General features: G+C 62.6%; 76 protein-coding genes and 1 pseudogene. 48 read left to right on the forward strand and 29 right to left on the reverse strand.

Annotated features, from left to right (window positions below; all coding sequences use genetic code 11):
• The 4 genes from ACOJSJ_RS00550 to ACOJSJ_RS00565 all read left to right on the forward strand — a co-directional run.
• Nucleotides 1-849: hypothetical protein (locus tag ACOJSJ_RS00550; RefSeq protein WP_420143032.1), on the forward strand; the 849-nt coding region annotated here is incomplete at its 5' end.
• Between the two features lie 257 nt (nt 850-1,106).
• Nucleotides 1,107-3,407, forward strand: a complete 2,301-nt coding sequence (locus ACOJSJ_RS00555) for a TonB-dependent receptor (protein WP_420143033.1) — start codon at nt 1,107-1,109, stop codon at nt 3,405-3,407.
• 119 nt (nt 3,408-3,526) lie between these two features.
• On the forward strand, nt 3,527-4,294 hold the full coding sequence (locus ACOJSJ_RS00560; protein WP_420143034.1) for a hydroxypyruvate isomerase family protein: 768 nt from the start codon (nt 3,527-3,529) through the stop codon (nt 4,292-4,294).
• A 92-nt stretch (nt 4,295-4,386) separates the two neighbouring features.
• Nucleotides 4,387-5,766: an MFS transporter gene (locus ACOJSJ_RS00565; RefSeq protein WP_420143035.1), complete on the forward strand. Its 1,380-nt coding sequence runs from the start codon at nt 4,387-4,389 to the stop codon at nt 5,764-5,766.
• A 44-nt stretch (nt 5,767-5,810) separates the two neighbouring features.
• Here ACOJSJ_RS00565 and ACOJSJ_RS00570 read toward each other — a convergent pair whose 3' ends face one another.
• The 4 genes from ACOJSJ_RS00570 to ACOJSJ_RS00585 all read right to left on the reverse strand — a co-directional run bounded on the left by ACOJSJ_RS00570 (nt 5,811) and on the right by ACOJSJ_RS00585 (nt 10,545).
• On the reverse strand, nt 5,811-6,641 hold the full coding sequence (locus ACOJSJ_RS00570; RefSeq protein WP_420143036.1) for a nuclear transport factor 2 family protein: 831 nt from the start codon (nt 6,639-6,641) through the stop codon (nt 5,811-5,813).
• Nucleotides 6,638-8,320 (reverse strand): GMC oxidoreductase, encoded by a 1,683-nt coding sequence (locus ACOJSJ_RS00575; protein ID WP_420143037.1) that lies wholly within the window; start codon nt 8,318-8,320, stop codon nt 6,638-6,640. The genes ACOJSJ_RS00570 and ACOJSJ_RS00575 overlap by 4 nt, the downstream gene beginning before the upstream one ends.
• The gene (locus ACOJSJ_RS00580; RefSeq protein WP_420143038.1) at nt 8,317-8,970 is read right to left on the reverse strand and encodes a gluconate 2-dehydrogenase subunit 3 family protein; all 654 of its coding nucleotides are present in this window, start codon (nt 8,968-8,970) and stop codon (nt 8,317-8,319) included. Before ACOJSJ_RS00580 ends, ACOJSJ_RS00575 begins: the two co-directional genes overlap by 4 nt.
• 87 nt (nt 8,971-9,057) lie before the next feature.
• Nucleotides 9,058-10,545 (reverse strand): MFS transporter, encoded by a 1,488-nt coding sequence (locus tag ACOJSJ_RS00585; RefSeq protein ID WP_420143039.1) that lies wholly within the window; start codon nt 10,543-10,545, stop codon nt 9,058-9,060.
• A 314-nt stretch (nt 10,546-10,859) separates the two neighbouring features.
• Between ACOJSJ_RS00585 and ACOJSJ_RS00590 the strand changes: the two genes are divergently transcribed.
• The 5 genes from ACOJSJ_RS00590 (at nt 10,860) to ACOJSJ_RS00610 (ending at nt 15,186) form a co-directional block, all read left to right on the forward strand.
• Nucleotides 10,860-11,810 carry a ThuA domain-containing protein gene (locus ACOJSJ_RS00590; RefSeq protein ID WP_420143040.1) on the forward strand — a complete coding sequence of 317 codons (951 nt, stop codon included), beginning with the start codon at nt 10,860-10,862 and terminating at the stop codon, nt 11,808-11,810.
• A gap of 225 nt (nt 11,811-12,035) precedes the next feature.
• On the forward strand, nt 12,036-13,196 hold the full coding sequence (locus ACOJSJ_RS00595) for an MFS transporter (RefSeq protein WP_420143041.1): 1,161 nt from the start codon (nt 12,036-12,038) through the stop codon (nt 13,194-13,196).
• 3 nt (nt 13,197-13,199) lie between these two features.
• Nucleotides 13,200-14,210 (forward strand): sugar phosphate isomerase/epimerase family protein, encoded by a 1,011-nt coding sequence (locus ACOJSJ_RS00600; protein ID WP_420143042.1) that lies wholly within the window; start codon nt 13,200-13,202, stop codon nt 14,208-14,210.
• 11 nt (nt 14,211-14,221) lie between these two features.
• Nucleotides 14,222-14,614 (forward strand): C-glycoside deglycosidase beta subunit domain-containing protein, encoded by a 393-nt coding sequence (locus tag ACOJSJ_RS00605; RefSeq protein ID WP_420143043.1) that lies wholly within the window; start codon nt 14,222-14,224, stop codon nt 14,612-14,614.
• Between the two features lie 68 nt (nt 14,615-14,682).
• On the forward strand, nt 14,683-15,186 hold the full coding sequence (locus ACOJSJ_RS00610) for a hypothetical protein (protein WP_420143044.1): 504 nt from the start codon (nt 14,683-14,685) through the stop codon (nt 15,184-15,186).
• Between the two features lie 32 nt (nt 15,187-15,218).
• Here ACOJSJ_RS00610 and ACOJSJ_RS00615 read toward each other — a convergent pair whose 3' ends face one another.
• The gene (locus ACOJSJ_RS00615) at nt 15,219-15,836 is read right to left on the reverse strand and encodes a TetR/AcrR family transcriptional regulator (RefSeq protein ID WP_420143045.1); all 618 of its coding nucleotides are present in this window, start codon (nt 15,834-15,836) and stop codon (nt 15,219-15,221) included.
• A 183-nt stretch (nt 15,837-16,019) separates the two neighbouring features.
• Between ACOJSJ_RS00615 and ACOJSJ_RS00620 the strand changes: the two genes are divergently transcribed.
• The 10 genes from ACOJSJ_RS00620 to ACOJSJ_RS00665 all read left to right on the forward strand — a co-directional run bounded on the left by ACOJSJ_RS00620 (nt 16,020) and on the right by ACOJSJ_RS00665 (nt 26,245).
• Entirely contained in the window at nt 16,020-17,135 is a 1,116-nt protein-coding gene (locus tag ACOJSJ_RS00620; protein WP_420143046.1) for an LLM class flavin-dependent oxidoreductase, read from the forward strand.
• A gap of 57 nt (nt 17,136-17,192) precedes the next feature.
• Nucleotides 17,193-17,780, forward strand: a complete 588-nt coding sequence (locus tag ACOJSJ_RS00625; RefSeq protein WP_420143047.1) for an NADPH-dependent FMN reductase — start codon at nt 17,193-17,195, stop codon at nt 17,778-17,780.
• Complete coding sequence (locus ACOJSJ_RS00630) at nt 17,777-20,164, forward strand: glycoside hydrolase family 3 protein (RefSeq protein WP_420143048.1); 2,388 nt, start codon at nt 17,777-17,779, stop codon at nt 20,162-20,164. Before ACOJSJ_RS00625 ends, ACOJSJ_RS00630 begins: the two co-directional genes overlap by 4 nt.
• Complete coding sequence (locus ACOJSJ_RS00635) at nt 20,161-21,063, forward strand: VOC family protein (RefSeq protein ID WP_420143049.1); 903 nt, start codon at nt 20,161-20,163, stop codon at nt 21,061-21,063. Before ACOJSJ_RS00630 ends, ACOJSJ_RS00635 begins: the two co-directional genes overlap by 4 nt.
• Before the next feature lie 17 nt (nt 21,064-21,080).
• Complete coding sequence (locus ACOJSJ_RS00640; protein ID WP_420143050.1) at nt 21,081-22,238, forward strand: alpha/beta hydrolase family protein; 1,158 nt, start codon at nt 21,081-21,083, stop codon at nt 22,236-22,238.
• Entirely contained in the window at nt 22,235-23,014 is a 780-nt protein-coding gene (locus ACOJSJ_RS00645; protein ID WP_420143051.1) for a cyclase family protein, read from the forward strand. Before ACOJSJ_RS00640 ends, ACOJSJ_RS00645 begins: the two co-directional genes overlap by 4 nt.
• A 3-nt stretch (nt 23,015-23,017) precedes the next feature.
• On the forward strand, nt 23,018-23,983 hold the full coding sequence (locus ACOJSJ_RS00650) for a fumarylacetoacetate hydrolase family protein (RefSeq protein WP_420143052.1): 966 nt from the start codon (nt 23,018-23,020) through the stop codon (nt 23,981-23,983).
• 152 nt (nt 23,984-24,135) lie between these two features.
• A complete protein-coding gene (locus tag ACOJSJ_RS00655) occupies nt 24,136-24,420 on the forward strand; it encodes a ketohydroxyglutarate aldolase (RefSeq protein ID WP_420143053.1) in 285 nt (94 codons plus the stop codon).
• Nucleotides 24,417-25,928, forward strand: coding sequence for a PepSY-associated TM helix domain-containing protein (locus ACOJSJ_RS00660; protein WP_420143054.1), 1,512 nt, complete (start codon nt 24,417-24,419; stop codon nt 25,926-25,928). Before ACOJSJ_RS00655 ends, ACOJSJ_RS00660 begins: the two co-directional genes overlap by 4 nt.
• A complete protein-coding gene (locus ACOJSJ_RS00665) occupies nt 25,925-26,245 on the forward strand; it encodes a DUF3325 family protein (protein ID WP_420143055.1) in 321 nt (106 codons plus the stop codon). The genes ACOJSJ_RS00660 and ACOJSJ_RS00665 overlap by 4 nt, the downstream gene beginning before the upstream one ends.
• On the opposite strand, the gene ACOJSJ_RS00670 is transcribed toward ACOJSJ_RS00665, so the two are convergent.
• Together ACOJSJ_RS00670 and ACOJSJ_RS00675 are read right to left on the reverse strand one after the other, a co-directional pair.
• Nucleotides 26,242-27,609 (reverse strand): ATP-binding protein, encoded by a 1,368-nt coding sequence (locus tag ACOJSJ_RS00670; RefSeq protein WP_420143056.1) that lies wholly within the window; start codon nt 27,607-27,609, stop codon nt 26,242-26,244. The genes ACOJSJ_RS00665 and ACOJSJ_RS00670 overlap by 4 nt on opposite strands.
• Entirely contained in the window at nt 27,606-28,337 is a 732-nt protein-coding gene (locus ACOJSJ_RS00675; RefSeq protein WP_420143057.1) for a response regulator transcription factor, read from the reverse strand. Before ACOJSJ_RS00675 ends, ACOJSJ_RS00670 begins: the two co-directional genes overlap by 4 nt.
• A 369-nt stretch (nt 28,338-28,706) precedes the next feature.
• On the opposite strand from ACOJSJ_RS00675, the gene ACOJSJ_RS00680 reads away from it, so the two are divergent.
• Genes ACOJSJ_RS00680 through ACOJSJ_RS00690 form a run of 3 tightly spaced genes read left to right on the forward strand, consistent with a single transcriptional unit; the run spans nt 28,707 to nt 34,368 of the window.
• Nucleotides 28,707-29,840 (forward strand): efflux RND transporter periplasmic adaptor subunit, encoded by a 1,134-nt coding sequence (locus tag ACOJSJ_RS00680; protein WP_420143058.1) that lies wholly within the window; start codon nt 28,707-28,709, stop codon nt 29,838-29,840.
• An 11-nt stretch (nt 29,841-29,851) separates the two neighbouring features.
• Complete coding sequence (locus ACOJSJ_RS00685) at nt 29,852-33,004, forward strand: efflux RND transporter permease subunit (RefSeq protein ID WP_420143059.1); 3,153 nt, start codon at nt 29,852-29,854, stop codon at nt 33,002-33,004.
• Nucleotides 33,001-34,368 (forward strand): efflux transporter outer membrane subunit, encoded by a 1,368-nt coding sequence (locus ACOJSJ_RS00690; RefSeq protein WP_420143060.1) that lies wholly within the window; start codon nt 33,001-33,003, stop codon nt 34,366-34,368. Before ACOJSJ_RS00685 ends, ACOJSJ_RS00690 begins: the two co-directional genes overlap by 4 nt.
• Before the next feature lie 212 nt (nt 34,369-34,580).
• On the opposite strand, the gene ACOJSJ_RS00695 is transcribed toward ACOJSJ_RS00690, so the two are convergent.
• Entirely contained in the window at nt 34,581-35,207 is a 627-nt protein-coding gene (locus ACOJSJ_RS00695) for a CDP-alcohol phosphatidyltransferase family protein (RefSeq protein WP_420143061.1), read from the reverse strand.
• 183 nt (nt 35,208-35,390) lie between these two features.
• Between ACOJSJ_RS00695 and ACOJSJ_RS00700 the strand changes: the two genes are divergently transcribed.
• The 3 genes from ACOJSJ_RS00700 to ACOJSJ_RS00710 all read left to right on the forward strand — a co-directional run bounded on the left by ACOJSJ_RS00700 (nt 35,391) and on the right by ACOJSJ_RS00710 (nt 39,389).
• Nucleotides 35,391-35,654, forward strand: a complete 264-nt coding sequence (locus ACOJSJ_RS00700; RefSeq protein ID WP_420143062.1) for a hypothetical protein — start codon at nt 35,391-35,393, stop codon at nt 35,652-35,654.
• A gap of 303 nt (nt 35,655-35,957) precedes the next feature.
• Nucleotides 35,958-37,583, forward strand: a complete 1,626-nt coding sequence (locus ACOJSJ_RS00705; protein ID WP_420143063.1) for an alpha-N-arabinofuranosidase — start codon at nt 35,958-35,960, stop codon at nt 37,581-37,583.
• Nucleotides 37,584-37,781: 198 nt separating this feature from the next.
• Nucleotides 37,782-39,389, forward strand: coding sequence for an alpha-amylase family glycosyl hydrolase (locus ACOJSJ_RS00710; RefSeq protein ID WP_420143064.1), 1,608 nt, complete (start codon nt 37,782-37,784; stop codon nt 39,387-39,389).
• Nucleotides 39,390-39,440: 51 nt separating this feature from the next.
• Here ACOJSJ_RS00710 and ACOJSJ_RS00715 read toward each other — a convergent pair whose 3' ends face one another.
• The 3 genes from ACOJSJ_RS00715 to ACOJSJ_RS00725 are packed head-to-tail and all read right to left on the reverse strand — an operon-like array spanning nt 39,441 to nt 42,543.
• Nucleotides 39,441-40,202: an SDR family NAD(P)-dependent oxidoreductase gene (locus ACOJSJ_RS00715; RefSeq protein ID WP_420143065.1), complete on the reverse strand. Its 762-nt coding sequence runs from the start codon at nt 40,200-40,202 to the stop codon at nt 39,441-39,443.
• A gap of 13 nt (nt 40,203-40,215) precedes the next feature.
• Nucleotides 40,216-41,400: an acetyl-CoA C-acyltransferase gene (locus tag ACOJSJ_RS00720; protein WP_420143066.1), complete on the reverse strand. Its 1,185-nt coding sequence runs from the start codon at nt 41,398-41,400 to the stop codon at nt 40,216-40,218.
• Nucleotides 41,401-41,418: 18 nt separating this feature from the next.
• Nucleotides 41,419-42,543, reverse strand: coding sequence for an acyl-CoA dehydrogenase family protein (locus tag ACOJSJ_RS00725; RefSeq protein WP_420143067.1), 1,125 nt, complete (start codon nt 42,541-42,543; stop codon nt 41,419-41,421).
• 82 nt (nt 42,544-42,625) lie between these two features.
• On the opposite strand from ACOJSJ_RS00725, the gene ACOJSJ_RS00730 reads away from it, so the two are divergent.
• From ACOJSJ_RS00730 to ACOJSJ_RS00740, 3 genes are all read left to right on the forward strand, one after another.
• Entirely contained in the window at nt 42,626-43,267 is a 642-nt protein-coding gene (locus ACOJSJ_RS00730) for a TetR/AcrR family transcriptional regulator (RefSeq protein ID WP_420143068.1), read from the forward strand.
• Between the two features lie 230 nt (nt 43,268-43,497).
• Entirely contained in the window at nt 43,498-45,711 is a 2,214-nt protein-coding gene (gene katG, locus ACOJSJ_RS00735; protein ID WP_420143069.1) for a catalase/peroxidase HPI, read from the forward strand.
• A 176-nt stretch (nt 45,712-45,887) separates the two neighbouring features.
• Entirely contained in the window at nt 45,888-46,586 is a 699-nt protein-coding gene (locus ACOJSJ_RS00740) for a pirin family protein (RefSeq protein WP_420143070.1), read from the forward strand.
• Here ACOJSJ_RS00740 and ACOJSJ_RS00745 read toward each other — a convergent pair whose 3' ends face one another.
• Both ACOJSJ_RS00745 and ACOJSJ_RS00750 read right to left on the reverse strand, forming a co-directional pair.
• Nucleotides 46,587-48,062: a mannitol dehydrogenase family protein gene (locus ACOJSJ_RS00745; protein WP_420143106.1), complete on the reverse strand. Its 1,476-nt coding sequence runs from the start codon at nt 48,060-48,062 to the stop codon at nt 46,587-46,589. It lies immediately after the preceding gene.
• Between the two features lie 35 nt (nt 48,063-48,097).
• Nucleotides 48,098-49,615, reverse strand: a complete 1,518-nt coding sequence (locus ACOJSJ_RS00750; protein ID WP_420143071.1) for a UxaA family hydrolase — start codon at nt 49,613-49,615, stop codon at nt 48,098-48,100.
• Nucleotides 49,616-49,678: 63 nt separating this feature from the next.
• Here ACOJSJ_RS00750 and uxaC point away from each other — a divergent pair, with 63 nt between their 5' ends.
• Nucleotides 49,679-51,124, forward strand: coding sequence for a glucuronate isomerase (uxaC, locus tag ACOJSJ_RS00755; RefSeq protein WP_420143072.1), 1,446 nt, complete (start codon nt 49,679-49,681; stop codon nt 51,122-51,124).
• A 77-nt stretch (nt 51,125-51,201) separates the two neighbouring features.
• Complete coding sequence (locus ACOJSJ_RS00760) at nt 51,202-52,263, forward strand: LacI family DNA-binding transcriptional regulator (protein ID WP_420143073.1); 1,062 nt, start codon at nt 51,202-51,204, stop codon at nt 52,261-52,263.
• Between the two features lie 81 nt (nt 52,264-52,344).
• Here ACOJSJ_RS00760 and ACOJSJ_RS00765 read toward each other — a convergent pair whose 3' ends face one another.
• From ACOJSJ_RS00765 to ACOJSJ_RS00795, 7 genes are all read right to left on the reverse strand, one after another.
• Complete coding sequence (locus ACOJSJ_RS00765; protein ID WP_420143074.1) at nt 52,345-53,952, reverse strand: DUF5597 domain-containing protein; 1,608 nt, start codon at nt 53,950-53,952, stop codon at nt 52,345-52,347.
• Between the two features lie 11 nt (nt 53,953-53,963).
• Complete coding sequence (locus ACOJSJ_RS00770; protein WP_420143075.1) at nt 53,964-54,308, reverse strand: L-rhamnose mutarotase; 345 nt, start codon at nt 54,306-54,308, stop codon at nt 53,964-53,966.
• The gene (locus ACOJSJ_RS00775) at nt 54,308-55,039 is read right to left on the reverse strand and encodes an SDR family oxidoreductase (RefSeq protein WP_420143076.1); all 732 of its coding nucleotides are present in this window, start codon (nt 55,037-55,039) and stop codon (nt 54,308-54,310) included. The genes ACOJSJ_RS00770 and ACOJSJ_RS00775 overlap by 1 nt, the downstream gene beginning before the upstream one ends.
• Nucleotides 55,036-56,250: a UxaA family hydrolase gene (locus ACOJSJ_RS00780; protein WP_420143077.1), complete on the reverse strand. Its 1,215-nt coding sequence runs from the start codon at nt 56,248-56,250 to the stop codon at nt 55,036-55,038. Before ACOJSJ_RS00780 ends, ACOJSJ_RS00775 begins: the two co-directional genes overlap by 4 nt.
• On the reverse strand, nt 56,247-57,512 hold the full coding sequence (locus ACOJSJ_RS00785; protein ID WP_420143078.1) for an aldo/keto reductase: 1,266 nt from the start codon (nt 57,510-57,512) through the stop codon (nt 56,247-56,249). The genes ACOJSJ_RS00780 and ACOJSJ_RS00785 overlap by 4 nt, the downstream gene beginning before the upstream one ends.
• Complete coding sequence (fucP, locus tag ACOJSJ_RS00790) at nt 57,509-58,732, reverse strand: L-fucose:H+ symporter permease (RefSeq protein WP_420143079.1); 1,224 nt, start codon at nt 58,730-58,732, stop codon at nt 57,509-57,511. The genes ACOJSJ_RS00785 and fucP overlap by 4 nt, the downstream gene beginning before the upstream one ends.
• Before the next feature lie 91 nt (nt 58,733-58,823).
• On the reverse strand, nt 58,824-61,619 hold the full coding sequence (locus ACOJSJ_RS00795; RefSeq protein ID WP_420143080.1) for a TonB-dependent receptor: 2,796 nt from the start codon (nt 61,617-61,619) through the stop codon (nt 58,824-58,826).
• 251 nt (nt 61,620-61,870) lie between these two features.
• Here ACOJSJ_RS00795 and ACOJSJ_RS00800 point away from each other — a divergent pair, with 251 nt between their 5' ends.
• From ACOJSJ_RS00800 to ACOJSJ_RS00830, 7 genes are read left to right on the forward strand one after another with little or no spacing between them, the layout of a single operon-like run.
• The gene (locus ACOJSJ_RS00800; RefSeq protein WP_420143081.1) at nt 61,871-62,671 is read left to right on the forward strand and encodes an IclR family transcriptional regulator; all 801 of its coding nucleotides are present in this window, start codon (nt 61,871-61,873) and stop codon (nt 62,669-62,671) included.
• Complete coding sequence (locus ACOJSJ_RS00805) at nt 62,668-63,648, forward strand: alpha/beta hydrolase (RefSeq protein WP_420143082.1); 981 nt, start codon at nt 62,668-62,670, stop codon at nt 63,646-63,648. The genes ACOJSJ_RS00800 and ACOJSJ_RS00805 overlap by 4 nt, the downstream gene beginning before the upstream one ends.
• Complete coding sequence (locus ACOJSJ_RS00810; protein ID WP_420143083.1) at nt 63,645-64,448, forward strand: GDSL-type esterase/lipase family protein; 804 nt, start codon at nt 63,645-63,647, stop codon at nt 64,446-64,448. Before ACOJSJ_RS00805 ends, ACOJSJ_RS00810 begins: the two co-directional genes overlap by 4 nt.
• Nucleotides 64,449-64,465: 17 nt before the next feature.
• Entirely contained in the window at nt 64,466-65,278 is an 813-nt protein-coding gene (locus ACOJSJ_RS00815) for an SGNH/GDSL hydrolase family protein (protein WP_420143084.1), read from the forward strand.
• Entirely contained in the window at nt 65,275-66,900 is a 1,626-nt protein-coding gene (locus ACOJSJ_RS00820; protein ID WP_420143085.1) for an alpha-L-fucosidase, read from the forward strand. Before ACOJSJ_RS00815 ends, ACOJSJ_RS00820 begins: the two co-directional genes overlap by 4 nt.
• 23 nt (nt 66,901-66,923) lie before the next feature.
• Entirely contained in the window at nt 66,924-69,260 is a 2,337-nt protein-coding gene (locus ACOJSJ_RS00825) for a TIM-barrel domain-containing protein (protein ID WP_420143107.1), read from the forward strand.
• Nucleotides 69,261-69,272: 12 nt separating this feature from the next.
• Entirely contained in the window at nt 69,273-70,733 is a 1,461-nt protein-coding gene (locus ACOJSJ_RS00830; protein WP_420143086.1) for a GH1 family beta-glucosidase, read from the forward strand.
• Between the two features lie 48 nt (nt 70,734-70,781).
• Here ACOJSJ_RS00830 and galB read toward each other — a convergent pair whose 3' ends face one another.
• The 7 genes from galB to ACOJSJ_RS00865 form a co-directional block, all read right to left on the reverse strand.
• A complete protein-coding gene (galB, locus tag ACOJSJ_RS00835) occupies nt 70,782-73,430 on the reverse strand; it encodes a beta-galactosidase GalB (protein WP_420143087.1) in 2,649 nt (882 codons plus the stop codon).
• Nucleotides 73,431-73,594: 164 nt separating this feature from the next.
• Complete coding sequence (locus tag ACOJSJ_RS00840) at nt 73,595-74,638, reverse strand: UDP-glucuronic acid decarboxylase family protein (RefSeq protein ID WP_420143088.1); 1,044 nt, start codon at nt 74,636-74,638, stop codon at nt 73,595-73,597.
• Nucleotides 74,635-75,603, reverse strand: coding sequence for a glycosyltransferase family 2 protein (locus ACOJSJ_RS00845; RefSeq protein WP_420143089.1), 969 nt, complete (start codon nt 75,601-75,603; stop codon nt 74,635-74,637). Before ACOJSJ_RS00845 ends, ACOJSJ_RS00840 begins: the two co-directional genes overlap by 4 nt.
• Complete coding sequence (locus ACOJSJ_RS00850) at nt 75,600-76,724, reverse strand: glycosyltransferase family 4 protein (protein ID WP_420143090.1); 1,125 nt, start codon at nt 76,722-76,724, stop codon at nt 75,600-75,602. Before ACOJSJ_RS00850 ends, ACOJSJ_RS00845 begins: the two co-directional genes overlap by 4 nt.
• Nucleotides 76,697-78,091 carry a lipopolysaccharide biosynthesis protein gene (locus ACOJSJ_RS00855; protein WP_420143091.1) on the reverse strand — a complete coding sequence of 465 codons (1,395 nt, stop codon included), beginning with the start codon at nt 78,089-78,091 and terminating at the stop codon, nt 76,697-76,699. The genes ACOJSJ_RS00850 and ACOJSJ_RS00855 overlap by 28 nt, the downstream gene beginning before the upstream one ends.
• Complete coding sequence (locus ACOJSJ_RS00860) at nt 78,088-79,593, reverse strand: O-antigen ligase family protein (RefSeq protein WP_420143092.1); 1,506 nt, start codon at nt 79,591-79,593, stop codon at nt 78,088-78,090. The genes ACOJSJ_RS00855 and ACOJSJ_RS00860 overlap by 4 nt, the downstream gene beginning before the upstream one ends.
• A complete protein-coding gene (locus ACOJSJ_RS00865) occupies nt 79,583-80,509 on the reverse strand; it encodes a hypothetical protein (RefSeq protein WP_420143093.1) in 927 nt (308 codons plus the stop codon). The genes ACOJSJ_RS00860 and ACOJSJ_RS00865 overlap by 11 nt, the downstream gene beginning before the upstream one ends.
• A 259-nt stretch (nt 80,510-80,768) precedes the next feature.
• Here ACOJSJ_RS00865 and ACOJSJ_RS00870 point away from each other — a divergent pair, with 259 nt between their 5' ends.
• From ACOJSJ_RS00870 to ACOJSJ_RS00915, 10 genes are read left to right on the forward strand one after another with little or no spacing between them, the layout of a single operon-like run.
• Nucleotides 80,769-82,202 (forward strand): undecaprenyl-phosphate glucose phosphotransferase, encoded by a 1,434-nt coding sequence (locus ACOJSJ_RS00870; RefSeq protein WP_420143094.1) that lies wholly within the window; start codon nt 80,769-80,771, stop codon nt 82,200-82,202.
• On the forward strand, nt 82,202-83,293 hold the full coding sequence (locus ACOJSJ_RS00875; protein ID WP_420143095.1) for a hypothetical protein: 1,092 nt from the start codon (nt 82,202-82,204) through the stop codon (nt 83,291-83,293). Before ACOJSJ_RS00870 ends, ACOJSJ_RS00875 begins: the two co-directional genes overlap by 1 nt.
• On the forward strand, nt 83,290-84,012 hold the full coding sequence (locus ACOJSJ_RS00880; protein ID WP_420143096.1) for a nucleotidyltransferase family protein: 723 nt from the start codon (nt 83,290-83,292) through the stop codon (nt 84,010-84,012). Before ACOJSJ_RS00875 ends, ACOJSJ_RS00880 begins: the two co-directional genes overlap by 4 nt.
• Nucleotides 84,009-84,986, forward strand: coding sequence for an NAD-dependent epimerase/dehydratase family protein (locus ACOJSJ_RS00885; protein WP_420143097.1), 978 nt, complete (start codon nt 84,009-84,011; stop codon nt 84,984-84,986). The genes ACOJSJ_RS00880 and ACOJSJ_RS00885 overlap by 4 nt, the downstream gene beginning before the upstream one ends.
• Nucleotides 84,940-85,926: a glycosyltransferase family 2 protein gene (locus tag ACOJSJ_RS00890; RefSeq protein ID WP_420143098.1), complete on the forward strand. Its 987-nt coding sequence runs from the start codon at nt 84,940-84,942 to the stop codon at nt 85,924-85,926. Before ACOJSJ_RS00885 ends, ACOJSJ_RS00890 begins: the two co-directional genes overlap by 47 nt.
• Complete coding sequence (locus tag ACOJSJ_RS00895; RefSeq protein WP_420143099.1) at nt 85,923-86,678, forward strand: polysaccharide biosynthesis/export family protein; 756 nt, start codon at nt 85,923-85,925, stop codon at nt 86,676-86,678. Before ACOJSJ_RS00890 ends, ACOJSJ_RS00895 begins: the two co-directional genes overlap by 4 nt.
• An 8-nt stretch (nt 86,679-86,686) precedes the next feature.
• On the forward strand, nt 86,687-88,318 hold the full coding sequence (locus tag ACOJSJ_RS00900) for a GumC family protein (RefSeq protein WP_420143100.1): 1,632 nt from the start codon (nt 86,687-86,689) through the stop codon (nt 88,316-88,318).
• Nucleotides 88,315-89,130 (forward strand): class I SAM-dependent methyltransferase, encoded by an 816-nt coding sequence (locus ACOJSJ_RS00905; protein WP_420143101.1) that lies wholly within the window; start codon nt 88,315-88,317, stop codon nt 89,128-89,130. Before ACOJSJ_RS00900 ends, ACOJSJ_RS00905 begins: the two co-directional genes overlap by 4 nt.
• Nucleotides 89,123-90,310, forward strand: coding sequence for a DUF1972 domain-containing protein (locus ACOJSJ_RS00910; RefSeq protein ID WP_420143102.1), 1,188 nt, complete (start codon nt 89,123-89,125; stop codon nt 90,308-90,310). Before ACOJSJ_RS00905 ends, ACOJSJ_RS00910 begins: the two co-directional genes overlap by 8 nt.
• Nucleotides 90,307-91,560, forward strand: a complete 1,254-nt coding sequence (locus ACOJSJ_RS00915; protein WP_420143103.1) for a glycosyltransferase family 4 protein — start codon at nt 90,307-90,309, stop codon at nt 91,558-91,560. Before ACOJSJ_RS00910 ends, ACOJSJ_RS00915 begins: the two co-directional genes overlap by 4 nt.
• Nucleotides 91,561-91,634: 74 nt before the next feature.
• Here the strand turns inward: ACOJSJ_RS00915 and ACOJSJ_RS00920 are convergent, their stop codons facing one another.
• Both ACOJSJ_RS00920 and ACOJSJ_RS00925 read right to left on the reverse strand, forming a co-directional pair.
• On the reverse strand, nt 91,635-93,245 hold the full coding sequence (locus ACOJSJ_RS00920) for a family 43 glycosylhydrolase (RefSeq protein ID WP_420143104.1): 1,611 nt from the start codon (nt 93,243-93,245) through the stop codon (nt 91,635-91,637).
• Nucleotides 93,246-93,314: 69 nt separating this feature from the next.
• Complete coding sequence (locus ACOJSJ_RS00925; RefSeq protein ID WP_420143105.1) at nt 93,315-96,230, reverse strand: TonB-dependent receptor; 2,916 nt, start codon at nt 96,228-96,230, stop codon at nt 93,315-93,317.
• Nucleotides 96,231-96,778: 548 nt separating this feature from the next.
• On the opposite strand from ACOJSJ_RS00925, the pseudogene ACOJSJ_RS00930 reads away from it, so the two are divergent.
• A pseudogene (locus ACOJSJ_RS00930) lies at nt 96,779-97,071 on the forward strand (hypothetical protein); the annotation flags it as partial.

The raw sequence follows: 97,071 nt of genomic DNA on the forward strand, positions 1-97,071 counted from the left end.
CAATGCCTTGTCGACGCATATGGACGGCGGAACGGTGAACTGGCCATTGCCGTCCTGATGGAGGCCCCCGATCAGGCTTTGCCCATATTGCAGCGACTGGACCGGAACTTCGCACCGATATTGGAAGCGGTGCAATTATGGGCTGCGCAACCCGTGGGCGTTCGATGGCATAGGACGGATCGTGCCGCAACCCGGACGCAGATCGCGCATCTTCTGACCCCTTATCTGACGAGGTTGCAGACAGATGAAGGTCAATCCTTTGGATGGTCGCTGCTGTCCGCGCCGGGTGGCGACCGACCAGCGGTCAGGCGGATCGACGATATTTTCCTGAGCGATCGGCATTTCGCTGCATTTCTCAACGTCCTTGGCCCCTATCTTCACGACGATGATGGGAAGGTGGATGGAGAGGTTCCCCGTACCCTTCCCTGTGCGGCGATCGTCAGACACCCGGTTCTGTTGCAGGCGACAGGCGCCCTGTTCGGGTCCACGATGGACAATTTCATTCTGGGCAATGATTGCGAACAGACATTGCCAGCCCTCCCAGCGCTGACCCGCCTGGATGCCGACATCCTTCATGGCTGGCCGGAATGCGATGGCACGATCCGATTTTCCGCCTATCGCTCCTATGCCTATGCGCTGGATCTGGCCCGGCTGGGGATCAGGCCTGATCCGTCGAATATCGGGGTGACCAGTGTCGATGGCGTCAGTGCCGCGACGATTGCGGCCGCCCGTACCGAATTGGCGCAATTTTATGCGGCGCATCTGGGCAAGGCATCCGCGCAGGCGGGCGCGATGGCGGCGGAAGCCGTCGGCGCGGTCCTGTCTGTGGCCCATGGTTGTGGCACCTGAGCGAAACCCATTGCCTCAGGGTGATAAGTGACCGCAATGGCGCATCTATCGCGATTTTCCGCCCTTATTCCGCGGCATGGCAGCGATGCTGCACATGACAGTTCCGTTCACGCGGTATGACGGCCACCTGACCTCTCTCAAAGAGCAAAACTAAAATATTCATTCCCTTATCGCTTGACGCATGGACCGGTCATTATTAAAACCATCATTGCAATTCGTAAAAGCTCCTATGAAGGGGATTTCGAAGGGGAGGATTCATGCAGCAATTTCGTCGCTATTCCGCGTTGATGGTTGGCGCGGCCGTCATCGCCATTTCAGGGCCGTCGCTGGCGCAGGATACTGGCCCCGCCGAAACCGCGACCGTAGGCTTGGCCGACATCGTGGTAACGGCGCAGAAGCGCGCCACCAATATTCAGGACACGCCCATTGCGATGCGCGCTTTCGATAGCGACGCGGTGCTGAAGGCAGGGGTCAGCGACGTTAACGGTCTGTCCCAGCTGGCGCCGGATCTGGGCATCACCAACGACACCCAATATACCAAGATCACCGTTCGGGGCATTTCCAGCCAGGATCATAGCGAAACGGCCGATCCGGCGCTGACCATCAATATCGACGGCGAATATATCAACCGTCCGATAGCGCTGAACGCCAGCTTCTTCGATCTGGAACGGATCGAAGTGCTGCGCGGCCCGCAGGGTACGCTATATGGGCGCAACGCGACCGCTGGTGCGCTCAATATCGTGGCGGCCAAGCCTAAGCTGGGCGAATTTTCCGGCTATGCGACGGGAAGCTACGGCAATTATGATGCGATCAGCGCGGAAGCGGCGGTCAATGTACCGCTGGGCGAGAAGGTCGCGTTGCGTGCCAGCGGCATGCACAATGAACATGACGGCTATTTCAACAATGGCCCGGCCGGTCGCGGCAGCGCAGGCAATACCGATGCCGCGCGACTATCTTTCTATGCCGAACCGGTCGAAGGCGTGCGCGCCTATGTCGCGGGCGAATATGTCGATGTGAATACGACCGGCATCGCGCAATATGGCATCGTGGTCGCCAATAATGGCGTACTGGCCGATCCGCGCTATGCGGGCGGCATCGTCGATGTGATCCCGTCCACGCCGCAGCTGGAAGGTGGCGGCGTTCCGCTCAACCTCGATTTCAATCCGCCCAAAAAATCATTCCCGCTGGGCGATCTGGGTTTCACCCGGATCAAGCAATATGCGGTTCGTGGCCGATTGGACGTGGATGTCGGGTCGATCGGTACGCTGAGCTATATCGGCGGCTATCGCGAAGTGGAATCGGATGTCAGCCAGCCGCTGAACGGGTTCGTCCCCACCACCTTCATACAGAATTATTCGAAGGATTCGCAGACGCAAAGCCACGAAGTCCGTTTGTCGGGTGGCGACAAGGGCGGCATCATCTATCAGGTCGGCGCGTTCTATTTCTATGAAAACCAGCAGATGGCGCAGGGGCTGTTCCTGCCGCTGGCGGCCGGTGGCAGCTATCTCAACTATTTCTATCGCCCCTATGTGAAGAACCAGTCGATCGCCGGTTTCGCGCAGGCGACCGTGCCGTTGATCGAAGACAAGCTGACCGTGACCGGCGGCATCCGTTATACCAAGGACAAGAAGAAGGGCCTGTACGTCAACTATGGTCCCCAGTTCGGTCGCGGTCCCAACCCGCCGCCGATCGACGACACCACCCGTCCCGGTCGCGTCGAATTCGAACCGCCCCGCCTGAACGAGGGACAGGCGACCTGGACGCTCGGCTTCGATTATACGCCAAGCCGCGATCACCTGCTCTACGGAAAGGTCAGCACCGGGTACAAGGCGGGCGGTTTCGACAATGTCGGCGCGTTCGGCGCTGAAAAGCTGACCGCTTATGAACTGGGTTCCAAGAACAGCTTTGCCAATCGCACGGTGCAGTTCAACGTCGCCGGTTTCTATTATGACTATAAGGACCAGCAGATCCCGGTGTTTCTCGACACCAATATCGGCAATCAGGTCGTCAATGCCGGTAAATCGCGCGTATGGGGCATCGAAACCGATACCACCATCTTGCTGTCGCCCAATGATCGCTTCACCGCGACCGTCAATTATCTGAATGCGAAACTGACGGCGTTCAAGACGTCATTGCTGGGTCTGACCGGTCCGATTTATGATAGCGACCCGTCGACGCCGGGAATCCAGCCGTTCGACCTGAGTGGCAATCGCCCGGTCCAGTCGCCCAAATGGGTGATCGCGCTTGGCTATGACCATGATTTCCACATTGGCGACCACAAGATTACCGCCGGTGTCTTTACCCGCTTCAAGTCGGACTATTATCTCCAGCCGTTCAACGCCGCGGCCGAACGTCAGGAAGCCTATACCCAGACCGACCTGACGCTGGAATATAGCGCGCTGGGCGACCGGTTCAGCCTGCAGGCCTATGTCCGCAATCTGGAGGATTATCAGCCCTATGGTTTCGTCAACTATGTGAATGCGGGCGGCACCACGCTGATCAACTATGTCTATGGTACGCCGCGCACCTATGGCGTGCGTGGCACCTTCCGCTTCTGATCGAAGCGGCATAGGATGACCTGATTGACAGAGGCGGTTCCGGCTAGGCCGGCGGAACCGCCGCTTCTCCTTCGACCGGACCCAGTCCCTGCATGCAGGGACGACCAAGGGAGAAGAGCATGTTTCCGTCCGCCTGCATCGAATGGCTGTTCAAGGACGATGCCCCCGATTTCGCCGACCGTATCCGTGCCGCCAGCGCGGCGGGCCTGAACGCTGTCGAATTTCATTTATGGGATGACAAGCCGATCGACGATATTCGCGCGGCGCTGGATGAAACCGGCGTTACGCTGACCAGCTTTTGCGTCGGCCCGCGGCGCAGTCTGGTCGACCCGGCGCAGCATGAGGAATTTCTGGCCGCGGTAAAGGCTACGCTGGCGGTCGCTCAGACGCTGGGTCGCCCGCCTCTCGTCATCGCATCGGGTTTTACGCGGGACGGCGTCAGCCTGGACGAGCAGCGCGCGGAGGCGGTGAAGGCCCTGAAGCAGGCCGCCGCGCTGGCCGAAGAAGCGGGCGTCATATTGGTGCTGGAACCGCTCAACACCATCGTGTCGCATCCGGGCATGTTCCTGTCGAGCACCACGCTCGCCCTCGACATCATCGACGAAGTCGACAGCCCCAATCTGCGGCTGTTGTACGATGTGTTCCATTCAAACGTCATGGGCGAGGATATGGAGCAGGTGCTGAACGGCCGCATCCATCTGGTCCAGCATGTCCAGTTTGCCGACAATCCGGGGCGCAACGAACCGGGCACCGGGACGATCGATTGGCGGGACACCGTATCGAAATTGCGGGCGCTGGGTTATGATGGCGGGGTCGGGCTGGAATATCAGCCGACCATGCCCACCATCCAGTCGATCGCCAGCGTCCGCGCGACAACGGGCCTGTAAAGATCGGAAAAACGACATCAGGGCCGGCCGCAACCGGCCCTGAATGACATGAGGCCTTAAAACATAAGGGCCGTGATGGTGAGGAAAACGCAATGACGACTGTGGTTGCAAGTCAGGCAATGCGGGACGGGCCAGCCGTGGCCCCGGACAAAAGCGACAATCTGAAGCCCTGGGAAAAGATCAGCTATGGCCTTGGCGATTTCGCCTGCGGCCTCAGCTGGAATGCGGTCGGGGCTTTTCTTCTCTATTTCTACACGAATGTCGCATTGTTACCTGCGGCTGCGGTCGGCACCCTTTTCCTTCTGTCGCGCCTGTTCGACGCGGGCGTCGACCTGGGTGTCGGATTGCTGGTCGATCGGACCCGGTCGCGCTGGGGCCGTACGCGGCCCTATTTTCTGTTTACCGCCCTGCCCTTTTCCATCCTGCTGGTGCTGACATTCACCACCATCGATGCGTCGGCGGGGGCGAAGCTGGCCTATGCCTATGTCACTTTCTCGCTGCTTGGCATTCTCTACAGCTTTCTGGCGGTGCCCTTTTCCGCGCTGATGCCGATGATGACGACCGATCATGGCAACCGGATGCAGCTGGGCAGCGCGCGCGCGATCGGAACGTCGATTTCCGTCATATTGGCGACCGCGGCCACCATGCCGCTGGTCGGTGTGCTGGGCGGGGGCAATGAACGCACCGGCTTCGCACGGGTCGCGCTGGTTTTTGCAGGATTGACGCTGGCGGCGCTGCTGAACCTGTTCTTCAGTTGCAGGGAACGGCATCATGATGAGGCGCCCCGCAGCGACGCCATCTGGCCGCAGGTCGGCGCGATGGTGCGCAACCGGGCCTGGCTGGTTACCTTTCTTTTCTGCACGCTCAATTTCCTGCGTTTCGGCTGCGTGATTTCCGTCACCGCCTTTTTCGCTATCGAGGTGATGAAGGCGCCATGGATGATCGGCATCCTGCTGCCCGCCGTATCCGGCACATTGCTGCTCGGCGCCTTCGTCGCGCCGATGCTGTTCAAACGCACGGGCATTCGCAAAGGCTGCATCGGTGCGCTGGCCATCGCCATCCTGCTGCATGCCGTCCTGCCGTGGATAGAGGTGCAGCATGCGCTGTTCCTGACCGTTTTTCTGATCGCGGCTATTCTGATCAGCCTGACGATGACGGCCATTTTCACGATGGCGGCCGATGCGGTCGATTATCATGAATGGATTTTCGGCGTGCGCAATGAAGGCTTGCTGTCGTCGGGCATCAGCCTGTCGACGAAGATCGGCATGGCAGTGGGCACCGCGATCATCGCCTATGTGCTGGGCATGGCGGGATATGATCCCAAGTCCGTCACCGACGGCGCGCGCGCCGCGATCCGATGGTCCTATTATGGCTGGCCCATCGCGATCATGATCGTGCAGATCGCGATCATCGCCTTCTGGCCGATGGACGGGCTGCATGATCGCATTCGCCGGGACATTGCCGGCAAATGATTTGAGGGAAAGGGAGGGAGCGCTGCACCGGGCAGCGTCCCCGATCAGAACATGGGGTGCGCGTTGCGGGAATTTTGCGGCATCGGCTGAAACATGTCCCAATGTTCGACGATCATGCCATCGTGAAAGCGGAAAATTTCCACGATCGCAGCGCCCCGGTCATTCGCCGACAATTGGCCGCGATAATGAACCGCCGCCAGATTGCCGTCGACCAGAATGCGCTGCACATCGAAGCGCGCCCCCGGCGCAGAACGCAGTCCCCTGATCACGGCAACGGCCTGATCCCGTCCCTGCCCCATCCGGCTGTTATGCTGAATAAGATCCGGCGCGACGAAGCGACGATAAGCGCCATCCACATCGCCCCTGTCGAACAGCATCTTGATGAAGCCCGAGAAAGCGACACGGTTCTGGGCCGTCATGTCTTTCCCGGCCGGACCGGCGGACGCCATGGCCAGAGGATCGCTGCCCGGTTCGATCGGTTGCAGCACATCCCAATGTTCCGCGACCTTCCCATCCTTCAGCCGATAGAGATCGGCGACAGCCGCACCGGGCGTACCGGGCTTTCCCTGTCCGAAAAGATGCACCAGAGCCAGGTCGCCGTCGATCAGCAGATGCGTCACCTCGAACCGGGAATCGGGCCGGGCGAACATCGCTCCCAGCGCCTCCACGGCGGCTTTCGGTCCGTCGGGCAACCCCGGATTATGTTGGATATAGTCGGGCGCGACAAAGGCGGCGAAGGCGACGGCCACATCGCGCTTGCCGTAGAAGCGATCGACAAAGCTGGTGACGATCGAGCGATTGTCCACGGACTTCGCCAACAGGACCGGCGCTGTGCTGGCCAACGCCAGACTGGCGAGGAGGGCGAGGCGTTTCACAGCGCCCCTTCCTTCATCAGCGACACCGCATGGTCGCAGGCCCGCGCCGTCAGCGCCATATAGGTGAGCGACGGGTTCTGGCAGGCGGACGAGCTCATCTGCGCGCCGTCGGTGACGAACAGATTGGCGACGTCGTGCGACTGGCTCCAGCGGTTGAGAACGGATGTCGCGGGATCATGCCCCATGCGCGCGCCGCCCATTTCATGGATGGCTGACCCGCCGATGCCGGGTTGATCGAACCCCATGATGACATGACCGCCCGCAGATTCCATCATCGCGGCGGCTTCCTTCTTCGCGTCGGCCAGCGCCCGCTTTTCATTGTCGCCATGTTCGAAATGAATGTTGAGCATCGGCAGCCCCTGCGGGTCCAGCTTTACCGGGTCGAGCGTCAGGCGATTGGTGACGCGCGGCAGGCTTTCGGCGAAGCCGACGAACACCATGCGCCACCCGCCGACCTTTCTGGTTTGTTCCTTATAGGCCTTGCCGATCCCGGCGGATCGCTTTGCCGCCGTCCACCCGCTCTGCAAGGCCCCGCCCTGAAAACTATAGCCCCGCGTAAAGTCGCCATCCTGTCGATCCAGATTGCGGAATCGCGGGATGACCACGCCAGTCGGGCGATTACCAAAGGTCGTGCGATCTTCAAAACCGGGCATGATGGCCATGGTCGACAGGGTGGAGGCATGATCCATGACATGGGTGCCCAGCACGCCGCTGCTGTTGGCAAGGCCGTTCGGAAAGACATCCGACCGTGAGCGCAGCAGGATGTGCACGCTGTTGAACGCGCTGGCGTTGAGGAAGATCATGCGCGCGCCATGCCGACTGCGCGCGCCGGTTTTCACATTGATGACGCGCACACCGGTCGCCTTTTTCGTGGCGGAATCATAATCGACGGCTTCAACCAGGGAATCGGCGATGACGGTCAGTCGCCCGGTCGCCTGCGCTGCGGGCAAGGTGGAGCTTTGCGTACTGAAATAGGCGCCATAGGAACAGCCGCGTGCGCAGATGGAGCGATATTGGCATGGCGCGCGCCCTTCCTTGGGCGCGGTCAGGTTCGCCGTTCGCCCGACGGTGAGGCAACGGTCTGGCCAGCGTTTGGCGATGGCGGCGCGGACATGCTGTTCCACCACGTTGAGGGCCATCGGCGGCAGGAATTTCCCGTCGGGTAGAGACGCAAGCCCCTCGGCCGCGCCGGACACGCCGATGAAATCTTCCACATAATCATACCAGGGCGCTATGTCGGCGTAGCGGATTGGCCAGTCGGTGCCATAACCATCCGCCTTGTTCGCGCCGAAATCATAGTCCGACCATCGATAGCTTTGTCGACCCCAGGTCAGCGACCGCCCGCCCATCTGATAGCTGCGCCACCAGTTGAACTGGGTGCCATCCGCCACGGCATAGGGATTGTCTTTGTCGTTGACGAAATGATTCTGGGTAAATTCCGTGAAATGGCGGTTGAGCCGTTGAACGGCATATTCGTCAGCATATAGTTTGGCATCGCCTTCGCCGCGAAACTCCATGTCCCATGGGGCCTTGGTTTCGGTTGCATAGTCTGTGCCATGTTCGATCATGCGTCCCCGCTCGATCATCAGCACCTTCAGGCCTTTTTCGGTCAGTTCCTTTGCAGCCCACCCGCCGGTAATGCCGGAACCCACCACGATCGCGTCAAAATCCATGTTCATCCGAAATCCACCGCTGTCCAGTCGCTCGACCAGGAGCGGTTATTGGAGGCCAAGGGCAGGTCCGGATCCCAGCGGCCCGGCACCAGTTCATATTGCAGTTCGCGGCTCGCCCCGACTTCGGACGTATAATAGCCGGTCAGGATCAGCGCCTTGATCTTCTTCCACGGATGATCCTTCTGATCCCCGCCAAAGGCCGCCGCGTCATAGGATTCCAATATGGCGAATTGCCGGTCGGGCGGCAGGTCGAGGAAGCTGGCACCGGCCTGTCGATCAAGCTGTTTTCCAACGTCTTCCAGAAGGGGCAGGCCGCCATGGTCGTTGCCCATGTTCACGCGGCCGGCGCTTTGGGGGGCGGTGTCGTCCAGCCCGTGGCGCAGCGCCAGTGCGACGAAGGCAGGAACGCCGACAGCCAGTGCGCCGGGCGTATCCGTTACCGGAATGACGAGGTCGCTAAGCCGTGCGAGAAGCAGCTTTTCGGCGGGCGTCGCGCCGCTATCCTCTCCCGCCCTCACCATGTTCCAGGCGTGAAGCGGAAATCCGACCATCGCGCCGAGAAGGACAGCGCTGCCCAGCAGTTGGCGACGGTCGACGCCACCTGTTTCCGATCCGACACCGGGCGATGATTGCGGGCTATCCCGACCCTGTCCCATATCCTCTCCTTGCGATTCCCTGCGTTCATTATAGGAACTATAATTCTATTTATTGCACAGGCGATGGGGTCGCTTCAAGCGATGTCTTCACGCCTTGCCGCTGCGATCACCCCTGATTTGCAGTTGACGCGGAATGGCGAGCGCCAGAAGGGCGACAGTCGCCAGTGCAAGGGAGACGGCAATGGCGGCCATGGTGAAGGCGTGGATCGCATCCTGCGCGTCGCCGCTACGTTCCGGGGCGATGATGAAGAATAATGTGCCGATACCGGCCGCTCCCATTGCCGACCCCAGTTGCTGCGTGGCTTTCAACGTGCCCGATGCGGATCCTGCATGGCCGACATCCACTTCCGACAGAGTGCATGGTGGCAGGGGGCCGCCGACCAGTCCCATCCCCAACCCCATGATCAGCAGCGGAATCGCGATCAGCCATGGCGCGACAGCCATCATGCCGGGCGCATGGAACAGGCCGACCAGCATCGCAAGGCCAGCGACCATCAACGCCGCGCCCCAGGTGACGATGATCGGTCCAAAGCGCGGCAGCGCCTTGCGCGACAGCATGCCGATGGCAAAGGATGCGCCAAAGGCATAGGGGACATGCGCCAGGCCCACCTGCGCCGCGGTAAAATGCAGGCCGCGCTGCATGGCGAGCGTCAGCACGAACAACAGTCCCCCAGTGCCGATCTGGAACACCAATGTCGTGAGCAGCCCGAAGGAAAAGCCCTGCATATGGAACAGGTCTGGCACGATCAGCGCCGATCCGTCCCGTGCCATGCGTGCACGGCTGTGTCGGGCCAGCATATAGGCGATCGGCAGGCTGTACCCCATCATCGCAAAGCCCCATAGCGGCCAGCCATAGTCACGCCCCTGAATCAGAGGAAAGATGAGCGTCAACAACATCAGCATGACCAACAGCGTGCCTATCATGTCGAGGCGCGGGCGATGGGTTGAGCGCCCGTCAGGCAATATCCGCGCCGCCATGAACAAGGCGATGATCCCGATCGGCAGGTTGATCAGGAATATGGGCCGCCACCCCAGTCCGAACATGTTGGCGTTCAGGATCAGGCCGCCGATGACCGGTCCCAGCACAGCGGCAAGTCCACCCAATATGCCGAACAGGCCCAGCGCAGCCATGCGTTCATGCGGCGGATACATGATCTGGGTCAGCGACATGACCTGCGGCAGCATGATGGCGGCCGCTGCGCCCTGCAACAGCCGTGCGCCCACCAGCTGGAAGGGGTTTTGCGCCAGTCCGCATAGCAGGGATGTCAGCGTAAATCCGGCTACGCCGATCAGGAAGGCGCGGCGATAGCCGAAAATATCGCCCATTCGTCCGCCACTGATCAACAGCAGTGAAAATATGGTGGAATAGCCAGCGACCATCCACTGCACTTCCGCATCGCTTGCACCCAGTTGCGCCTGCAATGTCGGCACCGCGACATTGATGATCGTCATGTCGATCAGGTCCAGCACCATCGCCGTCGCCACGATGGCCAGCGCCATGCTGCGTTGCGCGCGGGTCAGCAGCGCGGCAGATGCGATGGCGCTTGCTCCAGCAGGCCCGCCCTCTCCAGCCATATTTTTCATTTCATGCCCCGGTGACCCGCAAGGGATGCGAGTCTTATATAGAACTAATATTCTAGTAATTGAATATCCAAAATCCGGGATCGGTCAAGCGCGGCGATCGCCATGTGACGAAAGTTACTCGACAACCAGAATTTTTGTTCTAATAAATTCCATCGCGGCACCAGTTCGCCGCACGAATCGGTAAGATCATTCCTTCACTTCGCCTGCCGACCATGATCTGCGGGGCCATGGATGGCGCCCGGACCCGGAGCGGCATGTGCCGACAGCCTGCATTCTAAATCACAACGACAAGAGAGGAAAATGCGATGAAGCTCGTCACGCTTGCCGCCATGACCGCCACGCTTGCGCTGGCCCTGCCCGCGACCGCGCAGGTCATCGTGAATATCAAATATCGCCCGCCCGAAACGGTCCAACGCGTCGGCATTCCCGTCGATCCGGCTGAAAAGCGGGTGAAGGTGCTGATCATCAGCGGTCAGAACAGTTATGAACATGACTGGACCGGGGTGAACAACATGCTGCGCACGATGATGCAGGATACGGGCCGGTTCGATGTCCGCATTACGGAGGATTTCGACCATGGCGACCTGGCGACGCTGAAAAATTACGATGTCGTGCTGCTCAATTATTCCAGCCGCTGGAATTATTCCGACCAGACCGAACATCGCTGGTCAAAACAGGCCGAACAGGCATTATTCGATTATGTGAAGCAGGGAGGAGGGCTTGTCGCCTATCATTCCTCCTTCACGTTCGGGCAGAACTGGCCCGAATATCAGGCTCTGATCGGCGCGGTGATGGAGCCGGGGTCCAGTCGCCGCTCGCCGCCCGGAGCGTTCCCCGTGCATATCGTCGACCGGTCGCACCCGATCACTGCAGGGATGCGCGAATATGTGTGGACCTATAATGACGACATGTACACCAACATGCGCATGGACCCGACCGCGAAAATCCATGTGCTGGCGACCGCACATGACAGCGCGGCCAGCTACGATCCCAAGCTGGCCGGGCATAAATATCCAGCGTCCGCCTATACGCCTGAAAAGCTGAAGGCGATGAAGGGCATGGATGCCGATCATCCGCAGGTGTGGACTGCCGATTATGGCAAGGGGCGCGTATTTTCCATGACGTTGGGCCACGATGAAGTGTCGCTGCATTTCGCGGGTCTGCAATCGTTGATCCTGCGCGGCACCGAATGGGCCGCCACGGGCAAGGTCACGCTACCCGTTCCCGAAGAAGCCAAAGATTATCCGACGAAATAACGCCAATGTCTCCGGCCATCGGCGGACCGCCGGAGACAGGGATATTCCGGATTGCGGCCTGTCGATCCACCGGTTGACAGGCCGCCTCGCAATCAATAGACGAATACCAGTTCTAATTAGAGATGGCCCATGAGTCGTCCGGTAAAGAGGAGCCAAGGCGCGGTGCGTTCACTGACAGATTTTTTCCGACGTCTGTCGTTGATCCCGCAGGGGATCACCATTGTCGTGGCCGGTTTTCTGCCGATATTTGCGATCGTTTCGATGTTCCCGGCGATCCCGGCGATCATCGATCATTTCGCGGGTGATCCCGACGCCCGGTGGAAAGTGCCGATGATGGTGTCTGCGCCGGGCCTGACCATTGCGTTGCTGGCGCCCTTTGCGGGCTTTTTCGTCGATCGGTTCGGTCGGCGGCCCCTGCTGATCGGTGCGACTTTGCTCTATGGCATTGTCGGCACGGCGCCCTTCTTCCTCGACAGCCTGAATGCGCTGATCGCCTGTCGCCTGTTGCTGGGCGTGGCGGAGGCCGCGATCCTGACCATCGTCAATACGTTGATAGCGGATTACTGGGACGATCGCGGGCGCAAGGACTGGCTGTTTCTTCAGGGCATTTGCGGGCCTTTCTTCGCGTCGGGCGTCATCCTGCTGTCGGGGGCGGCGTCTGCGGTGCGATGGAATGGCATTTTCATGGTCTATGCCGTCGCCTTCCCGATCTTCATCGCCATGCTACTGTGGCTTTTCGAGCCGCGGCGCGCCGACGGCGCGACCATTGCGGACATAGCGCGGAATGAACAGGCACAGCGCACCCCCTTCCCGGTTGCATCCGTCGCGCTGATCGGCGGCGTGACGCTGGTTGCCTCCGCGCTCTATTATGTCTTCATCATCAGCGGCTCGCTCGCCTGGCGGGAGGTCGGCGTCATGGACCCGGCGCGTATCGGCCAGTTGACCGCCATCCCCAGCCTGTTCGTTATGCTGGGCGCGCTGATCTTTCGCCTGATGGGGGGCAAAGCCCATGCGTTGCAACTGGCGACTTTCTTCCTGCTGCTGGGTGTTGGCCTTGCCGGTATCGGCATCGCTCCTGATTGGCGATGGCTGGTCGCGGCGCTGATCGTGCAGCAGACAGGCGCAGGCATGGCCGTTCCCACCGTCATTGCATGGGCGCAGACCCACCTGCCCTTCGAACATCGCGGCCGCGGCATGGGCGTGTGGACCGCCTGCTTCTTCTTTGGCCAGTTTTCCAGTCCATGGCTGGTGCATCAGGCCGAAACCATTGTCGGAACCATGCAGGGCGCTTTCCTTGCAGCGGGTCTGGTAGGCATCATCGCCGCCATCGTCATCGGTCTGGCGCGGTCACCGCGCGCAGTCCCTTCTATCGCTCCTGCGGAGTAAATCATGACAAGCGACATTAAACGGGGCGTCAGCCTTTATAGTTTCCAGCACGAAACCTTTCAGGGGAAGATGAGCCTGGAGGATTGTTTCAAAACCTGTGCCGACATGGGCGCGCTCGGCATCGAAATCATCGGCGAGCAGACCTTCTGGGGCTGGCCCGAAGCCAGCGTCGACGAAGCAAAGATCGACGAATGGCACGGCCTGATCGCAAAATATGATGCCGTCGCCGTCAGCCACGACTTCATGCTGGATTACAAGCGCTACAAGGGCCGCATAATGCCTTTCGAAGAGCAGGTCGCCAGCGTGAAGAAGGACATCGATTTCGGTGCGCGTCTGGGCATGAAATATATTCGTGCCCTTGTATCGATCGCGCCCGAAGTGCTGGTCGCCGCCGCGCCCTATGCCGAAGAAAAGAATATCAAAATCCTGATCGAAGTGCATGCCCCGCTGCATTTCGATCATCCCTGGATTATCCGCCATGCCGAAGCCTTTGAAAAGTCGGGATCGGACGCGCTGGGTTTCCTGCCCGACATGGGCATGTTCCTGTTCAAATTTCCGCCGGTGTGGAAGGAGCGCTTCATTCGCAACGGGGTGCCGCAGAAAATCGCCGATTATATCGAAACGGCCTATGAAGACCGGGTTCTGAGCGAATATGTCATTCTGAACGTGCGGGAAATGGGCGGCGAAGGCCCGGCGCTGGGCATGGCCGAAACGCTGCGCCACAACGCCGCGTTTGAACCGAAGCGAATGCTCGATTTCATGCACCGCATCCACAATATTCACGGCAAATTCTACCAGATGGACGAAAGTCTGGTCGAACCGTCCATCCCCTATGACGAAATCGTCAAGGTGCTGAAGCAGGGCGGTTACAAGGGCTATATCTGTTCCGAATATGAAGGGAACCGGTGGATCGAGGACGCGCATGAAGTCGATTCCGTCGAACAGGTCCGTCGCCAGCAGGAAATGCTGAAATCGCTGATCGGCGAACCCACCCCTTCCGCCCTCGCCGCCTAAGGAGCCGCAAGATGTTCGACAAGATGATGCTGTGCGACGAAGGTTTCGAAAATGTCGTCGAAGACGGGGAAGTCATCGGCTTCTCGCTGTTCGCCCGCCTGCCCTATTATCGCGGCCTTGGCCTTTCGATGATTGAGGACATCGGCCTTTCCATCGATGGCGAGCCGGTGGCGCGCGAAGACGTCCGATTTTCGGTACGTGGTCGCAGCTGGACGCTGGATGAAATGGAAAGCGTGTATGACGATCGCTGGAATTTCGGCGAAAAAGCAAAGGTCACGGTGCTGCGCGCAGGGGGCTTGACGCCGGGCGCGCACAAGGTGGACATCGCCGTGCGGATGCGCGTGTCCTATCTGCCCTTCGTCCCCACGACGAAAACCGGCCGCGAACTGCAACTCGCCGCCTGACAGACAGGAGGGCATGGCGGCGCGACCTGTCGCCATGCCCATTTTCATCCGGAAAGACCGACGCCGTCATGTCGATTGGGCAGGAAATCTGGATCGCGCCCGCCGCCGTCCAGTTACAGGAAAGCGGCCCCGACTGGCTGGGCGTGGTAGACGATATGGACTGGTCGAACGGACGCGGATTTCACCGCGGTTTTCGGTCCAGCTTCCGGGTTCAGCCGGAGCGCAAGGTCTGGTTCCATTTCCCGTTTCAACTGCCCGCAGGCGGCATTGTGGATCAGGTGTCGCTGCTCTGGGAAACGGAGGAGGGCGCGCAGATCAGCTGGGTGTGCGTCCATCATGGCGGCATGCACCGTCAGCATCTGTGCGAACCCAATATTGCGCTGACGGGCGTACCCGAACCCTTTGATCCCCCTACATTGTGGCGGCAATATTATCCGCCGTCGGATCGGTTGCGCACCGACCTGCCGGTCGAACCGGCCATCGCGACGCGGTTCGGATTTCAGCTATGCGTGCAGGTCGATGGTCCGGGCGTCATCCGCTTCTATGGCGCCGGCTTGCGATACAGCGAGTGAGACAATCATCCGCTTTACGCGCCTGACCCCGGTCAGCGCGCGGGCGCGCGCAGGAAAGCGGCGCACATGATCGCCAGATCTTCCGTCAATTCGTCCCAATTGCCCTGATTGGCCGCTTCGGGCGAAGACCCCAGGCCGAGGAACCGCGCCAGCGTGTAATAGATCATGCGGAAAGCGTTGCCGACCAGGCGGGCATGGTCCGGCCGCCCGAATTCGTCGGCATATCGCAACATCTGCGCTTCGGCTTCGCGCGTCAGATTTTCCGCCGAACTGCGCCCCAGCGACGAGATGGATTCGTCGTAAATGGCACGGAACATGATGGGGCGCAGCACCGGGCTGTAGCGTTTGAGCAGTTCGGCATAGGATTCGACGAACAGCCGGGCAAATTCGTCCAGACCCGTCGCCTTTTCACCGATGCCTTTCATCATCGCGTCCTGTTCTTCGCCGATCTGCGTCAGCACGCGGCCATGGACCGCGCGGATCAGATCATCCTTGCTGTCGAAGCGCAGATAGATGGAGCCGATCGACACCTTCCCCGCCTTGGCCACTTCGGTCAGCGTGAAATCATCGTTGCCGCGCTTCACCATCAGCTTTTCGGCGGCGGTCAGCATCCGCTCATAGGAGGCGCGGCTGCGCCCCTGCTGCGGCACGCGACTGGCCTCCGCGGGACCAGAAATAGAATCATTCTTCGACTTCGTAGTTGACACTGGCGGCATAATGACCCTATCGGTAATGAGAACACTGGTTCTAATTGATTTCCATTCTGACGGCTTTGGCCGCCAATGTAAACAAGTCGTCATATCAGCGCCAAAGGCGCGCCGCTGGAGGGGATAATGCGCTTTTCTGTATTTCTGAACGCCCGGTCGATGGCCCCGGAAGAAGACCGCCAACTGATCCGCGATCTGACCGGACATGCCACGCGCGCGTCGGAACTGGGCTTTGACGCGATCTTCCTGCCCGACCATCATTTCAACGGCTATATGCCGGTGGCGTCGGACAGTTTCATGTTCGCGTCCTATCTGGCGGCGAAGTTGCCCGACATGCATTTCGGTTTTTCGGTCGTGTCTGTGCCGCTGCATCACCCAGTGCGGTTCGTCGAGCGTATCAACATCCTCGACCAGCTGACCGACGGCAAGCTGCTGGTCGGCGTCGGCAGCGGCACCACGCCGGAAGAAATGATCGGCTTTGGCGTCAATTACAAGGAAGCGGGGGCGGTTTCGGAAAACAACCTCTCCATCGCCGAACAGCTGTGGGCCAAGCGGATGGAAGACCCGGCGGTCGAAATCGACAATGGCCCGCACAAGGGGCGCGTGCTTCAGCGGATCGCCCCGGCGCAATATAGCCCCCGTCATGCCCGCTTGATGCCCGTCGCGATGAAGGAAAGCAGCGCCCGTCGCGCCGCCGAAAATGGCTGGCCCGCCTTCATTCCCGCGTTCACCCCGCCCCAGATCGGCGGGACGGAACCGATGAAGCATGTCGCCAAATATTTCGGCGTCTATCGCCAGATGCTGGATGAAGCAGGCCATTCGCAGGAAGCGATCGCCCGCGCGCTCGAATGGACCACCCATACCTATCAGGTTGTCCATATCGCCGAAACGGACGAGCAGGCCCGCGAGGAGCTGGACGTCATCCTGCGGTCCTATCAGAATGCCATCGAACGCGAGGCCGCGTTCAACGCCCGCGCAGAGGCGGATTCCGCCAACAAGAAAACCGACCGGACGCCCAATGCGCTGACGGAGGACTGGATCGGGACATGGTGCCTTTATGGTTCGCCCGAAACGGTGATCGAACATCTCAAGCCCTATGAAGAGCTGGGCATCGGCAACATCCTGTGCGGCACCACGACCGGCCCGTTGACGCAGGAGCGCCTGCGACTGGGCGATCAGACGCTGCGCCTGTTATCGGAAAAGGTAATGCCCGCATTCAAGGTGTCCGAACCCGCCGAATGACTTTGCACGCGAGCGCGGTCCGCCAGAAGGCCGCGCCGTTTTTTGAAGGAGTGTGACATGTCCGGTCTTATCACGGCCCGGCCCAAGCGGATCGTCGGCCTTGGCGGCACCTTTCGTCAGGCGTCGTCCAGCGAGCGGATCGTCCGCGCGATATTGGCGCAATGCGCGGCACTGGGGGCGGAAACGATCATGTTCGATGGCCCGGCATTGGCTCGCCTGCCCCATTTCAACCCGGAACAGCCCGATCGCACCAGGGATGAAAGCGCACTGGTCGATGCGATCCGGACGTGCGACGGCATCGTGATCGGCAGTCCGGGCTATCATGGCGGATATTCGGGGCTGGTGAAAAACGCGATCGACCTCCTGGAGGATCTGCGCGCCGACACCCGCGTCTATTTTGACGGTCGCCCGGTCGGGCTGGTCGTGACGGCGGCGGGGTGGCAGGCGTGCGGCACGACGCTATCTGCGCTGCGGGATGTGGTTCACGCGATGCGTGGCTGGCCAACGCCCGTCGGCGTTACGATCAACAGCGTCGAACAGCGCCCCTTCGCACCCGACGGGACGATCGGCGACGATGGCATCGCTCGCGCCATCCGCGCTCAGGCGCAGCAGATCATGTCTTTCGCGACGGAGGCGGTGGCGTGACCGATGCGCTGACACTGGAACAGAAGCTGGCGATGAGCGCGGGCGCGACCATGTGGACGACGGTGGCCTATGCCGACGCAGGCATAGCGTCGCTCGCCATGGCGGACGGCCCGATGGGCATCGCCAGTGGCCGGGTGGACGAACGCGACATCGCGTTGCTGACCCCGTGCCCGACGGCGCTGGGCGCCAGCTGGGACGTCGAACTGAACCAGCGCGTGGGCGCGCTGGTCGGTGGCGAAGCGATCCGCATGGGCGTGGACATGGTGCTGGCGCCCAACATCAACCTTGCCCGCAGTCCGCTCGCCGGGCGCGCCTTTGAATATTTTTCCGAAGAGCCCCTGCTCGCGGGCATATTGGGCGCGGCTTGGGCCACCGGCCTGCAAATGACCGGCACGGCGTCGGTGGCGAAACATCTGGTATGCAACGACAGCGAGACCGATCGCGACCGCATGAATGCGGTGGTCGACGAACGGACGTTGCGTGAAGTCTATCTGTTGCCGTTCGAACTGTGCGCGCAGGCGGGCGTCGGCGGCATGCTGACCGCCTATAATCGGTTGAACGGACAATGGTGCGCCGAACATCATCATGTCATCACCAGCATCGTGAAAGGGGAATGGAATTTCCCCGGCGTGATGATGAGCGACTGGTTCGGCACCCATTCCACCGTCGCGACATTCAGCGCCGGTCTGGATCTGGAAATGCCCGGCCCTGCCCGCTTTCTGGGCAGCAAGGCGCAGGATGCACTGACGCAGGGGCAGATCAGCGCGGACCGGGTGAATGATGCCGCGTCACGCGTGGCCCGCGCCGCCGCCCGGTTCAAGGGGAACAAGCATCCGCTGATCACCGGCGCTGCGGCGGATGATCTGCTGGTGGAGGCGGCGACGGCGGGATTTGTCCTGTTGCGTAATGAAGACAATCTGCTGCCCCTGACGCCCGGTCGGGACAGGCATATCGCGATCATCGGCCCCAATGCCGCCGCCCCCTGTTATCAGGGCGGCACTTTCGCCAAGATCGCCGTTGCGCCCGATGCCGCCCGCCCGCTGGACGCGATCATCGCGCGGTTCGGCGATCATTGCCGGATCGATTATGAACCGGGCGTCGACCCGCAACCGCGCCTGCCCGCCATGCCGGTTTCCCCGGCACGTGATCTGGGTGACGGATGCGCGCAGGGCATGACCGTCGATTATTATGATGGGCAGGATGGCGATGCGCGCCTGATCGCCAGCGAAACGCGCGATACCAACAATCTGGTCTGGTTCGCGGGCGTGCATGATGATGTCGCAACGCTGGGTCGGGCCGCGCGGATCGTGGCGCGCGGGACATTCCATGCGGAGCAGGACGGGGACCATCTCTTCTATCTGGGCGCGACAGGCCCGGTCGTCATGCGGATAGATGGCCGCGACATCGTGGCGCAGGTCGAACCGATCCCTTCGTCCGATGTGATGGGCAAGCTGAAAAGCGGCGATGCGCGCAGCGTCGCCGTGCCGCTGAAAGCAGGGCAAAGCGTCGCGATCGAGGTGGATTTTGCCTATGATCCCGCGCGGGTCCATGGCCTGTGGTACGGCATTCGCCGCCCCGACACGCCAGAAGCCATGTTGCAGCGCGCTGTTGAACTGGCGGCGCGGGCCGATGCCGTTATCCTGATCGTGGGTGAAACATCCGACGCCAGCGTGGAAAGCAAGGATCGCAGCCACACCCGTCTGGCCGACGAACAGATTGCGCTGATCGACGCCGTCACCGCCGCCAATCGCCGCACGGCGATCATCGCCAATGTCGGCCATGCCTTCGATACCGGCTGGGAAGACAAGGCGGCTGCGCTGATGATCGCCTGGTATCCGGGGGAAGGGTTCGGGCAGGCGATCGCGCAGGTTCTGGCCGGCGACCGGGAACCGGGTGGCCGCATGCCGGTATCGATTGCCCGGAAGGATGAAGATTATCCTGCCCTTTCCCTGATGCCCGATGTGCAGAGCGACCTCGCCTATGCGGAGGGGCGGCGGCTGGGTTATCGGGGCATGGACGATCCGCGTCATACGCTGGGCGCGGGGTTCGGCTATGCCGACATCGCTTTGCAGGCGGCGCGGATCATGGACGATCCGGGCGATGTCCTGCGCATCGCCATCACCGTTGAAAATCGGTCGGGCCGCGCGGGTAGCGATGTCGTTCAGGTGTATCGCCGTGAACCGGAACTGGCGCTTGCCGGTTTTGCCAAGCTGCATCTGGCGCCGGGCGAAAGCCGGGACGCCATCATCGAAATCCCCCGGCGGCGGCTGCAATATTGGCGCGACGGATGGCGCGACATTGCCGCGCCGCGCCTGTTCGTCGGCCGGTCGGCCGCCGACGTCGCCTTTGACCTTTCCCTTCCCGTTTCGGAGCCCATCGCATGAGCCGCGTCACAGAAATCCGTTATGTCGGCTATGCCGTCCCCGATCTGGAGGTCGAGCGCGCCTTTTACGCCGATCAGTGGAAGCTGGTCGAAGTGGGTGAGAAGGACGGCATGATCCATTTCGCCGCCGATGGCGGGGATGATGCCTATGCCGTGCGTTTGCGGGCAGCGGCCGAAAAGCGCGTGGATGTCATCGCATTGGCGGCTGACAGCCGCGGCGATGTGGACGCCCTGCACGACAGGGTCGTCGCGTCGGGTTGCCGCATCATCTTTGCTCCGCGGGAACTCAGCACTCTGGGCGGCGGCTATGGCTTTCGTTTCTTTTCGCCCGATGGCCTGAGCTTCGAGATTTCGAGCGACGTTGCCATCCGCACGCCGCGCGACATCGCCCAGTGGGAAGGCGTGCCGCAGCGGATCAGTCATATCGTGCTGCATTCCCCCGATCATCAGGCGCTGGTGCAATGGTTCTGCGATGTGCTGGGCTTCAGGGTGTCCGACTGGCTGGGCGATTTCATGTGCTTCCTGCGCTGCAACGGGGCGCACCACCGTATCGCCATCCTGCCCGGACCGCCCTGCCTCAACCATGTCGCCTATGACATGGTGAGCGTCGACGACATGATGGTGGGCATCAACCGGCTGAAGCAGCAGGGTACCGATATTCGCTGGGGGCCGGGGCGCCATACGGCGGGCAACAACACGTTCAGCTATTTCACCACGCCCGCTGGTTTTGCCGTCGAATATACGTCCGAACTGGAATATGTGGATTTTGAAACGCATGCGCACAAGGTGCATATTCCCGGCCCCAAAGTGATGGACCAATGGGGCATTGGCGTTGGTGGCCCGCAAACCATGCCGCATCCCGAACCCGACAAGGGCCTGTTCCAGGCCGCCGATGTTTGAGGGAGAGGGATGAAGCCATGGCGCTGTTCGAATATTTCCCCAACTATATCTGGAACCTGTCCGTCGCCATCGCGATGGAAAGCGGCGCGCAGCTTGGCGAGATTATCGACATGTGCAGGCCGATCCGCGACGCGGCCGATAGCGGCGCGGATGCCGGTACGCCGATGTTCATGAAGGCATGGGCGGCCACCGGCGACAAGCTGTTGGAGTTGGCGTCCGAAGATGTCGCGAAGGGACGCAATTTCTCCGCTTCCAACAAGCTGGAGCGCGCTTCGCTCTATCTGATCACGGCCGAACGGATGCAGGGGCATGGTGCACCGGGACGCGAAGCGACCTATGCCAAAGCCCGCGAGGCGTTCGATCGTTCGACTGCGCTCGGCCGGATCAACCGGGAGCGGGTCGATATTCCGCTGGCATCGGGCACCATGCCTGCGCTGTTTACCCGCGCGTCCGGTCCCGGCCGCAAGCCTGTCGTGGTCTTCTGCAACGGCCTCGATAGCTGCAAGGAACTGCTTTACTGGACTCGCCTGCCCCAGGAGCTGGCGCGGCGCGGCATTTCGACCCTGTGCGTCGACCAGCCGGGATCGGGCGAGGCATTGCGCCTTCAGAACCTGCCCGTCGATCCGCACAGCGAAAACTGGGCGAGCAAGGCGGTCGACTGGCTGGAACAGCAGCCCGAAGTCGATGCAGGCGCCATTGGCATGACCGGCATTTCCCTGGGCGGCCATTTCGCACCGCGCGCCGTCGCCTACGAACCCCGCTTTGCCAGCGGCGCAGTATGGGGCGCGAACCATAACTGGCGGGAGGTGCAGGACAAGCGCATGGCGCACGAAGGCGAAAACCCCGTCCCCCATTATTGGGCGCATGTCCACTGGGCCTTCGGCGCGAAGGATCAGGCGGATTTCCTTTCCAGATCGGAAGCGATGAACCTCAACGGCCATATGGATGGCATCACGGTGCCCTTCCTTGTCACCCATGGCGCCAATGATCGTCAGATCAGCGTCGATTATGCCGACGACCTCTATGACCAGCTGATCCATTCGCCCCGGCGCGAAAAGGTTATCTTCACGTCGCGCGAAGGCGGGGTGGAACATGTCGGTGCGGATAATATGGCCTATGGCCGCGATCTGATCGCCGACTGGTTTGCCGAAACGCTGGGCGGACAGGTCGCATGACCCGCCGCTTCATCGATCTGTCGATCACGCTGGAAAATGACGTGGTGTCCGATCCGCCCTTCATGCGGCCCAAGATCACCTATGAGACGCATCAGGACACGGTGAAGGAGTTGCAGCATTTCTTCCCCGGCGTGACGGCGGAGCAGACACCGGGTGGCGAAGGTTTCGCGGCGGCGGAATGGGTGACGCTGACCACGCATAACGGTACGCATCTGGATGCGCCCTATCATTTTTCGCCCACCATGGACGGCGGCGCGCGGGCCATCACCATCGATGAGGTTCCGCTCGACTGGTGTTTCCGACCCGGCGTGAAGCTGGACTTTCGCCATTTCGACGATGGCTATGTCGTGACGGCCGCCGATGTCGAGGCGGAACTGATGCGAATAGGCCATGATCTTGCGCCGCTGGACATCGTGCTGGTGAATACGGCGGCGGGCAAGGCGCTGGGACGGCCGGATTTCGTCAATGTGGGGTGCGGCATGGGCTATGAAGCGACGATGTACCTCACCACGCGCGGCGTGCGGGTGACGGGGACCGACGCCTGGAGCTGGGACGCGCCGTTCAGCTATACGGCGCAGCGGGTCGAGGAAACCGGCGATACGTCGCTTATCTGGGAAGGGCATAAGGCCGGGCGGGACATCGGCTATTGTCACCTTGAAAAACTGCATAATCTGGAAAGCCTGCCCGGCAACGGTTTCACCGTCAGTTGCTTCCCCCACAAGATCAAGGGTGCGTCGGCAGGCTGGACCCGCGCCGTCGCCATTATCGAGGATTGATCGATGCGCCTGGCCACTCTGTCGGACGGTACGCGCGACGGCATGTTGGTCGCCATATCCCGCGATGCGCGGCGTTGCCTGCCCGCAACCGGTATCGCCGCGCATCTTCAGCAGGCAATAGAGGAATGGCCGACGATGGAGCGCCGTTTGCGTTCACTCTCGCGGTTGCTGGAGGAAGGCGGCGGCGAGCCGCTGGATCATGACCGGCTGCTGGCGCCCTTGCCGCGTGCCTGGCAATGGCTGGACGGGTCCGCATTCCCCCAGCATGGCGAACTGATGCAGAAGGCGTTCAACCTGCCGCCGATCGAAACCGACCGGCCTTTGATGTATCAGGGACTGTCCGACCATTTTCTGCCCGGACATGCCGACGTGCCGCTTCCCAGTGAAGCCGACGGCATCGATTTCGAAGGCGAATATGGCGTCATCGTCGATGCGGTGCCGATGGGGACGCCCGCCGACAAGGCACTGGATCATGTGAAGCTGATCCTGCTGATCAACGACTGGTCGTTGCGCGCAATCGCGCCCGTCGAAATGAAAACCGGTTTCGGGTGGGTGCAGGCCAAGCCTGCCTGTTCTGTGGCCCCATTTGCCGTAACGCCTGACGAATTGGGCGACGCGTGGCAGGACGGCCGCGTTCACCTGCCCCTGGAAGTGACGCTCAACGGCCAGTGGTTCGGCAATCCCCATGGCGGTGAAATGCAGTTCGGTTTCCATGATCTGATCGCCCATGCCGCCCGTACGCGCGATCTGGTCGCCGGGACGATCATCGGGTCGGGTACGGTGTCCAACGTCCATTATTCCAGCGTCGGTTCCTGCTGTCTGTCAGAGCGTCGCGCCATAGAGATGATCGCCACGGGGGCAGCATCGACACCCTTTCTGGCTTTTGGCGACAGGGTTCGCATGGATGCGGGCGACGGCGTTTTCGGCACAATCGATCAGCATGTAGTCGCCAACATTACCGACCGTTGAACGGCTGCGGATCATCAACGGCGGGAATGCGCTGATCCCGCTCTGGCGACGGGCGCTGGGGACCGAAGCTGACCGCTAATGCAATTGACTTGCATCGCGATGCTCGGTTACCGGGCCTCATGACCCGGACCCCTGCCATAGATCGGCGCCCTATGCGCAATGGTTGGCGTTATCGCGTCAATATCGCCATACGGACGCTGGCCGGTAGTGTGGGCGCCTATGGCGTGGCAGCGCTGGCGGCCATGGCGTTGAGCCGGACTTTGCCCATGCCGCGTGTAGAGGCCGTGACGATCGCGACATTGATCGCCTATGTGGTCGCGCCGGGGGTCACCATCTGGGCTTTTCTGGCGCGTGGGCCATGGCTGGCCCTGATGGCCGTCGTCATCGTCGCATTGCTCCTGGGCGGCGTGGGCTGGATTGCGGGACCGCCGGCATGAAGGGCGGCAATGCCATGCTACGCGATGGCGCACGTCAGGCGATGGCGTGGCTGCACGGATGGACCGGGCTGTTGCTCGGCCATGTTCTTTTCATCATCTGCCTTGCCGGGACGCTGAGCGTTTTCAAGCCGGAAATCAGCCGATGGATGCGGCCGGAGATCAGCGGACAGGCAGATCCGGTTCGCGCGATTACGGCCGCAACCAACTGGCTGACGGCCAATACGACAGGATCGACCGGCTGGTATCTGACGGCCCCCGATGGCCGATCCAATGTGGTGGAGGCAAGCTATGACAGTGACGGGGCCTATGTCAGCCATGCGCTCGACCCACTGAGCGGCGCGCCGGTCGCCCGCGACACATTGGGCGGCGAATTTTTCTATCGCCTGCATTTCGAACTGCAATTGCCCTATCCGTGGGGGCGGCTGCTGGCGTCGCTGGCTGCGATGCTGATGCTGGTGGCGATCGTCACCGGGATCATCGCGCATAAACGCTTTTTCAAGGACATCTTCACTTTTCGCCCGGCCAAGGGGCAAAGATCCTGGCTGGATGCGCATAATGCGCTGGGTGTTCTGTCGCTGCCCTTCCACATCATGATCACCTTTACCGGGCTGCTGACGCTGGCTTCGCTCAACATGCCCTGGGGGATTGGCGCAGCCTATGGCGACAATGTGATGGCTCTCTATACGGATCTGACGCCCGGCGCGGTCAGCCGCGTGGCGAGCGGCGACAAGGTGCCGCTGGCTCCGATTGCGCCCATGCTGGCACAGGCGCAGCGCCATTTCGGCGGCGCGCCCATTGGGCGGGTCTATGTCTTCAATCCGGGGGACAAGGCCGCGGTTGTGACGGTCTATCCCGTCGAGACCGGCGGCATTGGTTATCTGCCTGCGGAAATCAGCTTCGATGGCGCGACCGGGCAGGTGCTAAAGGCCTGGACCGAGGCGCGCCCGGCTATCCGGACCTATCAGACCATCTATGGCCTTCACATGGCGCATTTCGCGCCTGCGCTGACGAGCTGGCTGTATTTCATCGGGGGCGCGATGCTGACGCTGGCCATCGCCAGCGGGATGATCCTGTGGATCGTGAAGCGACGGGAACGCATGCCATCGTCCATCGGCAATAGCCTGCTTGAACGGCTGAATGTCGGCGGCCTGATGGGCGTGCCGATCGGCATGGCGGCATTTCTGGTCGCAAACCGGCTGCTGCCGATCGGCATCGCCGCGCGCGCGCAGAGCGAGGTTACCGTGGCCCTGTGGAGCGCGGGCGTTGCACTCCTGCTGGGCATCATATTGCCGCCCCGACGCGGTTGGCCTGTGCTGCTGGCTCTGTTGGCATTGTTCTGTGCCCTTGCCCTTCTTTCGGGGCCAGTATGGCGGCCCGACGCCGTGCTGATGACGGGCAATATCATGCTGCTCGTAGCGGCATGCGCGGCGGCCATGCTGGCCGTGTGCCAAATCCGCCGTCCTGGCGCTCCGCTGTCCATGGTGCGCCGCCGGGTGGTGGCGACATGATGGTGACGGTCGGGCTTCTCTACCTTGCCCTGTTTGCGCTTGCGGCCCGGATGCAGCGACATCGGCCGATATTGTTGGGTGGGTGGCAGTGTCGCCCCTTCGTCGCGCATCTGGAACTGGCAGGCTGGACGATGTTCGGCCTGTCGTTGATCAGCCTGCTATTATGGCAGGACGCAGGCATGGCCCTGGTTGCGTGGGTCGGGCTGTTGCCGTTGCTGGCGGGCATCTTGCTGCTTGGAATGACCTATCGCCCGATGGTGGCGCGTGCAGGCGTGCCGACCGCTATGATATGCATGCTCGCCGGGCTTGTTCTTTAGGCCTTCATGTCGATGGTGGCGATCAGGCCGCCATCCTCCGCGTTGCGCAGTCGCACCGCCGCTTCGAAACTCATGGCCAGCGAACGGGTGATGGTAAGGCCGATGCCGGTGCCATTGCGTCCGCCCGGCTGGCTGCTGGGGCCGCGGGTAAAGGGTTCGAACATCTGATCCAGCTGTTCTTCGGGGATGCCGGAGCCATGGTCGCGCACATGGATCATCAATCGCCCGTTGTTGCGCGCGCAGCTGATGTCAGCGCTGCCCCCATATTTGACGGCATTGTCCACCAGATTGGCAATGCAGCGTGTCAGCGCATTGGGTTTTACCCGCACCGTCCCGCCGCAGCCGGTAGAAAAACGCACCGGCGCGCCCAGTTCCTCTGCATCCTCCGCCATGCTGGTCAGCAGGGAATCGATGTCGAGCGAGGACCATTCCTCCCGCGTTTCTATGCTGCTGGCGAGGTCCAGTCCTTCGCGCACCAGTGTCTGCATCGCCTGATGATCCTGAAGCAGGCGCGCGCGCAGCTCCTCATTTTCCACCAGTTCCAGCCGGAGCCTCAGACGGGTCAATGGCGTCTGAAGGTCGTGGCTGATCGCGGCCAGCAACTGGGTCCGTTCGGCAAAACCCGCCCGTGCCCGTCGCTGCATCAGGTTGAAGGTGGACAGGGCGGCGCGCACTTCTTCAGGTCCGCGTTCGGGTATTTCTTCCGGGTCGAGCGACAGGGAAAAGGCTTCTGCCGCCTGCTCCAGCCGTCGTAACGGCTTGGATACGATCCGGGCCACCAGAATGGCCAGCCCCGCCGATGCGGCGATGATGACGATCAGATATAGCGGGTTGGACACCGCGCTGCGCGGGCGAGCGATGCGCGGGAAGGTGAGCGCCATCGATCGCCGTTGCCCATGCGCATCCGTCAGGCGCACGATCCAGCAATCGGGGCGCGGCGCCCCGATCAGGCCGGCGGCCTTTTCCTCCTTGTCCGAATGCTGCGGAAAACAGAGCCCTATGGGCACCTGCCCCGCTTCCGGCAGGCTGGACGTGCCCAGCCGGTCGGTGAGCATCGCCTCCAGCGTCGCGTCCTGTTCCGTTAACGCGATTCCGTCCGGCGGGACATAGGCGCCCATGATGCGCCGGGCCTCCAGCATGGGTTCGATACGGGCCGGGTCATGCCGCAACCGGTCCATGATGTCGGTGGCGCTGGCGACCACGCGTTGACGGCGTGCGCGTTCGAAATCATGGCGACGGGTCTGTTCCGCGACCAGCAGCGCGACGATTGCGGCGACCGACATGCCAAGGGTCAGGATCAGGAATATCTGCCCTGCCATCGACCGGAAAAAGGCGCGGGCGCGCCCTATCGCCTTTGCGATCATGAATGGTCCACCGTGCAGGCGAGCACATAGCCTTCGCCACGCACCGTCAGGATGAGGTCTTCGCCACCTGGCAAGGTTGAGAGTTTCTGGCGCAGGCGGCTGATCTGCAAATCGATCGACCGGTCGAATGCTGCGGTGGCGCGGCGTTCGGGCAGCAAAGTCTCACGGTCCAGCACGACATTGGGTTCGTCGATGAAACGGCTGAGCAGGCGATATTCGGCCGACGACAGCATTACCAGCCGATCGTCCGGTGCGACCAGTCGCCGCTGGACCAGATCGACCCGCCATGGACCGATATGTGCATAGCGCGTCGCGATACCGGTCCGTGGCGTCGCGCCATTACGTGCGCGCTTCAACAGGTTACGGATGCGTACCAGCAGTTCGCGTGGCTCGAACGGCTTGGTCAGATAATCGTCGGCCCCCAGTTCCAGTCCCAATACCCGATCGATCGCGCTGCCCCGCGCCGTCACCATGATGATCTGTACGTCCGATCCCTCCGCCCGCAATTCGCGGCACAGCATCAATCCGTCGCCATCGGGCAGATTGAGGTCCAGAACGATCAGGTCCACGACCTCTTCGCGCAGCGTCTGCCGCAGTTCGGAAAGGCTGGACGCACCCAGAAGCCTGTAATTTTCCTGCCGCAGCTGTCCCACGATCAGATCGCGAATGTCCGCGTCGTCATCGACGACCAGCACGGTGGCGGGGCGGAAGGATGCAGCATCGGCCATGCTATGTCCTAACGCGCGATCACGCAAAAGTCTGCGCTTCTTCGCGCCTGATACAGGCTGATACAAAGCGATACCAATTTTTGCGCTGTCGCGACCTGCCGTCGCAATCGGAAAATAAGTCACTCTACCATGTGACAGGCAAAGCCGCGATGAGGGCATGGTCGGCTTTCTTCCCCCTGAGTGCCGACACAAACGGAGTCCTTGCGATGCCTGACCCGGCCTTTCAGGCTGGAGAAATGGGGCGGCAGGCCGGACCGACAGCGTGCGCCCCTTTACCCTCCCCCGCGTACGCCAGGCCCGGTTATCCCGTCGCTCCACAGGGCATCGCAAGGACCATCCCGACCCGTCGTTCAGGATCAGCGCCTTATCATGTTCACGTCCCGCCCATTACCCCATATACCGCTTCTGTCCGTGGTCCTGTGTCTGTCACTGGCGGCATGCGGGGACCAGAAGCCACCCAAGAAGGGACCGGTGGAGGTCGGCGTCGTCACATTGGGCGCGCAGGATACGACGGTGTCGAGCGAATTGCCGGGGCGTACAGTGTCCACGATGATGTCGGAAGTCCGGCCACAGGTGGCGGGCCTGATCCAGAAGCGATTCTTTACCGAAGGCGCGATGGTGACCGCGGGTCAGCCGCTCTATCAGATCGATCAGCGTCTCTACCGCGCGTCGCGTGACGAAGCGGAGGCGAGCCTGGCCAGTGCGCAGGCTACGCTGGTCGCGGCGCAGGCGCGGGCGAAGCGCTATGGCAGTCTGGGGGATTCCGAAGCGGTCAGCGCCCAAGATCGCGACGATGTGATCGCCACCGCGCGGCAGGCGCAGGCGTCGGTGCAGCAGGCCCGCGCCAGTCTTCAGACCAGCAACGTCAACCTGCAATTCACGCTGGTGCGCGCGCCGATCAGCGGACGCATTGGCCGCACCCTGTTCACGCCGGGGGCGCTGGTGACCGCCAGTCAGGCCGATCCGCTGACCACCATCCAGCAGCTGGACCCCATCTATGTCGATGTGACGCAGTCCAGCACGCAGATATTGGCGCTGCGCCGATCGCTGGCGGCGGGCAAGACGCTGCCTGCCAGCGCGGCCATTCGGCTGAAACTGGATGATGGCACCGATTATTCGCAGGAAGGGCGTATCGAATTTGCCGAACCGATCGTGGATGTGAACAGCGGTACGGTGACGCTGCGTGCGCGTTTCCCCAATCCCGACGGCATGTTGATGCCGGGCATGTTCGTGCGTGTCGTCGCGCCGCAATCGGTGGTGCCCGGCGCCATCCTCGCCCCGCAGCAGGGCATCAGCCGCGACCCCAAGGGGAATGCAACGGCGCTGGTCGTGGCCAGCGGTAACAAGGTAGAGCGCAGGATCGTTACCGCCGGACAGGCGATTGGCGACAAATGGCTGATCACCGCCGGGCTTAAGGCTGGCGACCGCCTGATCGTGGAGGGCACCGACAAAGTGAAGCCCGACGATGTGGTAAAGCCCGTCGCCATCACGGCCGCGAAGTAGGAGTTAAGTCCTTGCTGAGCCGCTATTTCATCGAACGACCGATTTTCGCCTGGGTCATCGCCATCGGCATCATGCTGGCGGGGCTGGGCGCGATGTTCAGCCTGCCCATTGCCCAATATCCCGACATCGCCCCGCCCGGCGTCGGCGTCAGCGCAACCTATCCCGGCGCGTCCGCCGAAACGGTGGAAACCAGCGTCACGCAGGTGCTGGAACAGCAGCTGACCGGCATCGACGGGTTGATGTATTTTTCATCATCGTCGACGGCGACGGGGCAATCGCGCATCACCGTGACCTTTCAGAAGGGCACCGATCCCGACACCGCGCAGGTGCAGGTGCAGAACCGGGTGCAGCAGGCTCTGAACCGCCTGCCCAATCAGGTGCAGCAACAGGGCATTTCCGTCACCAAGCAGCAGACCGACTTCCTGATGTTGGTCGGCCTGTATGACGAAACGGATACGGCGACGCAGGCGGACATTGCCGACTTTCTGGTAAATAATTTTCAGGATCCGATCGCCCGTACCGAAGGGATCGGGGCGACGCAGGTATTCGGGTCGCAATATGCGATGCGCATCTGGCTGGACCCCTATAAGCTGGCCGCTGTCCGCCTGATGCCGTCGGATGTCCGCACGGCGATCACCGCGCAGAATGTCGAAATTTCGGCGGGGCAGATCGGTGCCGATCCAGCGCCTGTGGGGCAGCAGATCAACGCGACCGTCACGGCGCGCGCACGGCTCCAGACGCCGGAGCAGTTCCGCAACATCATCGTCAAGACGCAGAGCGACGGGTCGATCGTGCATCTGTCCGATGTCGCGCGTGTTGAACTGGGCAATGAAAGCTACACCACCGCAGCGCGGCTGAACGGCCACCCGGCGTCGGGCGTTGCCCTGCAACTGGCGCCGGGCGCCGACGCGCTCAAGACCGCCGAACTGGTGAAGGCGAAAGTCGCCGAACTGTCCGACCGCCTGCCCCATGGTTACAAGGTGGTCTACCCCCGCGACACCACGCCCTTCATCAAATTGTCGGTCGATGAAGTCATCAAGACACTGCTGGAAGCCGTTGCGCTGGTCGTCGTGGTGATGTTCGTGTTTCTGCAAAGCTGGCGGGCGACCCTGATCCCCGCCATTGCGGTGCCGGTGGTGTTGCTCGGCACGTTCGGCATCCTTGCTTTGTTCGGTTATTCGATCAACACGCTGACATTGTTCGGCATGGTGCTGTCCATCGGCCTGCTGGTCGACGACGCCATCGTCGTGGTCGAAAATGTCGAACGCATCATGGAAGATGAAGGTCTTTCTCCCCGCGATGCGACGATCAAGTCGATGGGCGAAATTGGCAGCGCGCTGGTTGGCATCGCACTGGTGCTGTCGGCGGTGCTGTTGCCGATGGCCTTTTTCGGTGGATCGACCGGCGTCATCTATCGGCAATTTTCGATCACCATCGTGTCGTCAATGCTGTTGTCTGTGGTCGTGGCGCTGATCCTGTCCCCGGCCCTGTGCGCCACCATCCTGAAGCCGATCAGCCATGAAAGCCGCAACAGCGGCTGGGCGGGCAAGTTCAACCGCTGGTTCGAACGCATGACCGGTGGCTATGTCCGCCGCACGGAACAGATGCTGGGCCGCCGCCTGCTATTCTGGAGCGTCTATGTGGTGTTCATCGGGCTTCTGGTGCTTGTTTTCGTGCGCCTCCCCTCCAGTTTCCTGCCGGTCGAGGATCAGGGGCAGGTGATGGTACAGGCCACTTTGCCGGCCGGTGCCAAGTCCACCCGTACGGCTGCCGTCATCGATCAGGTGCAGAATTATTTCCTGAACGATGAAAGGGATAATGTCGCCTTCGCCTTCATCATGACCGGTTTCAGTTTTCAGGGTCAGGGCGAAAATGTCGGGCAGGGTTTCATCAACCTTGCCCCATGGGATGATCGTAAAGGCGCGGCGAACAATGCATCGTCCATCGCCGCCCGTGCGACCAAGCAGCTCGCCGCGATCCGCGATGCCCGCGTACTGGGCATGACGCCGCCTGCCATCCGTGGCCTTGGCCAGTCGAACGGTTTCACCTTCGAACTGCTCAATAACGGCAGCCTGAGCCGCGAACGCTTTCTGGAACTACGCAACCAGTTGATCGATGCGGCATCGAAAGACCCGCTGCTGGCCGGGGTGCGGGCTGCTTCGCTGGAGGATACACCACAGTTGAAGGTCGACATCGACAATGAGAAACTGGCCGTCCTTGGCCTGACCCAGAGCGACGTCGACAATGTGCTGAGTTCCGCATGGGGCAGCATCTACATCAATGACTTTGTCGATCGCGGTCGTGTGAAGCGCGTTTTTATGCAGGCGGATGCCGCCTATCGGGCATTGCCGACCGACATCGACAACTGGATGGTGCGTTCCAGCAGCACCGGGCAGATGGTGCCTTTCTCCGCCTTTGCCACCACCCACTGGACGATGGGGCCGAGCACGGTTGCGCGCTTCAACGGCTTGTCCTCCTTCGAAATTCAGGGGCAGGCTGGCGCGGGCGCCAGTTCGGGCGAAGCGATGGACCGGATGGTCGAATTGCAGCGGCAGCTGCCGCCGGGCACCAGCTATGCGTGGAGCGGGCTGTCCTATCAGGAGCAGCTGTCGGGCGGTCAGGCGCCGTTGCTCTATGGCCTGTCGGTTTTGGTCGTGTTCCTGTGCCTCGCCGCGCTCTATGAAAGCTGGTCGATCCCGCTGGCGGTTCTGCTCGTTATACCATTGGGCCTGATCGGCGCCGTGCTGGCCGTGTGGGCGCGGGGTCTTGAAAACAACATCTTCTTTCAGGTCGGGTTGCTCACCGCCATGGGTCTTGCCGCGAAAAATGCGATCCTGATCGTCGAATTTGCCGAACTGGCGCATAAACAGGGCAAGGATGCGCTGTCAGCGGCGCTGGAGGCCGCACGTCTGCGCTTCCGTCCGATCCTGATGACGTCGCTGGCGTTCATCGCGGGCGTCATTCCGCTGGCGATCGCGACTGGCGCTGGCGCGCAGAGCCGCGTTGCCATCGGCACGGCGGTGGTCGGCGGCATGACGACGGCGACGGTGCTGGCGATCTTCTATGTGCCGCTCTTCTTCGTCACCATCGCCCGCCTGTTCGGGAACGATCGTCCGAAAGCTGCACCGACAAGGCCCCATGACGACGCGGGAGTACCGGCATGACGCGCTCACTCCTTCCGACGGCTTCCCTGCTGATGCTGGCCGGTTGCAATATGGCGCCGACCTATGTCCGCCCGGCCGCGCCCGTGCCTGCAACGCTGCCAACTGGGGAGGCCTATGCGTCCCCGGCGATGACGGCCAAGGCTGGGCTGCCATGGACGGAACTGGTCGCAGATGCGGGATTGCGCACGGTCATAGAGCGGGCGCTGGACAATAATCGCGATCTGCGTGCGGCCATCGCCAATGTTCAGTCGGCAAGGGCGCAATATCGGGTGCAGCGCGCAACGCAGCTGCCGACGATAACGGCGGATGCAGCCGCCGGTTTCAGTCGCCAGAATGACATGCGCCAGAATAATTACAGCGCGGACCTTGGCTTCAGCGCGTTTGAAATCGACCTGTTCGGGCGACTGCGCAATCTGACGGAATCGGCGCTGGAAACCTATCTGGCGACGGAGGAAGGGGCGCGATCGACACGGATCAGCCTGATTGCCGAAACCGCCAGCGCCTATGTCACATTGGCGGCGGATCAGGCATTGCTGGACCTGTCGCGGCAGACGGAGGCAAGCGCGCGGCGCACATTGGCGCTGACGCAATCGCTCAATAGCGCCGGTCTGGCGGGCAAGCTGGACGTGCATCAGGCCGAAACGCTGGTGGAACAGGCTGCGTCGGATGTCGCCGCCAATGTCACGCAGGTGGCGCAGGATCGCAATGCTCTCAACCTTCTGGTCGGCGCGCCGGTGGAAGATGCGTTGTTACCGGTATCGCTCGACAGCCTGATAGCGGGCGTGGCCAAGGTTCCGGCAGGTCTTTCGTCCGACATATTGCTGCAACGCCCCGACGTGCTGCAGGCCGAACATCAGCTGAAGGCCGCCAATGCGGACATCGGCGCGGCGCGCGCGGCAATGTTCCCCCGGATCAGCCTGACCTCGGCCATCGGGGTGGCGAGTTCCGCTCTGTCCTCGCTGTTCAAGCGGGATGCCTTTGCCTGGTCGGTCAGTCCGTCCGCCAGCCTGCCGATCTTTGGCGGCCCCAATCGCGGCAATCTCGATTACAGCAAGGCGCAGCGCGACCTGTACGTCGCCCAATATGAGAAAGCGGTGCAGACGGCTTTTCGTGAAGTCGCGGACGGACTCGCTCGCGAAGGCACGATCGACGCACAGCAGGCCGCCCAACGACGGCTCGTCACCGCCAGTCAGCGCGCCTACGACCTTGCCGATCAGCGTTATCGTGCGGGGATCGACACGTTCCTCAACGCGCTGACGAGCCAGCGTTCGCTGTACAATGCGCGTCAGTCGGCCATCGCGACGGATCTGGCCATGGTCAGCAATCGCGTGCTGCTTTATCGCGTGATCGGCGCCGATCAGTAAGGCGCCGGTCAAAGGCAAGCACGCATCTTCTCCTGCGCTGCGGATATGCTATGATATGCGCATAAAAAGGGAGAGGAACCATGCTGATTCTGGCACGGTGTCTGGATTGGTTCTGCCAATTATTTGCGTCAGGCGCGCAGGATGAAGTGCGCCTCAACCAGCTTATATCCCGGTGCGGCGCACGACATCATCGTCGGCATTGAACTATTGTGTCAGCGGCGTTCGGACGACGCGATGCGTCTGGCGGTCGATAGCGTCTGCTTGACGAAGAGGATGAGCAATATGGCGCTGACGATGCCCACGAACAGGTCGAAGCCCGATACGGCCCCGAACCAGCCCGGCGCATAGCCCAGCAGCATCATGGCGATGGTCAGTCCGATCAGCAGCAGCCGCAATTCGGTAGGACCAGCGGACAGATAGGATAGCTTGAATTCGCCCAGAACCCGCGCCGACAGATAGGCGTGAATGGACAAGAGCAGATAACCCGCCAGCGCCACCAGCGCGACGTCCATCCGGATATAGGGGCTGGCCCCCATGCCCGCCAGAATGAGCAGGGTGGCAAGGCCGTCGCAGCTATGATCGATGAAATAGCCGTAGGATGGCCGTTCTATGCGGCGATAGCGTGCCAGGCTGCCGTCCATGGAATCGCCGAACCACTGAATCACATAACCTGCAATCGCCAGCCACAACCAATCGACGCCCCAGTTGCTGCCGGCATAGCCCATGAAGATGGCAAGCGCGCCGACCATGCCGATCCCGGTCAATATATCGGGGCTGATCCAGGGCGGCATGTGTGCGCACAGCCAGTTGAGCAGGCGCCGTTCCGCTACGGCAAGCATATTTTGCTGGATGCGGGCAATGGGTGGGGCCGATTGGCCGGATGGTAATGACATGGCGCTTTATAAAGGAAAGATGACAATTACACAATCTTCCTTGCGATGAGGCGGGAAAAGCCATTGTCAGGGCGGGGCCGTAGCGGCCAAAGACCGCGCCTGTCGAAACATTACGCTGCGGAGGATGATATGAGTGCGGACAAGTCTTCGTCGATGATCCGCGACATCGTCACGCGCATGGAACAGCGCCCTGCCAATCCGGTCCGTCGCGCCCGGATATTGGTGGAACAGGAAGTGCCGCCAGCTCGCCGTGGGCCCGGATGGGACCGGCACTGGCGCGAACTGGAAGCGTATCTGGACGATGGCATAGACTGGCATATGCCGCAGGGTCTGGACGACCGGCCTGAAGAAGCGGACGATAAAAAAAGGGCCAGTCCGAAGACCAGCCCGTGAAGTTTTTAGGAGAGGATGCCTGAAAGGCCCGTTACTTGTGTACCGAATGGTTATCCCTCGCAAGTGCGAAAGGATTTTACGCGGTTGCAAAAAATGCATCTTCCTCGTTCCGTAACGTAAAAATTACAATGCGGTGGATGACAAACGACTGCCGTTCTGATCCGTGGGCGCAAATGCTTCCTACAGTGAATGTGAAAACCAATATTTCGTCCCTTTCCATCGGCCCTTCACTCTCGTCACGGAAACATGTTGACCGGTGGCCGGATTTGCCGTCTCTTTAAGTCAGACAAATGGGGAGGGTTCATGCGGGGACTCCGGTTCGCGAAGAAGGTTGGCACGGCACTGTGTATCGCAACGGCGTCCATGCTATGGAGTTCAGCCGGTGTTGCCGCCGCCACCAATGCTCCCGGCGCGGAAATCATCGTAGACACGGTTGCCGCTGGCCCGACCATCGATCCCAATATCTATGGTCAATTTGTCGAACATCTGGGCCGGGGCGTTTATGAAGGCATCTGGGTAGGACCGCAGTCGCCCATCCCCAACGTCCGCGGTATTCGCAGCGATGTGGTCGCGGCGTTGCGACAGGTGGAGGTGCCCGTCATCCGCTGGCCGGGCGGCTGTTTTGCGGACGGCTATCATTGGCGCGATGGCATCGGCCCGGCGGCGGATCGCCCGGCCGGGATCAACGCCGCATGGGACAAATCGCGTGAAACCAATGGTTTTGGCACGCATGAATATATGGATTTTCTGGATCAGATCGGCGCCAGCGCTTTCGTATCGGTCAATGTCGGGTCGGGCAGTGTACGCGAAGCCGATGACTGGATGCGCTATATGACCGCTCCGGCCGACAGCCAGCCGGGCAAGGAGCGCGCCGTCAACGGGCATCCCGCCCCATGGACCGTGCCGTTCATCGGGGTTGGCAATGAAAGCTGGGGATGCGGCGGCAATATGACTGCCGATACCTATGCCGCTGCGTTTCGCCATTATGCCGCCTTCCTGCGCAGCTATTCGGGCGATCGGGCCAAGCTGATCGCGGTCGGCGCCGATAGCGATGATTATGAATGGACCGAAAAGGTCATGGCACAGGCCATGGCATGGCGGCCCAATCCCACGCCGCTCGCCTACACCACCGATCGGCCATTGATGTGGGGGCTTTCGCTCCATTTCTACAGTTTTGCGGGCAATGACTGGCGCAACAAGGGGCGCAATGTCGGTTTCGGTGCGAAGGAATGGGCGTCGGCGCTGGCGCGCGTTCATCTGACGGACGACCTCATCCGTCGCCATTCTGCGATCATGGATCGCTATGACCCCAAAAAGCAGATCGCGCTGGCGGTCGATGAATGGGGCGCATGGTTCGACAGCGAGAAGGATGCCCCGTCCCAGCTCTATCTGGAAAGCACGCTGCGCGACGCCGTCATTGCGGGCATGAGCCTCAATATCTTCAACAATCATGCGGACCGGGTCCGCATGGCCAATATCGCCCAGATGGTGAATGTCATCCAGTCGTTGGTCCTGACCGATGGCGCCAAAATGGTGGTGACGCCGACCTGGCATGTGTTCGAAATGTATAAAGTGCACCAGAAGGCCACCTTGATCCCTGCAACGGTGCAATCGCCCGATTATGTGGAGGATATGATCCGATTGCCCGGCATCAACGTTTCGGCTTCTAAAGACGCGGCCGGGCTGCTCCATCTAAGCATCGTCAATCTGGACCCTGTGAACGCACGACCTGTGAAGATCGCTCTGAAGGGCGGCAACTGGCGCAAGGCGACGGCCAAGTCGTTGACGGCGGCAAAGGTCGATACCCGCATTCGGTTCGAGGGGGGCGACCCGTTCGTCCCCGCTGCTCTGCCCACGCGCCTGTCGACCGGTCAGGTTGAACTGACATTACCGTCCAAGTCGGTCACGCTGGTCGAAATCGCGCCATAGGTCGGGAACCGATTCAGTCGCCCTCCTGCGCCGGGTGGCCCCCTCCCCGTTTTTAGAGCATCGTCCGATGAGATTGAATCGGATGGTACTCTCATCGTCTTTTGTTTTCCGCATAATGCGACCCGCCGGCTGTTCCAGCCGACGGCATTATGTTCTAGCTATGTTGTTCGCGCCGCCACCTTAATGATGGAAAAAGCGATGACCCTCTACAAGACTTCGACCGATCTCCCATGGTGGAAAGGCGCGGTTCTCTATCAAATCTATCCGCGCAGCTTTCAGGACAGCAATGGCGATGGCATCGGTGATCTGAACGGCATCACTCAACGGCTGGATCATGTGGCGAAGCTAGGCGTAGATGCGATCTGGATTTCGCCCTTCTTTACCTCGCCGATGCGGGACTTTGGTTATGACATCGCCGATTATTGCGATGTCGATCCGATTTTCGGAACGCTTGCCGATTTCGACGCGCTGATCGCACGCGCCCATGCTCTGGGCATCAAGGTCACGATCGATCAGGTCTATGCCCACACGTCCGACCTGCATGACTGGTTCACGCAAAGCCGTGCCAGCCGCACCGGGGACAAGGCGGACTGGTTCGTCTGGGTCGATCCCAGGGAAGACGGCACGCCGCCCAATAACTGGCAATCCGTGTTCGGCGGCCCGGCATGGACATGGGATGGACGCCGCCGCCAATATTATATGCATCAGTTTCTGAGCAGCCAGCCGCAGCTCAACGTCCATAATCCTGCGGTACAGGATGCCTTACTGGATGCGACGCGCTTCTGGCTGGATCGGGGCGTGGATGGTTTCCGTCTCGACGCGCTCAATCATGCGATGCACGACCCCCTGTTGCGCGACAATCCGCCTGCGCCAGACAATGGCAGGCCGCGTACCCGGTCCTTCGACTATCAGGTCCGCCAATATAGCCAGTCGCATCCCGGCGTTGTGGATTTCATCAGACGTATTCGAAAGCTTTGCGACGAATATGGCGCCATCTTCACCGTGGCGGAAGTCGGCGGCGACCTGTCCGAAAAGGAGATGAAGGCCTATACGGCGGGCGAAGATCATCTCAACAGCGCCTATGGCTTCAATTTTCTTTATGCCGATCGACTGACACCGGCGCTGGTTGCCGAAACGGTGGACCGCTGGCCGGACGAACCCGGTTTGGGCTGGCCCAGCTGGGCATTTGAAAATCATGACGCCCCCCGCGCCCTGTCCCGCTGGTGCGCGCCGGACGATCGGCCCGCTTATGGCCGCATGAAGGCGATGTTGCTGGTGGCGCTGCGGGGCAACGCCATCCTGTATCAGGGTGAAGAGCTGGGCATTACCCAGGTCGATATTCCCTTCGAACGGTTGCAGGATCCTGAAGCGATCGCCAACTGGCCTTTGACGCTGTCGCGCGACGGCGCGCGTACGCCGCTGCCATGGACGGTGGACGCGGCCCAAGCGGGTTTCTCCGAAGTCGAACCATGGTTGCCGGTGGGGGACGACAATATGGCGTGCGCCGTCGATGCGCAGGAAGCGGATGCGGCCTCGCTGCTTCACCATACGCGCGCGATGCTGGCCCTGCGCAAGGCGAACCCTGCGCTCCGTCATGGCGATCTGACCATGTTGATGGCGGACGATCAACGCCTGCTTTTCCGCCGACGGGCCGATGGTCAGTCGCTGCTGTGCCTGTTCAATCTGTCGGACAGGGCGGCAAGCTGGCCGGAAGACATCGCGCCGACGAACGGGATATTGAGCGCCGTCAACGGGGCGGCGCCGGGCGTCCTGCCACCCTATGGCGCGATGGTGATAGAGGAATAGTTTCGGCTATTAGCCTGATGGAAATGGATGCCGGGCCAGCATCCCCTTTCCTCAACGCGCGGCCATGCGGATGGCGCCATCCAGACGGATGACCTCGCCATTCAACATGGGATTACAGACGATGCTTTCGACCAGCTGCGCATATTCGGCGGGGCGTCCCAGGCGACTGGGATGCGGCACCATGGCGCCCAGCGCATCCTGCACATGCTGAGGGAAGCCTTCCACCATTGGCGTCAGGAAAATGCCCGGCGCGATCGTCATCACACGGATCTGATGGCTCGCCAGATCGCGTGCGATGGGCAGGGTCATGCCCACGACGCCGCCCTTGGATGCGGCATAGGCCGCCTGCCCCATCTGCCCGTCATAGGCCGCCACCGATGCGGTGTTGACGATGACGCCCCGTTCGCCGTCAACCGCATCCAACGCGGCGAGCCGCGCGGAAAATTGGGCGATCATGTTGAAGCTGCCGATCAAGTTGATAGTCACCGTCCTTGCGAACATGTCGAGAGGGTGGGGCAAATTCTCTTTCCCTACCGTCTTGGCGGCAGGCGCGATCCCGGCGCAGTTGACGAGAATGCGTGCGACGCCGTGCGCCTGCTCTGCCGTTTCCAGCCCGGCCGCCACGCTGTTTTCATCGGCAACGTCGACCGCCACATAGATGCCGCCCAATGCCTGCGCGGTGGCACGCCCGGCGTCTTCATTCAGGTCGAAAATCGCGACCTTCGCCCCCTGCGCCGTCAGCATTTCCGCCGTTGCCTTACCCAGACCCGAAGCGCCGCCGGTCACGATCGCGGCTACATCCCTGATATGCATGATATTTCGTCCTTCAGACCAGTTCGATCGCCATGGCCGTTGCTTCGCCACCGCCGATGCACAGACTTGCTATGCCCCGTTTCAGACCCCGCGTTTCAAGCGCCGCGATCAGAGTGGCCAATATGCGCGCGCCCGACGCGCCAATGGGATGGCCCAGCGCGGTCGCCCCGCCATTCACGTTGATCCTGTCGTCGGCAATGCCGAGCTCCTTCGCAGCAATCATGGCGACCACGGCAAAGGCTTCATTCACTTCGAACAGGTCGACATCGTCGATCGACCAGCCCGCTTTTTCCATTACCTTGCGCATGGCAGGCACCGGCGCGGTGGTGAATTTCGCCGGTTCATGGGCATGGGCGGCGGTTGCAACGACTCTGGCCACGATGTTCAGCCCCATTTTCTCGGCCACGCTGGCGCGCGTCATGACCAGCGCCGCCGCACCGTCGGATATGGAGGAGGCGTTGGCCGCGGTGATCGTGCCATCTTTGGCAAAGGCTGGCTTCAGCGCCGGAATCTTGTCCGGTCGCGCCTTGCCCGGTTGTTCGTCGGTATCGATGATCGTGTCGCCGCCGCGCCCCCGCACCGTTACAGGCGTGATTTCGCGTGCGAAGGCCCCGTCGCCGATCGCCGCATTGGCGCGGGCGAGCGAACGGAGCGCATAGGCATCCTGCTCCTCCCGCGTGAACTGATAATCCCGTACCGCTTCCTCGGCGAACAGGCCCATGGCCTTGCCGGGTTCATAGGCATCCTCCAGCCCGTCCATCATCATGGTATCGATGATGCGATCATGCCCGATACGGGCGCCGTTGCGATGTTTGGGAAGGGCATAGGGCGCGTTGGTCATGCTTTCCATGCCGCCGGCAACGACCACATCGGCCGTGCCCGCCATCAGCGTTTCATGCGCCATGATCGCCGCCTGCATGCCCGATCCGCACATCTTGTTGACGGTGGTCGCCTGCGTATTGAGGCCAAGGCCAGCGCTCAGAGCCGCCTGCCGCGCGGGTGCCTGCCCCAGTCCCGCGGGCAGAACGCAGCCCATATAGATGCGATCGACGGCATCGTTGGCGACGCCTGCGCGTTCCACCGCCGCCTTCACGGCGGCCGCGCCCAGTTCCGTGGCTTTCAGCGGCGACAATATGCCCTGAAATCCGCCCATCGGCGTGCGGGCGTAGCCGGCGATGATGACCGGATCATCCTGCATGATTAAATTCTCCTGCTCTTATAGGTTGCGCGCGATGACCATGCGCTGGATGTCCGACGTGCCCTCGTAAATCTGGCAGACCCTGACATCGCGATAGATTTTGGCGACCCCATATTCCTCCAGATAGCCATAGCCACCCAGCGTCTGCATCGCGCCGGACACGATCGCTTCGGCCGCTTCCGATGCGAACAGCTTTGCCATGGACGCTTCGGCGAGGCAGGGCGCGCCGCTATCTTTCGTCCGTGCGGCATGCAGGACGAGCTGCCGCGCCGCCTCCAGCCGGGTGGCAAGGTCGGCCAGGCGAAATCCTACGGCCTGATGATCGATGATCGCCTTGCCAAAGCTGCGGCGATCCTTCGCGTAATCGATCGCTATGTCCAGCGCCGCCCGTGCCATGCCGACGCATTGGGCGGCTATGCCGATACGTCCTGCCTCCAGATTGGCGAGCGCGATGCGGTATCCCTGCCCCGGCTGCCCGATCAACAGGTCATCCTCGACAAACATGTCGTCGAACCGCAGGGCGCAGGTGTCGGACGCGCCCTGCCCCATTTTATGTTCGACCTTGTCGACGCCATAGCCGGGTCGATCGGTCGGCACGATGAACGCCGACAGCCCCTTTTTACCCGCGTCGCTATCCGTAACGGCGATGATCATCACCAGCCCGGCGATCCTGCCAGACGTAATGAACTGCTTGCTGCCGGTGATGCGCCAGCCGCCATCGACCTTGACCGCGCGGGTCCGCAATGCGGATGCGTCCGACCCGGCGTCGGCCTCAGTCAGCGCAAACGCGCCGATAGTGCGTCCGCCGATCAGGTCTGGCAGGAAGCGGGCCTTTTGCCTTTCGTTTCCATCCTTGAGCAGGCCGGACACAAGGATGGAGTTCTGGATCGACAGGATAGTGGACAGCGCGCCGTCGGCCGCGGCGATTTCCATCAGTGCAAGGGCGTAGGAAACGGAGTCTGCACCCGCCCCGCCATGACTTTCCGGCGCCATCATGCCCCATAGACCAAGCTGCGCCATGTCGCCGAACAGAGCCGCAGGATAGCCGCCTTCCGCCTCGAAACGCGCGCTGTGCGGACGAATTTCCGCCTGCGCAAAGGCGCGCACAGTGTCGCGGATCGCGCGCTGAATCTCGCTCGGCATATATCCTCTCAATTTTCTATACTGCCGAGTATATTGATTATCGATGAGTTTCTTGTCAACGTTTGGCGGCAAGGAGAAGGAATTGCCTAAAGCCGCCGCCATTGACCGGAAACTGCCCTCACCCTTCCGCACCAAGGCGGAACGGGCACAGGATCGGGCAGACAAGTGGGAAGCGGTATTGCTGGCTGCGGTGCGGATGTTCAACGCCCGCGGCTATCATGCGGCCTCGCTGGACGACGTCGCCGCCAGCCTCGGCATCAGCAAGCCGACCATCTATCATTATCTGGGCAATAAGGAGCAGGTGCTGATTGAATGCGTCAATCGCGGCCTGTCCCTGCTGCAGGAAGCGGCGGACAGGGCCGAAGGATTGCCGGGCAACGGGCTGGACAGGCTGCGCGCGTTTCTTTGCCTTTATGCACAGATTAACATGGATGATTTCGGCCGCTGCGTGATCCGCACCAGTGACGAGATATTGTCGATGGACAGCGCCACGCAGTTCCGGGCGCGCAAGCGGGACATCGACAATGTCGTGCGCCGCATGATCGAACAGGGCATTGCCGACGGTTCGATGGCGCCCGTCGATCCGCGCTTCGCCTCCTTCGTGCTTGCCGGTGCGCTCAACTGGCCCGCGCGCTGGCATGATCCCGACGGGCCGATGACGCCGGAACAGATTGCCGGACAACTGGTCGACATATTGCTGTCGGGCCTGGCCCCGCGATCCTGACCGGTCGATCCGTCAGGTGGAGGAACGTCCTTCCCTGATCTGCACTGGATAATGGCGTTGCGCGGCATGATCGCGGGGCGCGTATTTTTGTACGAATTGAACATATTCGACCGGCGTTCATAATCCTGTCATTGCGCAATTCTATCGATCAGACAGAGCGATATTCTCGGCTTTGTACCGGCATCAACCAATCGTAAAACCAGTGCACGGAAGAAGACAGGAGAAGAGAGATGGACGCCAAGACGACCGGGGATCATGCAGGCTGCCCAATGAAGGATGCCGACGCGCGGCGCACCTTGCTCGGCCGCACCAATCGCGACTGGTGGCCCAATCAGCTGTCGCTCGACATTCTTCAGCAAAATGGCCTTTCGGGTAATCCGCTGGACAAGGATTTCGATTATGCGGCGGCGTTCAGGACGATCGACTACGACGCGCTGAAGGCGGATCTGACCGCGCTCATGACGGATAGCCAGCCGTGGTGGCCCGCCGATTATGGCCATTATGGCCCCTTTTTCATCCGCATGGCATGGCACAGCGCAGGCACCTATCGCACGGGCGATGGGCGCGGCGGGTCGTCGTCGGGTTCGCAGCGCTTCGCGCCGCTCAACAGCTGGCCGGACAATGGCAATCTGGACAAGGCGCGCCGTCTGCTGTGGCCGATCAAGCAGAAATATGGGCAGAAGCTGAGCTGGGCCGACCTGATGATTCTGGCCGGGAATGTCGCGATCGAATCCATGGGTGGACCCATATTCGGTTTCGGCGGCGGGCGCGTGGATGTGTTCGAACCGGAAAAGGATATTTACTGGGGCACCGAAGAAAATTGGGTCGGCGACGAAGCCAATGAAACCCGTATCCAGCCCGAAAAGGACATGGCGCTGGAAAGCCCGCTGGCGGCGATCCAGATGGGCCTGATCTACGTCAATCCCGAAGGGCCGGGCGGCAACCCCGATGCGCTTCAGTCCGGGCGCGACATTCGCGAGACATTCGCCCGCATGGGCATGAATGACGAGGAAACGGTGGCGCTGACGGCTGGTGGCCACACTTTTGGCAAGGCGCATGGCGCGGGCGACGCATCGCTGGTCGGCGCGGAACCCGAAGGCGCGGACATCGCGCAGCAGGGCCTTGGCTGGCAGAGCGGTCATGAAAGCGGCATGGGCGACCATACCATCACCAGCGGGATCGAAGGCGCATGGACGCCGACCCCGATCAGCTGGGACATGACCTATTTCGACATGCTGCTGGATCATGAATATGAACTGGTGCGCAGCCCGGCAGGCGCCAAGCAATGGCAGCCGGTCGGCAATCCGGAAGAGACGCTGGCGCCCAAGGCGCATACGCCGGGTGTGAAGGTGCCCACCATGATGACCACCGCCGACATGGCGATGAAGGTCGATCCTGCCTATCGCGCGATCATGGAAAAGTTCCGGGCTGACCCGGCCTATTTCGCCGATGCCTTTGCCCGAGCATGGTTCAAGCTGTGCCATCGCGACATGGGGCCGAAAGCCCGCTACATCGGCCCGGAAGTCCCGGCCGAAGACCTGATCTGGCAGGATCCGATCCCCGTCCCGGTGCATGGTCCGCTCGACGCGGCGGCCATCGCTTTGCTGAAGGGCAGGATCGCGGCATCGGGCCTGTCCATTGCCGATCTCGTGAAGACCGCATGGGCATCGGCCGTGACCTATCGCGGGTCCGATCATCGCGGCGGTGCCAATGGTGGCCGTCTGCGCCTGGCGCCGCAAAAGGACTGGGACGTCAACGAACCGGCCGAACTGGCGCGGGTGCTGGCGGTCTATGAAGCCATTGCGGCGGAGACCGGCAATGTGTCGATCGCCGACCTGATCGTTCTGGCTGGCAATGTCGGCATCGAACAGGCGGCGAAGGCAGCCGGGCATGATGTCACCATGCCCTTCACGCCGGGGCGCAGCGACGCGTCGCAGGATGATACCGATGTCGAAGGCTTTGCCGTATTGGAACCGAAGGCCGACGGCTTCCGCAATTATCTCCAGACGCGCTTCAACGTGCCGACGGAGGAATTGCTGGTCGACCGGGCGCAGTTGCTGGGCCTGTCCGCACCGGAAATGACGGTTCTGGTCGGGGGGCTTCGCGTTCTGGGCGCAAATCATGGCGGGTCCGAACATGGCGTTCTGACCGATCGTGTCGGACAGCTGACCAACGACTTCTTCGTCAACCTGCTCGATATGGGTACGGCGTGGAAGCAGGTGGACGACAGCAGCGACGAAACATTCGTAGGCACGGATCGCGCCAGCGGTGAACAGAAGTGGCTGGCGACCCGGACCGACCTTGCCTTCGGCTCGAATTCCCAGTTGCGCGCCCTGACCGAAGTCTATGCCTCTGCCGATGCCGGGGACAAGTTCGTCCGCGATTTCGTGGCGGCCTGGACCAAGGTGATGAATGCCGATCGTTTCGATGTGAAGGCAGCATAAAGAGACAGCGAAAAAGACAGTGCGCAGCGCTTTTGCAGCGTTGCGCACTATTCTATTTTATAGAATGGTTTGATAGATTTTATCCATCTGATCAGGAAAGCTGGTCGGCGCTACAAGCATCTTCAACAGGGCGGCGCCATCCCGGCGATCTTCCGCCCCGCACAGGAGATGTGACGATGATCGAACTGCGCCCCTTCGACAGCCTCGGCGGCGACAATCATGGCTGGCTGGACGCCAAGCATCATTTTTCCTTCGCTGGCTATCATGATCCGGCGCGCATGCACTGGGGCAATCTGCGCGTCTGGAACGACGACACCATCGCGCCGCATACCGGTTTTCCGCCCCACCCCCACCGCGACATGGAAATCATCACCTATGTCCGCGAAGGCGCGATCACCCATGAAGACAGTCTGGGCAACAAGGGCCGGACCGAAGCGGGTGATGTACAGGTGATGAGCGCGGGCACGGGCATCCGCCATTCGGAATATAACCGGGAAGATATTGTAACGAAGATCTTCCAGATCTGGATCATCCCCACCCGCCAGGGCGAAGCGCCCAGCTGGGGCGCCCGTCCCTTCCCAAGGGGTGAACGGTCCGGCCAGTTCGTGACGCTGGCATCGGGTTATGAAAATGACAATGACGCCCTGCCCATCCGGACGGACGCGCGGATCGTCGCCGCCACGTTGAAAGCGGGCGAAAGCGCCGACTATCCGATCGGCAGCGATCGCAAGGCCTATCTGGTCCCCGCCACCGGCGCGATCCAGATCGACGATGTCCGCGCCAATGCGCGCGACGGCGTCGCCATCCGCGATGTCGATGTCATTCGCGTCACCGCGATCGAGGACAGCGAAATCGTGCTGGTCGACGCCGCCTGATCAGGCGGCAACCGGTGCCATGGCCATCACGGTGGCCATGGCGCCTTTGCGTTCGAGGCTGTCCAGATGGCCGGTGAGCATGTCGGCAAAGGCGCTATCGTCCCGCAAGGAAGCAGGCACGATCGCTTCGCAGTCGAGGATGGTCCTGACCCTGCCAGCCGCATCCGTCTGCGTCGCCAGCAATTGCGCCAGCCGGTCGGCCAGCGGATCGTCCACGACATGGGACACGCCATGATCGTTGACGCCCGCCTGCCACCGGATCCACGCCGCCACACCCAGCGACAGCGCATCGACGCCCTGCCCTGCGGCGCGGCGATGGGCGATGGTGGCGAGCAGGCGCTGCGGCAGTTTCTGCGATCCGTCCATCGCGATCTGATGCGTGCGATGCATCAGCGCGCCATTGTCGAAGCGCGCCATCAATTCACGGCGATAGTGGGCGACATTCAGTTCGGCAGGCGGCGACAGGGTTGTTTCCGCTTCATCCCACAGCCGTTCGACAAAGGCGCGCATGGGCGCGTGCTCCAGAACTTCATGCACATGGGCGATCCCCGCAAGGCCGCCCAGATAGGCGATGGCGCTATGCGCGCCGTTGAGCAGGCGCAGTTTCGCCTCCTCCCATGGCGCGACGGCGGCGGTGATCTGAACGCCGGGGCCAAAGTCGGGGCGCGGACCGCAGAAGCGATCCTCAATCACCCATTGGGTGAACGGCTCGGTCTTGACCAGCGCGTCGTCGGTCAGGCCATGGTCGCTGGCGAAGGCCGCGACATCATCGGCCGTCGTGGCGGGCACGATGCGGTCGACCATGGTTTCGGGGAATGCCCCTTTCCGTGCGATCCATTCGGCCAGTGCGGGGTCATGCCGCTGCGCCAGCGCGATCACCGCGCTGCGTAGGCGATGCCCGTTGCTGGGCAGATTGTCGCAGGAAATGGCGGTAAAGGGCGCCATGCCCCTTGCCCGCCTGATGGCCAGCGCCGCCACCAGAAAGCCGGGCGCGGTGACCGGCGCATCAAGGCTGGCAATATCGGCCGCCAGTTGCGGATCATCGGTCAGCAGCGCGCCGCTGGCAGGATCGAGCTTATAGCCCTTTTCCGTTACCGTCATCGTAACGATATGGGTGTCGGCATCGGCCAGCATGGCCACGACCGCCGCCGGATCTTCGGGCGCGACCTTTACGTCCAGCACAGCGCCGATGGTGCGTATGGCGACATCCGAACCATCGCGCACCAGTATGTGATAGAGGCCATTTTGCGGCATCATCTGGTCGCGCACGCCGGGCGAGCGCAACGATACGGCGCGGATGCCCCAACGCAGATCGCCCGCCGACAGGGCATCGTCGAACATCACCGCCTGATGCGCCCGATGAAAGGCGCCGATGCCCAGATGCACGACGCCGGGCTTCACCTGCGCCCGGTCATAGGATGGACGCGCGACGGCGGCAGGCAGGGCATCCAGCGTGGCGGACGACAGGCGCGGCAAGGGGCGGGACATGGATAATTCCTGTGGGATTTCGGTCAAAGGGTAACGCCGCGTTTCCAGATGGCGATGTCGCGTTCGTCATTCACTTCGTTGCGTGCCGGTTCGCCCGATGCGATGGCGCAGATGCGCGCCATCAGCGCGTCGGTCGCGGCATCCAGCCCATCGTCCAGCACCTGCGCCGCGTCGAAATCGATCCAGCCGGGCTTGCGCCGGGCGAGGTCGTGATTGGTGGCCAGCTTCAGCGTGGGAATGGGGCTGCCCAGCGGCGTGCCGCGGCCGGTGGAAAAGAGCGTCATCGTCGCCCCAGCGGCGGCGAGTGCGGTCGTCGATACCGCGTCATTGCCCGGCGCCTCCAGCAAGGTCAGCCCCGGACGGCGCAGCGTTTCGCCATAGGCCAGCACATCGGTGACGGTGGCATGTCCGCCCTTCTGCACCGCGCCCAGCGATTTTTCCTCCAGCGTGGTGATGCCGCCCGCGACATTGCCGGGGCTGGGATTTTCCGAAATCGGTTCGCCATGGTCGATGAAATAGCGTTTGAAACGATTGACCAGCGCGACCAGTGCATCGAACACCGGTTCGTCGGTCGCGCGTTGCATCAATAGCCGTTCGGCGCCGAAGATTTCGGGAATTTCGGTCAGGATCGCCTGCCCGCCTGCCTGCGTCACGACATCGGCGGCGCGACCGATCAGCGGGTTGGCGGTGATGCCGCTCAGCCCGTCCGACCCGCCGCATTTCAGGCCAAGGCGCAGCGCACCGATGTCTACCGTTTCGCGCCGGTCCTGCGATGCGATGGCGACCAGTTCGTCGATCGCCTGCGCCGCCGCTTCATATTCGTCCGCGCTGATCTGTGCGCCGACGCTGCGGATGCGGTCGCGGCGTTGGGCCGGAATACGCTCCAGCAGCCTGGACAGCTGGTTTTCCTCACACCCCAACCCGATGATGAGCACGCCGCCGGCGTTGGGATTGGCCGCCAGCGCCGCCAGCACCCGCGCGGTGCCGTCCAGATCGTCGCCCAGCTGAGAGCAGCCCAGCGGGTGTGGAAAGGCCAGCACATTGTCGGCCTGTCCGGCATGACGATGCGCCGCCTGTTTTGCGATCCGTTCGGCGGTGCGCGCGACGCAGCCTACGGTCGGGATCACCCAGATTTCGTTGCGGGTGCCAACGCTGCCGTCGACACGGCGATAGCCCTGAAACTGCCAGCGTTGATCGGCCTGTCCCGCAACGCCCGCCGCCATGGGTGCGAAACTATATGGCTCTTCCGCCTTCAAATTGGTGTGGAGGTTGTGGCTGTGGACATGGGCGCCAGCCGGAATCGCTTCGGTCGCGCTGCCGATCGGCCAGCCATAGCGGCGCACGGGATCGCCCGGCGATAAGGCATGCAACGCGATTTTATGCCCCCGCCCGATCGGTTCGGACAGGGTGATTTCCTGCCCCGCGACATCGATGGTTTCACCCGCTTCCAGCGCGCGCAGCGCCACGGCAACATTGTCCTGCGGCGCGATGCGGACGGCGTCCGGCAGGGCGTGAACAGGCTGATCCATTGTGTCTGACATCGTCTCCATTGCGCTTTCATAGCATTTGTGCCAACGCTGGCACAAGCCAAAAGGAGAAGATGCATGCAGCCGTTGATGCTGGACCCCAACCGCCTGTTCCCGGCCGATCCCGGTACGCGCGCCATCGCTTGCGCGCTGTATGACGGCGTTGCCGCGCTGCCCATCGTCAGCCCGCATGGCCATACTGACCCGGCATGGTTCGCCACCAATGCGGCTTGGGAGGATGCGACCACGCTGCTGCTGGCGCCCGACCATTATCTCTATCGCATGCTCTACAGTCAGGGCGTGAAGCTGGAGGCGCTGGGCGTGCCCGCCCATGGCGTGCCCGGCGATGCGGACCCGCGTGCGGCATGGCGCATCTTTGCCAGCAACCAGCATCTGTTCCGGGGCACGCCGTCGCGCATGTGGCTGGACCATGTCTTCGCCGAAGTCTTCGGTTTCGACGTCGCCCTGACTGCGGAAACGGCCGATCTTTATTTCGACCGGATCGGCGAACTGCTCGGCACTCCGGCCTTTCGCCCGCGCGCGCTGTTCGACCGGTTCAACATCGAACTGATCGCCACGACCGAAGGAGCGCATGAACGGCTCGACCATCATGATGCCATCCGCAAGTCGGGCTGGAACGGGCAGGTCGTGACCGCCTACCGCCCCGATGCGGTGGTCGATCCGGAACATGAGGATTTCCATGCCAGCATGGCCGCCTTCGCTGAACTGACGGGTGAGGATGTGATGACATGGCGCGGTTATCTGCGCGCCCATGCCAGACGGCGGCAGGATTTCATCGCCATGGGGGCAACCTCCACCGACCATGGGCATCAGAGCGCGCGCACGGCCAATCTGTCGGCCGCGGAGTCGGCCGCCCTGTTCGATCGCATCGTCGGATCGGACCGGACCGCGCAGGACGCCGAGATGTTCCGTGCGCAGATGCTGACCGAAATGGCGCGCTTGAGCCTGGACGACGGGCTGGTGATGCAGATCCATCCGGGGGCCTGCCGCAATCATAACAGCTGGCTGCATCAGCATTATGGGCGCGACAAGGGGGCGGATATTCCCGGCCGCACCGATTATGTCGGCGGGCTGAAACCCCTGCTCGACGCATTCGGCAATGAAGCGGACCTGTCGATCATCCTCTTCACGCTGGACGAAAGCACCTATGCCCGCGAACTGGCACCGCTGGCGGGCCATTATCCCTGCCTCAAACTGGGTCCGGCATGGTGGTTCCACGACAGTCCGGAAGGCATGATGCGTTTCCGCGAGATGACGACGGAGACGGCGGGTTTTTACAATACGGTAGGTTTCAACGACGACACCCGCGCTTTTCTGTCGATCCCGGCGCGACACGACGTCGCGCGGCGGGTCGATTGCGCATTTCTGGCGCGGCTCGTCGCCGAAGGGCGGCTGCGCGACTGGGAAGCGCAGGAACTGGCACAGGATTTGGCCTATAATCTGGTGCGCAAGGCGTATCGCCTGCCCGACGCGCCGCAGCGCCCGTTGGCGAGCGCCGCCTGACCGGCGAGCGGACGATTTGTCAGGACGGGCCGCCTCGCCTAAGAGAAGGCACGTCCTGACCTTTCCAGAAAGCCCCTATGCCCCAAAATGGACTCAGCTCCGGCGAACCGACCATCAACGATGTGGCGGCACTGGCGGGCGTGTCCATCCGCACCGTTTCGCGCGTTCTCAACCATTCGCCCAAGGTGAATGACGACACCCGGACCCGGATCCAGGATGCGATCGACCGGCTGAATTTCCGCCCCAGCCTGCGCGCCCGCGCGCTGGCAAAGGGGCGATCCTTCCTCATCGGTCTGGTGCATAATGATCGCAATGCTCTAGTGCTGGACAGCGTGCAACGCGGCATCGTGCGGGAAGCGACGCGCCGTGGTTATGAAGTGATCGGCCATAGCGTGCCCATGGGCGATCCCGGCGCTGCTGAAGATGTGCTGGGCTTTGCCCGGCGGGCGCGGGTCGACGGGCTGGTGGTGATGCCGCCGGTGTCCGACATGGCGGGATTGCCCGCCGCGCTGGCACGCGACCATGTGCCAGCCGTTGCGATTTCGGCGGTGCCCATAGAGGGCTATGGCGCCGTGCTGCTGTCGCAGGAACGGCAGGCGGCGGGTGATGTGGCGCGGCATCTGCTGGCGCTGGGCCATCGCCGGATCGCGATGATCACCGGGCCGCAGGACATGATTTCCGCCATCGAACGGCGCGACGGCTTTGTCGATGCGCTGGCCGATGCCGGGCTGGCCCCGGTGGCAGAGGCGGAAGGGGATTACAGCCTGGCGTCGGGCGTGCTGGCGGCGCAGGCCCTGCTGGCCGCCTCCCCCGCCCCGACCGCCATTTTTGCCGCCAACGACATCATGGCCGCAGGCGTGCTGAAGGTTGCGGCCGAACATGGCGTGGCCGTCCCCGCCGCGCTTTCGGTGGTGGGTTTCGACGGGAGCATATTGGCGGAGATGCTGACGCCGTCGCTCACCACCGTGTCCCGCCCCTTTGGCGACATGGCGGAAATGGCGACCCGCCAGCTGATCGCCATGATAGAGGGTCAGATGGTTGCGGGGCAGGCGCCGGCCGACATCGCCAGCCCGGCCCTGTCCCTGATCCCCGCGCAGTCCAGCGGCCCTTGCGCCGGTTTAGAGCGGTTTTCGATCTGATTGGATCAGATGACCGCTCTAAGTCTTTTGTTTCCCGCGATTTCTTAACCAGCGATCGGTTCCGATCGCTTGGAAATCGCTCTAGCGATAGCGGCCCATCGTCACCTTGATCCATACCGGATGGTCGATGATGTTGATGCCATAATCGGTCTGGTCCCCGTTCCAGATGCGGTCCATGACCCACAGGCCCTTGTCGAAATGGCCTTCCTCCACGCGCAGGATCATGCCGCCGGGCGCGCTGCCTTCCTTTGGTGCGAAGTTCAGCCGGACATGATCGCCGGTGAAGAGAAATTCATTGGCGGACAGTTGCGCTACCACGGTGCCGCCGGTCGCTTCGGTCGCCCAGGCTGGCAAATCCGCCTTAGGGAACCATTCGCGCTGACCAAACTGCCATTGGCCAAAGCTGGCCGTGATCGTCCAGTCGCCCATGGTCGTGCTGACCGGCGCGCCATCGTCGGGCTTGGCCGTGCCCCAGACCGGATGGTCGAAGGCGATCTTTGCCCATGGCGCGGCGGCCATCACCCGATATTTGGCGGCAAAGGCGTCCAGCGTGGCATCGTCGAAACGCTTCGCCCCCAGCGGATAGTTGTAATAGCCGGTGTCATCCATGCCAAAGGGTGAAAAGCCGATCGCCCCGCGCCCCATCGCGGCCCAGAAATAGCGGGCATATTCGGCGGCATTGCCGATTTCAGGCACCATCAGCGCATTGTCGGGCCGGGTGTAGAGATCGAGATGTTTGAAGACGTTGCGGCTCGCCCGGTCGTAAATGTCGGGCGCGGCGAAATCGATGGAGGGGGCCGCCGCCTTCCATATGTCGATGACGTCGCCCTGCGGCCCGCCGCTAGACAGCGCCATCGGATCGGGTTTGGCGAAGGGATCGCCCAGCGATGCGTTCACATACATGGGCAGCGGCTTGATCGCCTTGCCCGCATTGGCCAGCACTTCGATATAACGGGCGGTATGCCATGTGTTGAAGGCGCGATCGGCCTGATCGCCAAAGACGGTAGACCAGCTGCCGCCCGGCTTCTTCATCCGTTTCGTCAGCGCGGCCGGCACCGGCCCGTCGAACAGCTTCTGCGCCACCGCGCCATAATCACGCGGATTCTTGTAACTGCCGACTTCATTTTCCGGCTGCACCATGATGACCGTATTCTGCGCGTCATGATCGCGAATATAGGTCATGAGCTTCAGGAAAGCGCGCTTGTCCGCTTCCAAAGTCGCTGCGCCATGGGGCGACAATACGCCATGATCCTGCCCATCCTTCGTCTTCATCCGGGGGAAGCGGCGATTGTCCAGCTTCACCCAGTCGGGTGTGTAGGCAAGGCCGGTATTCTTCCATGCGCCGAACCACAGCAGCACGATCCGCTTGTCGTGACGGCGCGCTTCATCCAGCAGGGTCTGGACGAAGCTGAAATCATAGATGCCTTCCTTCGGCTCCAGCTGCTCCCACGCGATGGGCGCTTCCACCACATTGGCGCCGATCCGGTCCAGCACCGGCCACACCTTTGCCAGCGGTTCGGCATAATTGCTGCTGTTGTTCACCTGACCGCCCAGCATCAGGAAAGGCGCGCCATCGACGATCATCACATGACGACCGGCTTTGCTTTCGATATGCGGTACATCGCCCTGCGCCAGAGCGGGAACGCTGGCCAGCAGGCTGGCGGCGATCAAAGTCCGTTTGAAGATCATGTCCGGGCCTTTCAGGGCTGTTCGCTTAGGGAGAAGATGCGGTCGGCGACCGTCCATTTGGCCTGCGGGTCGGCCCATGGCAGGGGGCGTTGCACTCCGTTCATCTGCGCCTCCCACGCCTGCACCGTCGGGTCGGCGGCATCGGCCGCCGCTTTGGCGGCGGGATCGAAGCCGGGACCGGTCTCCATCAGCATGACCAGGCGATTGCCGGTGCGGTAAATGTCCATGGCAATGATGTCCGCCGCGCGAATGCTGGCGCCGATGGCGGGTGGCAGCGCGCCCGTCGCATGCCACGCCTCATATTGCGCGATCGCCTGCGCATCGTCGATCAGGTCGATCAGCAGGACATGCCGCATCAATTGACCCACCCGCCGTCGATCACATGGACGGCGCCGGTGGTGAAGGCCGCGTCATCGCTGGCGAGATAGAGGACCAGCGCGGCGATTTCCTCCGCCCGGCCCAGCCGTCCCATCGGCTGACGCGCGATGAAGGCCGCCTGCGCGGCGGCATAATCGCCGGTGTCGTGCAGCCGCTGTTGCAGCGATGGCGTATCGATGGTGCCGGGGCAGATGCAGTTGCAGCGAATGCCCTGACCCACGAAATCGGCGGCGACCGCCTTGGTCAGGCCGATCACGCCCGCCTTGCTGGCGCCATAGGCAAAACGGTTGGGAATGCCCTTCACCGAACTGGCGATGGAAGACATGTTGACGATGGCCCCCGCGCCCTTGTCGACCATGCCGGGCAGGAAGGCGCGGATGGTGTGGTACATGGCGGTCATGTTGAGCGACAGGGCGAAATCCCAGTCGTCCTGGCTGCATTCAAGGATATTGCCGGCATGGACCACGCCTGCAATGTTGGCGAGTATGTCGATGGGGCCAACCTCTGCCGCCAGCGCGTGCACGGCATCGCCATCCGTCGCATCGAGCATGCGCAGATCGCATCCTTCCAGCCCTTCAAGCGCCTGTACGTCCCGGTCGGTCGCGATGACCCGCGCGCCTTCCGCCACGAAACGCTGCGCCGTAGCCCGACCGATGCCTCGCGCCGCCGCGGTAATCAGCGCGACCTTGCCCTCCAGACGCCCGCTCATGCGTGCGCCCCCGTCCGGCTTTTCAAGGGCAGACATTCGGGGCCGATGGGATCGAAAGCCTTGTAGGTCAAAATAAACTCCTGATGGCCAAGGGATTCTGAAATGCTGCGTTCGCCCGCCGCAACGGCGAGCACCCGGTCGTAAATTTCGGTGCCGACCTGCTCCAGCGTGGCTTCACCTTCCAATATGCGGCCCGCATTGACGTCCATATCGGCGGCCAGACGGCGCCCGGTATCGGGATTGGCGCAAATCTTGATGACCGGCGAAATGGCCGATCCCACCACGGAGCCGCGCCCGGTGGTGAACAGCGTCAGATGCGCACCACAGGCGATCAGCTCGACGATTTCGGCGTTGTCGGAAATATTGGGAAAGCCGAAACGCGGTTCGCCATCGGGCACGACATCCAGCAGGTACAGGCCGCCAGCGGGCGGCACGTCGCCCGGCTTCAAAATACCATCAATGGTGGATGAACCGGACTTGCTATAGGCGCCCATCGACTTTTCTTCCTGCGTCGTCAGGCCGCCTTCGGCATTGCCCGGCGCGAAACTGCCAAAGCCCATGATCGTGTAATAACGTTCCGCCTTTTGCACGCACGCTTCGATAGCATCGGCCAGTTCGGGCGTGCGGGCGCGATCGGCCATGATCTTTTCGCAACCGACCAGCTCGCCCGTTTCTTCAAAGATGCAGGCCGCGCCGTCTGCCACCAGCTGGTCGAATGCGCGCCCCACCGCCGGATTGGCGGTGATGCCGCTGGTCCCGTCCGACCCGCCGCAGATCGTGCCGACTACCAGTTCGTCGACGCCCATCGGCACCCGTTGGACATCGGCGACGGCGGCGCGCACCCGTTCCACCGCTTCCAGCCCTGCGGCGATGGTGGCCGCCGTGCCGCCGACTTCCTGAATGACCAGCAGTTCTGCGGGACGTCCGCTTTCCCGCGTGACTGCCAACAGCCGTTCGCGGTTGAAGCTTTCGCAGCCCAGCGACACGATCACCAGACCGCCGACATTGGGATGGGTGGCGATCGCCTCCATCACCTTGGCGGCATAGGCATTGGGATAGCAGCCGGGAAAGCCGATCAGCTGGACATCGGGATCGTCCGCCTTGTCCACGATCCGACGGGCGACATGATGCGCGCATTCGACCAGATAGGCGACGGCCACGACGTTGCGAATGCCCTTTCGCCCATCCTGCCTCTGCCATGCGCGGATCATGGCTGCTTCTCCAGCGCGGTGCGCGTGTGGCTGCTGATATAGTCGCTCTTCATATTATGCATGTGCACCCATTCGCCGGCCATTGCCGCTGCTGTCATCGATCCGATCGGCGCGCCATATTTGATGATCTTTTCTCCGGGCGCGATCGGTTTGCGGGCCACTTTATGGCCGATGGGAATCGCCTGTCCCGCGGTGATGGTGCCATGGGATAGGGCCAGCATGTCGCCCGCCTCGATCGGCCGGACACAGATCAGGACATTGTCGTCGGGGTGCAGCAGGATCAGCCGCGCATCGCCCTGCAACATCGCCGGTTCCGCCTTTGCCTGCACGTCGTCCAGCATGGGCCATAGCGTGTCCGGCAGGTCCGCGGCCATTCGCACCATCGTATCGGTCACCTGATCGACGCCGACCAGCCCCGGAATAACGGCCGCCACCGCCGCATGGCGCAACGGGAATTGCAGCGCCGCAGCGGGCAGGAAAACACCTGTATCGGCGCATGTCTGCGCCAGTCGCTTTGCCCTGTCGATGATGTCGGCGCTCGGCGTCCTATAGTCGAAATGCAGCGGTCCGGTGAGGTCACGGGCCAATATGCCGCTATTATAGGGGCCCCCTACGATGACCTGCACGCCCAGCGTGGCGCACCGCTCCAGCAATGGTTCGGCGCTGCGGTCTAGCAGCGTGTAGCGGCCCGCCAGCAGGATCATGTCCAGCTCGACATGGTCGAGCAGTGCGTTGCAGATCGCGACTTCGTTGACGCCGATGCCGATTGCGCCGACCGCCCCCGCATCGCGCAGATCGCGCATCGCCCGGTATCCGCCACTCAGAAAGGCGCGCAGATGGTCTTCATGCGCGTCGCCATGGGTCATCCGCCCCAGATCATGCGCCAGCAACAGATCGATCCGTTCGCGCCTCAACCGCGCGCGGCTGCCGTCGAAGGATCGCAGCACCGCGTCATGTCCATAGTCGAAAACCGGGTCATAGGGATCGGCATCGACGAAGCCATGCCGTTCGCCCTGCGCCTGTGTCGGCACCAGAAGGCGACCGACCTTCGTGGAAATGACTGCCTCGCCCGCCATGTCGCGCGCCGCCAGCATGGCGCCCAGCCGCCGTTCCGCCAGCCCGAACCCATAATGGGGCGCGCTGTCATAATAGCGGATGCCCGCGTCCCATGCGGCGTTCAGCGTGGCCTGCGCCTCTTCATCGCCGACGACGCGGTAGAGATTGCCGATGGGCGCGGTGCCCATGCCCAGTTGCGGGATCATGCTTTCCCCCCTTTTGTCGCTGCAAAGGCGTAAAGCGCGACGATGGTGAAACAGAGCGCTGGCACCAGCATGGCCGCGCGGATCGCGCCGGACAGGTCGGACAACAGCCCCATCGCCATGGTCAGCACCGCCCCCCCGATGATCGCCATGACGATCATCGACGCCCCTGCCTTGGTCAGCGGGCCAAGGTCGCGCAGCGACAGGGCAAAGATGGTGGGGTACATGATGGACATGAAGAAGCTGGCCGCCACCAGGGCGATCAGGCCCGCCATGCCGCCCAGAACGGCGATCATCGACAGGGCGATATTGATGCCCGCGAACAGGGCCATCAATCGCGCGCCGTCGAACCGGGCGAGCAAGGCGGCCCCGATGAAGCGGCCGACCATGAACAGCGCCAGCGACAGGGTGAGGAGCCATGCCGCCTGTGTGGCGTCGATGTTCGGCGCGACCGCCTGCGCGTAACGGATCAGATAGCTCCAGATGCCGACCTGCGCGCCTACATAGAAAAACTGTGCGGCCACGCCCGCCAGATAGCGGGGGCGACGCAGCAGCGCGCCGTAGCCCGCGAACGGTGTGCCGGTCCCGCGAACGGCTTCCGTGGCGGCGCGCGGGAAACGGGTCAGGGCCAGCGCCGCCGCCCATCCCAGCACGACCAGCGCGATGACGGCATAGGGCAGGCGCACCGCCGCTGCCCCCGCAACGGCATTGGCATGGTGGTCGGACAGGATCAGCGTCGCGCCCAGCGCCACGCCGGTCATCGAACCCAAAGGATTGAACGCCTGCGCCAGATTGAGCCGCCGTGCTGCGCCGTCGGCCGGTCCCATCGTCGCGACCATCGGATTGGCGGCCGTTTCCAGAAAGGCGAGGCCGCTGGCGATCACGAAGAGCGCGACCAGAAAGAAAGCATAGCTCAGCTGGATCGATGCCGGCAGGAACAGCAACGCGCCGCCGCCGAACAGCAACAGCCCCAATATCACCGTTGCCTTATATCCCATCCGTTCGGCCACCAGAGCCGCCGGAATGGCGAAACAGAAATAGCCGAGGTAAAAGGCCGACTGCACCAGCCCCGACTGAAAATCCGTCAGCGAAAATACCTGCCGGAAATGGGCGATCAGCACATCGTTCAGGTTATTGGCGACGCCCCACAGGAAAAACAGCCCTATGGTCAGCGCCATGGCGATGCGACCACCACCGCCTTTTCCCGTCTCTTCTATCGACATCGGCCACCCTCTCCGTTTCCTGAAAGGCAGGCCGGCCCGTATCGGGTCCGGCCTGCTCAGGATGGGACGCTATAAACGCCCGCATGGCTTATCAATAGGTCAGGCGGGCGGTGATGCTGATGCGACGATCATTCAGCACCGACGACTGCGGCCGGCTCGGAATACCATAATAGGTGCGGTTTTCCGTGTCGGTCAGGTTCACGCCGTCGACGGTCAGGGCGAAATTCTCGTTCACCGTATAGGTCAGCGATGCGTCCACCTGTCCGCGGGCGGCGTTGAAGATCGGCAATTCGCCGCTGCCGTTGCCGCGCGTCGTCACGACATATTTGCTGCGCCAGTTATAGGCGACGCGGGCCGAGATCGGTCCCTTGTCATAGAAGCCCATCAGGTTGTAGCTGTATTTCGACAGCTTTTCCAAAGGCACGACCAGCGCATTGCCTTCATTGTCGGCCGCAGCGGGGCTTGGCGCCTTGCTGTCGACATAGGTGAAGTTGGCCTGCGCGCCAAAACCCGACAGCCAGCCCGGCAGGAAGTCGAAGAAGGTGTTGCCGCCCACTTCAAAACCCTTGATCTTGCCATTGTCGCCATTGAGCGGACGGCTGACCGACACGGTGAAGGGACCATTGCCGAAATCATAGGTTTCGTCCGTGGCGATATTGGCGATGAAACCATCCACCTTCTTGTAGAAACCGGCGGCATAGATCGACCCGGTGCGCGAGAAATACCATTCCAGCGAGGCGTCGAACTGGGTCGCTTCCAGCGGCTTGAGATACGGGTTACCCGACGAAGACGTGCGGATGCCGTTGCCCGGATTGAGTTCCACGATGTTGATGTTGGGGTTCAGCTGCGAGAAGTCGGGGCGGGTCAGACCCTTCGACGCGGCAAGGCGCAACTGCAACTGATCGGTGAAGCGGTAGCGCAGGTTGAGGCTGGGCAGCGCCTTGGTATAGCTGGAATTGACGCTGATCGGCACGTAGCTGATCGGGCCGTTGGCGGGCAGGCCGCCAACCGTGGTCTGCGGCGTCTGGACGCTGAAACCGTCGGTCGACACCTTCGTCTTCACCACGCGCACGCCGATATTGCCGTCCAGCGGGAAACCGGCATCGGCGAAGTCGAACTTGGCAAGGCCATAGGCGGTATAGGTCTTTTCACCCTGCCGGTTGCGGTCGCTGGGGACATAGCTGACGCCGTCCAGCAACGCCTGACGCTGCGACGCGTCGACATAGGGGGCCAGCGCCTGACGCGTGCCATCATAATCCAGCACGACGTTGCGATCGAAGAAGACCGCGCCCGCGGGCACGCCCTGGAACCCGCGATACAGGTCGCCGCGGAACTTGTGGACTTCGTACAGATCGTTGGCGAGCGCGCTGGTGCCATAATAGGCATAGGTGCTGCTGTCGGTCACCGCGGTACGATCGGTATAGCGGATGCCTGCCGACAGCGAACGCAGGATACCCGCGTCGAACCGATATTCCGCGTCCAGACGGCCCGCATATTCCTTACCCACCGAATGGTCGATATGGTCCAGATAACCACCGCCCAGCGGCGCGTAATTGGCGACGTCCGTCACCAGACCATTGCCGTTCGCGGGGTTGTTGTCGGGCAGGATGTCCATCGTGGGCACGCCATTGCCCACCACCTGCGTCAGGCGTTCGGCATTGGAATGCAGGATGACGATCGAACGCTGACCATCGGTGACGCCGCGAATATACTGGCCATCGGCGGTGACGGTCAGGTTGCTGGTCGGGTTCCACTTCAGGTTCAGCGAGAAGTCGTTGGTCACCGACTTGCGGCGTTCCAGACTGGTGTTGGAATCGATCGGGACATTGACGAAGGTGCCGCTGCGGAAATTACCGTCTTCGTCGAAGGTGAACGGTGCCGAATAATCCGGGGTGATCGGATTAGTGCCGGTATAGGCGAAGAAGCTGTAGTCGCCATATTGGAACTTATAGTCCGAACGGACATATTCGCCCGTCACCAGCAGCGTATCGGTCGGCTTCCACTGAACCGCGACATCGGCGCCGATGCGGCGGCGATCGCCCAGATACTGGCCGATGCCCACGCCATGGGGCAGATAGGTCGGCTTGCCCAGACGATTGAGGCCCTGCGCCGTCGCATAGTCGGTCGCATTATTGGGCGCGCCGTTGGCGCCGACCGACTGGTCGAGCAGGAAGAAAGGCTGGCTGCTGATCTGATCCTGACGGAAGGCGGTCTTCTGATAGGCGAGGTCGACCATGATGCCGATTTCGCCGATGCCCGTATCCCAACGGTCGGACAACAGCAGGTTCGCCTGCGGCTTCGACTTGCCGTACATGTCATAATAGTTGACGCTGGCGCTGGCCGATGCCTTGAACCCGTCGAAATCAAAGGGCTTGCGGGTGCGCAGGTTGATGAGGCCGCCGATGCCGCCTTCGATCAGGTCGGCCGACGGGTTCTTGTAGACATCGACGCCGGCCAGCAGTTCGGACGGCACGTCCTCCAGGCTCAGCGTGCGGCCACCATTGGCGGTGAATACGTCGCGGCCGTTGATTTCGGTGCGGACCTGGCTCAGACCACGGATCGCGACCGCGCTGCCTTCGCCATAGCTGCGTTCGATCTGGATGCCGGTGATGCGCTGCAACGCTTCGGCGACGTTGCGGTCGGGCAATTTGCCGATGTCTTCCGCAACGATGGAATCGACGATGACGTCGCTATTACGCTTGATCGCCTGCGCGCCCTGAAGGCTGGCGCGCACGCCGGTCACGACGATGTCGCCTTCATCGGCGGCGGCAGCGGTCTGCGGCGTCGTGGCATCCTGCGCATGGACGCTGCACCCCAGCACGATGCTGGCGATCGAAATGCCGGCCAGCAACGCGGCACGGCGCGGCGAAACAGTCTTCACAGTCATGAAACCCTTCCTCTCCCTGGCTCCTGATCGGAGCACTGATCGATTGGCGCCCGGATGTGCATGGGCGCCTATTCCCTCAATCGTCCCGCCACTCTTTGGGAGCGGTAACAAGACACCGCCCCATTACGCCTGCATTTCAAATTATGAAATATAAAAATTGATTTCATATTTGGATATTGGTTAGGAGGGTTGCAATGTTGCAACATGGCTCGATAGCGGTAACATCGGCATAAACAGGGGGAGGAAACTGCATGGCTGGCAAGACGCGCTATCAGGCGCCTGCTCTGACCAAGGGATTGGAAATCCTGGAACTTCTGGCTGCGGCCAGTGATCCGATCACCATGTCCGACATATCGAACGCGCTGGGCCGGTCGGTCAGCGAAATTTTCCGCATGCTTCAGGTTCTGGAGGAACATGGCTATATCGCCCGTGCGGAAGAAGGTTATCGCCTGACCAATCGTCTGTTCGCTCTGGGCATGAGCCAGCCGCCGATTCGCGACCTTGCCTCCACCGCTCTGCCGGCGATGCAGGATCTGGCCCGGCGTGCGGGCCAAAGCTGTCATCTGGCGGTCGCGTCGGGCGCGGAAATGGTCGTCATCATTGCGATCGAAGCGCCCGGCCTTTCCGGCTTTGCCGTGCGCGTCGGTTATCGTCGGCCGCTGCACCGGTCCAATTCGGGGCGCATCCTTCTCGCTTTCCAGCCAGCCGATGCGCGCGCCGCGATGCTGGGGGATATTCGCGCGACCGGCGACTCGCTGGACGATGCAGCGCTGATCGAAGAGCTGGACGCCACCGTCGCGGCCGGCGGCGCGGTGTCGCCCAGCCCTATGCTGACGGGCATTACCGATCTGTCCGCGCCGATATGCGTGGGCGGCGTTGCCCGCGCGGCATTGACCATGCCCTTCGTCGACGGCGCGGCCAATCTCGCCACGATGGACGCATGCGGCCATATGGTGCGGGAGGCCGCTGCGGCGATAGGCGGCGCCATGTCGCCGATCATGATAGCGATACCAAATGATGCCGGATCGACCGGTGGAGAGGACGAACAATGAGCTTTCCCCAGAACGGGCTGGACCGTCGCACCGCATTGATGGCGGCGGCAGGGCTTGCCGCCATGTCCGGCATCGCGCAGGCGCAGACCAGCGCCAGCGACGAAATCATCGACCTGTGGCCGGGCACGCCGCCCGGCGGCACCGGGGCGAAGATTACCCGCAGGATTGAGGATCAGTCGAAGGATCCGGCCAAGCCCGATCGCTGGGTCACCGGCATCGACCGTCCGGTTCTGGTCGTGCGCCGCCCCGCCCGCCCCAATGGCGCGGCGATGCTGGTGGTGCCGGGCGGCGGATATGGTTTTCTGTCCTATGACAATGAAGGCACCAGTCAGGCCGCATGGCTGAACGCGCGGGGCATCACCGCCTTCATCCTTCTCTATCGTCTGCCCGGTGAAGGCTGGTCCGGACGGCAGGATGTGCCGTTACAGGATGCCCAGCGCGCCATGCGCATCATTCGCGATCAATCTGTCCATTTCGCTGTCTCAAAGGACCGGATCGGCGTCATGGGCTTTTCGGCCGGGGGGCATCTGGCCGGATCGCTGGCGACGCGTCATGGCGAGAAAGTCTATACAGCGGTGGACGCCGCCGACCGGCAAAGCGCCAGGCCGGACATTGCAGCGCTGGTCTATCCCGTCGTCAGCCTCGACGCGCCCTTCACCCATGGCGGATCGCGCGACAATCTGCTGGGCAGCGGAGCGGACGTCGCCCTGCGCCGCGCCCGATCGGTGGAAATGCGGGTCAACGCGGAAACGCCGCCGGTCTTCCTGGTGCATGCCACCGACGACGGCCTGGTCCCCCCCGCCAACAGCATCGCCCTGTTTCAGGCGATGGAGGCCGCAAAGCGCCCCGTCGCCATGCATATTTTCGAAGATGGCGGCCATGGTTTCGGCACGCGCCTGCCCCGCACGATGCAGGCGTCGGCATGGCCGGACCTGCTGATGACCTTTGCCGCGCGGCACGGGCTGATCCCGGCATGAAATATCCGGCCAGCCTGATTCTGTGCCCGCTCATACTGGCCGCCATGTGCGGTTCGGCGATGGCTGATCCGGGCGATTATCAAAGCTCGCCGGAACGCCGGGTCGTCACGGAAAAGGATTGGGGGCCATGGCTCGGCCCGTTCCGTGCCAAGCTGGTGCCCAGCATGATGCAGGATTTTGGCGAACGCTATCTTTACGCCCCCGCCAATGCCGCCCTGCCCGCCCCGAAAGCGGGCGAACAGCGCGTCGTCTTCCTTGGCGACTCCATCACCGACCGCTGGAATCTGGCGGCCAGTTTCCCCGGCAAGCCCTACATCAACCGCGGCATCGGCAGTCAGGTGACGGCGCAGATGCTGCTGCGTTTCCATCAGGATGTGATCGCGCTCAAACCCCGCGCCGTCGTCATCCTTGCCGGAATCAACGATGTGCAGGGTTTCCTGCAACATGAAACGCCCCAGCAGATCGAAACCAACTGGGAAGCCATGGCCGATCTGGCCGACGCCCATCATATCGCGGTCGTGTTCGGCTCCATCCTGCCGGTCAATGATTATACCGATGCGGCAAAGGATGTGGTCAGGGAACGCAAGCCCGAACTGCTGGTCGAACTTAACGGCTGGTTGCGCGCCTTCTGCGCGAAGCGGGGTTATGGCTTTGCCGATTATCATGCCGCGATGGTCGATGCGAAGGGGCTGATGACCGCCGCCTATACGCGCGATGGCGTCCACCCGCTGGACAATGGCTATGCGGTGATGGCGCCGATCGCGCAACAGGCGATCGACCGGGCGTTGCACGGGAAATGACGAGAGGGAGGATGAACATGGTGCGCCTGACGGCTGTTCTATACGCGCTGGGTCTGGGCATGACGGGTCTGGCGGGGGCCGCCCATGCCGAAACCAAGGTGCCGGGCGATCCCCATGCGGACGATCCGGTCGGCATCGTCGCCGATCCCTGTCCCGCCCATCCCAAGCCGGACGGCGAAGCAGCGTGGAAGATGTGGAACCTCCACATGATGACCCGCGACTTCGGGCAGCTGTGCCGCTATGCCGCCGATAACCGGGCGCTGACGGGCAAGCCGGTCCGCGCCGTGTTCATGGGCGATTCCATAACCGACAACTGGATCAACATGGACCCCGCCATGTTCACCGGCGGTCTGGTCGATCGCGGCATCAGCGGTCAGACGACCGCGCAGATGCTGGTGCGGTTCCGTGCCGATGTGATCGCCCTGAAGCCGCAGGTCGTTCACATCATGGCGATGACCAACGATATTGCGGGCAATACGGGCGCGGCGACCATGGAAACCGTGCTGGGCAATATCCAGAGCATGGCCGAACTGGCGAATGCGCATGGCATAAAGGTCATCATCGCATCGGTCCCGCCCGCTGGCGTCTTCCCATGGAGCCCGGCCACGAAGCCGGTGCCGCAGATCGCGGCGATCAACACATGGCTGAAGGATTATGCGCGCAGCCGCGGCTTTACCTATGTCGATTATCACGCCGCCATGGCGCAGGCGGACGGCGCGATGAAGCCGGGCCTGTCGACCGATGGCGTGCATCCGACGAAGGAGGGCTATGCGATCATGGCGCCGCTCGCCCGGCAGGCCATCGACAAGGCGTTGATAGAAGCGAAATGACGATGCTGGGACGCCGTTCATTCCTGGCCGGGACTGCTGCCCTTGGCCTCGCCCGCGCGGCCCGCGCCGCCAGCCCGATGGGGGTTGCGACAGGCCCGGTGCAGGCCAGCTGGTCGTCGCTGGTGGCCAATTATCGCTATCCCGACTGGTTCCGCGATGCGAAGCTCGGCCTCTGGTCACACTGGGGGCCGCAATCGGTCCCGGCTCAGGGCGACTGGTATGGTCGCTTCATGTATATGCAGGGCCATCCGATGTACGAACATCATCTGAAAACCTATGGGCATCCGTCGGTTTCGGGGATGAAGGACATCCAGAATCTGTGGACCGGCGACAAATGGGAACCCGACGCCCTGATCGCCCGATACCAGAAGGCGGGCGCCAAATATTTCATGGCGCTGGCCTGCCATCACGACAATCTCGATTGTTATGACAGCCGCTATCATGCGTGGAACAGCCTGCGCGTCGGGCCGAAAAAGGATGTGGTGGGCATCTGGGAAAAGGCGGCGCGCAGCGCGGGCATGAAATTCGGCGTGTCCAACCATGCCGCCCATGCATGGCACTGGTATCAGCCCGCCTATGGCTATGACCCTGTCGGCGCGCGCAAGGGGGAACGGTACGACGCCTATCGCCTGCGCAAGGAAGACGGCAGGGGCCAGTGGTGGGACGGCCTTGATCCGAAAGAGCTGTATACTGGCGGTCATGCCGTGCTGCCCGACGGCATCGACACGATCGAGGCGATGGACAAATGGCACGACGCGAATAACGGCCAGTGGATCGAAACCGGGCCGAAGGACGATCCGGCCTATGTCACCCGCTGGCTGCTGCGCCAGACCGATCTGGTCGCGAAATATAAGCCCGACCTCGTCTATATGGACGATCATGAACTGCCTTTCGGCCCGGTAGGGCTGGAGGCCGCGGCGGATTATTATAACCGCTCCATCGACTGGCACGGCCAGATCGACGTGGTGCTGACCGGCAAGAAGCTTCAACCCCATGCCCGGTTCGGCATGGTGGAGGATGTGGAGCGCGGCTTTGCCGACCGGTTGTGGGACGAACCGTGGCAGACCGATACCTGCATCGGCGACTGGTTCTACAATGAAGCGCGCCTGCACGACAAAAGCTACAAGAGCGCGGAGGACGTCATCCAGCGTCTGGCCGATGTCGTGTCGAAGAACGGCAATCTGCTGCTGTCCATTCCGCAGCCCGGCGACGGATCGATCGACAGCGAGACGGAAAAGGTGCTGGACGGCATGGCCGGATGGATGACCCATGGCAGCGAGGCCATTTTCGGATCGCGGCCATGGCGCATCTATGGCGAAGGGCCGACCAAATTGATTGCGGGCATGCAGAATGAGGAGAAGGCCAAGCCCTTCACCGCGCAGGACATCCGCTTCACCACCAACAAGGGCGCGCTTTACGCGCTGTTCCTGGGCCGGGCGGCCGGATCTACGACTATAAGCTCACTGGCGCGCGGTCGCCACGACGGCCAGATCGAACGCGTAACTCTGCTCGGTGGCGGATCGCTTGCCTTCCGGCAGGACGGCGCTGGCCTGCATTTCGACATGCCGCGCGGCAGCAATTTCGTCCCCGTCGTCCGCATCGACGGCCGGGGGCTGGTATGAATCAGGAACGGGGAATGACAGTGATGAACGCAAGGGGCTTTAAGGCAAGAATGGCAGGGATCGCGCTTGGCGTTTCCTGCCTTGCGATGGCGGCGCCTGCGCTGGCCGAACCGATGGCGCTGCTTGACCGGCATGGCAGCCGCGTTGCGGTGGAACCCTATGCCCCCAATATCGTCCGCGTGACGATCGCGCTCGATCCGGTGCTGGCGTCGGCAGCGCCCGGCGAAGGACCGAATGCAAAAGCGGACGCGACCGGATGGACCCACCGCACCGACGCAAGCGGCGACATCTTCACCTCCTCCGCCCTCACGCTGACCATCGATGCCAAGGAATGGCCCAAGGCGCCGACCCAGATGCAGCGTTATTTCGCGCCATCGCTGCCGCCGGTCAGCCTGTCGGTAAAGGATGCCGGCGGCACCGTCCTCACCAAGATGACCGGATGGGAGATGGCCCCCGTTACGGTGAATGGCGAACAGACCTTCAAGATGGGCGCCAGCTTCGATTCCCCGGCCGACGAACATTATTATGGTCTGGGCCAGAATCAGGAAGGCCATATGGATCTGCGCGGCAAGCAGATCGATTGTTCGCACAGCTATGATGCGCCTGCGGGCGAAACCGTCTGCGTCCCCTTCATGGTCACGAACAAGGGCTATGGCATCGTCTGGGACAATCCGTCGCGCACGCTGATCCAGCCGGGCCTGCACAGCAGCACCCATTGGCAGAGCCAGGTCGGCGAACGCGTGTCCTTCTTCGTCATCACCGGCAAGACAACCGACGAGCTATATGCCGGTTACGCAAAACTGACCGGCGCGACGCCGCTGCCGCCCAAGGCGGGCTTTGGCCTCATTCAGAGCAAGGCGCGCTATGAAAGCCAGCAGGAACTGCTCGATATCGCCAAAGGCTATCGTCAACGCAACCTGCCGCTCGACATCATGGTGCTGGACTGGTTCTACTGGACCCGCATGGGGCAGCTGGACATCGACCGCACCTATTTCCCCGATCCCAAGGGGATGAACGACTCCCTCAAATCCATGGGCATGCATTCGATCATCAGCGTGTGGCCGCGTTTCGAACGGGAATCCCGCTATTTCGACATGCTGGCGACGAAGGGCTGGTTCCTGAAGGACAAGGACGGCAATCCCGTCGATGGCCTGCCGATGCGGTCCGACCGTGCGGGCGCGCTGATCGACAGCACCAACCCGGAAGCGCGTGAATGGTTCTGGGGCAAGCTGCGCGACAATATCGCGAGCCAGGGGTTCGACTGGTTCTGGCTGGACGAAACCGAGCCTGATCTGGTTCCCGACGGCTATTTCTATGCCAAGGGGTCGGGCGACCGTTACCATAATCTGTTCCCGCTGGTGCATACCACCGGCGTTGCCGAAGGGTCCGAACGCGACCGCCCCGGCTTCCGCAACATGATCCTCGCCCGCGCCGCCTATCTGGGTGCGCAGCGCAATGGCGGCCTGTTCTGGTCGTCGGACATCAAGTCGACATGGGAAGCGCTGGAACGGCAGGTGCCGACCGGTCTCAATTTCACCGCGTCGGGCATCGCCTATTGGGGCAGCGACATTGGCGGCTGGCAATGGCCCAAGGGACCGAAGGCGGAAAATCCGATCCTGATCGATCCCGCAGGCGCGACGGCGATGGGCGCGGACTATCCCGACTATCCCGAACTGTTCGTGCGCTGGTTCCAGTATAGCGTCTTCACCCCCACGCTGCGCATCCATGGCCAGCGTCCGGGCAGCGCGCTGTGGGAATATGGCAAGGCGGCCGAACCGATCCTGACCGACTGGCTGCGCCTGCGCTATACGCTGATGCCCTATATCTACGCGCTAGGCCGCCATACCTATGACACCGGCGCGCCGTTCATGCGTGGCCTGTTCATGGACTTCCCCAATGATTCCAAGGTGTCGGACATAGGCGACCAATATATGTTCGGTCCCGCCTTCCTCGTCGCGCCGGTGACGAAGCAGGGGCAGACGAAGCGGTCGGTCTATCTGCCTGCAGGCACCACATGGTATGATTACTGGACCAACCAGAAGTTCGAGGGTGGCCAGACGATCGAGGTGGACGCCCCGATCAGCCGCATCCCCCTGTTCGTGAAGGCCGGGTCCATCGTGCCGATGGGCGTGCAGGTCAAAAGCACGGCGGAAAAGCAGGCGCTGGAAAGCATCCGCGTCTATCCCGGCGCGGACGCCCGCTTCACCCTTTATGACGATGACGGCACCACCAACGCCTATCGCAAGGGCGGGATGAAGGCGGAACTCGTCTGGGACGACAAGACGAAATCGCTGACAAGCAAGACGAAACTGCCCACCGGTCAGGCGCTGACCGGGCTGGTGCAGATCGTCGGCCAATAAGGAGCAAATAGTATGACGGGTATCAATCGCCGTGAAATGGGGCTGGGCCTTGGCGCGGCCGCGCTGGGCGCTGGCCTTGCGGGCGGCACCGGCGCGCACGCGCAGACCGCCGCCACCGGCGCAGCATCGCAGGGCGCGCTGTCCTTCCCGCCCGATTTCCTGTGGGGCTGCGCCACCGCCGCTTACCAGATTGAAGGCGCAGCGAAGGAAGATGGTCGCGGGCAGACCAATTGGGACATATTCTCCCACACGCCGGGCAAGGTCGCCAATGGCGATACGGGCGATGTCGCCTGCGACAGCTATCACCGCTATAATGACGACATCGCCCTGCTGAAGGCGCTGGGCGTAAAAGCCTATCGCTTCTCCATCGCATGGTCGCGCATCTTCCCTGACGGCAAGGGAAAGCCGAACCAGAAGGGCGTGGATTATTATAACCGGCTGGTCGACGGCCTGCTGGCCGCTGGCATCACCCCGCATGTCACGCTGTTCCACTGGGATCTGCCCGCCGCCCTGCCCGGCGGCTGGCAGAACCGCGACACCGCCTATGCCTTTGCCGACTATGCGACCTATATGGCAAAGCGGCTGAACGACCGGGTGCAGCATTTCATGACGGTCAACGAACTGCGCTGCTTCACCGATCTCAGCTATATGACCGGGGGGAAAGCGCCGGGGCTGAAGCTGCCCATGGGCGAAGTGAACCAGATCCGCCATCATGGCGTGCTGGCCCATGGCCTTGGCGTACAGGCGCTGCGCGCCGCGACGAAGAGCGGGACGCAGATCGGCATTGCCGACAATCCCAACATCTACGTCCCCGCCATCGAAACGCCCGATCATATCGACGCGGTGAAGAAGGCGGTGCGCGAACAAAATGCCATGTTCCTGACCGCGATCATGGAGGGGCGGTATCTCGACAGCTATCTGACCGCGCAGGGCAAGGACGCGCCCAGGGTCAAGGATGGCGACATGAAGCTGATCGGCGCGCCGCTCGATTTCCTGTCGGTCAATGTCTACACCGGCAACACCGTCCGCGCCGATGCATCCGCCCCGTCGGGATACAAGATCCTGCCCCATCCGGGTCAGGCTCCGCGCATGCCGTCGCCATGGCTCTTCGTCACGCCGGAGGTTATCTATTGGGGCATGCGCGCCATCAGCGAGATGTGGAAGCCCAGGGGCCTCTATATCTCCGAAAATGGCTGCTCCGCCGACGACAAGGTGGCCGACGACGGCAAGGTCTATGACACCGATCGCGTCATGTATCTGCGCAACTATATGACCCATCTGCAACGGGCGACCCGCGAGGGTATTCCGGTGAAGGGCTATTTCGTATGGAGCCTGATGGACAATTTCGAATGGGAGGATGGCTATACCAAGCTGTTCGGCATCCACCATGTCGATTTCAAGACCCAGAAGCGCACGCCCAAACTGAGCGCCGACTGGTATCGCGAACTGGTCCGCACCAACAAGCTGGTGTGATCTGATACAAAAAAGGGGCGGCCCGTCGGGACCGCCCCTTTTTTGCGCCTATCGTCCGGCGCTGATTGCGATTGTCGTTTCGCTCAGCCCCTGCGCCTTTGCATGCAGGATGATCTTGCCGGGACGATCCGCCTTCACGATCGCCAGCGCCAGCCCGTTGAAGGCATCGCGGCTGTGCGACGGGAAAGCGGTCATGTCGGTCGGGTCGCCATTGTCGGTGGCGACGATCTGCCCCGGCCCCTCGATCGTGAAGTCGATCTTCTGCTTGGCGGCGGGGACGACATTGCCGTCCTTGTCCAATATCTTGAGCGTCACGAAGCTGACGTCGCGTCCGTCGCTGGCGATGGCCGCACGATCGGCGGTCAGCGACAGTTTCGCGGCATCACCCACGGTGTGGATCGTCTCGGTCGCCCAGGGCTGGCCGTTCTTCCAGGTGACGACCTTCACCTCGCCCGGTTCGTAGACGACATAGTCCCAGCGGAAGCGATATTCATAATCGCGCTTCTTGATCTTGCCCTGCGACTTGCCGTTGACGAACAGTTCACCCTCGTCCGCCGAAGAGAAGACATGGACCGGCGTGATCTGGCCCACCCGGTCCGGCCATGTCCAGTGCGGCAGGATATGCGCGAATTTCAGGTCCGGCCGCCAGCGCGCCTGATAGATCCAGAAACGATCCTTGGGAAAGCCCGCCAGATCGACGATGCCTGAATAGCTGCTGCGCGACGTATAATAGGGCGTGGGTTCGCCCAGATAGTCGAAGCCGGTCCAGACGAACTCGCCCGCGACATAGGGGTTCTGGTCGTCGGCCGCGAAGACGCGATCGGGCGACGATCCAAAATCCGACGCATGGAGTTCATAGGCCGACACCTGATGCGTGTCGGGATTGCCGCCCGACCATGGGCGCACCGGGCCGCTGATCGCGCCCGCGACCGGAAACATATATTCGCCCCGGCTGGACAGGGCCGACGCGCTTTCGGTCGACAGGATCACCTTGTCCGGGAATTTGGCGCGGAAATTGGGATATTGGCCAACGATGCCGCGAATGCCCGCGCCCTGATAGTTCAGGCTGATGACATCGACGGCGGTGGGCAGCAACATATCCGCCTTCGCAAAGTTCATCGCGCTGGTGGCGGGGCGCGTCGGATCTTCCTCATGCGAGATGGCGACCAGCTCGCGGCCGATCTTCGCGCCCGCTTCGCCGTCATATTGTTCGCCGACCTCATTGCCGATGCTCCACATGATGATGGAGGGGTGGTTGCGGTCGCGGCGCAGCATGGCGCGGGCGTCGGCCTCATGCCAATCGGGGAAGATCAGGTGAAAATCGTGCGGCGTCTTCTTCTTTTCCCAGCTGTCGAACACCTCGTCCATGACGAGGAAACCCATGCGGTCGGTCATCTCCAGCAATTCGGGCGCGGGCGGATTGTGGCTCATGCGCACGGCGTTGGTCCCCATGTCGCGCAGGATTTCCAGCTGCCGCTCCGCCGCGCGGGCATTGAACGCCGCGCCCAGCGCGCCAAGGTCATGATGATTGTTGACGCCGCGCAGAGGGATATGTTCGCCATTGACGAACACGCCCTTGTCGGGATCGAACCGGATGTCGCGCACACCGAAACGGGTTTCATATGTGTCGATCACCTTGCCACCCTGCCGCACGGTGGACAGCGCGGCATAGCGGTTGGGCTGTTGCGTGGGCGGCGGTCCCCACAGCCGCGGATTGGCTATGGTCGTGCTGCCGTTCAGCGTTGCCTTCTCACCCGGCGCGATGCTGGCGGACTGGCGGGCGATGGTGGCGACAGGGCGCCCGATGCGTTTTCCGTCGGCATCAAGGGCATAAAGCGCGGTCGAAACCTCCACCTGTGCCGGCTTGTCGTTGTCATTGTCGATCGTCAGGCTGAGGTCGACGCTCGCCTGTTCCTTGGCAACCTTGGGCGTACGCACGATGCTGCCCCACTGGCCGACATGCACCTTGTTCGCGGTGGTCAGATATATGTCGCGATACAGGCCACCGCCCGGATACCAGCGCGCCGACGCCGCCGGATTGTCGAGCCGGATCGCCAGCTGGTTCCTGCCGCCCGGCACGGCATAAGGAGTAAGGTCCAGCCGGAAGCTGTTATAGCCATAGGGCCAGCCGCCGACCAGCTTTCCGTTCAGCCACACCGTGGCATAGGACATCGCCCCTTCGACATCGAGGAAGAGCGACTTGCCCCTGGCATTTGCTGGGATGTCTAGCGACTTGCGATACCAGCCGATGCCCCAGCTGGGCAGGCGACCCATGCCGCCATAGGGGCCATCCTTGATGAACGGTCCCGCGATCGCCCAGTCATGGGGCAGGTCCACATGTGTCCAGCCGCTGTCGTCGAACCCGGCCTGCACATAGGATACATCGCCCCCCGGATTGCCCGCCGGGCGGACATGATGTTTCGTCGGGTCTTTTATGAAGGGATTGGCGTTCGGCAGAATCCAGGGCTTCAACACCTTCGCACCCGCATCGTCCACCTTGACGGCGGCATCAGGGCGGGCGTCGGCCAGCTTGCCGTCGCCCGTATCCTCGATGGGTGGGCGCACATCATAGCGCAGGTCGGTGGTCAGGCCCGCCGGATCGCCCTTTGTAAAGCGCCAGTCCTTGCTGATCGACACGCTGTCGGCCGCCATCGCCGGCAGGGCGAAGGCCATGGCGATTGCCGACATGCAGGTCATGGCAATCGACTGCCCCCGGACGTGTCGTCGATGCGACAACGAATTGGACAGTTGCGCCATATATTCTCTCCCCTATAACCTGCACATGGTAGCGTTATCATTACTCTGAGCGATAGAGGCTCTTTTGGCAAGCCATGAAGTAGGCGTGAAGACGTCTTTTAAAGTCAGGCCCCTAATTGATACGTCGGCCGTATCGGCGGCAACCATATGTCGCCGGGCACGGCCGGGGGCAGCGTCCCTGCCCCAGCACCACTCAGCAGCCCGTCGAAATAGGCGATGGTCTTCGTCAGTCCTTCGCGCAATCGCACGGTCGGTTCCCAGCCAAGGGTATCCCGCGCCCGACCGATGTCGGGACGGCGCTGACGCGGATCGTCTGCCGGCAAAGGCCGCATGATCAACGGTGATTGCGACCCGGTCAGCGCCACAATCATGTTTGCCAGTTCGATCATCGTGAACTCGTCGGGATTGCCGATGTTGATGGGGCCGGTCACCGCGTCTTCGCTGCCCATCAGCCGCATCAGTCCTTCGATCAGATCGTCGACATAGCAGAAGGATCGCGTCTGGAGGCCATCGCCATACAGGGTGATGGGCTGGCCCAGCAATGCCTGACAGATGAAGTTGGACACGACCCGCCCGTCCGCCGGGTCCATGCGCGGCCCATAGGTGTTGAAGATGCGCGCCACCTTGATCCGCACCCGCCCTTCGCGATGATAGTCGAAGAACAGGGTCTCCGCGCAGCGTTTGCCCTCATCGTAGCAGGCGCGCGGACCGATGGGGTTTACATGGCCCCAATATTCTTCGCGCTGCGGATGGATTTCGGGGTCGCCATAGACTTCGCTGGTCGATGCCTGCAGGATCTTCGCGCCGGTCCGCTTGGCCAGACCCAGCATGTTGATCGCGCCATGTACGCTGGTTTTCGTCGTCTGAACCGGATTGACGCTATATTGCACCGGCGAAGCGGGGCAGGCCAGATTATAGATTTCGTCCACCTCGACATAAAGGGGAAAGGTCACGTCGTGGCGCATATATTCGAAATTGGGCCGCCCCAGCAGTTGCACCAGATTGCTTTTCGATCCGGTGAACAGATTGTCGACGCATAGGACATCATGCCCCTGCGCCACCAATCGATCGCACAGATGCGATCCCAGAAATCCGGCGCCGCCGGTCACCAATATGCGTTTCACGCCCCGGTTCATCCTTACGGTCATGACTGTCGCTCCTTGCCCTGAAACTGAAAGATGCTGGCCGCCATCACGCCCAGATAACGGCGGCTGAACCGCGCCATGGCGCGATAGTCGCCGCCGGGCCGCAACAGGCCCATCAGGCTGAAGATCAGCCAGCGCATGGCGTAACCGGTGAAGAGAATGGCGTCATAGGCGATGCGCGCGACTGGCCCGCGCCCCTGCCGGAAGAAGAAACGCGGCCCCTTATAGACGCTGGCCAGCACATCCATGTCGGACTGCCGCGCGAAGCTGGCGCCATGATGATGGGTGATGGTCTGGTCGGCGGAATAAAGGACGCGCCAGCCTGCCTTCGCCACCCGGTGGCACAATTCCATATCCTCCCCGAACATGAAGAAGGCAGGGTGGAAGATGGTCGGGCCGACGGCAGCCCTGCGAAAGGTCAGCGAAGCGCCCGATACCCAGTCGATGGGGCGCATGCCGGGCGGATCGTCCGCCAGATAGACGGCGGATGGCGCCCAGCGGCGTGGCAGGACATGGTGGAGGAACAGGTAGTTCCAGGCCAGATTGCGCAATGTCGGGAAAGCGCCGCCCGATGCGCGCTGAAAACTGCCGTCGCTGTTGCGCAGCCGCGATCCGATGATGCCGATGCGGTCATCCGCCATGATCTGGGTCAGCATCGACGCGATCGCAGCAGGGTCCGGTACCGTGTCGGGATTGAGCAGCATGGCGAAGGACGCCTGCGTCATTGCATAACCCGCCTGGCATCCTTTGGCGAAGCCCAGATTAGTGCCGCTTTCGATCAGTCGCACCCATGGGAAATCGGCGCGGACCATCGCCGCGCTGTCGTCCGTCGACGCATTGTCCACGACGATGGTTTCGACCATGCCTGGTGCCAGGCCAGTGCTGGCCGCGACCGCCGTCAGGCAATCGGACAGAAGGTCGCGGACATTCCAGTTGACGATGATGATGGCGAGCGTCGGTTGGGTCATGACATCATGCTCCGGTACAGATCTGCATAGGCGGGACGCAGCGCCGCCCAGTCGAATGTCGTGCGTGCATGATCCCGCATCACGCGGCGCGCCCGTTCCGCCGGATCGCTGGCCATGCGCGCCAGCTGCGCTGTCAGCGCGCCGGGCGCGGTCATGTCGATCCAGCAATCCGGATTGGGCATCAGCCATCGAAAATGGGGTGCATCATGCAGGACGACCGGCAGGCCCGCCGCCGCCGCCTCCACGATGGCAAGGCCGAAGGCTTCGAACGTTGCGGCATGCGGCATGACGTCGGCCAGCGCGAACAGATCCGCCACCTCGTCCGACGCGACATGGGTGACGCGCACCCGATCGCCCAGCCGCGCGCGCGCATAGGACGGCAGGTCCGGGTCGCCATGGTCCAGGCTTCCGTCCAGCCATAACAGCGGATCGCCCTCTATCTGCGCGACCTCGTCGATCAGGTGATGGGTCCGTTTATGCCCGCGATTGAGCGCCGCGACCGACAGGAGGACGAAGCGATCGGGCGCTATGCCATGGCGCGCGCGCAGCGTGGCGCGATCCGCGCTGGCGATGAAGCGCCCCGACCGATAGCCGCAGGGAAGCAGCGCCATATGCGCCGGATCATGGCCATGGGCGACCGCATCGGCCAGCGTCGCCGCCGAAATCTGATGCAGCAGGTCGCATGGCGGATAATCGCGCGGCGGCATGGCGGTGCCTTCTGTATAAAGCAGGCGAAAGCGCAGCCCCAGCATGCGGCGCAGATGAAACAGCAGCCGCGCCAGCGGCGGGTCGATCACATGCACGATGTCATATCGTCCGCCGATCAGGTGCGGCAGCATCGCTATTGCAAAGGTCAGGCATTCGGCGTGCATCGGCGTCCGCCCCATCAGCCGGTGGATCGGCATCCATCCGATCGCCCGCCCGCCCCGCGACAGAAATGGCAGGATGATTTCATCCGACAGCCGTTCGCCGCCGCCCTTGAACAGCGTCATCGCAAATTCGCCGCGCATTTCGTCAAATAGGTCGCGGAACAGCCGCTCGAAGCCGCGCTGGACCAGACCCACGCCGGGGCAGGCGATGGCGATACGCGGCGTCATGCGATGCCCGCCTTCGTCAACCATGGCCGCTTCCCATGGAATAACAGGATGGCGGCCAGAATGATCGATGCGGCGATTGCCCCTCCGGCAAAGCTGCCTGCGACCGGGCTTTGCGCGATCAGGACGATGCTGGCTATCGCGCCGCCGACCATCAGAATGACCGGCCGCCAGTCGAGCATCAGGTCGGTCGACCTTTGCGCCACATGGCTGACCGCCACCGTTCCCAGCAGCAATTCGACCAGCAGGCACGCCCAGGCCGCGCCCATCACGCCCATGCCCGGCACCAGCAATATCAGCGCGGCGCATTGAACGGCCAGCGACGTCAGCGTCAGCATCATCGCCCTGCCCTGCCATCCGGCGATCATGATCAGCGGCGCCATGGCCATGGTGATGGCGCGGGCCAGCATGGTCCATGCCATCAGTTGCAACAACGGCGCACCCGTCACGAAATCCGGTCCCATCAACCCCATGACGAACTCTGCGCCGCCATGCAGGCCTGCAAATGCCGTCGCCGCCCATGCTGCGGACAGGTTCACAATGCCCTGCTGCGTTCGGGCGAAGGCATCGGGATCATGCCGCCAGTCGCGCGCCATCATGGGAAATGCGGCGCTCGCCATCGCCTGCACGGCGATCAGGACCGGCACGGTGAAACGCGCCGCCGCCGCGTAGAGCGCCACGGCGTGCATATCCATCAGGCTGGCAAGCAGGACAGGCGCCAGCGCATCATAAAGCAATACCATCAACCCTGCGCAGCCCAGCGGCACCGCCTGCCGCGCCAGATACAGTGGCGCATGCGGGCGCCGACTGCGCTTGCCGACCGGCCCGACCCAGCAGGCCATCAACATGGCCTGTGCCATGCGTCCGATGGCAAATGTGCCGATCATCACCCACAGCGGCGCCGATAGCAAGCATGCCAGCGCGAGTAGCGGCAGCATCAGCATGACCCCCGCCAGCTCCGCGCCGACATCCCGGTTCATGCGCAGCGCCAGTCGCAAAGCGGCGCGGGCGGGCTGCATCCATGCGGTGGCGATTATCGCAATGCCTGCCGTGCATCCCGCCCATATCATGTCCGGCGCCTGCCCGGTGGCCATCAACATCAGCGGCAACGCAAGCGCGACGACCGGTCCCTGGACCATCTTGATCCGGACCAACGCGGCGATCATGATCGTCCGTCGCCTCGGCCGTCGCGCCATGTCGCGCACGGCCATGTCGGTCTGTCCGAAATCGACCAGCCATTCGGCGATGCCGATCAGCGTCAGCATCAGGGCATAGGCGCCGAAATCCTGCACGCCCGCCAGCCGCGCGACGATCAGCGCCGCCGCCATGCGCAACGCCGACAGGGCGATCCGGCCGATGGCGACGCTGCCGCCATGATGCAGCAGGCGCGTCATGCGGGCTGTCCCACGTCATTGCGCTGACGCCAGCGACCGATCGCCACGATGATCGCCGCCATGATCCAGAACAGACGTGCGCCGGGCATCTGCCGCAGGAAAAAGCTGCCAAATCCGTCCAGCATATTGGCGCACAGTCCAGCGAGCGCCCCGGCGTTCATGGCGCTCAACATGGGATCGGCGCAACCGGCCGCATTGCGCCACGCCGTGCGCAGCAGACCCAGCAACAGCATCAGGAAACAGGCAAGGCCCAGCGTGCCCTGCTCCGCCCAGATCAGCAGGTAAATATCATGGACGACAGGCCAGTTCGCGCCGAAACTGCGGGTCAGCCCGTCCGTCCCGCCATGCATGGTGCGGCCGGGCAGGTGCAGGACGAAACTGTTGAGGCCCACCCCGGTCAAAGGATGATCGCGCACCATATCCCAGGCCAGTCCCATCCATTCCCAACGGAAATCGACCGCGCCCGGATCGCTTTGGGTGAAACGGCGCATGATGGAGGGGGCGACCGCAATGGCGGCGATCAGGGCGACACCCATCGCCACCACCACGCCTGCCATCGCCCTTTGCCGCGATCGGCGGTCGCGCAGCATCAAAATCATGACGATCGGGGCTGCCATCGCGAACGCCAGCCAGCCCGACCGCGACAAAGTGAGCAACAAGGCAGTCATCGCGATTGCCAGCACCATGGCAACCGGCATTTTCCAGCGCAGCGACCATCGTGTCATCAGCATGGCCAGCAGCATCGGCGCCAGCATGGCGATATAGCCCGCATAGATATTGGGATGGCCCAGCAGGCCGCCGATACGGAATGTCGCGCCGCCGTCCATATAGGTCGCGCGATTGGCATATTCGAGCGTGGTCATCGTCGCCTCGCCCAGAAGCTGCAGGCCAACGTCGCCCTTCCTGACATATTGGGCGATGCCGACCCCGGCCTGCACCAACAGCCCGCATATGAGCGACGCAAGCAGGTGCAGACATCGGCGCGTCCGTGCCAGTTCGTTGATCAGCAGCAGAAACAGCGCGAGCGATTTGGTCATCTGCACCGCCTCCATCATCGCAAGCTGACGATAGGGGCCGACGATCACATCGATCAGGCCCAGCAGGATCATCCCGACCCAGCACCAGACCATGGCTGGCATGCGTCCGCCAGCCGTGCCCGGCCGCCCGTCGCGCCACTGGAGCAGCGCCAGCGCCGACAGGAACAGGTCGACTGCTTCAATATTATAGGCGCCTGCGCCGCCCATATGCGGCATGGGGTGGAAATGCTTGGCGATCGCCAGCGGCGCCGTCAGCCCCACGCCCCAAAGGCAGGCAAGCCGCGGATTGCCGCTGGCCCATATGGCGCCCGTCATCCCCGCAACGCCGATGCCAGCCAGCATCATGCCGGGGAGGACCAGCGCCGCCGTCGCCACGCAGAATATCGCCACCCCGCCAGCAACGGCGAAGATCAGAAGCGAACGACCCGGTTCCGTGATCGCGCCATGCCCGGCGTCAGCTGTCATAGGAGCCACCCGTCGGCGCAGCCGTCAGCACCAGTTCTACTTCATCCATGCCGCTGGCGTGAAATGCATGGCGCGCGGCGCGCAGGGCGGCCATCGGCGAACGCCCCTCCTGTGCCAATATCCACAGCCTGTCCGCCAGTCTGGCGATCGTCATGTTGCGGCTGTCGGCCAGAATATCGCGCTGCTGAATGATGATGCGGTCGAAGCGATCGCCTAGAAAAGGCAAGATCGTTGCGATCCGTTCCGGGCGCGTCGCCGCCGGGTGCAGACCGGCACCCAGCAATATCATGTCGGGCCGCGCCAGCAGGTGCATGGCTTCCACCGCTGTCCATGGCTGGTCGGCCATGATGTCCGACAGTCCGGCTGTCCCCGCCGCGCCCAGCATCGCCCCGATGCCCTGATCGGTCAGTGTCGCGTCGATCAGCAGGATGCGACCGCCCCGTTCCTCCTGCACCATCGCCGCCAGCATCAGCATCGCGTCGTTGGCGGTCGCCATGTCGCAATGGCTGCTCAGGACGATGGTCCGCGCATCCCCGATGCGCCGTGCCAGATGGCGAAAGTCACGCGATGCCGGTGATGCTGACGCTTGTATGGTGCGGCTGGCCATCTGTCCGATGCGCCGCACATGGCCGGACAGGCGATTGCGTGGCGCTGCATGGTCCGGTTCCGGACTGACGTCGCCCATGGCCGGACGTTCGTTCACCCGTCGCCAGACGACCGCATGACCGCGCGGCACCCGCGTCCAGCGCGCGCCGGGCCGCCGAACCATGTCCAGCCCGCAATCGGCGCAACGCGAAAAGCCGATGCCGCCATTCCAGATAGCGGCCCGATCAGCCCGGTGATGGCCCAGCATGCACAGCATCGTCGCGATCGCCCCCTTTCCGACCGGCTGTCCGTCCAGATGCGGGCGGAACATCGAATCAAGTAATATTCATATGCATGATAATAAATAACGATAAATATACCGCAATATCTCCAAAATTACGTGTCGCAAAATGGCACAGTGAATATTTATACGGTTAATGATGCTTTTAATTAATTCGAATCTGCGATTTCAATTGGTAATGATTCGAGGATCGATGATCATTTAATACGTATTCTATGTATTTCATTGCTTATGAAATACGCGATTTGCGGGATTTTATCTGGTTTCATTATTGCGGGGCTAGTTCACGATGCTGAACCACCAGTGGGAAACGGATTTTCGGAAGAATGGCGCATTCCAGCAATTTGGGGCGCTGTTCGTGCGCCTGTGCCGTCTGATCGACACCATGTTGATCCTCCTGTGCCTGGCATTGTTCGGTGCCGGCCTGTCGCCCCGACCGATGATCATCGATGCCCTGCTGTGCGTGGCCGTGCTGGAACTGGTGGCGTCTTTCTTTCACCTCAGCCGGTCGTGGCGCATCGTGCGACTGCGCCATGAACTGGCCGATCTCGCGGCTTATTGGACCATCGGCTTTACAGGCATAGTGGCGCTGTTCGCTTTGCTGGGCGATCTGCCGCTGGCGCGCGCATCGCTATGGGCGCCCGCCGCCGCGCTTTGCTATGGCAGCGCGCTGGTCGCGGTCATGCTGTTTCGCGTTGCCGTGCGGATGGCGATGCGATTGTGGCGCAGCGCCGGTCATGACCAGCGCAATGCCGCCTTCATCGGCGCAACCGAAACGGCGCAGCGCCTTGGCGTCATATTCGCGCGTCAGCGCTGGATGGGCATCCGCTCGCTTGGCGTATTCGATGATCGCTGCCCGTCGGACGGCCGCACCGTGGAGCAGCCCGATCACCATTTCGGCGGCCCCGTGGATCGGCTTTACGAACTGGCGCGGTCGGGCGCGGTCAGCCGCATCTATGTGACATTACCGATGGCTGCGGAACAGCGGATCAAGACGATCCTCGACCGGTTCGGCGACACGACCGCATCGCTTTATTATTGCCCGCCGCTTTTCCGACTGGATCTGGTCGGCGCGCGCTGGGACGATGTCTATGGCCAGCCGGTCGTCAGCATCGTGGAATCCCCGTTCGAAGGGCATACTGCCTGGCTGAAGCGTGCGGAAGATGTTGCGCTGACGCTGATCGCGCTGCCACTGATCCTGCCGCTAGCGTTGCTGATCGCACTGGCGATCAGGGTCGATACGCGCGGTCCGGTCTTTTACCGGCAGACGCGCTATGGTCTGGACGGCAGGCCGTTTCGCATCTGGAAATTCCGGTCCATGTACGTCGCTGGCGATGACCATTTCGTCCAGGCGCGGCGCGGTGACAGCCGGGTGACGCGGGTCGGGGCGCTGTTGCGCCGGTCGTCGCTGGATGAACTGCCCCAATTCATCAATGTGGCGACCGGCACCATGTCGGTGATCGGGCCACGCCCACACCCGATCGCGCTGGACGACGCGTTTCGTCCGGTCATCCGGCGCTACGCCGTCCGACACAAGATCAAGCCCGGCATCACTGGACTGGCGCAGGTCAGCGGATGGCGCGGCGAAACCGACACGCAGGACAAGATGGAACAGCGCATCATGCATGACATCGACTATCTGCGCCGCTGGTCGCTGTGGCTGGACCTTCAGATATTGGCGCGCACGCTGGCGGTGCCGTTCGTGCAGAAGAATGCCTTCTGATGCGCGGTCTGGCTATCTTCCTTGCGCTGGGCGGTTGTATGCCGCCCGCGCCTGCGCCCGATCTGCCCAGCGTGATGCCGGGCTGGACCGTCAGCCGCGCCGCTCCAGTCATCATGGCGGGATCGCTGCGGCCACAGGCGCTGTGGAACGACCCCAGCCCCCTGCGCATGGATGATGGCTATGCGCTCTACATGACCAGCAGCACGGACGCGCCTTTCAAGCCCCCGGTCCTGCCATTCCGTGCGGTGTCGCGTGATGGAAAGCGCTGGGCATTGTCCCCCGCAAAGCCGTTGCTCACCGCGACGGATGGTCCCTATGCCAGCATCGAAACGCCCAGCGTGGCGCGCTTTGCCGGGCGTTACTGGATGGCCTTCACCGGCGTTTATGCAAAGCCCGGCCCGTCCCCCATGGCGATCGGCATGGCGGTGTCGCCGGACGGCATCGACTGGCGGATTGCGAACTGGACGCTGTTGCAGGCGACGGGCGGCGCCACCGACTGGAACGGCTATCTGGTCGGTGAGCCGGGGCTGGTGGTGCGCGGCGATGAACTGCTGCTCTATTTTTCCGCCGTCGGCGCACGGGTGCGGGGTGGCCCGCCGCTTCAGTCGATCGGCCTGATCCGATCGCGCGATGGCCAGCATTTCACCGCGCCGCAGCAGATATTGACGCAAGGCCCGCTCTATCCGCCGGAACAGGGCTATGCCGGTTATTCGTCCCCCGCCGCGCTGGCGGACGGCGGTGTCGTCGATCTCTTCTATTCGGTCGCCCATGTGCGCAAGGGGGCCGATCCCGAATGGCAACAGGTGGCGATCCACCATGCCCGATCCCGCGACAGCGTGCGCTTCATCGAAGATCCGGCGCCATTGCTGACCCGCGCCAGCGCATCATGGACGGATGGCGAAATCCTCGCGCCCGGTCCGCTGCGCGACGGCGGGCAGATCCGCCTTTGGTTTGGCGGCCATGTCGCCCGCGACCGGCTTGCCCCGCTCATCCGGCGCGACTTTTCCGGGCCGGAATTCGGCATCGGCATCGCCACCATTCCCATCGACCATTTCACCCAAACCACGATGAAGAAAGGAACCGACAGATGAAGGTCGTCATATTATGCGGCGGACAGGGCATCCGCGCCTTTCCCTTCACTACCTATCTGCCAAAACCAATGCTGCCATTGGGCGGCACCCCGGTTCTGGTCCATGTCATCAAGAATTTCATTCGACAGGGATTTCACGAATTCATTCTGGCCGCCGGATACCGGCAGGATGTTCTTCACGATTATTTCGAGGGCAAGGACATCGGCGCCAGCATCACGGTGGTCGATACCGGCGAGCATGCCGATACGGGCAGCCGGATAGGGCATTGCCGTCACCTCATCGACGGCCCGTTCATCGCCACCTATGGCGACGGCCTGTCCGATGTGCCGATGGCCGATGTCGTCGCCTTCCACCACCGCCACGACGCCCGGCTGACCATCACATCCGTCCCCATGTATTCGCAATATGGCGTGCTGTCGGTGGAAGGGAACGGCGCCATCGCCCGCTTCGCCGAAAAGCCGCTGATCGCCGATTATTGGGTCAATGCGGGCTTCATGGTGATGGACCCCGCCATTTTCGACGACTGGCATGGCGACAATCTGGAACGCGACATCATCCCGCCCCTGATCGCGCGGGGCGATGCCTTCACCTATCGCCATGACGGCTTCTTCAAATCCTTCGACAGCTATAAGGATGTGATCGAGGCGGACGAACTGCTGGCGGGCGGCACGCCACCGCCATGGATCGGCCGCCATCAGCCAGAGGAGCGCGCGGCATGAGCGGCTTCTGGAAAGGCAAAACCTGTCTCGTCACCGGCGCCACCGGATTTCTGGGCGGCAGCCTGGTCGCCGAACTGATCGCACAGGGCGCGGAGGTCGTCGCACTGGTCCGCGACATGGTGCCGCAATCGCGGTTTCAGGCCGAGGGGTTATCCAACCGGGCGAAGGTCGTGCGCGGTCCGCTGGAGGAATATGAGGTCATCGAACGCGCGCTCAACGAATATGCGGTCGATACCGTCTTTCATCTGGGCGCGCAGGCCATTGTCGGCGTGGCCAATCGCAATCCCATCTCCACCTTCGAAGCGAATATCAAGGGTACATGGGTGTTGCTGGAGGCGTGCCGCCGCGTGGGCACCGTCGAACGCATCGTCATCGCATCGTCCGACAAGGCCTATGGCGATCATACCACGCTGCCCTATCAGGAAGATTTCGCGCTTCAGGGGCGGCATCCCTATGATGTGTCGAAAAGCTGCGCCGATCTGATCGCGCTCAGCTACGCGCAGACCTATCGCCTGCCCATCGCGATCACGCGGTGCGGCAATCTGTTCGGGCCGGGCGACCTCAACAGCAATCGCATCGTGCCGGGCACCTGCCTTGCCGCCATCGATGGTACGCGGCCGGTCATCCGGTCCGATGGATCGCCCGTGCGCGACTATGTCTATGTCGAGGACATCGTGCAGGGCTATCTGCTGCTCGCCCAGCATATGGGCGACGACGGCGTGGTCGGTCGCGCCTTCAATTTCGGCACGGGGGAACCGGTCAGCGTGCTGGACCTGACCCGCCGAACGCTGGCCGCCGCCGGACGCACGGATCTGGAACCCGACATCCGCAACCATGCCCATGGCGAAATTCAGGCCCAATATCTGTCATCCAGCCTTGCCGCGCAAAAGCTGGGCTGGATGCCGGGCGCGGGCCTGGACGACCGGCTTGGCCAGACATTCCTCTGGTACAAGGCGCATCGCCATTTCTTCTGATCGCATCTTCGTGGGGCTGCCCACCTACAACCGCCCGCATTATGTGCGGCACGCGGTGGAAAGCCTGCGCGCCCAGAGCCTGCGCGATTTTCGCGTGGTGGTGAGTGACAATGCCTCCCCCGGCGATGTGGGCGAAACGGTGCGCGCCTATATCGACGGGCTGCGCGATCCCCGCTTCACCTTTGTACGGCAGACGGAAAATGGCGGCGAATATGGGCAAGGGCGCTATCTGTTCGCGGCGGCGGGGGATGCGGACTATTTCTGCATTCTCCATGACGATGATCTGCTGACGCCCCATTATCTGCAACGGGCGGTCGACGCGCTGGATGCCGCGCCGGACGCCGCCCTGTTCGTCGCCAATCCCTGGCTGTTCGACCATGACGGCGCGCCATCCGCCGAACGGACGCGCGACTATCTGCGCGATCATGGTAGGCGGGGGCGGCGCGCCGGTCCCTTCCCGATATTGGACCGGCATATGCAAAACGGCTTCACGCCCATTTCGGGCACGCTGTTCCGGATGCAGGCGCTGGGCCGGTCGGGCTTCGTCGATGCGGACTGCCATGGCAATTTCCCGTTCGAACTCAACATCTTCACGCGCCTTGGCGACATGGGCGCCACCGGATGGTTCGATCCTGAGCCGCTGCTGGGCTTTCGCTATCATGATGGTCAGCTGCGCAACACGCTGGACCTGATGCGCAATCCGCATGTGGTGGGGACGATGCTGCGCATATTGCAGCGCCGCCGTTATACCGGCGCGCCCGAACGTCGCCGCCGCATGATCGTTGCCCGCCTCTATCGCGCGCAGGCGGAAATGTCTCTGGCGCAGGGCGACCGGGATGCCGCCCGCCTCGCCGTGCAATGCGCCTGCGCGGCGAACCCGCTGTCGCCCCGCGCATGGCGGATGCGCGTGCGCCTGGCCCTCACCGGAGCATCGGCATGAACATTCCACCCCGCACCAGCCTGCTGACGGCGTTGCTGTTGCTGGTCCCGATCCTGCTGGGCGCCTGCTCGACCGGCATGACGGCGCCGCAGCGCATCGCGGCTGCGCCAGGCGTTATCCGGTCCACCGACCGTTATGAAAGCGCCTATCTGATCGGTCCCGGCGACCAGCTGGACATCATGGTCGATCGCATGCCCGAACTGTCGCGCAGCGCGACCGTGCGATCCGACGGCATGGTGACATTGCCCCGGTCCGGCGACATGCCGGTCGCGGGACTGACGCCCATGGCCGCGGCGCAGGTCGTGCGGCAGAAATTGCTGGCGCGCGTACGCGATCCTCAGGTCAGCATTGCGATCGCCAACCCCCGCGAACCGAAAATCTTTGTCGCGGGCGAAGTGAACCGGCCCGGCGCGGTCGCCCTGCGCGACGCGCCCACCGCCGCGCAGGCACTGATAATGGCCGGGGATGCGAACAAAAGCGCTGCGCTGTCCAACGTGGCGCTGATCCGGCTGGAGGATGACGGCCATATCGCCGCCCATATCCTGCATGGCGGCGGGCATGGACATGCGGGCATGTTGCTGACCCTGCAAAATGTGCCGCTGCGTCCTGGCGACCTGCTGGTGGTGCAGGAAAGCGGTGGCGCGCGCTTCGCCCGCTTCCTTCAGACCTATGTCAACGCGCCGCTGGGCGGCCTGACCCAGTTGATGGCCCCCTATGTCCAGCTTCGCCTGTTGCAGGAAATTGATCGATGACCGGCCCCATGACAGACATCGCTCCACATCGCCCGGACGCCGACAGTTTCGATCTTCGTCGCACGGCGCGCATCGTCGGCTTTGCCATTGCGGGTCATCGCCGCCTGATCCTCGCTATCACGGCGCTGACGCTGGCGCTGGTCGGCCTCTACATTCTCGTCTGGCCGCCGGTCTATTCGGCCAGCGTCACCCTGTCCGCGGTCGCCGATGACGACCGCCAGAGGGAGGGATTTTACGACGACTGGGCCGTGTTCCGCCGCAATGCACTGAAGGACGAAATGATCCTCGCCACCTCCGGCCCGGTGCTGAAACAAGTGATTGGCGACATGCGCCTGGGCTATGCCGATGTCTATCACCCGCCGCTGCGCTACCTCACATGGCTCTGGACGCAAAGCTGGCCCGGCCGGGCATGGCGATGGACGAAGGACAGCCTCTTCCCCCGCGCGCCATCCCCCTATGTGCCGACGCCGCAGGATGTGGAACGCGCCCGCACGCTGGACGATTTCCGCACCGGCGTGACCATGACCCAGATACCCGACAGCCATATCGCGCTGTTGACGGTGCGCGGCCCGTCCCACCGCGTGGCGGAGATCGCGGATCATGTGGCCGCCACCTATATCGCCCAGCGCCGCGCCCGTTTCGCCGCCGAAGCGCGACAGGCCCATGCCGCGTTGCAGGCGGAGGCGAACCGCGCCCATGCCGACCTGCGCCTGCTGGAAACGCGGATGGAGCGTTATTACACGCAAAACGACATGCTGCTGATGTTCGAAAAGGACAAGGTGGAGATCGGCCAGTTTTCGAGCCAGCAGGCGGAACTGGACGCAAAACGCACCGCCATTGCCGCCGCGCAGAGCGAACTTGCCACCGTTACCGGACAACTGGCGCGGGAACCGCAGGACATTCTGGCCGGTCGTCTCATTCAGGATAATCCCGTCGCCGCGCAGCTGAAGCAGGAACAGGCGAAGCTGGTCGCGGCCCGCGATGCGATGCTGGTGCGATACCGGCCGGATTCGCCCGACGTCCGCGACGTGGACGATCAGATTGCAGCGATCAGCCGGCAACTGGCCGCCACGCCACAGCGCGGGGTGCAGCAAAGCAGCATTGCCCGCAATGGCGGCCATGATGCGCTGCGCGCGCGCCGGGCGGCGCTGACGGCGCAGCTGGCGGCGGATCGGGCGGCGCTCGCCAGCCTGTCCGGAGAGGTCGCCGCCCGGCGCAGCGCCATCGATCGCATCCCGCAAAAGATGAAGGACAGCCATAATCTCAGCCGCGCGCATGATGTGCTGGAAAAAACCTACCTCGCCTTGCAGGACAAGCTGATGACGGCGGCCGTCACCGCCGCCACCGCTGAGTCCGCGCCCTCCGCCATCCAGCTGGTCGAAGGCGCGGCCCTGCCCGACAGGCCCGACGCGCCACAGACGAAATTGCTGCTGATCGCCGCCGTCGTCATGGGCCTTGTCGCGGGCGTGGTCGCCGCGGTGCTGATCGATCTGGTGCAGGATCGCGCCAACCGGTTCCGCCTGACGGAAGCGGACACGCCATTCCCCCTGATCGCCATCGTCGGGCAGGATGCGGCGCATGTCCGCCGCCTGTTCGCCATTCCCGTTCCACCTACCGTCAAGGAAGGCACAGACGCATGAAATATCATATTTTGAGCGCGACCCGGTCGCTTGGCCTGTTGCCCATGTTCGACCGCATGGCGTTCCTGCGCAAACGTGCGGGCGCCGCCCGCTGCAATCGCGCCTTTCGCGCGCGTCATCCCGATTTTCCTCTGCCGCCCGAAGATCTGGCCTTCGACGCCTATAACAAGGTCGACTGGGCGGATTATCACGATCTGGGCTTGACCCATGCCGCCCTGTTCGCGCGCCTGATCCGCGAACGGTTGCCCGACGCGCCGATGCTGCGCGTGCTGGAATGGGGGTGCGGGCCGGGCCGGCTGATCCGCCATATGCCGACCCTGCTGGCGGGGCGGGATGCCCATGTCACAGGCACCGACTATAATCCCGCGACCATCGACTGGTGTCGCCGCCACCTGCCGGGGATCGACTTTGCGCTCAATGGGCTGGCGCCGCCCCTGCCCTTTCCCGACAATAGTTTCGACGCGGTCTATAATTTCTCCGTCTTCACCCATTTGTCGCGCGACATGCATCGCGACTGGACGGCGGAACTGCATCGGGTGCTGCGCCCCGGCGGCCTGATGATCGCCACCACCCATGGCGACCATTATCGCTACCTCCTGACCCAGAAGCGGGAGGTGGAAGCCTATGATCGCGGCGACATCGTCACGCAAAGCGGGTTCGCGGAAGGCAAGAAATGGTATTTCGCCATCCATCCGCCCGTCTGGGTCCGCAACCATCTGCTTACCGCCTTCGACCGGGTGGAAATGGTCCGCCCCGGCGCGGACGCCCGCATGACGCAGGACATCTGGATCGGATACAAGCCCCATGACTGACCGCCCCGCCCCCTTGCGCGTCGCCATCATCGGCGATCGCGGCATCCCCGCCCGCTACAGCGGCTTTTCGACTTTGGTGGAGGAACTGGCGACGGGCCTTGTGCGCGATCATGGAATGGACGTCACCGTCTATTGCCGCAGCCATTATTATGATGAGCACCCGCCACGCTGGCAGGGCGTGCATTGCCGTTACCTCCCCGCACCCGGCGGCAAGAGCTTCGAAAGCATCGTGCACAGCAACCTGTCGATCCTCGACGCGGCCTTTCGCGGCTTCGATCTGGTCTTCGTCGTCGATCCGGGGAACGGCCCCTTCATCCTGCCGTTGCGGGCGCGAGGCGTGCCGGTGATCGTCCACACCGACGGCCTTGGCTGGCAAAGGCGCAAGTGGAATGCGGTGCAGCGCGCCTATTATAAATGGTCCGAACGGGCGAGCGCGCGCCTTGCCGACTGGCTGGTCACCGATTCCCGCGCCATGCAGGATTATTATGCCCGCGCATATGGCGCGTCATCGACCTACATCCCCTATTCGGGGGCGGTCGGGGATGTCCCGGACGATGCTGCTCTGGCGCATTATGGGGTGACGCCCGGCGACTATTATCTGGTCGTCGCCCGGATGGAGCCGGAAAATAATGTCGACCATATTATCCGCGAATATCGGGCGTCCGGGGTTACGAAGCCCTTGGTCGTGGTCGGATCGGTCCCCTATGACAGCGGCTACGCCCGCGCCGTCGCGGCCGAACATGACGGGCAGGTACGCTGCGTCGGCGGGGTGTTCGAATCCGCCGCGCTCAACGCCCTGTATCGCCATTGCGCCGCCTATCTGCATGGTCATGAAGTGGGCGGCACCAACCCCAGCCTGCTGCGCGCCATGCATTGGGGCGCGCCCTGCATACCGATCGACGTCGTCTTCCATCGCGAAAATGTCGGCCCGGCCAATCCCTATTTCAGCAAGACGCCGGGCGATCTGGCCGCGATACTGCGCGATCTGGATGGCGACCCGCATCGCCGCGACGCGCTGGGGCGCGCGGCACAGGCCCATGCCGCCGTAACCTTCCGCTGGGACGCGGTCGTCGCGGCCTATGCGGCCCTGTTCGAACAGATGGTCGATCTAAAGGCGCATGGACGCAAGCCGACCTCTGCCCTGATCGGCGAACCCTATCGCCCGGATCAATTGGCATGAAAATCCTGCATGTCTTCAACCGGCATCGCAGCGGCGGCGGCGCCGACAATGCATGGGATGCCACCATCGCCCTGTCGCGACGACGCGGATTGGACGTCGATATTTTCGAACGGGATAGCCGCCATCTTTCATCAGGCCTGACAGGAAAGATCAGCGCCTTTGCGCAGGGCATATATCCTCAAGGTGCGCTGCGTGCCTTCGCCCGACGACTGGCGCAGGACCGGCCCGACATCGTCCACAGCCACGAACTCTATCCGATGCTCACCCCATGGCTGTTCCGCATCTGCGCCGATGCGGGCATCCCTGTCGTCCATAGCTGCTATGATTTTCGCATGACCTGCCCCATCGCGACCCATCATGATGGTGCCGCGGTCTGCACCCGCTGCCCCGACCGTGGCGCGCATCAGGCGGTGCTGCGCAACTGTCGCGACAGCCTGCCCGAAAGCACGGCCTTCGCCCTGCGCCATACCGTCGCGGAATGGCGCGACCTCTATCGCCATGTCAGCCGCTTCATCGTCCTGACCGACTTCAGTCGCGACTGGCTGCATGTGCGTGCAGGCGTCCCGCTCGACCGGATCAGCGTCAATGAATGCGCGATCCCTGCCGCGTCCGATCCGGTCGATCCCGCAAGCGGGCGCTATATCGCCTTTGCCGGTCGCTTCGTGCCGGAAAAGGGGCTGGACGTCCTGATCAGGGCCGCGCGTCTGGCGCAGGTGCCGATCCATGTGGCCGGCCCGCCGGGCAGTGATCCCGCGCCGTTGCGGGCGCAGGGCATATCGGTCACGATTACGACCGGCCCGGGATCGCTTGCCACCGTCTATCGTGGCGCGCGGGCATTGGTGGTGCCCAGCCTCTGGTTCGAAACCTTCGCCATCGTCGCGGCCGAAGCTATGGCGCATGGCGTGCCGGTCATCGCATCGCGCATCGGTGCGCTGAACGATACGATCCGCGAAGGCCGCGCCGGCCTGCACTTCACCCCCGGGGACGCGGTCGATCTGGCACGACAGATGCGTCGGCTGTGGGACGACCCGATGTTGTGCCGCAGGCTGGGCGCAGCCGCCCATGACGATGTGCGCACCCGTTTCAACGCGGACGTGCATTTCGACCGGCTTGTCGCTGCCTATGACGCGGCGCTTACAGCGCCGGCATCACCATGGCGCGACAGTCGCCAAAGCCGATCGGGGCGCGGCATCGCATTTCGCCCTGTCGATGATGAAATAGAGGACGGCCATTCCTCTATAGTGCGATAGTCAAGGCAAAGGCGGAAAGGCCATCATCGCACCATCCACCCTTGTTACACCTCACCAAGACCCGGCGCCCGGCTCTACAGCGCCCGGAACCGAAAGTCCCTGAACCGCGCTTCACCCGGCCCGGCAGCGTAAAGACCGGGCCGCAGCATCAGGAAACCGCCACGCACATTATGATGGTATCCCGATACTTCCATCCCCCGGTCGAACCGGCTCCACGTCTTCCCGCCGTCCCCTGACAGGTGGAAGGACACGATATGGTGCCGGTTGCTGACCTTCATCGTCAGCCTGCGGCCAAAGCTGTTTTCCGGCCGCCCCCGCTCGATCCCATATTGATGGGTGACGAACCGCTTTTCATCGAAGCCAAGGCCGCAATATAGCTTGTCGTCATAGAAGAGGATCAGCCCCGCCGTCCCACCCGGCGCGATTTCGATGTCGCACTGAAATTCATAAGCCGGGTCGCCCGCGATCAGCAGCAGCGGCGATGAATCGACCGGCGCCTTGCCCCGCCCTTTCAGGACCAGCGCGCCTTTTTCTACCCTTGCCCGGCTCGCTTCATCGGGCGCAGGGCGGAAGAAATTCCATTTCGCCCCCAGCTTCAAATCGCGAAAATCGTCCGACAGCGCCATGCCATGGGGCAATGCCTGCCCGCCGCGCGGCTTGGCGATGGGTTGCGACAGGTCGCCCCCCTTCATGCGAAACCACCCGTCGACGCTCCATTCGACCGGGTCCAGCAATGTCTGCCGCCCCAGCGTCCACCGGCCGTTTTCATAGCCATGATAGACCGCCCACCAGCTCTTGTCCGGCGCTTCCACCAGGCTGGCATGCCCCCGCGACCACCAGCGTTCGGCCGCGCTCTCGGTATGGACCAGCGGATTGTCCGGATGCTGCTCCCATAGCCCATGAATGGATCTGGAGCGCGCGGCGATCACCATATGCCCGGTCGGCGGGCCTGCCGTGCCGCCCACGGCGGTCAGCATATAGAACCAGTCGCCACGACGATGGATTTTCGGCCCTTCCGGCGCGAACCCTTCGACGTCCCAGCTGTCGGGATAGCGCCAGGGATCATAGACATGCTCCACTTCCCCCACGGTCGACAGCCCGTCGTCGGACAGGCGGACCCGGTCGCCGCCCGACAGGAACAGCCAGCGGCTGCCATCTTCCCCCACCGCGTGGCAGGGGTCGATATGCCGGTGCAATTTCAGGTCGATGGGGTCGCTCCACGGCCCGTCGATGCTGTCGGCATGAATGACGAATATGCTGTTGGGTTCCGCCTTCACCGGGATGTAGAGGAAATAGCGGCCCTTATATTTCTCAAGGCTGACGGCCCACACCGACCCGATATTCTTCGTCAGCGCCGCCTTGCGTGGTTGCCAGTTGATGAGGTCGCGGCTGTGCCAGATGGTGATGCCGGGGTAACTGTCAAAACTGGAAAAGGTCATGTAATAATCCGCGCCATCCTTCAGGATAGCCGGATCGGGCCGATCGCCCGAAATCAGCGGGTTGAGGAAACGTGCGTCGCCAAGATCGGCAATGCGCTGATTGTCCGGCCCGCGTTTCCAGTCGGTCGCGGGAGTCCCCGATGCGGCCTCCACCGGCGTGGCCGCCGCGCGATCGGCGCGGGTTAGCGCCAACGCGCTGCCTGCCACCAATGCTCCCGTCATCGCGTCGCGTCGGCTGATCGTCATATCATCTCCCCGGAACAGCAAAAAAGTCCGGGCCGCCCGTGCAGAGGCGGCCCGGACCTGAGAGGGTCGTCACATCTTGAAGCGGGCACCAGCCAGGATGGTACGACCGAAATGGTTGTTTTCATAAGCACGGTTGGCGCCGACATCGACATAACGGTCGCGATATTCGTCGGTCAGGTTGATGCCTTCCAACGACACTTCCAGCCAGTCCGTCACCTTGTACCGCATCGATGCATCGACGTTGATCGTCGAATTATAGCCTTCGAACAGATTGCCTGTCGCGCTGCCCGCATCCACGAAACCGCTGCGATAGCTGACCGAGCCACGCGCCGAAAAACGCTCATCCTCATAATAGAGCGTGCCGTTGATCGCGCGCTTCGACAGGCCGAACAGGGTCGATGTATAATCCTGCGTCGCCGGGATGGCGATGCCGCCGGTGCCGGTAAAGCCGGTCGATGGCGGCGTCAGCTTATAATCGGCGTTCGATTTCACCAATGTCACGTTGATGATACCGCCAAAGCGCGACAATATGCCGGGCAGGAAGCTGAACGGCGACTGGAGCGATACTTCCATGCCCTTCAGGTTGGCGTTCCCGCCGTTGACGCTGGTGTTGATCGTCCACAGCTGCCCTTCCGGGTTCGATGCGGCCGGCGCGCTGGGCGCGATCAGCGACACCGGCAGGCCGGTCGATGCGTAAGTGCCCACCACCGTCCGGGTGACCGGGAAACCGCTGACATCCTTGGCGAACAGCGCGACGGAGAAGATCGCCGAACGCGCGAAATACCATTCGAACGCCAGATCGTAGGATGTCGCCCGGAACGGCTGCAATTGCGGATTGCCAAAGGTGATGCGATAGTTGAAGCCGTCCACCGACCCGCCGGGCGACAGATTGCCCAGGCTCGGCCGGGTGATGACATCGGCCACCGCGCCGCGAATGATGAAGTTGCTGGTCGGGAACAGCGCCAGATTGACCGCGGGCAGCCAGTCTTCATAGCTGCGCTTGATACCCACCAATATGCCGCTGTTATAACCGGTCGATCCCTGATCGGTCTTCACATAGCGCATGCCTGCATTGAGCGCATAATCCAGCCCGAATATGTCGCCCTTCGCATCGAATTGCAGGTAACCGCCATAGGTTTCCTCCCGCACGGTGCGCAGGCTGGTCAGGTCGGGCACGGCGTTGCGGTCATACAGCTTCGTATAGTCCGTCGTCGCGTCCAGATTGGGCACCAGCCACTGGTTGCTGTTGCCCGCCGGTTGCCCCGCCTTGCCCAGCGTGAACAGTTCGGCCAGCTGGCTCGTCACCGGGAAGCCATAGACGGCGCTGGCGCCAAAGACCGACGACGGCGAACAGGTGATGGTGCCCAGCACCACGTCGGGCGCCGCGGTCGATTTGGTCGGGCATACGACGGTGCTGCGGTTGAACGCGCCGGTGCTGAAGTCGTAGCGGCGATACATGGTGCCGACCTTGACCGTGAAGCCGTCGGTCACGTCCCATTCGGTGCGCAGCTGCGCGGTGCGGAACTTGTTCACCACATAATTGGGCGCGTCGCGAATTTCCGACAGCTGGAAATTGGCCGGGTTCGTCGGATCGGTGCCGAACGTTAGCAACGGACTACGCGAATTGGTATAGTCGTAGGAATATCCCGCCGCATCCTTGTCATCGAACATGATGGTGGATTCGACCGGCACGTCGGCATCCGACTTCGAAAAACCGCCCAGCAGGGTGAAGCGGAATTTGTCGGTCACATCCTGATCCCAGGTCGCGCCCAGCTGATAGAATTTGACGTCCTGTTCGCGATAGAAATGTTCGGTGCGGACCCAAGCGTCGTTGAAGGTCGCCTTGATCAGGTTGTTGTTGCTGTCGATCGTATAGTTGGAAACATCCATGGCGCGCTCGTTGGAGCGCATCAGCACTTCGCCCCACCGTTCTTCGCGGGTCGCCTTGTACCGCGAATAAAGGCCGTCGATCGAAATCTTGGTCGCGTCGGATGGCGCCCACTGAACGCTGCCGGTGATGCCCAGCCGCTCGCGATCATGATTGACCTGACCATAGCGCGGAATGCGCGGGTGGAAGGCCAGCGATACGGCGTCGCACGCTGCGCTGCGGCCCGGAATATAGGTGCCGCCGCTATTGGGCGATGCGACACGCGGTGCGGTCGCCGTTGCGCCGGGGCGGGTAAAGCACGCCTCGCCATTGACGGAATCGAACTGCGCCTGCGCCCAGCGGACGGTGTTGTTGCCGGTTTCCACCGTCTTGAGCCGTGAATAGGCGGCCGACAGCGCAACGCCGAACTGCCCGTCTTCGGACTTCCAGCTGACCAGCCCCGCGCCGCGCGGCCCGGTCGTCTTGGCAAGGTCGTTATAGCTGGCGCTGGCCGAACCCACGAAGGTGAAGCCAGCCTTCCCCGCCAGCGGATTGCCGGTGTTGAGGTCGACCACCGCGCCCAGCGACCCTTCGTCCAGCGAAGCCTCCGCCGTCTTGTGGACGACGATCGAGCTGAACAGTTCCGACGCGAACACGTTGAAATCGAAGGAGCGGTCACGGTTGGCGCCTGCGCCGTCGCTCGACGTCGCGATGGTTTCCATGCCGTTCACGCGCACGCGGGTAAATTGCGCGCCAAGGCCGCGCACGGTGATCGCGCGCCCTTCGCCGCCATCGCGCTGGATCGAAATGCCGGGAATGCGTTGCAGGGATTCCGCCAGATTCTGGTCAGGGAATTTCGCAATATCTTCCGCGACGATGGCGTCGACCGAACCGACCGCCTGCCGCTTCAGATTGATCGCCGCGTCCAGCGACTGGCGAAATCCGGTGACGACGATGTCGGCCACTTCACCATCGCCCTGCGCCTGCGGCGTCGCCGCTGCGCCATTTTGAGCGCTGTCCTGCGCCTGCGCGGCAAATGGCATCGCGACCAGCAGGGCGGCGATCGACGCCCCGTTCAGCCAGCGCCGATCCCCGCGAATGAAATCCGTCCCTTTCATCAGCTTTCCACTCCTTCCTGTTGTCGGGCGTGTCGGTTTCACCCACTTACGCCGCCCGGTTCGACAGGCGTTGCACGCCTGCCCGCATTCTGTCGGTTCTGGCCGATCGGTCCGCATTATTGGAAACCGGTGTCATTGATGCGCCGACCGATCACCACTGTCAACCGATTCCGGGCAATCGACTGGCAACATCACTACAAGCATTTGTAAATCATCGATAAACATAGATCATCTTCGCCATCTGGCAGCGCCTAACGACCATGACCACCGTTTCAGGACGTGCCAGCTTCTCGCCGGAATGGCATGCCTGACGCAACGAACCATCAATGACGGGAACCAACGGGCTTCGCTCCATGAGAAATGACATCAAGTGGCCAGCTCTGGTAATATTATTACCGCATATACAGTTGTGGCAGACTTATTTCGCACGATTCCTCCGCAATGCTCGCCGCATCAAGGCTGGCCATGACATTGGGACACCGGTGTCAAATATGCTTGCGGATCGGCTGCGCCAATGTCAGGATCGTGGCATAGAAGAGAGGACGCCCATGACATATCTGCCGACGCCGCCAATGCTGGCCCTCCTGGCCGCGATCGCCCTGCCATCCGCCGCCGTCGCTGCACCGCCCGCCAGGAAAGCCGCTATTCCAGCCACTTCCGCCGCTCCGCTTGCCTTTCCCGGTGCGGTCGGATGGGCCGCCACGACACCGGGCGGTCGCGGCGGTCGCATCATCCGCGTCACCACGCTCGCGGCAAGCGGCCCCGGCAGCTTCCGCGCCGCGCTGGAGGCGAAAGGCCCGCGCATCATCGTCTTCGAAGTCGGCGGCATCATCGACATGGG

The sequence above is a fragment of the Sphingobium sp. genome (assembly GCF_048594625.1).
Lineage (GTDB): Bacteria > Pseudomonadota > Alphaproteobacteria > Sphingomonadales > Sphingomonadaceae > Sphingobium.

What these genes read in the sequence shown, in the direction of transcription:
- ACOJSJ_RS00555 (WP_420143033.1), top strand. Translation starts at nt 1,107, where the DNA reads ATGCAGCAATTTCGTCGCTATTCCGCGTTGATGGTTGGCGCGGCCGTC.
- ACOJSJ_RS00560 (WP_420143034.1), top strand. Translation starts at nt 3,527, where the DNA reads ATGTTTCCGTCCGCCTGCATCGAATGGCTGTTCAAGGACGATGCCCCC.
- ACOJSJ_RS00565 (WP_420143035.1), top strand. Translation starts at nt 4,387, where the DNA reads ATGACGACTGTGGTTGCAAGTCAGGCAATGCGGGACGGGCCAGCCGTG.
- ACOJSJ_RS00575 (WP_420143037.1), bottom strand. Translation starts at nt 8,320, where the DNA reads ATGAACATGGATTTTGACGCGATCGTGGTGGGTTCCGGCATTACCGGC.
- ACOJSJ_RS00580 (WP_420143038.1), bottom strand. Translation starts at nt 8,970, where the DNA reads ATGGGACAGGGTCGGGATAGCCCGCAATCATCGCCCGGTGTCGGATCG.
- ACOJSJ_RS00585 (WP_420143039.1), bottom strand. Translation starts at nt 10,545, where the DNA reads ATGGCTGGAGAGGGCGGGCCTGCTGGAGCAAGCGCCATCGCATCTGCC.
- ACOJSJ_RS00590 (WP_420143040.1), top strand. Translation starts at nt 10,860, where the DNA reads ATGAAGCTCGTCACGCTTGCCGCCATGACCGCCACGCTTGCGCTGGCC.
- ACOJSJ_RS00600 (WP_420143042.1), top strand. Translation starts at nt 13,200, where the DNA reads ATGACAAGCGACATTAAACGGGGCGTCAGCCTTTATAGTTTCCAGCAC.
- ACOJSJ_RS00605 (WP_420143043.1), top strand. Translation starts at nt 14,222, where the DNA reads ATGTTCGACAAGATGATGCTGTGCGACGAAGGTTTCGAAAATGTCGTC.
- ACOJSJ_RS00610 (WP_420143044.1), top strand. Translation starts at nt 14,683, where the DNA reads ATGTCGATTGGGCAGGAAATCTGGATCGCGCCCGCCGCCGTCCAGTTA.
- ACOJSJ_RS00620 (WP_420143046.1), top strand. Translation starts at nt 16,020, where the DNA reads ATGCGCTTTTCTGTATTTCTGAACGCCCGGTCGATGGCCCCGGAAGAA.
- ACOJSJ_RS00625 (WP_420143047.1), top strand. Translation starts at nt 17,193, where the DNA reads ATGTCCGGTCTTATCACGGCCCGGCCCAAGCGGATCGTCGGCCTTGGC.
- ACOJSJ_RS00635 (WP_420143049.1), top strand. Translation starts at nt 20,161, where the DNA reads ATGAGCCGCGTCACAGAAATCCGTTATGTCGGCTATGCCGTCCCCGAT.
- ACOJSJ_RS00640 (WP_420143050.1), top strand. Translation starts at nt 21,081, where the DNA reads ATGGCGCTGTTCGAATATTTCCCCAACTATATCTGGAACCTGTCCGTC.
- ACOJSJ_RS00645 (WP_420143051.1), top strand. Translation starts at nt 22,235, where the DNA reads ATGACCCGCCGCTTCATCGATCTGTCGATCACGCTGGAAAATGACGTG.
- ACOJSJ_RS00650 (WP_420143052.1), top strand. Translation starts at nt 23,018, where the DNA reads ATGCGCCTGGCCACTCTGTCGGACGGTACGCGCGACGGCATGTTGGTC.
- ACOJSJ_RS00655 (WP_420143053.1), top strand. Translation starts at nt 24,136, where the DNA reads ATGCGCAATGGTTGGCGTTATCGCGTCAATATCGCCATACGGACGCTG.
- ACOJSJ_RS00660 (WP_420143054.1), top strand. Translation starts at nt 24,417, where the DNA reads ATGAAGGGCGGCAATGCCATGCTACGCGATGGCGCACGTCAGGCGATG.
- ACOJSJ_RS00665 (WP_420143055.1), top strand. Translation starts at nt 25,925, where the DNA reads ATGATGGTGACGGTCGGGCTTCTCTACCTTGCCCTGTTTGCGCTTGCG.
- ACOJSJ_RS00670 (WP_420143056.1), bottom strand. Translation starts at nt 27,609, where the DNA reads ATGATCGCAAAGGCGATAGGGCGCGCCCGCGCCTTTTTCCGGTCGATG.
- ACOJSJ_RS00675 (WP_420143057.1), bottom strand. Translation starts at nt 28,337, where the DNA reads ATGGCCGATGCTGCATCCTTCCGCCCCGCCACCGTGCTGGTCGTCGAT.
- ACOJSJ_RS00680 (WP_420143058.1), top strand. Translation starts at nt 28,707, where the DNA reads ATGTTCACGTCCCGCCCATTACCCCATATACCGCTTCTGTCCGTGGTC.
- ACOJSJ_RS00690 (WP_420143060.1), top strand. Translation starts at nt 33,001, where the DNA reads ATGACGCGCTCACTCCTTCCGACGGCTTCCCTGCTGATGCTGGCCGGT.
- ACOJSJ_RS00695 (WP_420143061.1), bottom strand. Translation starts at nt 35,207, where the DNA reads ATGCTTGCCGTAGCGGAACGGCGCCTGCTCAACTGGCTGTGCGCACAC.
- ACOJSJ_RS00700 (WP_420143062.1), top strand. Translation starts at nt 35,391, where the DNA reads ATGAGTGCGGACAAGTCTTCGTCGATGATCCGCGACATCGTCACGCGC.
- ACOJSJ_RS00705 (WP_420143063.1), top strand. Translation starts at nt 35,958, where the DNA reads ATGCGGGGACTCCGGTTCGCGAAGAAGGTTGGCACGGCACTGTGTATC.
- ACOJSJ_RS00710 (WP_420143064.1), top strand. Translation starts at nt 37,782, where the DNA reads ATGACCCTCTACAAGACTTCGACCGATCTCCCATGGTGGAAAGGCGCG.
- ACOJSJ_RS00715 (WP_420143065.1), bottom strand. Translation starts at nt 40,202, where the DNA reads ATGCATATCAGGGATGTAGCCGCGATCGTGACCGGCGGCGCTTCGGGT.
- ACOJSJ_RS00720 (WP_420143066.1), bottom strand. Translation starts at nt 41,400, where the DNA reads ATGCAGGATGATCCGGTCATCATCGCCGGCTACGCCCGCACGCCGATG.
- ACOJSJ_RS00725 (WP_420143067.1), bottom strand. Translation starts at nt 42,543, where the DNA reads ATGCCGAGCGAGATTCAGCGCGCGATCCGCGACACTGTGCGCGCCTTT.
- katG (WP_420143069.1), top strand. Translation starts at nt 43,498, where the DNA reads ATGGACGCCAAGACGACCGGGGATCATGCAGGCTGCCCAATGAAGGAT.
- ACOJSJ_RS00740 (WP_420143070.1), top strand. Translation starts at nt 45,888, where the DNA reads ATGATCGAACTGCGCCCCTTCGACAGCCTCGGCGGCGACAATCATGGC.
- ACOJSJ_RS00750 (WP_420143071.1), bottom strand. Translation starts at nt 49,615, where the DNA reads ATGTCAGACACAATGGATCAGCCTGTTCACGCCCTGCCGGACGCCGTC.
- uxaC (WP_420143072.1), top strand. Translation starts at nt 49,679, where the DNA reads ATGCAGCCGTTGATGCTGGACCCCAACCGCCTGTTCCCGGCCGATCCC.
- ACOJSJ_RS00760 (WP_420143073.1), top strand. Translation starts at nt 51,202, where the DNA reads ATGCCCCAAAATGGACTCAGCTCCGGCGAACCGACCATCAACGATGTG.
- ACOJSJ_RS00765 (WP_420143074.1), bottom strand. Translation starts at nt 53,952, where the DNA reads ATGATCTTCAAACGGACTTTGATCGCCGCCAGCCTGCTGGCCAGCGTT.
- ACOJSJ_RS00770 (WP_420143075.1), bottom strand. Translation starts at nt 54,308, where the DNA reads ATGCGGCATGTCCTGCTGATCGACCTGATCGACGATGCGCAGGCGATC.
- ACOJSJ_RS00775 (WP_420143076.1), bottom strand. Translation starts at nt 55,039, where the DNA reads ATGAGCGGGCGTCTGGAGGGCAAGGTCGCGCTGATTACCGCGGCGGCG.
- ACOJSJ_RS00780 (WP_420143077.1), bottom strand. Translation starts at nt 56,250, where the DNA reads ATGATCCGCGCATGGCAGAGGCAGGATGGGCGAAAGGGCATTCGCAAC.
- ACOJSJ_RS00785 (WP_420143078.1), bottom strand. Translation starts at nt 57,512, where the DNA reads ATGATCCCGCAACTGGGCATGGGCACCGCGCCCATCGGCAATCTCTAC.
- fucP (WP_420143079.1), bottom strand. Translation starts at nt 58,732, where the DNA reads ATGTCGATAGAAGAGACGGGAAAAGGCGGTGGTGGTCGCATCGCCATG.
- ACOJSJ_RS00795 (WP_420143080.1), bottom strand. Translation starts at nt 61,619, where the DNA reads ATGACTGTGAAGACTGTTTCGCCGCGCCGTGCCGCGTTGCTGGCCGGC.
- ACOJSJ_RS00800 (WP_420143081.1), top strand. Translation starts at nt 61,871, where the DNA reads ATGGCTGGCAAGACGCGCTATCAGGCGCCTGCTCTGACCAAGGGATTG.
- ACOJSJ_RS00805 (WP_420143082.1), top strand. Translation starts at nt 62,668, where the DNA reads ATGAGCTTTCCCCAGAACGGGCTGGACCGTCGCACCGCATTGATGGCG.
- ACOJSJ_RS00810 (WP_420143083.1), top strand. Translation starts at nt 63,645, where the DNA reads ATGAAATATCCGGCCAGCCTGATTCTGTGCCCGCTCATACTGGCCGCC.
- ACOJSJ_RS00815 (WP_420143084.1), top strand. Translation starts at nt 64,466, where the DNA reads ATGGTGCGCCTGACGGCTGTTCTATACGCGCTGGGTCTGGGCATGACG.
- ACOJSJ_RS00820 (WP_420143085.1), top strand. Translation starts at nt 65,275, where the DNA reads ATGACGATGCTGGGACGCCGTTCATTCCTGGCCGGGACTGCTGCCCTT.
- ACOJSJ_RS00825 (WP_420143107.1), top strand. Translation starts at nt 66,924, where the DNA reads ATGAACGCAAGGGGCTTTAAGGCAAGAATGGCAGGGATCGCGCTTGGC.
- ACOJSJ_RS00830 (WP_420143086.1), top strand. Translation starts at nt 69,273, where the DNA reads ATGACGGGTATCAATCGCCGTGAAATGGGGCTGGGCCTTGGCGCGGCC.
- galB (WP_420143087.1), bottom strand. Translation starts at nt 73,430, where the DNA reads ATGACCTGCATGTCGGCAATCGCCATGGCCTTCGCCCTGCCGGCGATG.
- ACOJSJ_RS00840 (WP_420143088.1), bottom strand. Translation starts at nt 74,638, where the DNA reads ATGACCGTAAGGATGAACCGGGGCGTGAAACGCATATTGGTGACCGGC.
- ACOJSJ_RS00845 (WP_420143089.1), bottom strand. Translation starts at nt 75,603, where the DNA reads ATGACCCAACCGACGCTCGCCATCATCATCGTCAACTGGAATGTCCGC.
- ACOJSJ_RS00850 (WP_420143090.1), bottom strand. Translation starts at nt 76,724, where the DNA reads ATGGTTGACGAAGGCGGGCATCGCATGACGCCGCGTATCGCCATCGCC.
- ACOJSJ_RS00855 (WP_420143091.1), bottom strand. Translation starts at nt 78,091, where the DNA reads ATGACGCGCCTGCTGCATCATGGCGGCAGCGTCGCCATCGGCCGGATC.
- ACOJSJ_RS00860 (WP_420143092.1), bottom strand. Translation starts at nt 79,593, where the DNA reads ATGACAGCTGACGCCGGGCATGGCGCGATCACGGAACCGGGTCGTTCG.
- ACOJSJ_RS00865 (WP_420143093.1), bottom strand. Translation starts at nt 80,509, where the DNA reads ATGTTCCGCCCGCATCTGGACGGACAGCCGGTCGGAAAGGGGGCGATC.
- ACOJSJ_RS00870 (WP_420143094.1), top strand. Translation starts at nt 80,769, where the DNA reads ATGCTGAACCACCAGTGGGAAACGGATTTTCGGAAGAATGGCGCATTC.
- ACOJSJ_RS00875 (WP_420143095.1), top strand. Translation starts at nt 82,202, where the DNA reads ATGCGCGGTCTGGCTATCTTCCTTGCGCTGGGCGGTTGTATGCCGCCC.
- ACOJSJ_RS00880 (WP_420143096.1), top strand. Translation starts at nt 83,290, where the DNA reads ATGAAGGTCGTCATATTATGCGGCGGACAGGGCATCCGCGCCTTTCCC.
- ACOJSJ_RS00885 (WP_420143097.1), top strand. Translation starts at nt 84,009, where the DNA reads ATGAGCGGCTTCTGGAAAGGCAAAACCTGTCTCGTCACCGGCGCCACC.
- ACOJSJ_RS00895 (WP_420143099.1), top strand. Translation starts at nt 85,923, where the DNA reads ATGAACATTCCACCCCGCACCAGCCTGCTGACGGCGTTGCTGTTGCTG.
- ACOJSJ_RS00900 (WP_420143100.1), top strand. Translation starts at nt 86,687, where the DNA reads ATGACAGACATCGCTCCACATCGCCCGGACGCCGACAGTTTCGATCTT.
- ACOJSJ_RS00905 (WP_420143101.1), top strand. Translation starts at nt 88,315, where the DNA reads ATGAAATATCATATTTTGAGCGCGACCCGGTCGCTTGGCCTGTTGCCC.
- ACOJSJ_RS00910 (WP_420143102.1), top strand. Translation starts at nt 89,123, where the DNA reads ATGACTGACCGCCCCGCCCCCTTGCGCGTCGCCATCATCGGCGATCGC.
- ACOJSJ_RS00915 (WP_420143103.1), top strand. Translation starts at nt 90,307, where the DNA reads ATGAAAATCCTGCATGTCTTCAACCGGCATCGCAGCGGCGGCGGCGCC.
- ACOJSJ_RS00920 (WP_420143104.1), bottom strand. Translation starts at nt 93,245, where the DNA reads ATGACGATCAGCCGACGCGACGCGATGACGGGAGCATTGGTGGCAGGC.
- ACOJSJ_RS00925 (WP_420143105.1), bottom strand. Translation starts at nt 96,230, where the DNA reads ATGAAAGGGACGGATTTCATTCGCGGGGATCGGCGCTGGCTGAACGGG.